The 90,423-nt window shown below is 60.1% G+C and carries 79 protein-coding genes and 5 pseudogenes; 45 read left to right on the top strand and 39 right to left on the bottom strand.

Going from position 1 to position 90,423, the window contains the following annotated elements:
• The first annotated feature begins 278 nt into the window (after positions 1 to 278).
• Both ABQJ48_RS27880 and ABQJ48_RS27875 read left to right on the top strand, forming a co-directional pair.
• Complete coding sequence (locus ABQJ48_RS27880; protein WP_367841174.1) at positions 279 to 884, top strand: hypothetical protein; 606 nt, start codon at positions 279 to 281, stop codon at positions 882 to 884.
• A gap of 40 nt (positions 885 to 924) precedes the next feature.
• Entirely contained in the window at positions 925 to 1,260 is a 336-nt protein-coding gene (locus ABQJ48_RS27875) for a hypothetical protein (protein ID WP_367841173.1), read from the top strand.
• 309 nt (positions 1,261 to 1,569) lie between these two features.
• Here the strand turns inward: ABQJ48_RS27875 and ABQJ48_RS27870 are convergent, their stop codons facing one another.
• The gene (locus ABQJ48_RS27870) at positions 1,570 to 2,595 is read right to left on the bottom strand and encodes an aldo/keto reductase (RefSeq protein WP_367841172.1); all 1,026 of its coding nucleotides are present in this window, start codon (positions 2,593 to 2,595) and stop codon (positions 1,570 to 1,572) included.
• Between the two features lie 140 nt (positions 2,596 to 2,735).
• Complete coding sequence (locus ABQJ48_RS27865; protein WP_367841171.1) at positions 2,736 to 4,508, bottom strand: tetratricopeptide repeat protein; 1,773 nt, start codon at positions 4,506 to 4,508, stop codon at positions 2,736 to 2,738.
• A 448-nt stretch (positions 4,509 to 4,956) separates the two neighbouring features.
• On the opposite strand from ABQJ48_RS27865, the gene ABQJ48_RS27860 reads away from it, so the two are divergent.
• Entirely contained in the window at positions 4,957 to 5,922 is a 966-nt protein-coding gene (locus tag ABQJ48_RS27860) for a chemotaxis protein (protein WP_367841170.1), read from the top strand.
• A 104-nt stretch (positions 5,923 to 6,026) separates the two neighbouring features.
• On the opposite strand, the gene ABQJ48_RS27855 is transcribed toward ABQJ48_RS27860, so the two are convergent.
• Both ABQJ48_RS27855 and ABQJ48_RS27850 read right to left on the bottom strand, forming a co-directional pair.
• Positions 6,027 to 7,289: an MFS transporter gene (locus ABQJ48_RS27855; RefSeq protein ID WP_367841169.1), complete on the bottom strand. Its 1,263-nt coding sequence runs from the start codon at positions 7,287 to 7,289 to the stop codon at positions 6,027 to 6,029.
• Positions 7,290 to 7,544: 255 nt separating this feature from the next.
• Positions 7,545 to 7,964, bottom strand: a complete 420-nt coding sequence (locus tag ABQJ48_RS27850) for a DUF1810 domain-containing protein (RefSeq protein WP_367841168.1) — start codon at positions 7,962 to 7,964, stop codon at positions 7,545 to 7,547.
• On the opposite strand from ABQJ48_RS27850, the gene ABQJ48_RS27845 reads away from it, so the two are divergent.
• Complete coding sequence (locus ABQJ48_RS27845; RefSeq protein WP_367841167.1) at positions 7,963 to 8,112, top strand: hypothetical protein; 150 nt, start codon at positions 7,963 to 7,965, stop codon at positions 8,110 to 8,112. The genes ABQJ48_RS27850 and ABQJ48_RS27845 overlap by 2 nt on opposite strands.
• 95 nt (positions 8,113 to 8,207) lie before the next feature.
• On the opposite strand, the gene ABQJ48_RS27840 is transcribed toward ABQJ48_RS27845, so the two are convergent.
• Entirely contained in the window at positions 8,208 to 8,552 is a 345-nt protein-coding gene (locus ABQJ48_RS27840) for a thiamine pyrophosphate-binding protein (RefSeq protein WP_367841166.1), read from the bottom strand.
• A 409-nt stretch (positions 8,553 to 8,961) separates the two neighbouring features.
• Between ABQJ48_RS27840 and ABQJ48_RS27835 the strand changes: the two genes are divergently transcribed.
• The 14 genes from ABQJ48_RS27835 to ABQJ48_RS27770 all read left to right on the top strand — a co-directional run bounded on the left by ABQJ48_RS27835 (position 8,962) and on the right by ABQJ48_RS27770 (position 21,880).
• Positions 8,962 to 10,197, top strand: a complete 1,236-nt coding sequence (locus ABQJ48_RS27835) for a YncE family protein (RefSeq protein WP_367841165.1) — start codon at positions 8,962 to 8,964, stop codon at positions 10,195 to 10,197.
• A 253-nt stretch (positions 10,198 to 10,450) separates the two neighbouring features.
• Positions 10,451 to 10,720 (top strand): hypothetical protein, encoded by a 270-nt coding sequence (locus ABQJ48_RS27830; RefSeq protein ID WP_367841164.1) that lies wholly within the window; start codon positions 10,451 to 10,453, stop codon positions 10,718 to 10,720.
• Positions 10,721 to 11,276: 556 nt separating this feature from the next.
• Complete coding sequence (locus ABQJ48_RS27825) at positions 11,277 to 11,453, top strand: Flp family type IVb pilin (RefSeq protein WP_367841163.1); 177 nt, start codon at positions 11,277 to 11,279, stop codon at positions 11,451 to 11,453.
• A 93-nt stretch (positions 11,454 to 11,546) separates the two neighbouring features.
• Complete coding sequence (locus tag ABQJ48_RS27820) at positions 11,547 to 12,038, top strand: A24 family peptidase (RefSeq protein WP_367841162.1); 492 nt, start codon at positions 11,547 to 11,549, stop codon at positions 12,036 to 12,038.
• A gap of 14 nt (positions 12,039 to 12,052) precedes the next feature.
• A complete protein-coding gene (cpaB, locus tag ABQJ48_RS27815; RefSeq protein ID WP_367841161.1) occupies positions 12,053 to 13,093 on the top strand; it encodes a Flp pilus assembly protein CpaB in 1,041 nt (346 codons plus the stop codon).
• Positions 13,094 to 13,176: 83 nt separating this feature from the next.
• On the top strand, positions 13,177 to 14,574 hold the full coding sequence (locus ABQJ48_RS27810) for a type II and III secretion system protein family protein (RefSeq protein ID WP_473094195.1): 1,398 nt from the start codon (positions 13,177 to 13,179) through the stop codon (positions 14,572 to 14,574).
• 17 nt (positions 14,575 to 14,591) lie between these two features.
• Complete coding sequence (locus tag ABQJ48_RS27805; protein WP_367841159.1) at positions 14,592 to 14,963, top strand: CpaD family pilus assembly lipoprotein; 372 nt, start codon at positions 14,592 to 14,594, stop codon at positions 14,961 to 14,963.
• Between the two features lie 15 nt (positions 14,964 to 14,978).
• A complete protein-coding gene (locus ABQJ48_RS27800; protein ID WP_367841158.1) occupies positions 14,979 to 16,199 on the top strand; it encodes a CpaE/TadZ family protein in 1,221 nt (406 codons plus the stop codon).
• A complete protein-coding gene (locus tag ABQJ48_RS27795) occupies positions 16,196 to 17,608 on the top strand; it encodes a TadA family conjugal transfer-associated ATPase (protein ID WP_367841157.1) in 1,413 nt (470 codons plus the stop codon). Before ABQJ48_RS27800 ends, ABQJ48_RS27795 begins: the two co-directional genes overlap by 4 nt.
• Positions 17,605 to 18,588: a type II secretion system F family protein gene (locus tag ABQJ48_RS27790; RefSeq protein WP_367841156.1), complete on the top strand. Its 984-nt coding sequence runs from the start codon at positions 17,605 to 17,607 to the stop codon at positions 18,586 to 18,588. Before ABQJ48_RS27795 ends, ABQJ48_RS27790 begins: the two co-directional genes overlap by 4 nt.
• Positions 18,585 to 19,532 carry a type II secretion system F family protein gene (locus tag ABQJ48_RS27785; protein WP_367841155.1) on the top strand — a complete coding sequence of 316 codons (948 nt, stop codon included), beginning with the start codon at positions 18,585 to 18,587 and terminating at the stop codon, positions 19,530 to 19,532. Before ABQJ48_RS27790 ends, ABQJ48_RS27785 begins: the two co-directional genes overlap by 4 nt.
• Complete coding sequence (locus ABQJ48_RS27780) at positions 19,529 to 20,395, top strand: tetratricopeptide repeat protein (RefSeq protein WP_367841154.1); 867 nt, start codon at positions 19,529 to 19,531, stop codon at positions 20,393 to 20,395. The genes ABQJ48_RS27785 and ABQJ48_RS27780 overlap by 4 nt, the downstream gene beginning before the upstream one ends.
• A complete protein-coding gene (locus ABQJ48_RS27775) occupies positions 20,392 to 20,820 on the top strand; it encodes a TadE/TadG family type IV pilus assembly protein (protein ID WP_367841153.1) in 429 nt (142 codons plus the stop codon). Before ABQJ48_RS27780 ends, ABQJ48_RS27775 begins: the two co-directional genes overlap by 4 nt.
• Complete coding sequence (locus ABQJ48_RS27770; RefSeq protein WP_367841152.1) at positions 20,813 to 21,880, top strand: pilus assembly protein TadG-related protein; 1,068 nt, start codon at positions 20,813 to 20,815, stop codon at positions 21,878 to 21,880. Before ABQJ48_RS27775 ends, ABQJ48_RS27770 begins: the two co-directional genes overlap by 8 nt.
• A 124-nt stretch (positions 21,881 to 22,004) precedes the next feature.
• On the opposite strand, the gene ABQJ48_RS27765 is transcribed toward ABQJ48_RS27770, so the two are convergent.
• The gene (locus tag ABQJ48_RS27765) at positions 22,005 to 22,205 is read right to left on the bottom strand and encodes a DUF3460 family protein (RefSeq protein WP_367841151.1); all 201 of its coding nucleotides are present in this window, start codon (positions 22,203 to 22,205) and stop codon (positions 22,005 to 22,007) included.
• A 225-nt stretch (positions 22,206 to 22,430) separates the two neighbouring features.
• Between ABQJ48_RS27765 and ABQJ48_RS27760 the strand changes: the two genes are divergently transcribed.
• Together ABQJ48_RS27760 and ABQJ48_RS27755 are read left to right on the top strand one after the other, a co-directional pair.
• The gene (locus ABQJ48_RS27760) at positions 22,431 to 22,706 is read left to right on the top strand and encodes a hypothetical protein (RefSeq protein ID WP_367841150.1); all 276 of its coding nucleotides are present in this window, start codon (positions 22,431 to 22,433) and stop codon (positions 22,704 to 22,706) included.
• Complete coding sequence (locus tag ABQJ48_RS27755; RefSeq protein WP_367841149.1) at positions 22,703 to 23,464, top strand: hypothetical protein; 762 nt, start codon at positions 22,703 to 22,705, stop codon at positions 23,462 to 23,464. Before ABQJ48_RS27760 ends, ABQJ48_RS27755 begins: the two co-directional genes overlap by 4 nt.
• Positions 23,465 to 23,792: 328 nt before the next feature.
• Here the strand turns inward: ABQJ48_RS27755 and ABQJ48_RS27750 are convergent, their stop codons facing one another.
• Together ABQJ48_RS27750 and ABQJ48_RS27745 are read right to left on the bottom strand one after the other, a co-directional pair.
• Positions 23,793 to 24,584, bottom strand: coding sequence for a DUF2182 domain-containing protein (locus tag ABQJ48_RS27750; protein WP_367841186.1), 792 nt, complete (start codon positions 24,582 to 24,584; stop codon positions 23,793 to 23,795).
• Positions 24,585 to 24,586: 2 nt separating this feature from the next.
• Complete coding sequence (locus ABQJ48_RS27745; RefSeq protein ID WP_367841148.1) at positions 24,587 to 25,189, bottom strand: DUF1326 domain-containing protein; 603 nt, start codon at positions 25,187 to 25,189, stop codon at positions 24,587 to 24,589.
• 1,216 nt (positions 25,190 to 26,405) lie between these two features.
• Between ABQJ48_RS27745 and ABQJ48_RS27740 the strand changes: the two genes are divergently transcribed.
• The 8 genes from ABQJ48_RS27740 (at position 26,406) to ABQJ48_RS27705 (ending at position 35,545) form a co-directional block, all read left to right on the top strand.
• Entirely contained in the window at positions 26,406 to 28,856 is a 2,451-nt protein-coding gene (locus ABQJ48_RS27740) for a two-partner secretion domain-containing protein (RefSeq protein WP_367841147.1), read from the top strand.
• 296 nt (positions 28,857 to 29,152) lie between these two features.
• Entirely contained in the window at positions 29,153 to 31,552 is a 2,400-nt protein-coding gene (locus ABQJ48_RS27735) for a two-partner secretion domain-containing protein (RefSeq protein ID WP_367841146.1), read from the top strand.
• Positions 31,488 to 31,766, top strand: coding sequence for a tannase/feruloyl esterase family alpha/beta hydrolase (locus ABQJ48_RS27730; RefSeq protein ID WP_367841145.1), 279 nt, complete (start codon positions 31,488 to 31,490; stop codon positions 31,764 to 31,766). The genes ABQJ48_RS27735 and ABQJ48_RS27730 overlap by 65 nt, the downstream gene beginning before the upstream one ends.
• Before the next feature lie 24 nt (positions 31,767 to 31,790).
• Positions 31,791 to 32,486, top strand: a complete 696-nt coding sequence (locus ABQJ48_RS27725) for a methyltransferase domain-containing protein (protein WP_367841185.1) — start codon at positions 31,791 to 31,793, stop codon at positions 32,484 to 32,486.
• A gap of 178 nt (positions 32,487 to 32,664) precedes the next feature.
• Complete coding sequence (locus tag ABQJ48_RS27720) at positions 32,665 to 32,952, top strand: DUF4148 domain-containing protein (protein WP_473094197.1); 288 nt, start codon at positions 32,665 to 32,667, stop codon at positions 32,950 to 32,952.
• Between the two features lie 835 nt (positions 32,953 to 33,787).
• On the top strand, positions 33,788 to 34,426 hold the full coding sequence (locus ABQJ48_RS27715) for an SEL1-like repeat protein (RefSeq protein WP_367841144.1): 639 nt from the start codon (positions 33,788 to 33,790) through the stop codon (positions 34,424 to 34,426).
• A 505-nt stretch (positions 34,427 to 34,931) separates the two neighbouring features.
• A complete protein-coding gene (locus ABQJ48_RS27710; protein WP_367841143.1) occupies positions 34,932 to 35,243 on the top strand; it encodes a hypothetical protein in 312 nt (103 codons plus the stop codon).
• Positions 35,244 to 35,296: 53 nt separating this feature from the next.
• Entirely contained in the window at positions 35,297 to 35,545 is a 249-nt protein-coding gene (locus ABQJ48_RS27705) for a hypothetical protein (RefSeq protein WP_367841142.1), read from the top strand.
• Between the two features lie 70 nt (positions 35,546 to 35,615).
• Here ABQJ48_RS27705 and ABQJ48_RS27700 read toward each other — a convergent pair whose 3' ends face one another.
• The 3 genes from ABQJ48_RS27700 to ABQJ48_RS27685 form a co-directional block, all read right to left on the bottom strand.
• Complete coding sequence (locus tag ABQJ48_RS27700; protein WP_473094196.1) at positions 35,616 to 36,146, bottom strand: H-NS family nucleoid-associated regulatory protein; 531 nt, start codon at positions 36,144 to 36,146, stop codon at positions 35,616 to 35,618.
• A gap of 211 nt (positions 36,147 to 36,357) precedes the next feature.
• Positions 36,358 to 37,698 carry an MFS transporter gene (locus ABQJ48_RS27690; protein ID WP_367841141.1) on the bottom strand — a complete coding sequence of 447 codons (1,341 nt, stop codon included), beginning with the start codon at positions 37,696 to 37,698 and terminating at the stop codon, positions 36,358 to 36,360.
• 75 nt (positions 37,699 to 37,773) lie between these two features.
• Entirely contained in the window at positions 37,774 to 39,012 is a 1,239-nt protein-coding gene (locus tag ABQJ48_RS27685; RefSeq protein WP_367841140.1) for a CaiB/BaiF CoA transferase family protein, read from the bottom strand.
• A gap of 121 nt (positions 39,013 to 39,133) precedes the next feature.
• Here ABQJ48_RS27685 and ABQJ48_RS27680 point away from each other — a divergent pair, with 121 nt between their 5' ends.
• Complete coding sequence (locus tag ABQJ48_RS27680; protein ID WP_367841139.1) at positions 39,134 to 40,072, top strand: LysR family transcriptional regulator; 939 nt, start codon at positions 39,134 to 39,136, stop codon at positions 40,070 to 40,072.
• 507 nt (positions 40,073 to 40,579) lie between these two features.
• On the opposite strand, the gene ABQJ48_RS27675 is transcribed toward ABQJ48_RS27680, so the two are convergent.
• Positions 40,580 to 41,032, bottom strand: a complete 453-nt coding sequence (locus ABQJ48_RS27675; RefSeq protein WP_367841187.1) for a hypothetical protein — start codon at positions 41,030 to 41,032, stop codon at positions 40,580 to 40,582.
• A 19-nt stretch (positions 41,033 to 41,051) separates the two neighbouring features.
• Here ABQJ48_RS27675 and ABQJ48_RS27670 point away from each other — a divergent pair.
• A pseudogene (locus ABQJ48_RS27670) lies at positions 41,052 to 41,507 on the top strand (hypothetical protein); the annotation flags it as partial.
• Here the strand turns inward: ABQJ48_RS27670 and ABQJ48_RS27665 are convergent.
• The gene (locus ABQJ48_RS27665) at positions 41,448 to 42,503 is read right to left on the bottom strand and encodes a site-specific integrase (RefSeq protein ID WP_367841137.1); all 1,056 of its coding nucleotides are present in this window, start codon (positions 42,501 to 42,503) and stop codon (positions 41,448 to 41,450) included. The pseudogene ABQJ48_RS27670 and the gene ABQJ48_RS27665 overlap by 60 nt on opposite strands.
• Positions 42,504 to 42,814: 311 nt before the next feature.
• On the opposite strand from ABQJ48_RS27665, the pseudogene ABQJ48_RS27660 reads away from it, so the two are divergent.
• Positions 42,815 to 43,015: pseudogene (locus ABQJ48_RS27660) on the top strand (hypothetical protein); the annotation flags it as partial.
• 93 nt (positions 43,016 to 43,108) lie between these two features.
• Here the strand turns inward: ABQJ48_RS27660 and ABQJ48_RS27655 are convergent.
• The 7 genes from ABQJ48_RS27655 to ABQJ48_RS27625 all read right to left on the bottom strand — a co-directional run bounded on the left by ABQJ48_RS27655 (position 43,109) and on the right by ABQJ48_RS27625 (position 50,698).
• The gene (locus tag ABQJ48_RS27655) at positions 43,109 to 44,689 is read right to left on the bottom strand and encodes a cation:proton antiporter (protein ID WP_367841136.1); all 1,581 of its coding nucleotides are present in this window, start codon (positions 44,687 to 44,689) and stop codon (positions 43,109 to 43,111) included.
• Positions 44,690 to 44,784: 95 nt separating this feature from the next.
• Complete coding sequence (locus tag ABQJ48_RS27650; protein WP_367841182.1) at positions 44,785 to 46,221, bottom strand: alginate export family protein; 1,437 nt, start codon at positions 46,219 to 46,221, stop codon at positions 44,785 to 44,787.
• Between the two features lie 158 nt (positions 46,222 to 46,379).
• Positions 46,380 to 47,072, bottom strand: a complete 693-nt coding sequence (locus ABQJ48_RS27645) for a YoaK family protein (protein WP_367841135.1) — start codon at positions 47,070 to 47,072, stop codon at positions 46,380 to 46,382.
• Between the two features lie 74 nt (positions 47,073 to 47,146).
• Complete coding sequence (locus tag ABQJ48_RS27640) at positions 47,147 to 48,064, bottom strand: glyoxalase (RefSeq protein WP_367841134.1); 918 nt, start codon at positions 48,062 to 48,064, stop codon at positions 47,147 to 47,149.
• Between the two features lie 23 nt (positions 48,065 to 48,087).
• Positions 48,088 to 48,543 carry a DoxX family protein gene (locus tag ABQJ48_RS27635; protein WP_367841133.1) on the bottom strand — a complete coding sequence of 152 codons (456 nt, stop codon included), beginning with the start codon at positions 48,541 to 48,543 and terminating at the stop codon, positions 48,088 to 48,090.
• The gene (locus ABQJ48_RS27630; protein ID WP_367841132.1) at positions 48,522 to 50,411 is read right to left on the bottom strand and encodes an amidohydrolase; all 1,890 of its coding nucleotides are present in this window, start codon (positions 50,409 to 50,411) and stop codon (positions 48,522 to 48,524) included. Before ABQJ48_RS27630 ends, ABQJ48_RS27635 begins: the two co-directional genes overlap by 22 nt.
• Complete coding sequence (locus tag ABQJ48_RS27625; protein ID WP_367841131.1) at positions 50,408 to 50,698, bottom strand: XapX domain-containing protein; 291 nt, start codon at positions 50,696 to 50,698, stop codon at positions 50,408 to 50,410. Before ABQJ48_RS27625 ends, ABQJ48_RS27630 begins: the two co-directional genes overlap by 4 nt.
• A gap of 413 nt (positions 50,699 to 51,111) precedes the next feature.
• Here ABQJ48_RS27625 and ABQJ48_RS27620 point away from each other — a divergent pair, with 413 nt between their 5' ends.
• The gene (locus ABQJ48_RS27620) at positions 51,112 to 51,801 is read left to right on the top strand and encodes a hydrolase (protein WP_367841130.1); all 690 of its coding nucleotides are present in this window, start codon (positions 51,112 to 51,114) and stop codon (positions 51,799 to 51,801) included.
• A gap of 162 nt (positions 51,802 to 51,963) precedes the next feature.
• Positions 51,964 to 52,191, top strand: coding sequence for a DUF1427 family protein (locus tag ABQJ48_RS27615; protein ID WP_473094194.1), 228 nt, complete (start codon positions 51,964 to 51,966; stop codon positions 52,189 to 52,191).
• Between the two features lie 211 nt (positions 52,192 to 52,402).
• On the opposite strand, the pseudogene ABQJ48_RS27610 reads toward ABQJ48_RS27615, so the two are convergent.
• A pseudogene (locus ABQJ48_RS27610) lies at positions 52,403 to 52,534 on the bottom strand (low affinity iron permease family protein); the annotation flags it as partial.
• Positions 52,535 to 52,562: 28 nt separating this feature from the next.
• Positions 52,563 to 52,916, bottom strand: a pseudogene (gene ligD / locus ABQJ48_RS27605) (non-homologous end-joining DNA ligase LigD); the annotation flags it as partial.
• Positions 52,917 to 53,033: 117 nt separating this feature from the next.
• On the opposite strand from ligD, the gene ABQJ48_RS27600 reads away from it, so the two are divergent.
• Positions 53,034 to 56,090 (top strand): PAS domain-containing protein, encoded by a 3,057-nt coding sequence (locus tag ABQJ48_RS27600; RefSeq protein WP_367841129.1) that lies wholly within the window; start codon positions 53,034 to 53,036, stop codon positions 56,088 to 56,090.
• Between the two features lie 731 nt (positions 56,091 to 56,821).
• Here the strand turns inward: ABQJ48_RS27600 and ABQJ48_RS27595 are convergent.
• Positions 56,822 to 57,919, bottom strand: a complete 1,098-nt coding sequence (locus ABQJ48_RS27595; RefSeq protein WP_367841181.1) for a DNA cytosine methyltransferase — start codon at positions 57,917 to 57,919, stop codon at positions 56,822 to 56,824.
• A gap of 725 nt (positions 57,920 to 58,644) precedes the next feature.
• On the opposite strand from ABQJ48_RS27595, the gene ABQJ48_RS27590 reads away from it, so the two are divergent.
• The 3 genes from ABQJ48_RS27590 (at position 58,645) to ABQJ48_RS27580 (ending at position 60,850) form a co-directional block, all read left to right on the top strand.
• The gene (locus tag ABQJ48_RS27590; RefSeq protein ID WP_367841128.1) at positions 58,645 to 59,331 is read left to right on the top strand and encodes a hypothetical protein; all 687 of its coding nucleotides are present in this window, start codon (positions 58,645 to 58,647) and stop codon (positions 59,329 to 59,331) included.
• Positions 59,332 to 60,249: 918 nt separating this feature from the next.
• A complete protein-coding gene (locus ABQJ48_RS27585; protein WP_367841127.1) occupies positions 60,250 to 60,561 on the top strand; it encodes a hypothetical protein in 312 nt (103 codons plus the stop codon).
• A gap of 52 nt (positions 60,562 to 60,613) precedes the next feature.
• Positions 60,614 to 60,850, top strand: coding sequence for a hypothetical protein (locus tag ABQJ48_RS27580; protein WP_367841126.1), 237 nt, complete (start codon positions 60,614 to 60,616; stop codon positions 60,848 to 60,850).
• Positions 60,851 to 60,919: 69 nt separating this feature from the next.
• Here ABQJ48_RS27580 and ABQJ48_RS27575 read toward each other — a convergent pair whose 3' ends face one another.
• From ABQJ48_RS27575 to ABQJ48_RS27565, 3 genes are all read right to left on the bottom strand, one after another.
• On the bottom strand, positions 60,920 to 61,822 hold the full coding sequence (locus ABQJ48_RS27575; protein WP_367841125.1) for an H-NS family nucleoid-associated regulatory protein: 903 nt from the start codon (positions 61,820 to 61,822) through the stop codon (positions 60,920 to 60,922).
• Between the two features lie 1,327 nt (positions 61,823 to 63,149).
• A complete protein-coding gene (locus tag ABQJ48_RS27570; protein ID WP_367841124.1) occupies positions 63,150 to 63,512 on the bottom strand; it encodes a response regulator in 363 nt (120 codons plus the stop codon).
• 867 nt (positions 63,513 to 64,379) lie between these two features.
• A complete protein-coding gene (locus ABQJ48_RS27565) occupies positions 64,380 to 64,757 on the bottom strand; it encodes a hypothetical protein (RefSeq protein WP_367841123.1) in 378 nt (125 codons plus the stop codon).
• A gap of 1,458 nt (positions 64,758 to 66,215) precedes the next feature.
• Here ABQJ48_RS27565 and ABQJ48_RS27560 point away from each other — a divergent pair.
• A complete protein-coding gene (locus ABQJ48_RS27560; RefSeq protein WP_367841122.1) occupies positions 66,216 to 66,944 on the top strand; it encodes a CBS domain-containing protein in 729 nt (242 codons plus the stop codon).
• Positions 66,945 to 70,130: 3,186 nt separating this feature from the next.
• Here the strand turns inward: ABQJ48_RS27560 and ABQJ48_RS27555 are convergent.
• Positions 70,131 to 70,319 carry a CsbD family protein gene (locus ABQJ48_RS27555; protein WP_367841121.1) on the bottom strand — a complete coding sequence of 63 codons (189 nt, stop codon included), beginning with the start codon at positions 70,317 to 70,319 and terminating at the stop codon, positions 70,131 to 70,133.
• 176 nt (positions 70,320 to 70,495) lie between these two features.
• On the opposite strand from ABQJ48_RS27555, the gene ABQJ48_RS27550 reads away from it, so the two are divergent.
• Positions 70,496 to 70,969, top strand: coding sequence for a PRC-barrel domain-containing protein (locus ABQJ48_RS27550; RefSeq protein ID WP_367841120.1), 474 nt, complete (start codon positions 70,496 to 70,498; stop codon positions 70,967 to 70,969).
• A gap of 261 nt (positions 70,970 to 71,230) precedes the next feature.
• Here the strand turns inward: ABQJ48_RS27550 and ABQJ48_RS27545 are convergent, their stop codons facing one another.
• From ABQJ48_RS27545 to ABQJ48_RS27520, 6 genes and pseudogenes are all read right to left on the bottom strand, one after another.
• Complete coding sequence (locus tag ABQJ48_RS27545; RefSeq protein ID WP_367841119.1) at positions 71,231 to 71,638, bottom strand: response regulator; 408 nt, start codon at positions 71,636 to 71,638, stop codon at positions 71,231 to 71,233.
• Between the two features lie 190 nt (positions 71,639 to 71,828).
• The gene (locus ABQJ48_RS27540; protein ID WP_473094193.1) at positions 71,829 to 74,240 is read right to left on the bottom strand and encodes an EAL domain-containing protein; all 2,412 of its coding nucleotides are present in this window, start codon (positions 74,238 to 74,240) and stop codon (positions 71,829 to 71,831) included.
• A gap of 331 nt (positions 74,241 to 74,571) precedes the next feature.
• Positions 74,572 to 75,270 (bottom strand): annotated as a pseudogene (phoU, locus tag ABQJ48_RS27535) (phosphate signaling complex protein PhoU); the annotation flags it as partial.
• Positions 75,271 to 75,498: 228 nt separating this feature from the next.
• Positions 75,499 to 77,763: a putative bifunctional diguanylate cyclase/phosphodiesterase gene (locus ABQJ48_RS27530; RefSeq protein WP_367841117.1), complete on the bottom strand. Its 2,265-nt coding sequence runs from the start codon at positions 77,761 to 77,763 to the stop codon at positions 75,499 to 75,501.
• Between the two features lie 390 nt (positions 77,764 to 78,153).
• Positions 78,154 to 79,314: a GGDEF domain-containing protein gene (locus tag ABQJ48_RS27525; RefSeq protein ID WP_367841116.1), complete on the bottom strand. Its 1,161-nt coding sequence runs from the start codon at positions 79,312 to 79,314 to the stop codon at positions 78,154 to 78,156.
• Positions 79,275 to 79,778, bottom strand: a complete 504-nt coding sequence (locus tag ABQJ48_RS27520) for a hypothetical protein (protein WP_367841115.1) — start codon at positions 79,776 to 79,778, stop codon at positions 79,275 to 79,277. The genes ABQJ48_RS27525 and ABQJ48_RS27520 overlap by 40 nt, the downstream gene beginning before the upstream one ends.
• 1,118 nt (positions 79,779 to 80,896) lie before the next feature.
• Between ABQJ48_RS27520 and ABQJ48_RS27515 the strand changes: the two genes are divergently transcribed.
• Positions 80,897 to 81,274 (top strand): immunoglobulin domain-containing protein, encoded by a 378-nt coding sequence (locus tag ABQJ48_RS27515; protein ID WP_367841114.1) that lies wholly within the window; start codon positions 80,897 to 80,899, stop codon positions 81,272 to 81,274.
• A 7-nt stretch (positions 81,275 to 81,281) separates the two neighbouring features.
• Here the strand turns inward: ABQJ48_RS27515 and ABQJ48_RS27510 are convergent, their stop codons facing one another.
• Complete coding sequence (locus tag ABQJ48_RS27510) at positions 81,282 to 81,572, bottom strand: hypothetical protein (protein ID WP_367841113.1); 291 nt, start codon at positions 81,570 to 81,572, stop codon at positions 81,282 to 81,284.
• A 209-nt stretch (positions 81,573 to 81,781) separates the two neighbouring features.
• Here ABQJ48_RS27510 and ABQJ48_RS27505 point away from each other — a divergent pair, with 209 nt between their 5' ends.
• Positions 81,782 to 82,384, top strand: a complete 603-nt coding sequence (locus ABQJ48_RS27505) for a GNAT family N-acetyltransferase (RefSeq protein ID WP_367841112.1) — start codon at positions 81,782 to 81,784, stop codon at positions 82,382 to 82,384.
• Positions 82,385 to 82,476: 92 nt separating this feature from the next.
• On the opposite strand, the gene ABQJ48_RS27500 is transcribed toward ABQJ48_RS27505, so the two are convergent.
• Together ABQJ48_RS27500 and ABQJ48_RS27495 are read right to left on the bottom strand one after the other, a co-directional pair.
• Complete coding sequence (locus ABQJ48_RS27500; RefSeq protein WP_367841111.1) at positions 82,477 to 82,776, bottom strand: hypothetical protein; 300 nt, start codon at positions 82,774 to 82,776, stop codon at positions 82,477 to 82,479.
• A gap of 483 nt (positions 82,777 to 83,259) precedes the next feature.
• On the bottom strand, positions 83,260 to 83,772 hold the full coding sequence (locus tag ABQJ48_RS27495) for a hypothetical protein (RefSeq protein WP_367841110.1): 513 nt from the start codon (positions 83,770 to 83,772) through the stop codon (positions 83,260 to 83,262).
• A 394-nt stretch (positions 83,773 to 84,166) separates the two neighbouring features.
• On the opposite strand from ABQJ48_RS27495, the gene ABQJ48_RS27490 reads away from it, so the two are divergent.
• Positions 84,167 to 84,823, top strand: a complete 657-nt coding sequence (locus tag ABQJ48_RS27490) for a response regulator transcription factor (RefSeq protein ID WP_367841109.1) — start codon at positions 84,167 to 84,169, stop codon at positions 84,821 to 84,823.
• Positions 84,824 to 84,866: 43 nt separating this feature from the next.
• Here ABQJ48_RS27490 and ABQJ48_RS27485 read toward each other — a convergent pair whose 3' ends face one another.
• Positions 84,867 to 85,229, bottom strand: a complete 363-nt coding sequence (locus tag ABQJ48_RS27485) for a response regulator transcription factor (protein WP_367841180.1) — start codon at positions 85,227 to 85,229, stop codon at positions 84,867 to 84,869.
• Positions 85,230 to 85,389: 160 nt separating this feature from the next.
• Positions 85,390 to 87,231, bottom strand: a complete 1,842-nt coding sequence (locus ABQJ48_RS27480; RefSeq protein WP_367841108.1) for an ATP-binding protein — start codon at positions 87,229 to 87,231, stop codon at positions 85,390 to 85,392.
• Between the two features lie 455 nt (positions 87,232 to 87,686).
• Here ABQJ48_RS27480 and ABQJ48_RS27475 point away from each other — a divergent pair, with 455 nt between their 5' ends.
• From ABQJ48_RS27475 to ABQJ48_RS27465, 3 genes are all read left to right on the top strand, one after another.
• Positions 87,687 to 88,172 carry a response regulator gene (locus ABQJ48_RS27475; RefSeq protein WP_367841107.1) on the top strand — a complete coding sequence of 162 codons (486 nt, stop codon included), beginning with the start codon at positions 87,687 to 87,689 and terminating at the stop codon, positions 88,170 to 88,172.
• Positions 88,169 to 88,366: a hypothetical protein gene (locus ABQJ48_RS27470; protein WP_367841106.1), complete on the top strand. Its 198-nt coding sequence runs from the start codon at positions 88,169 to 88,171 to the stop codon at positions 88,364 to 88,366. The genes ABQJ48_RS27475 and ABQJ48_RS27470 overlap by 4 nt, the downstream gene beginning before the upstream one ends.
• Before the next feature lie 435 nt (positions 88,367 to 88,801).
• Positions 88,802 to 89,275, top strand: coding sequence for a response regulator (locus ABQJ48_RS27465; RefSeq protein ID WP_367841105.1), 474 nt, complete (start codon positions 88,802 to 88,804; stop codon positions 89,273 to 89,275).
• 452 nt (positions 89,276 to 89,727) lie between these two features.
• On the opposite strand, the gene ABQJ48_RS27460 is transcribed toward ABQJ48_RS27465, so the two are convergent.
• Positions 89,728 to 90,327, bottom strand: coding sequence for a response regulator (locus ABQJ48_RS27460; protein ID WP_367841104.1), 600 nt, complete (start codon positions 90,325 to 90,327; stop codon positions 89,728 to 89,730).
• Positions 90,328 to 90,423 lie beyond the last annotated feature (96 nt).

Genomic DNA, 90,423 nt, shown 5'->3' with positions numbered 1-90,423 from the left:
TCAGCAAACAGGGGGCGTCGCGGTTCAAAGGCCAGACGACCAACCTGTCGGCCGATTCTCCTGGCTGACTCAGTTCAAGTGGTAAAAGGTCGGCGATCTGAAAACGAGTTGTGCAGACCTTCCCTAGTTCTCTCATTGCTTGTCCACAAACGGCGGCAGCCGGACAGCACTGCGGCGGCTTTTTATCTCATTCGTTTGAAGCGGGCGCCTATCTCACCAGGTAATAGGCCCCTGCGCGCGGTCATGTTACGTGCCTGGTTCGGTGAAAGGAGAGGACCATGAAGATCAAGCATTTATCCATTTTGTCAGCCACCGCCGTTGCACTTCTCTCGCTCAGCGGCGCCGCGCAGGCCGGCGACCGAGGCGATCGAGGCGATCGAGGCGACCACCGCGGCCTTTGCTCGAACGCAACGCTAAAGGGACCGTTTGAGTTTATCGGTCACGGAGAGATACTGGGATTGAAAGCTGCCGATGGCACGTTGCATCCGTACGCGGCCCCGTCCATTCTCGATGACGTCGCCCTGGTGACGTTCGACGGTATGGGCACTTTTCAACGCACCGACTTCGGCATGATTGGCGGGTTGCCGAAAGGGGGGCAGACGACATTCAATCCGAACCAGATGGGCACCTACACGGTGAACTCCGATTGCACCGGCACCATGAAAATCGTCTATACCGCCGGCGGAGCCGTGCCGGCCGGCGTCGAAACTGATCTGAACATCGTCGTCGCTGACGACGGGACGCTCGTCGAATCGGTTGTCTACAGGGCGGTCACCGTAGCAGGCGCGAGCGCGGACGGCCAGGCAGTGTGTCCTCCGAATTGCGAGCAAGGTGTGCAAGAAAGCTTTGAGGGGAAAAAGGTCTTGGTCTACGGCTTTCGCTAGTCGAGTCGCGAGCGAAAGACCGCTGTTGGGCGCGCCGCGGATGTTCGAACGTCCGCATGAAGGTCTGGTTGAACGTCTCTGGTTGGCCGACGGCGAAAGTTGCGGGTCGGCCAGCGAAAGCAGACTGTCGACCGAAACCGAACTTCGGTTGGGTCAACAGATCGAAACATGCACGGTTGACCGTAGCGCGGTCGCCGCGCTGAAGCAACGAGCGCTTGTCATGCCATGGTCTCTTGAAGACCGCTCACACGCACTGGACGATGAGTTCGCACGGCAACTCGGCGGTGCGGCGCTTCTTTTACTGGCCATCGATCAGCCAGAACTCAAGCAATACGTCACCGTGTCACAGCAATCTGAATCGCCGCCAACAGAATGATGCGCTACTGTATGCACCAATAGAAAAGCCGACCATCACTGGCCGGCTACGTGCCCGTGTTTCCCGGCGGTCATCACCGATGCGTCCGTTACAGACGTCGCCGGGCGGCGATCGTAGGATGCACGCGTGACAGCGACTGGTGCGCGTCACCTTGTTCCTACCATAGCGCCCGGAGGGCCTGGATCACCCCCTCGATCAAGTGACCCTCGACGTTCGGCACCGGCAGCAGCGCCGTGCCGATTGACTTCAGCGGCCCCGCGGTAGGGATCGCGCTGGAACAAGCATCGTTGACGAATTGCAATTCCCCGCTCACACCGGCTTCGGATTACGCTCCGCGAAGCCTTCCTGATGCCAGTACGGATACGCGGGACGCACAGCGCTCGCCGCATCGAGTTTCGCGACCTGCTCGGGCGTCAGATTCCAGCCCACCGCGCCCAGGTTCTGCCGCAGTTGCTCCTCGTTGCGCGCACCGATCAGCACGGTCGACACAGTGGGCCGCTGCAGCAGCCAGTTCAACGCGATCTGCGGCACTGTCTTGCCGGTTTCGGCGGCGACTTCGTCGATTGCATCGAGCACGCGGAACAGATACTCGTCCGGCACCGGCGGGCCCATGTCGGCGGTCTTATGCAGCCGGCTCGAATCGGGCAGCGGCTGGCCGCGTTTGATCTTGCCGGTCAGACGCCCCCAGCCGAGCGGACTCCACACCACCGCGCCCACGCCCTGGTCGATGCCGAGCGGCATCAACTCCCACTCGTAGTCGCGGCCCACCAGCGAGTAGTACGTCTGGTTCGCGACGTAGCGCGGATAGCCGTAGCGGTCCGCGAGGTCCTGGGACTTCATCAGCTGCCAGCCGGAGAAATTCGACACGCCGGTGTAGCGGATCTTGCCGGCGCGCACGAGATCGTCCAGCGTGGAGAGGACTTCGGCAATCGGCGTGCGCGCGTCGAACCCGTGCAACTGGAAAAGGTCGATGTAATCGGTCTGCAAACGTTTGAGCGCCGCGTCGACCGCCTGGATCAGATGGAAGCGCGACGAGCCGACGCTATTCGGGCCGTCGTCGAACCGGAAAGTCGCCTTGGTCGAGATGATCGCCTTGTCGCGCTTGCCCTTGAGCGCTTCGCCGAGCACCGACTCCGATGCGCCGTTCGAATAGATGTCCGCGCTGTCGAACATGGTGACGCCCGCGTCGAAGCAGATGTCGATCAGACGACGCGCTTCGGCGACGTCGGTCGCACCCCACGCCTCGAAAAACTCCCCTTTGCCGCCGAACGTGCCAGTGCCAAAACTCAGTACCGGCACCTTGAAACCGGACGCACCCAGATGTCTGTATTCCATTGATGTATCTCCGTGACATAGCCGTCGATAAAACGGACGTTCAGTCTACCCGCGTCGGGGCGAACGTGTCGGCGGGTGCGCGGGTTACGAAGCACCAGTCGCAGTGCAATGGGTCACTGCTGATCCTGCTTCCGCTGCTACTACTCACCCCGCGGATCATCCCGCGTATCGCCGCACGACGCGCCGCCCGAGAAGGAATCGCTCAACTCAGCCAACGCGTCGCGCGTGGCCCGGATCACACTATCCCAGTCGCCCAACGCGGGCTGCCTGAACAACCTTGCCCCCGGATACCACGGTGTGTCATGGCGCTCCAGCAACCAGCGCCAGCAGGTATCGAAGCGGTTAAGAATCCAGACCGGCCTGTTCAGCGCGCCGGCCAGATGCGCTGTCGACGTGTCCACTGAAATCAGGAGATCGAGATTGGCGACCAGTGCGGCCGTGTCGGCGAAATCGTGCAGCTCCTGCGTGTAATCGACGACGCGCGCGCTCAGTTCGCTACCCGATAACTGTGACGCCGCCGCGCCTTTTTGCACGCTGAAAAAGCGCACGTTGGGCACCTCGAGAAGCGGCGCGAAGCGCTCCAACGCAATCGAGCGACGGGCGTCGATCTTGCGCAGTTCGGCGACGTGAGCGCGATTTTCGCCCGCCCACACGAGGCCGACCTTAAGACGGCGATGTGTGCATCCGTCTGCTGTTGTCCCGATCCGCTCGCGCCATGCGCGCGCGGCTTCGGGGTCCGCGGACAGATAAGGCGTCGCCGCCGGAATGCTGGTCTCGTCGGTGCGCAACGCGAGCGGCAGACTCAGCAACGGACAATGGCAATCGAACGGCGGCAACGGCTGCCCCGCCTCGACCAATTGATCGACACCGTCGAGCGTGGTCATCAGCCGCATCAATGCGGCCGGCACCTCCAGCACGACCCTCGCGCCGAGCTTCGACACCAGCGCGGCATATCGGCAAAACTGCAGCGTGTCGCCCAGACCTTGCTCCGCGTGGAGCAAGATCGTCTTGCCGTCGATCGAAAAATCGCCGCGCCACAGCGGCTGCGCAAAGCCGCGCCGCTGGCGCTTGATGCGCGCGCGTTCCCAGCGCCATTCGTACTCGCGCCAGCCGGCTTCGAAGCGCCCCATTTGCAGCAGACACAGCGCCTTATTCCAGCGCGTTTCCACCGACGCCGGATCGATCGCCAGCGCGCGCTCATAACTCGACAGCGCCTGCGCATGCTGGTTCAGATCGATCTGCGTGAGGCCGAGGTTGTTCCAGGCATCGGCGAACGCCGGGGCCAATTCCAGCGCGCGACGGTAGCTGCGCTCCGCTGCCTCGGGCTGGTCGAGGTCGCTCAGCGCATTGCCATGATTGCTCCACGCGGCAGCATAGTTCGGCTGCAACGCGAGTGCGCGCTCGCAGCTTGCAAGCGCATCATCGGCGCGACCCAGATCGCGCAGCACACCGGCACGATTGTTCCAGGCCACCGCGAACTGCGGCACCAATGCGATCGCACGATCGAACGACGCGAGCGCGTCGAGCGGCCGGTTCAGACCGGCCAGGGCGTTGCCGCGATTGTTCAGTGCATCGGGAAAATCCGGCTGAAGCGTCAGCGCGCGTTCGGCGCTGGCAAGCGCTTCGCCATGGCGCTGCAATTCGTTCAGCGCATAGGCGAGATTCGAATGAACCGCCGCCTGTTTCGCGTTGACGGCAAGCGCCTTCGTGAGCAGTTCGCTGCCCTCTTGTACGCGCCCTGTCTGCAACGCCAGTTCGCCCAGCAATGTGAGCGCGTCGAGATGACGTGGCTTGAGTTCGAGAATCTCGCGATAGAGTTCTTCCGCCTCGACAATCGCGCCGTTCTGTTGAAGTGCGATGGCTTGCCGAAGCATATGGTCCAATTGTTGCGGCAGATTGCCGGGCTTGCTCATACGGTCAGCTCAAGTGGAAAGCGCGAGAAAGTCGTCGATGAACGTCGGTCGAGTTCCGGCGCACTGTGCCGCGAGAAATGCGGCATGCAACCAGCGCCGGAGAAAACAGCGATTATCGCCGAAAAGCCCCGCGTCGAATCATCACCGGCAGACCGTTTGCGAAGCATGGTTACGCACGGCGGCCGACGACGGCGCACGTCTCGCGCTCGTGCTGTCGCTTTCGTAACGTTAGGTAAGCTACAGACGAATGCCACGGCGCGCGGCATTCGACGGCTGCCCTCGTCTTTTCACGCTGGGGTACGTGCTTCAACCGGACCACGCAATTAAAAAAACACCGGAAATGCTGAATTTTTCGGCACCCGCGCCGATAACTGTAGTTAAGCCATGTGCCATCAGCGAGCGAAACGTCTGCCGCGGGCCTCACGTAGTGCAATTCCGGAGAGATTCGATGGCAGAAGACAATAACGCCAGCCACGAACGCAGCAATCTGACCAGTTCCAACAAATTCGAGTTGTTGCTATACCGTCTTGGCAGCGTGCCCGGCAGCGATGCGCACGAGTTGTACGGCATCAACGTCTTCAAGGTCCGGGAAATCTCGACGATGCCCTCGATCACGCCGATCGCCGGATCGTCGCCGTTCGTGATGGGCGCGGTGGACATTCGCGGGCAGATCATTCCGGTGATCGACTTGCCGCGGCTGATGGGTTGTGAACCGACGCGCGGCCTGAACATCCTGCTGGTCACCGAATTCGCGCGCTCGACCCAGGCATTCGCGGTAGAGGAAGTGGACGAGATCGTTCGGCTGGAATGGAACCAGGTGTTGTCCGCCGACGGCGCGGCGGGCGGCAATCTGGTCACCAGCATCGCCCGCATCGACGGCAATACGGGCGACTCGCGGCTCGCCCAGGTGATCGACGTGGAGCAGGTGCTGCGCGATGTCTTCCCGTCGCAGCACCCGAGCGTCGATCCCGCTTCGGTCGGCGCAGCGCTCGGCATTCCGCATGGCGCGAAGATTCTCGCCGCCGACGATTCCGGCTTCGCGCGCAAGCTGATCGAGCAGGCGCTGAGCGCGATCGGTGCGGACTATGTGATGACGAAGACCGGCGAAGAAGCCTGGCGCACGTTGCAAGAGGCTGCGCGCGAGGCGCAGTCGAGCGGTGCTCGAGTGAAGGACAGTATCGCGCTGGTGCTGACCGATCTCGAGATGCCGGAGATGGACGGCTTCATGCTGACACGCCAGATCAAGGCCGATGAGCGGCTGTGCGATATTCCTGTGATCATCCATTCATCGTTGACGGGCGCGGCGAACGAAGCGCACGTGAAGAACGCCGGCGCGAATGGATACGTGCCGAAATTCGCAGCCGGGGAGTTGGCTGCTGCGATTCGCGACGCGTTGGGGCCGGTGGTGGCGTGACGTCGCGGTGGCGGTTGGCTGACTGAGCGGCGACCATTGTGAGCGGCGACCATTGCTGAACGCGGCGCTCGCGCCACCCTGGCGGGTGCGCGAGCGGCTCCGGCTCACGGGATCGTCGCCAGTTCTTCTTCACGCTCCAGCGAGCGAGTGCGCCGCAGTTCCGGAAATAGCTTCATCCACAGCAACGCGACCGTGATCGTCGCAATGCCGCCCACCAGCACAGCGGGACGCGCGCCCCACCACCCCGCCGTCACCCCTGACTCGAATTCGCCCAATTGATTCGATGTCCCAATGAAAAGCGAATTGACCGCGCTGACACGTCCGAGCATTTCGTCGGGCGTGCGCAACTGCACGAGCGATAGCCGCACCACCACGCTGATGGTGTCGGATGCACCGAGCACCATCAGTGCGAACAGCGACAAGAAGAATTGATGTGACATCCCGAACACCACCGTCGCCAGACCGAATGCGATCACGCCGCCGAACATCGCCGCGCCGGGCCGGTGGCGCAACGGAAAATGCGCGAGCCAGATGGTGCCCGCGAGCGCGCCGATCGCCGTGCCCGAGCGCAACAGGCCGAGGCCGAGCGGCCCGGCGTGCAGCACGTCGCGCGCGAAGATCGGCAATAGCGCTGTCGCGCCACCGAATAGCACCGCGAACAGATCGAGCGACAGCGCGCCGAGAATCACCGGCTCCTTGCGAATGAAGGCGATGCCCGAGAAGATCGACTCGAGCGTCACCGGCGCGCGGCTCGCCGGCCGCATTTGCAATGGGATGTTCCAGACGGACGCGGCGGCCGCCGCGAACGACAACGTGCACGCGAGATAAGCCGCGCCGGGACCGATGCCGTACAGCAGGCCGCCCAATGCGGGGCCCGCGATCTGCGCGGTCTGATTCGCGGAAGTGGCCCACGCCGTGGCCCTGGGCAGGTAGCCGCGCGGCACGACCGCGGGCAGCAGCGAAGCGACCGCCGGCGACTCGAACGCGCGCGCCGCGCCGACGCAGGCGGCCAGCACATAGATGACCGGCGCGCTGATCCAGCCGCCAAAAGTACCGAAAGCGAATAGCAAGGCGGCGCCGCTCTCGAGGCTCTGGCAGATGGCTGCGATGCGGCGGCGGTCGTAGCGGTCGGCGACATGGCCGACCACGAGGGTCAGCACGAACATCGGCAGAAACTGCGCGAGGCCGACTAGGCCGAGTGCGAACGCACTGTGCGTGAGCGCGTAGATGTGCCAGCCCATTGCCACCGCGAGCATCTGGAACGACAGCGACGAGAGGATGCGCGTGCACCAGAAGCGCTGAAACGGCGGGTGCTTCGGCAGACTGAAGACGGAGGAATCAGGGGGTTCGGTTGGGGATGGGGGCATGGGCGGGTTGCTATTGACGTCGCGGGCTTGGGCGGGCGCTAGTTTAGAGCAGGATGCCTGCTTTTGCTTGCGGTCGACGCGGCATCGCGCGGTTCGCGCGCCTGCTTGTGCGGATGCGCGGGCGAATTTTGCGGTGCTGGGCCGGTGCAATAGTGGGCTTGCTACGTCGGTGAGGTCGAACGAATTCGCACGCTGAACCGACAAGCAGACTCCAAAGTCCGCAGCGCCGGTCGCTGCGGCCAGGTGCGAAAACCGCTAAAGCAACTGCAGCGTTTGCGGATCCGCTTCTGCGCCGAAATACTTGCGCAGCGCTTCGACAAATACATCGTTGTCGGTCGTGGCCCGCGTGAACAGGGTCATCGACGATCGAAACTTGAGGTAGTCGGGATATCCGAATATGTCCTCAATGGCGCGCGCGTTCACGAGATTGACGAGTTGCGTCAATTCCCGCAGCCGTGGGCCGAGTATCGGATGGCGCAGATAGGCTTCGGCCTCGGCCAACGACGAAATCGCAAACCGACGCGCCATCGCGCTTGCACCGAGCCCCTGAATTTGCGGAAACACGAACCACATCCAGTGGCTGCGCTTGCGTCCATGCTTCAGTTCATCGCAGACCTGCGCGTAGACCGGGTCTTGCGCGTCGACAAACCGTTGCAGGTTGTATAGATCGTCCATGTCGTACTCCGCTGATGTCGGCGTGACAACCCACGCCGGAACGAAGACCGTCGCACCTGTTGTCCCGCTCGTGCGCCACCCGCGCGGCGCTTACCCGCTGTTCAGTGCGCTAGACGCGGGATTTTCCTTTGACGCCGACATCGCCTGAATCTCGATCGGTATTGCTACGTGCGCGACGCCCGAGGGCGACAACGCAGCGCGGCAGGCGTAGTTCATTGCGTTTTCCAGATGCTCCCGGTCCCATCACGCGCTGGTTATAAATGGCGACGTCTCCGTACAAGCAATCCTGTTGATGTCTTGCAGGTAGTGGGTACCTATCAGATCGTGATATGTCATGCCCGTGATGGCCAGCACCGGCGCCGCGTCTATCTTGGCGTCGCAAAGACCGTTGAGCAGATGAATTGCGCCTGGCGCGGCCGTGGAAAAACATACGCCTGGCTGGCCGGTGAACTTCGCATAAGCGCAGGCCACCAGTGCAGCCGTTTCCTCATGCCGGAAATGCACATACCTGATCTTTTCGAGAGCTTTACGAAAAGCTTCCACTAATCCATTGATGCCCTCCCCCGGCAGGCCAAAGACCGTATCCACGCCTCAGTCCAGAAGTATTTGCACGACGTGGTCGGACACAGTAACTTTCATGCTGCATTCCTACAAAAAGCTTTGATAAGTCGCGACACGCACGTGCCACGTAAAAGCGCCGCAAAGCGCATGCCCGGGATCCAAAGGGATGCGAGATGCAGAGAAGCAATAGCGTCTCGAGAACAGCAGTTCTTCAACTCCATCCGCCCGACGGTTCGGGTGTCACCGTGATTTGCGGCCATGGCAGACAGGTCGCGGCGGCGTTGAACTAGAGACTGGCCGGGGCCTGACTTCCAGGCCGGGAAAACCATAGCCCGCCCATGCTGATCCATTGCATATCCTTTGATGAGTGGTCGATGAGCGACGCGAGCGCGTCGCCATGCGACCACGCGAAACAGCAAAGGAAGGGAGGCTCACCATGCCAAGGTATCCGTTGATGAAGACGGTCGTTGCCGGCGTCGCTGTTTTGCTGGCGGCGTGCGGGAACAACGACGAGCTGACGTTACCTCCGCCCCCGCATGTCGTTGCGGATATCGCGGTGCCCAACATCAAAGCGGGCGTCAATTTTTCCTTTGACATCGGAACCATCAACGGGGGCCGGTACTATTTCACCGACCGCAACAACGCATCGCTCGATGTCATCGACATTGCGAGCAAGTCGTTTGTCAACGCAATCCACGGCACCGGCGCCCTTGCATACACCGGGCTCGGCCCGGGTCCGAACTCGACCGCCGGGCCCAATGGCGCGAATCCGGTGGGCAGCCTGATCTATACCGGCGACGTCAACTCCGTGAAGATCGTGGATCCGGCTGCGGGAACCGTACTGACCAGTATCCCCGTCAGCACCACAGGTGTTCGAGCGGACGAAGGCTGTCTCGACCCGACGCACGGTATCTATATGATTTCGAGCCCTGAGGAACCAACACCGTTCGCCACGTTCATCAACACCAGCACGCAGACGGTGATCGCGAAGGTGACGTTCACCGATACGGCGGGCAAGCCAACCGCGGGTCTGGAAGCGTGTGAATACGACGCGGCGAGCGACAACTTCTATGTGAACGTCGACGGCAGTACCGCCAACCCGCACGGCGAACTCGTCAAATTGCCGGGCGCGTCGATCCGGGGGCTTGCCGCCGGAGCCACCGCGAACTACACCGCGCTTGCGGGTGTTGCGATGTACCCCGAAGGTAACTGCGATCCGACTGGCCTCGCTCTCGGCCCCGGTACCGACATCGCCGTGGGCTGCAGAGAAGGTACGACTGGCGCTCCGCTATTGCTGCAGATATTCAACCGGTCGAGCGGCGCACTCGTGGCGTCACTGAATGCCGGCGGTGGGGACCAGCTGGCCTACGATCCATCGAGCAATCGGTACTACAACGCGAGTAGCCGCTGGACCGCATCGGGCAATGCGTCGACCAACGGCGCCTGCTCGGCGGCGTCTCCGTGCACGCCCGTGCTGACCGTCATTGATGCATCCACGCGCAGCGTGGTGGCGAGAGTGAATTCCGGCAACAACGCGCACTCGGTGGCAGTCGACCCGGCCACCGGACTGGTTTTTGTTCCGTACTCCTCGGCAACCGCGCCGGCCGGTTGCCCCAGCTGCGGGGCGAACGGTTTTGTCAATGGTGGCGTGTCGGTATATGCGACCCGCTAGGAGCCGATACAGCCGGGCACGTTTGGAACAAAGAGCGCTCAGCCGACCCTGTGTTGCGGCTGGTGCGCTCCACTCGAGCGCGAAGGCGCCAGACGAAAGTCGTGCCCGGTTCGCGCGTCGCGAAGATGGCGGCGCTTCGCGAGGGACTGCGTCGCGCGATCGGCGGGACTAGCGGGACGTGCCAGCCGAGCGGTCCGCTCGCGCGTCGTCATTCGATGCGCGTTACGATTGCTCGGCTCGCAAGGAGACGCTGATGACCAGGATAGTTAGATTGACACTGACGGTTGGCTTGCTATCGGTCAGCTGTCTGGCCGGTATGGCGCATGCGGATTCGTCAAAGCAGGGCCTGCTGAAGCTGCTGGAGTTGCAGACGTTAAATCGTACGGCTCCGCATGCCGCACCGACGAAGAAGCAGCCTTCGCCCGACGGCACGCGCGAGGACAGTGGCGCGGAGCGCGAACGGTCCCAACCACCGCAGGACGATCGCGGCGCCAACGACACCGCTCGCACACGCCAGCCGTAACGACGCGCCGCGAGCTCGCGCACTCTTCTCTTCCTCAAAACGTCAGTTCCACGACGATCAATACTCCTCACTTTTCCATCACGAACATTCTGCAGGCCTCCATCAAAGTGCGCCGTCGACGGAGTCATGCTCTCGGCGACAGTTACGTTTTTGATCAGGGCGCCGTCCGCGCAAAAAGCCTTGGGATCGACAGTCATCAATCAGGGCGCTCCGTTAGGTCGCGCGGTAAAAGTTGCACCTCAGCGAAGAGCCTCGTGAATGATGCGGAGTCGAAAGCAGAATAGCGTTTTCTTCATACTAATGGAATCAATTATTGGGGCGGCATCGCCACCTTACTCATTGAATCGAATTACGCCATTTTTTGGCCTCATATTGCCGCTTCGACAGCCAACGCTCCTCGCTATGATCGGTTCGCGAGTGTGCCGATGTGCACGCAGTTCTTCGAGAGGCTAAAGCGCCACCCGAATGCTGCCGATGACACACTTGGATCGATTCGATCCAGATCTTCCCTTGTCTCGTTTCCGTAACCGAACGGCCTCAAAAATAGGAGCTACCCATGCTGCAATTCATCAAGTCCCTGTCGCGTGATGAACGCGGCGTCAGCGCACTCGAGTACGCGGTGCTCGCGGGCATCGTCGTCGTTGCGGTCGTGGCTGTGGGCACCGTATTCAGCCCGGCCCTCCAGGGCGTATTTACCAATCTGACCACCAAGGTCACCAACGCAGCAGGCTAACCCAGCGCAACGGACATAGCGGGAATATTCGCTGTCGAATACGCCCGCCGCGTCTATCGCGTCAACGCATCGTTCAGGCCCAGGCAAACCAAGATGCTGTATTCAGTGAAGCTGGCGACCTGCCTCGTATTGACTTCACTGGCGGTCTCCGATCTGCTCTTCCGGCGCCTGTCCACCCGCGCGGTGCTCAGCGTCGCCGGCCTCTATTGCGTGGCAGCAGCGCTGGTTCCGATCAGCGTTGCTGCGTTTGTCGGCCACCTCGGCCTCGCGGCGGCAGCCCTTGCGGTGTCCGCCCTGCTGTTCCGTTTCGGATGGATTGCCGGCGGTGATGCGAAGCTCGCCGCAGCGGTGTTTCTTTGGGCCGGTCCCTCGCTCGCGGCACCCGTGTTCGTCATCGTGTCCGTTTGCGGGCTGATATTGGGCCTCGCTGTCATGGCAGCGGACCCGCTGAGCCGCCGCATCGACGCGTTGCACTGCCTGTCGTGCCTGTCGCGTTCGCGCGGTGTGCCTTACGGCATCGCGCTCGCGCTCGGTGGGGGCGCGGCGGTATGGGCGCCACTCGCGCATAGCGCGACTCACGTGTAAGACCGTTCGCCGTCATGTCCAGAATCGTCAAATTCGCCGGCCTCGTTGTCGTCGCCATCATCGGCGCGCTGGTGCTGCGCGCTCTCTATATCACGGCGTCGCGTCCGGCTTCGGCAAGTTCGCACGGGATGGAGCGCATTCGCGCCGCCGCCGCGGATTTGCCTGACGGGCTGCTGCTGCGCGACAGCGACCTCGTCTGGAAAAGCGTGCCGCACGGACAAGTTCCGGCGGGCGCGCTCGTCGAAGCACAAGCGGGCAGCGACCGCGCGAACAACGACCTGAAGGGCGACGTGCTGCGGCATGCGGTTCGCGCCGGCACGCCACTCGGTCTCGCCGATGTGATCTCGCCCGACGTGCCGGGCTTTCTCGCCGCTGCGCTGAAGCCCGACATGCGCGCCATATCGGTTGCGATCGACGATGTATCGGGCAATGCGGGGCTGATTCAGCCCGGAGACTACGTCGACGTGCTGCTCACGCAGACGCTCGGCGAGTCGGCGAAGGACACGGCCGAAGCCGGTCGAGCGGTCGAATCGGAGACCGTCGTCAATCGGGTGCGCGTGCTCGCGGTCGGCTCCGCGTTTCAGCGCCCGAAGGAAAACGCCGCGCAAGCCGATTCGCGTGCGCGCACAGTCACGTTCGAGGTGACCCCGCGCACCGCCCAGGTGATTGCCGTGGCGTCCCACCTCGGCACGCTGTCGCTCGCGCTGCGCAGCTTCGCGACGAAGGACCGGCACGAGCCGCCGGCCGACGCCACCACGGCGCCGCAAACAATGCCGGTGTGGGGCGCAGACGTATCGCGCGCATTGCACGCGGCGCAAATGACTACGAAGCGCGACACAGCGATCGTGCCCAGGGCGGCACGGACGGTGATCGTCTATCGCGGCTCCAAGTCGAGCGATGCATCCGATGTCGGTGCAGTTGGCGGCGCAACGGGTGAACCGGGACTGCCGCCGCTGCCGCCTGGCCGGTCGTCGGCGCAAGCGTCGACGGCGCCGCCCGCGCGAGCGCTCGAAGCCGCGCAAAGCGGAGGCAGCGCTCAGCCGCTTGCACAGTAACGCAGGCGGCCACACGTGCATGCGCACGTGTGCCACGGTCGCTCGCCACAGCAGCAGATGGGCAGGTTTCTCAGAGGAAGTCTATGTTGCAGCTCGTTTTCTCAGTGCGTCGCTCGTCGCGTCGGTTGGCATCGACGGTCCTCGCGTGTGCTGCCATCGTGTGCGGCTTCGCGAGCATGAACCGCGCGTACGCGGCCGACCCGAGCCCGACGCTGGTCGTGCCAGCCGGTAAAGGCGACATGGTGAGGCTGCCAGGGCCCGCGGTCGCTGTATTCGTTGCGGACCCGGATGTGGCCGACGTGCACGTGCCGACGCCCGAAACGGTGTTCGTGCTCGGCAAGAAAGCAGGCACGACAACGCTCTTTGCGCTCGGCGCAAACAACCGGACGATCCTTCGCAAAACCATCGAAGTCAGCGCCGATACCCAGTCGGTGCAACGCATGCTCGACGCGCGCTTTCCGCAATTGCGCCTGACCCTCACCAGCGCACCCGGCTCGACGATGATTGCCGGCCGCGTATCGAGCGCGGCGGACGCCGATGCGGTCATCCAGTCGCTCAAACCGTACCTGCGCGACAAGGAAACGCTTGTCAACCGGCTCACGCTCGATCATCCGATTCAGGTGAATCTGCGTGTGCGCGTGACCGAAGTAGACCGAAACATCACGCAGCAGCTCGGGATCAACTGGAGTTCTCTGGGCTCGGTCGGCAACTTCGTCGGGGGGCTGTTCAACGGGCGCCAGTTGTTCGACACGGCGAATAACTTCCTCTTGTCGTCGACCGGCGCGTTTTCAGCACTGGCGGGCTTTCATACGGGCAACGTCAATGTCGAGGCCGTGCTCGATGCGCTCGATCAGGAAGGCCTCATCACGATGCTCGCCGAGCCGAACCTGACCGCGATGTCCGGCCAAACAGCGAGCTTTCTGGCGGGCGGCGAGTTTCCGGTCCCTGTCGCGCAGGACACGACGGGCGCCATCACGGTGGCCTTCAAACCTTTCGGCGTGTCGCTCGACTTCACGCCCACCGTACTCGCCGACAACCGGATCAGCCTCAAAGTGCGTCCGGAAGTCAGCGACATCGATCCGACCAACTCGGTGACGCTGTCCAGTATCAAGATTCCCGCACTGACGGTGCGCCGCGTGGAAACCACCGTCCAGTTGTCGAGCGGGCAAAGCTTCGCGATCGGCGGGCTGCTGCAAAGCAAGTCTAGCGACATACTCGCGCAGCTTCCCGGTCTCGGCAGGCTGCCGGTACTCGGAAAACTGTTCTCGTCGAAGAACTACCTGAACAACAAGACCGAAGTGGTCGTCATCGTCACGCCTTATATCGTGCAACCGGCCGATCCGGGACAACTGCGCCAGCCGCTCGACAGCGTCACGCGCGCCGGCAGCGACGTCGAATACGTGTTGCAGCGTTCGCTCGGAATCGATCCGCTGTCCGGCGACACCCCGCGGCTCGTCGGCGCGGCAGGCTTTGTTTATTGAACCGATGGAGTCATGCCATGTTTTCGCGCCTATCCTGCCTCGCCCTGCTCGCCGCGCTATCGGGCTGCATGTCGGCGCCCCCGCCGCTCGGCATGCCTGATTCTTCGGTGGTCGGTTTCGACGGCACGCACGCGGTGCCGCCCGACTGCGCGACACTGCAGCAGCCGTCGCACCTGGTCGATGCGGGCTTCGCGCGTCCCGGCGTCGCGTTCGGCTGTGCCACGTACACCAACCTGGCGATCATGCTCGCGCGCCCGGCCGATCTCATCACGCCGATTCCCTATGGCGGCGCGGACGCGGCGATTGGCGCCAGCGCGGTGCGCCGTTACGAAGAAGAGCGCACGACGCCGCTCAATCCAACCTCGACGACTACCAACGTGATCCATTGATCGCGGAGCATTTCAATGAGCGCCCTCGAATCACTCCTTCGACTCAAGACCGGCAGCGCAATCGACGCCGACGATCTGCTTGCGGTCGTGTCCGACCCTGACAGCGAAACCGCGGTGAAGAGCCTGATCGTCGATCAGTCGATCGCAAAGGCGCACGTGCAAAGAGGCACGATCGACGACGCAATTCAATTGCTCAAAAAGCTCGACCGGTCGCCCAGGCAGCTGATTGTCGACGTGTCCGGGTCGGCGATGCCGATCAGCGATCTCGCGCGTCTTTCCGACGTCTGCGATCCGTCGGTTGTCGTGGTCGTGGTGGGAGACCGCAATGACGTGGACCTCTATCGCAGCCTGCTCGGCGCGGGTGTTCAGGACTATCTTTTCAAGCCGCTCTCGGTGGGCCTGTTGCAGCGCGCGCTCGCGGCACGCGACCCGGCCGCCGCCGTGCGCGCCGGCAACGCCATCAGTTTTCTCGGCGCACGCGGGGGCGTCGGCACCACCACCATCGCCGTGTCGCTCGCGTGCTATCTGGCCGACGTCACCCATCGACGCATCGCGTATGTCGACCTGAACTTTCACGGCGGCGCGGCCAACTCTATGTTAGGCATGCTGACCAATAACGGCCTGACCGAACTGCTGCAAAACGCGCAGCGCGCCGACGCAGCGCTAATCGATCGGATGCTCGTTCCAAAGAGCAAGTATCTCCACGTACTGTCGTCCGAAATCCCTTACGGCAATGACTTCGTGTGCCGTGCCGGCGCAGTCGCCGAATTGATCAATGCGCTCAAACGGCAATTCCATTACGTGATGCTCGACCTGTCCAGCCTCGCCGGCAGTGTGGCCGAAGAGGCACTCGACGCATCGGCATTCGTCTATATCACATCGGACCGATCGGTTCACGCCGCGCGCGAAACAGCGCGCTTGCTGCGTTTCGCCGAAGACCGCGACAGCGAACCTACGATCTCGCTGCTGTTGAACAACCCGCTCGAACCCGTCGCGGGCCGCGTCGATCCCGCCGATTTTCAGCGCGCGCTCGGGCGGGCTTCGATGTACGAGCTGCCCTACGAACCGAAAACGCTCGCGGCCGCCGAGAATCTCGGCGAACCGATCGCGGCTGGCAAAGCGACGCCTTTCACAGCGGCGATGGTCGAGCTGGCCAACGCGTTGACCGGGCGCTCCGAGACCGCGCCGCCGAAACCCTGGTATGCACGCATCGCCGGAAAGAGGGGCCGGACATGACGTTCGGGAAAAGGCAGAATGCTCCGGCCACGCCGCCTCTTGCGCATAGAGACGTAGCCGCGAGCGTAGACACGAAACAGGACGCGGGCGCGCCACCGCACGCTGTGACGCCGCTGCGCCCGGCAGTTGCAATCGACAGACACGAAGCGCTAGTGCGCTCGGAGAACTTCAAGACGATCCGCACGGTCGTCTTCGCTTCGATGAACATGTCGGCCGCCTTGATGATGTCGCGCGATCAGGTGCGCGCGGGCATCGAGCAGATCGCGACCGAAGTGGTCGCGCGCGAGCGGCTCAACGTGACAATGGCCGAGCAGGCACTGATCGTCAACGAAATACTCAATGACATGTTCGGGGTCGGCCCCATCGAGCCGCTGCTCGCCGACGAATCGGTGACCGACATCCTCGTCAACGGTCCGGACCAGGTCTACGCGGAACGGCATGGCCGGCTCGAACTGACGCCGCTCAAGTTCCGCGACAACGCGCATGTGATCAACGTCGCGCAGCGCATCGCCGCCGCGGTCGGGCGCCGCGTCGATGAAAGCAGCCCGATGGTCGATGCGCGGCTGGCCGACGGCAGCCGCGTCAACGTCGTATTGCCGCCCATCGCGATTCGCGGCGCGTCGATCTCGATCCGCAAGTTCGCCAAGCGCAACATCACCCTCGCACGCATGGCGCAGCAGGGCAACATGTCGCCCGCGATGACGCGCATGCTGAAGATCGCCGGCGCCTGCCGGCTCAACGTCGTGATCTCCGGCGGCACGGGCTCGGGCAAGACGACGCTGCTCAACGCGCTGTCGCATCATATCGACGAGCACGAGCGCATCGTCACCATCGAAGACGCGGCCGAGTTGCAACTGCAGCAACCGCATGTCGTGAGCCTCGAAACGCGCCCGGAGAACGCCGAAGGACTCGGCGCCGTATCGCAGCGCGACCTGGTGCGCAACGCGCTGCGGATGCGCCCCGACCGCATCGTCCTCGGCGAAACGCGCGGGCCGGAGGCGTTCGACGTCCTGCAGGCGATGAACACCGGCCACGACGGCTCGATGACGACGATCCACGCGAACACGCCGCGCGATGCGATTACCCGGCTCGAAAGCATGGTGATGATGGCCAACGGCAATCTGCCGCTGCTGTCGATTCGCCGGCAAATCGCGAGTGCCGTGCACCTGATCCTGCAAATCGAACGGATGCGCGACGGCATGCGCCGCGTGACGCGCATCACCGAGGTCGCCGGGATGGAAGGCGACGTCGTCATCACCCAAGACCTGTTCACCTTCCGCTTCGATACGACCGCGTATCAGGACGAAGTGCGCGGCGTATTCGAGTCGTCGTCGCTGCGCCCGGTGTTCTCGGCGCGGGCTGCCTACTACGGGCTCGAAGAGCAACTGCTGGAGGCGATGCGGCCATGACCCCCGCCGATGTGGTCGCCGCCGGCGCATTCTTCGCAATCCTGATTACCGGCATGATGGTGTCGACGCTGCGCGACATGGCGCGGCGCCGGCCGGCGCCGCGCATCCGCAGCCGGGTCGAGGAAGTGGGCACCGTTGTGGCTCGCCGGCGCAAAACCGGCCGCCCGGCGCCCGAACAGCAGCTCTTTAGCCGGCAGCGTCAACCGCGCGGCGGCGCGGTCCTGTCGTGGTTGCAAAGGCATCTCGAACGGGTGCGCTCGGTGAGCGGCGCGGGCGGTGTCCGGCTGATCGGGGCAATCGCGCTCGTCGTGTTCATCGCCGCGCTCGTGGGCGTGAAGCTCGCCGCGCCTCCCGACTGGGCGGGTCCCGTGATCGTGATCGGGCTGCCGTTGTTTGCCGTGCGCGCCAGCTATCGTTTCCTGATCGATCGGTTTCGCACGCGCTTCCTGACGGTCTTTCCAGACACGCTCGATCTGATCATCCGCGCGGTGCGGGCCGGCATTCCGGTCGTGCAGGCGATCAGCACCGCGGGCCGCGAGGCCGACGAGCCGGTGCGCTCCACGTTTCGCACGATGGGCGATGCGCTGCGCCTGGGCGCCGATCTGACCGAGGTACTAGACCAGGCCGTGCAGCGGCTGCAAATCGCAGACTTTTCGTTCTTCGCGGTCTGCCTGCTGCTGCAGCGCGAGACAGGCGGCAATCTCGCCGAGACGCTGGAGAACCTCGCGGCGATCATTCGCAGCCGGCGCGACATCCGCTTAAAGACGAAGGCGCTGACCGCCGAAGGCCGGCTTGCGACCAACATCATTTCGGCCGTGCCGTTCGCCGTCACAGGCATGCTGTATGTCGTCAACCGGCCGTACGTCGAACTGCTGTTCGATACCCGCGCCGGCCACAAGATCGTCACGCTCGCCGCGGTTCTGCTAACGGTCGGGCTGTGGATGGTGCGAAAGATGTCGAAACTGGATACCTCGCGATGAATGCCCCGGATACCGATACTGCCACTAACCTTGCGTTGCTCATCGTGCTGATCGGCGCGGTCTTGTCGATTCTGCTTCGCACGGGCAGCACCCGGCATCGTATTGCGCAACGCGTGCGGCAAGCCACCGTGCGCGGGCCGGCCGAGTCGGCCGCGGACGAGCGAGCGCTCGCCAACATGCGGCAACGGTTGGCGCGGCGGGTCGCACTGATCGGCGAGCGCGTGCCCCTTCTGAATGCATTCCAGCGCGAGAAGCTCGCCCAGCAGCTCGCCAGTGCGGGCTTTCGCGACCGGCGCACGGCGGCCGGAATGGTGGGTCTGAAAATCGTCGTCGGCTCGCTGCTCGCGCTCGTCGCGATCCTGCTGGGTGCGCACGTGCCCCGGTTCGGCGAACACTTCGTGTTTCGTGTGTTGATGATGGCCGCCGCTTTCATCATCGGCATGATCGCGCCGGAGTCCATGCTCGGATTTCGCATCCGCCGCAGGCAGAAGGCCATTGCGTCGTGTCTGCCCGATGCGCTCGACCTGCTGGTTATCTGCACGAACGCAGGCAATAGCCTCGTGGTTGCGATCAAGCGCGTCGCGCACGAACTGGAACCGATTTGCGAGCCGCTTGCGGACGAGTTTTCGGTGACGGCCGACGAGCTGCAACTAGGCACCGACAGCGCCACCGCGCTGCGCAACATGGCGGCCCGCGTCGGGCTTTCGTCGGTGCGCGGACTCGTGACGACGCTGATTCAATCGCAGCAATACGGCACGCCGATCACGCAGTCACTGCGAATGCTGTCGCGCGCCGAACGCGCCGCTCAGATATTCGCCCTCGAAGAAAAGGCCGCCAAGCTCGCTCCCAAGATGACCCTCCCCATGATGCTGTTCGTGTTGCCGACGGTGGGCCTGATTTCGGCCGGCCCTGCCGTCATTCGCCTCCTTGCGGTGTTCAAATGAAGAAAATCATTCTGTGTTGCCGCTCGCTCTCCGTTGTGCCGGTCGTCATCGCCGCTCTTCTCGCGGGGTGTGCAAGCGAAGGCACCTTCAATCCACGGCCGATTTCGATGGAGCGCAATGTCGGCCCCACGAGCGACCTGCGCATTGCCGCCAGCGCGCTATCGTCGGGCAACACCGAGCTTGCGTTGACCTTGTACGAGAAAGCGCTGCAGGCGGAGCCCAACTCGATCGAAGCACAGTTGGGAATGGCCGACACGATGTACCAGGCCGGCGATCTGGAACGCGCACGCGTGCTCTATGCGAGTGCGGCAAGCGCCGCACCTTCGAAGCCAGGGCCGAAGCTCGGCCTTGCCCGGGTCGCATTGCGGCAGCGTCGGCTTGACGAAGCCGCAACGCTTTACCATGCGCTCGTCGTCCAACTTCCCGACAGTCCCGTGGCAGCCGAGGGTCTCGGTACGGTGCTCGATCTGCAAGGCCGCCACGACGAAGCGCAAGCGATTTACCGCACGGCGCTGCGCGTGCATCCCGAAGCGCAGGGCCTGACGACCGACCTCGGTTTGTCCCTGATCCTCGCCAACCGGCCACGGGAAGGCGCCAACGTGCTGCTCGACATCGCGGGACTCCGGGACGCGCCGCCGCAAGCGCGCCAAAACCTCGCGCTCGCGTATGCCCTGCTCGGAAACACGAGCGCGGCAAAGCGGATCTTGCAGGCCGACCTGCCGCCTGCATCAGTCGAAGATAACCTGCGATTTTACGAAACCCTTCGCGCAAAACTCGGCACCCCCAGCGGCGCGCCGCCCGCCGCTCGCCTGAGCGCGCTGCCCGCGGACAACATGCGCGATCACTCGGAGATCGAGAAATGAACGCGGCCGGCCCTTCAGCGCTGCGCCGTGAAGGAGGTATCGCCGCGCTCGAGTTCGTGCTCATGCTTCCTTTTCTGCTGCTAGTGCTGTTCGGCATCATCGATGTGAGCATGATCCTGTGCGACAAGGCCGTCATCACGAATGCGAGCCGTGAAGCCGCGCGCGCAGGGGTCGTGCTGCGTGTGCCGCCGTGGAGCAGCGCACAGATCCAGAACGTCGCGCTCAGTTATACGCAAAACAACCTCGTTTCGGGCGGAACACCGGCTACCGCGAAGGCCGTCGCCCAGGTAGGGACTCAGGCGTCCGGTTCGCCTTTGACGGTCACGGTCAGCTTCACGTACCAGGGGCTCGTGCTCGGTTCGATCTTCAGCGCCATCACGGGTCCCGTCACGATCAGCGCGGTCACCGTGATGAACTATGAGTGAGAGCATCATGCCGGCGCGGACATCCCGGACGGACTTGCAACGTCGCGCCTATCCGGCGCGACGGCAGCAGCGGGGATCGGTCGTCCTGTTCTTCGTCGCCTTTCTGATCCCCCTGTTGATGTTCGCGGCGTTCGCGATCAATCTGGCACGCGTGAGCGTGGTGCGCAACGAGTTGCAAAACGCCGCGGATGCTGCCGCGCTCGCCGGAGCCGCACGGCTCGTCACCGCGGGCTCAGGCGTGCCCAACTGGGCTGACGCGTCGATGGCGACGACCTCCGCCATCTCACTCAATGCATCGGATAACACGCGGCTCTCCAGCGCAACCGCGACGCCCGGTTACTGGAACCTGACCGGCTCGCCGTCGGTGCTTCAGGCAACCACCATCACGCCCGGCGCCTACGACGCCGCCGCGATACAAGTCCACGTGTTCCGCAGCGCGAGCCAGAACGGCGGATTGATCGGCCTCGCTTTCGGCACGTTGTTAGGACTGCCAGGAACGGCGGCGACAGCCACCGCGATCGCCGTCGCCGCAGCACCCGGCACCGTCAACGGTGGACTCTTCCCGGTCGCACTCAGTCAGTGTGTGTACGACACGTATTGGGATTCGAGCACCCATCAACCGAAAATCGATCCTTCGACCGGGAAGGTGTACGAATTCCAGATTGGCAATGGGCACACATACGGTGGTACGTGCCAGGCGGGTCAATGGACCTCCTTTGCCAGCGTCGCGAACGATGTCCCAACGGTGCGCGGACTGATCGCGAACGGCAACCCCACGCCGCTTAGCATCGGTACGAACATCTACATTCAGCACGGCGCCAAGACCACCGTTTACAGCTCCGTTCCGCTCAACACAGTCATCTACGTTCCCATTGTGAGCAGCATCGTCTCGGGTTCCTATGAGCCTATCGTTGCGTTCGCGGCGTTCCGCGTCGACGATATCGGCACCCCAAGCCAGAAGTACATCGAGGGTCATTTCCTCACCGGCTATGACATACCGCAGTCTTCGGGCGTAGGCCCTAACTACGGAGCGTACGTGCCGCCTCGCCTGGGGCTTTGACGCAGAGCACACTGAGGGGCCGGCGCAGCGGTTTCACGGATACATTCGCGTGGCGCCGTAGAGCCTGGTGGCCGCGCGCACGGCGCCATGGCCAAATTGCCCAACCCAAACACGGCAATCGCACCTACTCGTCGCCGCTGTAGTACACATACCCGGGCTGGCGCAAAATGGTCTTTCCGTAGAGTTCATCGGTCGTTTGGGTGGCCATCGGAAGCTTGTCCCAAAGCAGTGCCCTGCCCTCCCTCTGCTTCCGGTCAACATCGGGATGCGTCGACTTGTAGTCGTTTAGAAACTGCTCGAACGGCGAGGCATATAACCTTTTCACAGCCGTCGAAGTGTCCTTCGATGAATACCCGATGCGCCGCGGCGGCTACCGTAGCCGCCGCATGGGGCGTGTGCAATGCGCGCCACTGGCTGGCGCTGCCCTGTCCCTCCGCCTGGAACCGGCGGCGTGCAAGAGCACCGCGCTCATCCCACCCTGCCGAATGCGGGAATAACCGACGCATCCTCGCAGTCTTGCAGGTAAGACAGACACGAAATGGGTGATCAAATGAACATTGTCGACATAGCCCGTGCGTCGGGATTGATCGTCATCCTCGACGGCAAAATCGGCCTCGAAGAGTACCAAAGCATATGCGGTTCGGTATCGGCCCTGGAGCGATTTGCCGAAGCGGTACGTCAGGGCGACTCTGCTGCGCCGCGCTCGCCCGCGCCTGATCTGTCTAGACGGCCGCGTCTCAGGTTTATTGGAGGTTTGGGCATATCGGGCGGCCGGGCGGCGCTGGCTCGTCGCGTCTCGCACAACGCTCGCCGGACGCTGGCATGACGGTGCAATTACAAGCTGTTCTGCGTCGGTTGCAACTTGCGTCCGGCGTAGTATTGCTGATCTATCTATTTCTGCATCTGATCAACCATGCGCTCGGGATCTGGTCTCTCGAACTTGCCGGACGCGGTCTCACTCTAGCGCTGCGGCTGTGGCGTAGCGCACCCGGCACGATCGCGTTGTACGGTGCCGCTGCGCTTCATTTTGCGCTGGCCGTACGCACCATCTACGGGCGCCGTCACTGGAGCTTACCGCTAGCTGAGTGGGTCCGCCTGTGGGCAGGACTGAGCCTGCCGCTGCTGCTTATCCGCCATGCGGTGACGACCCGGCTCGCCTCCTCGCTCTATGGCTTCGAGCCTGATTACGAGCGCGTGGTTATCCTGCTGCTAACGAGTGGTACGCAAGGCTTGCAGCTTGCGCTGCTCGCGCCCGGATGGATTCACGGATGCCTCGGACTATGGTTCCGCTTGCGCCACTTCCCGTTGGCGCGCCGCATGAAGCCCGCGCTGTTAGCATGGGTCGCGCTGTTGCCATTGCTCTCGGCGGTAGGCTTTATCCGGATGATGCGAGCTGTCGAGGCGAAGAGCGTCGTGCTTGCGGCACCCGATCCAAAACTGGTTGCGCATCAACTCGCCCTCAATGTCTGGCGCCACGATCTCGTGACCGTCTACTTGTCTTTGATCGTTAGCGCGTTCGTCGCAGGCCAATTGCGAAACCAGCTTGAACGCCGAAAAGTCCGCAGAAGTTTGCCGAGTTCGTGAGGTGGCTGCAACGCTGGGCGAGATAGCCGCTTGTCTGGTTGCAAGCAGGTATTCGACCGCGGACTCCGCTCTTTTTTGCAGCTATATTGGCCCCTGACAAAGTGACGCTCGCTTTCCCACGCGGTGCGAACGCCCCGTGCGGATAGGGCAGCTAGCCAGGCGACTTCGCAGATCCGAACTGTGCGCCAGGACGGTATCAAGAGGGAGCCTTGGCGCGGTCGATACGATACTTTTCCGTAATAGTGCTTAAATACTGGTCCTATCCGCCAACCCGATCCGTGCAAGGCACACGGTCTTCGGAGATCCGCTCACCCCGAGCGGATCTGCGTCAGGCGATGCGTACGTGCTGCGCCACGATCCAGGCGGACCATGCAATCAACGCGACGCCGAGCGGCTTGCCGATCCACCTGCCCCAGCGGAAATTTTTCTCAGCCGCCATGATCGCGCCCAGCGCCAGCATCCAGCCGACGCTCCCGGTGCCGACCGCGAACATCAGCAGCATCAACGCCCAGCAGCAGCCGATGCAAAAAGCGCCGTGACTCATGCCGAGCAGAAAGCTCTCGCGGCGCGCGCTCCTGCCGCGCCAATGCTCAATGATGAACATCAACGGCGAGCGGCATTTGTCGAGACACCGATGCTTGAGGCTGCTGAACTGATAGACGCCCGCGAGTGCGACCATTGCAGCACCGATCAGCCAGCCGTGCGCCAGCAAGCTCGGCGATTGGTCTGCGACCCGATGGAGTGCCGCATCGAAGCCGTGCGCGACGAGGCCAAACAGCGCCCACGCCGTCGCGTAACCGCCGATTAGACACGCCATCAACGTGCGTGCGTTTTCGCGCGTGTTCGTCATCCGCCCGAATGTATCGAAGATGGGGAAGGCGGTCGGCAGCATCATCGCCGCGATCATCAGCAGCCATGCGGCGCTGTGCAGCGACGCCGCAAGCGTGAGGCTTGCGCCGGGGACTCCGCGGCATAGCGCGCCGACGAGCGGCAATTCGGCCCAGCTCACGTGACGCAAATAGCGGGCATAGGGACCGTCGTCCCACATCCATAGCGCGACCCATGCGCTGGTCGTCAATGCGGCAAAGAGCGGCGCGAACAGCCGCAAGCGTACGGGCATCTTCACGACGCGAAGCTGAACGATCCCTGAATGGCGTTATGTCCCGTCAATGCAAGGTCGAGATCCAGTTTTTTGTGTCGAAGACGAAAAGCGTTCGCCTTGCCGACGAAGGCCGGCGACCCTGGAATCGTCGAAAAAATGCTGTCGACCAGTTTGGTCGGCTCGCCGGTCGGGCCGCGATACGGCTCCAGATCGGCCTCGATTACTTCGCCGACTTTCATCCTGCCCTTGCCGTCGACGACCGTGTACTCGATTGAAGCACGCTCCACAGACACGACTTCGCCGATCAACTTCCCGAGATCCGCTAGCGGTCCGCCGCGCTCGCCACGGTGCACGCTCACCAGCGCGTCGAATTGCGCGTCGCTCGCGCGCTCGTCGACGAACATAGCGACGCGCCAGCCGCCTTTCAGCACGTTGCCCGGAATGAACGCCGCGAACGCCACCGTCATGCCCGACACATCGACGCCGTCGATCGTGCCTTGCTCGTAGTGGTAAGCGAGCGCGCTGCGGCAAGTGCCGTTATCGGGATCTTCTCCAATCCAGCACGGACACAGAACCTTGCATTCACAGACTTCGAGGATGCTGCCCATCAATTGATAGCTCATTCGAACCTCCGCTGCCGGTTGAATCCGGCCGGGAAGAACATCGCCGGACGTTCTTTGGTTGTAGACGTTAAGCGGCCAGGAATCAATCGTCGATGCGCTGCGATCGATTGAAGTAACTTGTGCATTCATTTGTTTTTCGGCGCGTCTCACAGGGAGCAAGCCGCAATGGGCGAGATCGACCCACCGCCCGCCGGTGACGCGGTCGCGCATCCACGCGCAGCTAACAGAGTCGTCCGGTCGTCCATGCCTGCCACCACGGCTGCGCCGTCGTACCCCGCGTTCCAGGGGCGCGCCGCCTGTGGCCCCACTGCGATTTACGGCGATCCCGTAGTGGGGCGCAACAGCAGATGTCTTTGGGCTCCATGCCGCGCGGCGATCGCTCGGATGCCTTGCAAAGGTTTGCAGATGCGCTTTGATGAGACAACTGCCGCATTCTTTTACTGGCGGCCACTGACTCGAGGTCCTCGTCGTGCTTTTCATCCCGCGTTCTCGCCTCTTCTTGTTCTGCACTCCTGCACGAGTGGGGGCGCGTACCGGCGGGCATCGGAAAACCGACACCTTCAAGCGCACTCAGAGCCGCGCCAGCTGCGCGGATCAGTCAGCACTTTCTTCCGCCCGGCTCTTCGCATAAACCAAAACCAATCAAACGAGAGCCGGGCTCACGACCTGTCTGTTGACCACCGACGGTACTCCAGCGCGACCCGCGTGATGGGCGTCCGCTCGCGTGCCGAACGAAGCCGAGGTCCATTGCGTTGCCTGTGCGCCGCTCCTTAGCCGCGCGACCTAACGGCGGCGGGATGGGATCGTCATCGAAGGATAGAGAAGCCATGAGAACGCAAATCAAACGTCTGAATGAGACGCCGACGCTCAGCCGGGAACGCTCCGGCTCCGTCAGTTGTCAGGCCCAATACCGGGGCTACCGTTTGACGGCCCGAGCCGAACCCGTGAAGAGTGCATTGCACGCAGCCCATCTCGTGATCGAAGGGCCAGGCTGCCCGACGCGGCGCTGCTTCCACGCGCTGGATAATTTTTATGACCCCGCACAGGCGCTGCAGTACGCAATCCGAGGGCAAGTCCGGTCTCAGCGACGTCTTCAGATGTACTGGCATCACGCAAAAAAGTAACTACGATTATGTTTGGGGGTTAGCGCGAGGGCTCACGCGACTCCGGTAGGATCGCGGGCCGTTGGCATCCGGCCTCCGCGGAAGGGGGGCATATGTTACCTTCATTCATAAGCGGTCCGATACAAGGACAACGCGCGCCTTCGCGCCGACAGCCTTGCACGCGCATCGCACCTCTTATCGTCATCTCGCTCGCTGGCTTCGCGTTGACGCACGCGGCGCGTGCCGCTGGCCTCTTGCCGCAAGGCGGGCACTATGTTGCCGGCGCGGGAACCATCAATGGTCAGGGCGATACGCTCACCGTCACACAGCCCAACTCGACGCGCGGCGTCATCGACTGGACCGGCTTTTCAATCGGCAAAGGCAATGGCGTGACGTTCGACAACGGTTCGGGCGCAACGCTCAATCGCGTGACGGGCGGCTCGCCTTCGGCGCTTCTCGGCAGTTTGAACGCAACGGGTAGCGTGTATTTGATCAACCCGCAAGGCGTGCTGATCGGTCGCAACGGCGTCATTCGCACAGGCGCTCGCTTCGTCGCTTCGACACTCGACCTGCCGGATAGCGTCTTTATGAATGGCGGGACGCTCACGCTTTCGGGCACGTCGAGCGGCAAGGTGGTGAACCTTGGCAAGATCAGCTCGAGCGGCGGCGATGTCTTCCTTATCGCCCACGATGTCGTGCTCAATGCCGGCTCGGTCAGTGCACCGAACGGCACGGCGGAATTCATCGCGGGGCAACAGGTGCTGTTGTACGAATCGTCGAACAGCAGACAGGTGTTCGTGCAGATCGGCAGTCGAGGCGCGGTGGTCGATCACGGTGATATCCAGGCCGCGCAAATCAATCTCGCAGCGGCCGACGGCAACATCTATGCGCTGGCCGGCGCGGGCTCGCGAATCCGCGCGACCGGCACCGCCATGCGCGACGGCCACGTCTGGCTGGTTGCCGGCAACGGTCAGGTGACGCAAGACGGCACCATCGCGGCGAGCAATGCGGACGGCAACGGCGGCACCGTGGATACGATCGCCAACACGCTCACGTTGAAAAGCAAGGCAACGGTACAGGCCGGGCTTTGGAACATCTCGACGCCCAACTTCACCGTCGATCGCGCCACAGCCAACGCTTTCGTGCGCAGCCTGAACGCGGGCACATCGGTCGATGCCACCGCGACCGGCACGAATGGCGCAAGCGGTGACATGACCGTTGCGGCCAATGTTGACTGGCAGGGTCCGGCGTCGTTATCGCTGGTGGCCTTTCACGACGTGACGATCGCGCCCGCTACCACACTCAAAAACACCGGTAGCGGCAATCTGGCGTTGCGAGCGGACGCGGCCAGCATCGACAATGCGGGCAGCGTCGCTAACCACGGCATCGTGGACTGGTCTAACAGCGTCGGCATCGTGAGTCTTCTTTACGACATGAACGGCAGCTACAGCCCAGGGACGATGCTCGCGAACAGCGCATGGACAGCGGCGCCCTACAGCGGTCTCGTCACGCAATTGACGAGCTACAAGCTCGTCAATTCGATCACCGACCTGCAGAACGTTTCGCTCGATTTTGCAGGCAATTACGCGCTCGGCACGGATATCGACGCGAGCCCGACCTTCAGCGCGATCGGCGGCGGCCCGCCCGACTTCCGCTTCGTCTCGCTTGGCAGCGCGGCGGCCCCATTCACGGGCCAGTTCGACGGCATGGGGCATGTAATCGACCGCTTCGGCCAGAATGGAACTGACTCGTCGGGGTCTAGCCGGCCGCTTGGTCTGTTCGGCGAGATCGGGATGACCGGCGTGGTGCGCAATGTCGGCATGACGAACAGCGCACTCTACGATCCGAACGAGGACATCATCGACAATCAGCCCATTGTTACGACGTTCGGCATTCTCGCGGGCCGTAACCGGGGCTTGATCACCTACTCGTACACGACGGGGGTCCGGAGCTCCCCCCACTACGGCAATGCTCCGATTGGCGGCCTCGTGGGCACGAACGACGGGCTCATCGAGCGCTCATGGAGCGGCGCTAGAGTAGGCGATGCGGGTGACGTGGGCGGGCTCGTCGGCGTCAACACCGGGAGGATCGTTCAGTCGTTCGCAACCGGAGAAGCCGACGCGAGCGTGTTCGGCTCGCCGGGCGGCCTGGTCAGCGTCAACTCCGGAACAGTTTCGCAGTCCTATTCAATGGCTGCCGCGTTTGGCGACCTGAGCGCGGGTGGCCTCGTTTATGCCAACACCGGCGTAATCGACCAGTCGTTTGCGACGGGGCCGGTTAGAGGCTATTGCTGTCCTCCTCCGGGCACCACCACCCTTTACGGCGGCATCGCAGCAGTCGACAACGGGACGACCTCGACGAACGTCTATTGGGATACACAGACGACGAACCAACCCTCGAGCGCCGGCTCCGGCGCCCAGTTGCCCGCGTCGAACGGCTTGACGACCGCGCAAATGAGCACGCCGTCGAGCTTCGACGCATCGTGGGACTTCAGCCCGACTGGTGTGTGGCTGATGCAGCCCGGCACGTCGCATCCGCTTTTGCGCTGGCACCTCGGCCAGTAAGCGCAAGCGGAACGCCGCGCCGTGGCGATCGGAAAGCCGCGGCGCGGAGGCAGTTGACCGCGCCGCGCCGGCCGGAGCCCGCTTCTGCGAGGCGGCTAGTACGTTCGATATCACCTGGCGAAGGCGGACAGCACCCACGACGCATAAACCGCTGAAGACTGGCGCAAAACGCTTAGGTTTAGACAGGCCTCGGCAACGCGGACTGCTAATCTTCATACGCGGGCGCACGCGGTAAGGTCCGGCTTGCCGCGCGTGTCACTGCCCGACCATTATGCGTTTGCGCGAAAGGGGGACTCATGAGCCGTGGTACGACATGGGCGCGGGCACAGCGCGCTGGCAGTCGCCGTCAGCCCGTCCGAAATGTGTGGCTCGCTGTGGGCCTTTCAGTGGCGCTGCACCTCTACGTACACTCGAGTTACGCGGCGGGAGTCCTGCCACAAGGCGGCCAGTATGTCGGCGGCTCGGGAAGCATCGCTCAGAACGGCGCGAACATGAGCATTACCCAATCGAGCCCGCGCGGCATCATCGACTGGAACAGCTTTTCTATTGGATCGGGCCGCACGGTGTCGATCAACAATGGCGCAGGTGCGACACTCAATCGCGTGACGGGTACCGATGTCTCGGCGATCCTCGGCACCTTGAACGGCACCGGCAGCGTCTACCTTATCAATCCGCACGGCGTGCTCGTCGGGCGCAGCGGCGTGGTGTCGACGGGTGGGCGTTTCGTGGCGTCGACACTCGACGTCCCCAACGACGCCTTTCTCAACCCGCCTGCGATCGGTGGGACGGTCTACACGGGCAGTTCCACGGCGAATATCGTCAATCTCGGCAAGATCAGTTCGTCGGGCGGTGATGTATTGCTCGTTGCGGCCAGCAAGGTCACGAACGAAGGGACAATCAGTGCGCCGGCTGGCAATGCCGAACTCGTCGTAGGTCGTCAGGTGCTTTTGTTCGACAGCACGTATCAGCAACTCTCCGTGCTGGTGGGAAGCGGCGGCACGGTGACCAACTCGGGCACAGTGGAAGCAGCGCAAATCAACGTGCAGGCGGCCGACGGCAATATCTTCGCGCTCGCCGGCCACTCGGGTGCGTTGCGCGCCACCGGCACTGCGACGCGCGACGGCCATGTGTGGCTCGTCGCGAACCCCGGCGGCCAGTCCGTCGCCGCCAACGCGGGCAACGTCGATGCGCGCGGGGCGCAGATCAGCGCACGCAACGCGGACGGTGGCGGCGGCATCGTCGATATGTCGGGCAAGAGCGTCAAGGTCAGCGGCGCGGACGTTCAGGCGAAACAGTGGAACATCGGCACCGGGGACTTCCGCGTCGATGACCGCACGGCCGACACGCTCGGCGCAAGCCTGACCCGCGGCACGTCCATCACCGTGGACGCGAACGGCGCCGACGGCAAGCTCGGGGCGGCCGGCAAGGGGGACATCGCCGTTGATTCCAGCGTGCGCTGGGTGGGCGGCGCTTCATTGACGCTGGATGCGGCGCACTCGCTGACTATCGCACCCCACGCGAGCATCGCGAATACGGGCACGGCCTCCCTCACGCTCTCCGCCGATTCATACGGAGCCGACCACGGTGGCAGCGTGGTCAATCGCGGCACCATCGACTGGTCGCGAAGCATGGGCACCGTCGTGGCCCTTTACGACATGAACGGCAGCTATACGCGCGGCATGGTGCGCACCAATCCGGCGTGGCGCCCCGCTCCGTTCAGCGGACTGGTCACGCAGTTCACGGCTTATCAGCTCGTCAACTCCATAGATGATCTGCGCGCGGTGAACAACAACCTCGCCGGCATTTACGCGTTGGGCAATCACGGACTGGAATTCGCGGATGCGCCGGATTTCGGCGGCATCGGCACCGCGACGCATCCGTTCACTGGCCAGTTCGACGGCATGGGGCATCTTCCCGCGGATCTGCATATTTCCGGCGCGGCCAATACCGGGCTCTTCGGCGTGATCGGCAAAGGCGGCATCGTGCGCAATTTCACACTGGCGGATGGCGTTGCGACATCCTCGCAAGGGCCAGTCGGCTTGCTAGCCGGCATCAACTATGGGCGCATGGTGAATGTCGGCGCAACCGGCACCATCCAGTCCACGGACAACACTGGCAACACGGGGACGATGGCCGGCGGGCTGGTCGGCGAGAACTTCGGACGCATCGAGCAGTCGTGGGCCGGTGTGCATATCGACGGCGCCGGCGAGTTGGGTGGCCTCGTCGGCCGCAACGACGGTTCGGTCGATCGCTCATTTGCGCTCGGCTCAATAACGGCCGGTGCGCCAAGCACCGTGGGTGGACTGATCGGGAACAACCATGGCGCGATTACCCGATCGTATGCAGACGAAGTGTTGAGCGGCGGTGCGACCATCGGCGGACTCGTCGGCAGCAATGCGGGCGCGATCCGCCAGTCTTACGCCGCGTCGAGGCTCACACCCGGCGCGAACTCGACCGAAGGCGGTATCGCGGGCTCCAATAGCGGCAGGATCGCCGCGAACGTGTTCTGGAATAGCGAGTCGTCCGGGGCATCGGCGGGCGTGGGTTCCGGCACGGCGGTGACCGGTTCCAGCGGATTCACGGACGAACAGTTGCGCGAGCCGGCGAGCTTCGGGCCGACGTGGAATTTCAGTGCGAACGGCACGTGGTCGGCCGGTTATTTCGGACCGCAGCTGCGCTGGCTGGCCGGGCGGTGATTGGCGGGGCTGCGCTGCAAACAGCGCAGCCGCCCGCAGCAGCGAGTCGTTCGTGCGCTTCTACGAGATTGCGCGGTTGCGGCACGCGGTCGGCACCAGGTTCAACGCGTCGTGGGACTCTCTTGTGACGCTGCAGAACTGGGTCGAGCATGGCAGAGCGCCGAGGCATCAGGTGGTCACCAACACCGCGCGCCTGCCGGGACCCACGCGATAGATCGCAGATAATCGAGAGGTAGTGATGCACCCAACCGCAATGAGCAACTGCAAGAGCTTTTTTGACGCATATGCAAGTACCTTTTCGTCGCAATCAAAAGCAAAAATCATCGAGATAGGCTCGCAAGATGTGAACGGCACGCTGAGAAGGACTATTCCATCCAGCTTCGAATACGTCGGAGTCGACTTTGTCGAAGGCAAAAACGTCGATGTTGTCCTGGAAGATCCATATGAGCTGCCGTTTGAAAGCGAGTCAGCTGACATCGTCCTGTCGAGCTCCTGCTTCGAGCACTCGGAGATGTTCTGGCTAGTCTTTCTCGAAATAATGCGGGTTCTGAAGCCGAAAGGCCTTTTTTATCTGAACGTCCCATCAAACGGATGGTTCCATCGACACCCGGTGGACTGCTGGCGGTTTTATCCGGACAGCGGGAGGGCGTTGGTTTCATGGGCGAAGAGAAACTCAATCAACGCCGCTCTTTTGGAATCCTACACGAGCCTGCAAGCAAAGGATGTGTGGAACGATTTTGTTGCCGTATTTCTTAAGGACGAAAAAAACGTATCGGCGTTTCCATCAAGGATATTGAACCACAAGCGCGATATAACCAATGGACTGGTCTATGGCAGCGATGTTTTTATAAACAGGTCAAACGCAACGGAGGATCAAAAGGGGCTTTCCATTATTCACAGGAAAATAGTACTTCACAGAAGACTCGAAGCATAGCCAACGCGTTAATTCAGGGGCAGAATGTTTTCCACACGGTGCGTCGCGCCGTTCGCGGTGAATGCACGGATTCCTTTGCAGACACTCCGCCGCTCGGTTTCGGGAACGAACCATGCTCGGCAAGCGTGGCTTCATTGCAAGGAGGCGGAAAGTGAAGAACGCAAACAAGCTCTGGCCGATGGTACCTGCCTTGGTCCTCTGCCTCGCTGGATGTTCGACGGGCGGCGGCATGCAGGCCGGAACGCGAACGCACCTCACCGCCACACAATGCCGCGACCTGACCGACATGAGAAACAGGGCACCGGTCACGCACGAGCGGAATATGAGCGAACTCGCGGCGTTGGAAGAAGCGGGCTACCATCCAGGTTGGTTCTTCGACCCCTACTACCCGGACGATCTCCAGGCCGCGCAGCGCCAGGTCGATATCTGGTATCGGACAGAATGCCAGCAGACACGGCTGGGTTGAGCATCCATCGCGCACCGGGGGATGCGAGAGATTCTGAACGGCAAGCGCGAAACGAACACACGGCAGATCGCCGCGCTTCTGGATCTTGAAGTGAGTCCCGCAGTGCTGTTTCGCTGCCCCGGCCGACGTGTCAGCGTTGGGGGGTTCTTTTACGGGTAAAAACGAAAACGGGCCAAACGGCCCGTATTCAATTGATGTCCTGGCGGAGAGACGGGGATTCGCCACATGGCTCCGACGCCCCACCTCTAACCCGCTGATTTTCAACGGGTTTCAGCAAACTGGCTAACGTCAGTCTGGCACACTCGGCACACGGTGTAAACACACCACAGGCGGTCCAGCACGACCGGCGGAGCTCACGTCGTTCACGTGCGCGGCCGAGGGACGGTGCGCCGGGACATCCCGCATACCCGCCCCCTCTGACGATTCGCCACTGCCCCTCGGACATCACATCTGCCACAGGACACTATGTCCGGCCAACTGGCATACGACAGGCAGTCAGCGGACCATCGGCCAACAGGCACCAAGAACCGGTGCGGCCTCCTTTCGGAATGCACTCAACCAATCAAATCCACCGCAATAACACCCTTGTCCCCGACGCAGAGTTCCAACTGGAACTTCGCCTGAAGGCTCCGGTTTCTCACCCACCACGACCACCTGACGTCCATTGTCCGAGACGTATTTAGAGACGCCGTGAATGTGGTCCATCTCTATTCGCAGTAACGGAGGCCATCAACTCGAGCTGCGACGAATTTGGCCTCGTCATGCGTGGGTCGTCAGGTGACAGCAGCGGTGAGGTATCATCGTCCTCATCGCTCACCACAGGACGCGAAGTCTGATGTCTGTAGATTCCAGCTGGTTGGGCCAAATTGAACGGGAGTGGGCACAACTTAGCCAGTGCGACCCGTCGCTCGACGTGGAGAAGTTCTTCCGGCACGTTGTGTCGGCGAACAAGGTTGGCTTTCTTTCCCTTGAATCTATTGCGGCCATTGCGAATGGCCTGCTCACAAGCCCGTTGTCGGGCGCACCTTATCTCGGCCGGCGTCTGATTGAACGGGTTGGCCCTCACCGGCACCCTTCTCTTCGGGTCGCGCTTGCACTGTCTCTGGTCACCGAGACAGGTGGGCCAGCGGACTACGAGACCGGGCACGTCATTCTGGGCGACGTGCTGAAGGACGATACGACGAGCGAGCCGCTGCGCGGCATGGCGGCAGCAGCTCTCGCGGACAGTGCACGGCTTGGTCGCGGTATGGACGCCGACCTCGAGATGGCCAAGGACATGTATGCCATGGCGCTGGAACTTGGACACCGGTCGGCCGCGTACAACCTTGGTTTGTACTGGGAAGGGCACTGGGAAAGAAGTGCTCCCGGCGACGTCGTGCCGGACAGCACAAAGGCGGCACAGGCCTACAAGCGTGGTGGTTCGCACGCAAAATGCGCCGCCCGTCTGGACGCATTGCGGACCCGCGCGAGGTAAACCACTCCAATCGCGCGTGTCGCCGCAACAAAAAGCGAGCTCTGTGTGCTCGCTTACACGGTCGATTAAGCGGCCGCAGCTTCCGGCGCGGCCGCGACATTCGTCGTTGCTGCGCACCTTTTCGGCGCCGACCAATTTCTTCGCCGGTGGCTTCTTCACTACTGTCGTCTTTGTCGCGGGGTTCTTTGCGACGGCTTACTGGTTACGCGCCATGGACCAACTGGTGGGTCCTTGACTGGCTACGATTTGACGCCTGCATGCGCGAAGCTCGACGGACTGTCACGGACTTCAGCTTCCGACTGTTTCCTTTGCTTGCAGGCCAAGGCAACAGGCCAGCCTGCCATCGGGCCCTGCAGTCGAAAACGTCGCCTGTGGGCAACGAAACTTCGGGGCGTAATGCCGCGTTACCCATCTCGCACCGCCGTTTCACATGTGTCCGACATCGCTTCTTACACTCCGAGCCGTAGTCACTGACATTGCACTCAATGTGCGAGGAGTAGCGAAGATGAACAAGAAGATACTTGGCGCAGCACTTGGTCTGGCGGTTCTGGCGGTATCAACGGCAGCATCGGCGCACGTCGACGTCGCCATCGGACTGGGCATCCCCGGAGCAGTGTATGCACCGGCAGAGCCAGTGTACGCGCCGGCACCTCCGGTCGTGTATGCCCCCGCACCTGTCGCCGTCGCGTACGGCGGTGACGACGACTGGCGAGCCCGCGAATCGCGCGAACGTCGCGAGTGGCGTGAACGTGAATGGCGCCGCCAGGAATGGCGTGAGCACGAGTGGCGCGAGCATCGTGACTGGCGCGAGTATTGAAACGACTCCGGAAGGCGCCACATCCGAGAAATCCAAACTCGGAGTACCTTTGAATGAAAGCTAGCCCGATAAGAATCGCTTTGATTGCAACGACGCTGGCCTTCGCAACGGCAGGCACGGCAAACGCCGCAGGCTGCCTCAAGGGTGCGGTCGTAGGCGGGGGCGCTGGGCATTACGCGGGGCACCATGCTGTCGTTGGTGCGGTCGGTGGCTGCATCGTCGGCAGGCACCTTGCGAAGCAGCACGCCCAACAGCAAGCTCAACAGCACGCCGCGCAACGTCAGGTAGCACAGGCGCAATAAAACGTCGTCGGCTTGGTGTACCCGGTGGAACCAGAAAATCGCTGGTCCACCGGGCACCTGACAACCACGTTTAGGTCGTCAACTCGGCGCCAGACTCGACTGTGGCCACCGGAGCGCGCACGGCCACGCTCTGGCGCGGCGCTTTTTTCGCCGGCGCCTTCTTAGCCGGCACCTTTGCGCTCACGGCCTTCTTGGCGGCAGTTTTCTTCGCCGTGGGGGCCTTCTTCGCAGCGGCCTTCGTGACCGCCGGTTTCGCATCCGCCGCCGCGCTGGCTCCATCAATCAGGAACCTTGTGCGGTCCTTGGCACCAGCCAGCCACGCCGGCGCCCGGCCCCGCCCGCTCCAAGTCGCACCACTCTTTCGGTCGCGGTACATCGCCGGCTGCGGACCCTTCCGCTGCCCCTTGCCACCAGTCGCACCAACCGTCTTCGGCGCCGCCGTCTTGACCGCACCCTTTGCCTTGCTCGCAACACCTGCACTCGCCGCGACAGTCGCTTCAGCGCCGCCTGCAATCAGGAACTTATTCCGGTCTTTGGCTTCAGCAATCCATGCCGGAGCGCGACCGCGGCCGGTCAAGGTCGCTCCGGTCTTCGGATGCAGGTACTTCGGCGCGACTTCGGCTTTGACGCGAACAGCGGCTTACGTCGCTTTGAAGGTTCCTCGGACTTCCACGTCCGGCAGGAGCGCCCACACTCTCGGGTTCGACTGACGGCCGAACGGATGACCGGACAGTCGGGACGCCGCGAGAGAGAGGGGCATCGCTCGGAATACGCAGTGAAATCGCGATACTGACTTCAAAGCGCCGTAGCGTTCAGGAGGCCTCCGGCTCTCGCAACATCGTTTTAGGTATTGCCAGTACTACAAGCATTGCGCCTGCCAGCAGTATCACGCCGAGTACAACAAAACCAATATATAGGCTACCGGTTCGAGACATCACTGCACCAAGGATTGTGGGACTTGAAAACCCTCCCAACGCTCCGAGACTACTGATGAGCGCAATGCCACCTGCTGCTGCACTGCCTTGCAAGTAAGCAGGCGGAATGGTCCAGAATGTGACCACCGCACCATAGATGCCCGCAGCCGCGAGACCGAGCAATGCCACTGTGATATACGGTAGGCCATGCCCCAGTGATAGCAATGTAAAGCATATTGCAGTCAGCGAAATCGCAGCCGCGGTGTGCCAGCGGCGCTCCATCATTCTGTCGGAAGAGCGGCCAAAAAGGTACGTTCCTGCCAATGCGGCAATGTACGGGATACAGGAAAGCCATCCTATCTGTACAACGTTGCTAAGCCCCTGCGCCTTAATCAACGACGGCATCCACAGCGCAATCGCGTTCGTCCCACAAAGCACCGAAAAATAGACAAAACCCGCGACATAGACTTTCGGGTCACTCAGGGCGCGTGTCAACTCTTTCGGAGTATGACCTCCTTTCAATTGCTGTTCTGCCTCCAACTCACGAACGACAATCGCTTTCTCGTCGGTAGACAGCCACTTCGCCTGCGCCGGTCCATTGTCGAGAAAGAAGTATGTGACAACACCCAAGACGATAACTGGCAGACCCTCCGCGATGAATAGCCACTGCCAGCCTTTAAGCCCGAGAATCCCGGCAAAGGTGTGCATAATCAACCCGGAAAGCGGACCACCGACAATGCCGGCTGCCGAAATTGCCATTACGAAGACTGACGTGATTCGCGCGCGTCGACGCGCCGGGAACCAGTAGGTCAGGTAGAGGATGACGCCCGGGAAAAAACCGGCTTCTGCGGCGCCCAGAAGAAATCGGGCTACATAGAGTTCCATGGGCGTTCGCACCAGACACATCCCCGCTGACACCGCGCCCCACAGGACCATGATTCGCAGGAACGTCAATTTTGCGCCTGCGCTATGCAAGTACAGATTGCTGGGCACCTCAAAAAGAAGATAGCCGATAAAAAAGAGCCCGGCGCCCAGCCCATACGCCGCCTCACTTAAATGGATGTCCTGCATGAACTGCAGCTTGGCAAAGCTGATGTTGATGCGGTCCAGCTGGTTCATGATGTAGATGAGGAAGATGAACGGCAGCAGTCGCCACCCAATCTTGCGATAAACCGCCGCCGTTGTGTCAGACTCGACTTCGAGTTTGTGCTCACCCACTTCCAGTGCGCCCGATTCCATGCTGTCTCCTGTTAATATTCGTGCCGACGGTTCTGTTTGCCGTGCTAGTGGGTGTTACGAGGCGCCGGTTCTCTTTCAGATGACGCCCCGATTCTTCAAGCGCTCGATTTCCTCACTTGCGACTCCAAGCAATTCCTCGTAAATCTCATTGTTGTGTTCACCAAGAGCTGGGCCGGTACGCCATACATGACCCGGAGTGCGTGAAAACCGCGGCACGACGTTTTGCATTCTTACTGCCCCGAAATCCCGGTCGCTGACGCTAACAATAGCTTCACGCGCCGCGAAATGAGGGTCCTCAAAAATGTCCTTGATGTCATAGATAGGGCTGAACGATACGTCGTGCGCGGTCAGCGTCGAGGCGGCTTCCGCAGCGGTGCGAGACGAAAACCACTCGCGGACCTGCTCCTCAATCGCCGACCGGTTCGCGATGCGTGCGACATTGGTATTAAAGCGCTCATCCTCCATCCAGTCGGCGTGCCCCAGCGCATGAGCGAACCTTACGAACACCGTCGGCGCGCTAACGGCCAGCGAAATCCATTTTCCGTCGCGTGTCGGGTAAACGTCGCTCGGCGCCGAATACGAATTCAAGTTGCCGGAGCGTTGGCGAGCAACCCCCAACTGGTCGTATTCGATAGCCATAAAGTCCAGCACGCGGAACATAGCTTCTGTTGCGGAAAGGTCGATTTCCTGGCCTGGCCGGCCAGGCAGACTGTCGCGATGACGCAGCGCCGCTGCAACGGCCATTGCCCCGAAAACGCCAGTCAGCGAATCGGAGACCGGGTAGCCCGGATACATTGGTGGGCCGTCGGGTGAACCGCAGAGATTCACAAAGCCGGACAGGCCTTCGAAGATGCGCGCGAAACCTGGCCTGCCGCTGTAGGGACCGGTCTGCCCGAAGCCCGTCACGCGCAACACAATCAAATGCGGGTTCAAGGCGAAGAGTCGTTCACTGGACAGTCCCCAGCGCTCGAGCGTACCGGGGCGAAAGTTCTCGATGAGCACGTCCTGGGACGCGACTAGCCGCTCGAACAGTGCTACACCCTCGGACTGTCGGAGGTCGAGAGTCACACCCTTCTTGTTCCGGTTGACAACCTTACTCCACAAGGGGATACCCTCCTTGTGTGGCGGCAGATACCGGATGTGGTCGCCCTTCTCCGGCATTTCCACCTTCAGTACGTCGGCCCCCATATCTGCCAGCAAAGTGGCCGAGAGGGGACCAGCGATGACCGTCGCGATATCGAGAATCTTCAGACCTTCGAGCGGCCCAGACGGCCGCGCTGCGTCCTGCTCGAGAGAGCGTTCATCGTTTCGCACCTTGTCTCCTTATGTACTGTTAACAGTCAACGCGCCGCGCCCTGCAGCCAGTATAAGAGCGCGGTGTAAAATCTTGAATTAAGATATCCCGCAAATCAGTTATGACGGTTGGAGATATCTGATGGCAAAAACGCTCGACCTGCAGCGACTTTCGCACTTCGTGTATGTGGCGGAATTGGGCAGCTTCTCTAAGGCCGCAGCGGTGTTGTCGATTGCCCAATCCGCACTGAGTCGACAGATGGTGGAACTTGAGACCGAATTTGGTGCTCGACTCTTGCACCGTACTGGCCGGGGTGCGGTACCGACAGAATTTGCCCAACGCATTCTCCCGCGCGTCCGGGCGTTGCTGCTTGAAGCAGAGCAATTGTCGGCAGACATCGAGGCCGCTCGCGGCACGCCTACCGGGCAGGTCAATCTTGCGGTACTCGCATCCTTGGGCACCTCGTTGCTCACACCCCTACTATCACGAATCAGCGAGAGATTGCCCGGTATTCAGATGCGAGTCCTCGAGGGGCTCACCGACCACATTGACGAGTGGCTAGTCACCGGTCGAGTGGACATCGGTGTGCTGTACGGGAAACGGCGCAATCCGGCGGCCGGCGACGAGCCGCTTTTTTCCACCCGGCTTTACCTGATTTCTGCACCGGGGGAGCAACCTCAGAAAACCGAAACTGTACCGTTTATGTTGCTTGCCAAACTGCCAATGATTTTGCCCGGCGTGCCGAACGGCCTACGTGTGCTTCTTGACGATATCTCCAAGACACAAGAAGTGTCGCTCGAGGTCGTTCTCGAGATAGATTCCGTAGCCACGATAAAGGAACTCGTGGCCCTCGGAAACCGGCACACAATACTGCCACTCTATGCCGTGCAACGTGAAGTCAGAAATGGCGCGTTAATCGCCGCTCCGATAAAGCAGCCAGAAATTAACCGCACCATCCTGATGGCGGTATCTACACAACGCCCTATGAGCAGAGCTACAGGCGAGGTGGCGGGCGTAATCCGCCAGTTAGCGAAGGAACTCACGGCTGAGGGGAGTCTGTCCGGCGTGCGTGGCGCTTGACTACTGTCGTCCTTGCCTGTTTCCGCAATTGCGTCGGAACGATGCCGTTGGGGCCCGGTCAGCCAGAAAGGGACGAGAAACAAGGCGAACGACTAGCGAGAACGTGGCGACCGATGAGACCAGAGCGCGGTTTCTTTCCCCTTTTGAATGGAAGACAGCACGCTGAATATCGGAAGTGGCAGTGAGAACTTGAACGAGCTGGACACGCCTGGCCCGCTCGTCTGTTTGACCGTCGCCTGCGCCTCTTAAGCGCCCACTTCGACTGAGGCTTCCGGCGTCGCGGTGTTGTCAGCCTTTGCAGTAACCGTTTTGACCGCAACACCCCAACCTTCTTGGCTGCAGCCCTTCATTGCAGCCGCACCGCTCTTGCCGGCAGCCTTCGGTTTGCTCGCCTTGCTGACAGCACCAGCTTCCGACGCGACCGCTGCTGCCCCGTCAATCAGAAATCTGCTGCGGTCCCTGGCACCAGCGAGCCGAAGGAGGCTGCTGCGACAAAGTCACCGACGGTCAAGAAGGTGCCTTCTTGCCTGCCATCTTCTTCGCCACCGGGCGCTGCACTGACGGCGCCGCTGCCTTCTTCGCTACGACGCTGTGCCCTTCAACATTTGCGGCGCGGAGACCCTCATCCGTGGCTACGCGTCGGGCACCGGCAAGCCCGAGAATCCTCTCAAACCAGACCCGCCCTGTCTGACATGCCGATATCCGAGAGCCTTCAGGCTCTGGACCATCGCCTTCATCGAAGCCGGCTCCGGAATGTCTTGTGGGCGGGAGAGGAGCCAATACTGATGTAATCGGCTGCTTGTCGTGAATCTTACGTTTGACCCTTCCAGCAAGCGAACCCAATTGCAAAAATAGTCGCAGGAACTGCGTGCGCCCCACTTTTACGACACCAGGAAAGGCAGGGTTGTGCATCACGTACAGCCATCCTTCATCGTTTCGCAGCATAGCTTCATGCTTCATCGCGGCGCCCCCTTTCAGATATCGAATTGATATTGGCGTGGTCGACCCGCGTGCGCCGGGCCGCTATCTGCTGGGCGTTGAGCGCGACGGCGCCATGTATCACTCCGGCGCGACGGCCCGCGACCGCGACCGGCTCCGCCAGCATGTTCTTGAAGGGTTGGGTTGGGAGCTGTACCGCATTTGGTCTACCGACTGGTGGCTGAATCCGGAAGAGCCAATGCGAAAACTTGTGGCCAGACTGGAAGAATTGGTCGCGACGGTGTCCATTGAGGACGAACCAGTTGTTGAGCTGCCAGAAGAGGTTGCGCATGAGGAAAATGTGCACGCCTTGTATGCCAGGGGCGAATCGGCCGTGGAGCCGGTTGCTCCTGTCACGCAGCTTGCTTACGCGAATCCCGAGTCGATGCTGCGACCGTCATATTTTCAGCTCCAGCACATCACTCTCTTGATTGCGCAGAATGAAGGCGAGAGGTAAATGCGACTTCCCGCTTCGTTCATAAAAAGCGTTACGTGCCGCCTCGGGAAGAGCCTCTGAGAGACGTTCGAACATCTTGGTGAGCGATTCAGCGGAAAGAGGGCCTCCCGCGCGGGATGTGAGCAAATATGGGTGCTCTCCATTCGATTGCCGAACTTCGCTGAGGTAGTGCTCGTAGAGTTCAGCCAAGCTTGAGGAAACCGGGATTTGACGGTGGGACTGCGCCGTTTTCATGCTTGGCGTGGTAGCGCGCGGGTCTTCATCGAAGCAGGTCGTCACGTCCAGCCAGAACACGAGTTCCCCAGAGTCCGGGTCGTATTCCTGTTTGAGCGAGTCCTCACCGAGAAGCAGCGCTTCGCCGCGCCGCAGGCCGCACATCAGGAGGAGGTTGACGATGAACCAGTTGCGGTTTTGCGTGTGATAGTCCCGGAAGGGATTTCGCGGCACGCCCGGCTCAGCTACATTGAGCAATTCGACCAGCGTTTGCGCAGGCAATGCTCTAATGTGGCGAATCTTTCCCTGATTCGGATTCCGGATACCCCGCAAGGCGCCGAGCATCGACGACAATGAACTCCATGGTTCGCTTGCTGGTGCCCGTAGACGAGCCAAATCCAGCGCAAAACGCCGGACGGCCTTCCATCGCTGAACATTCGTCGTCGTATAATCCGAGTCGACGGTTAGGCTGGTGAAGAAGGCTTCGACCATGTTTCCGACTGCGGCAGCGTTGCGTGCGCTGATAGCGCCGTCAAGTGAGTCGAGCCCGAAATGTTCGTCGGTAAAGCAGTAGAACGCGTCTATATGTCGTAGACGCAGTTTCAATGTATTAGGCGCTAGAAAGCGGACACCGAGACCCAGTGACCATGCTGTCGCCCAGAAGCGCGGCATTAAGCGGTTGGCGTCGACGATTGCATAGCCCGGAGAGACATCAATTCGAACAAGCATGAAACGCAACAAGAAGAGTTTGTACGTTTCAGTGTTGAAATCGATTTTATCCACCTCAAAGGCAACAGAGGGGCTATGTACGTCTTAGAAATCTGGAATCCGCCGGAGGCGAGAGGCGCATCGCTTCATCGCTCAACGGCTACGCATATGCCGACAATGCATACGCGCGCCGTACAGCATATCGTGATGACGCGAACTCGTCGTATGCCTGCGCCGGCGCCAAAGCTCGCGATGAAGGAGCACAATGCTCGGATGGGTGCGACGGCGAAAACGCCTGACCTGTCTGATATCCCCCGCCAGATAACGCCTGAGGGAAATGTGCTTCGGGTTGATTCCCGCAATACGACCGCTGAGGTCACGCGCTGATGGAATCAGAGAATTTCAACGGTTATAACGTGTGGGGTCATGCCGTCCTGCAGCGGGAAGATGTCCTGATGCAGGGACGCTATGCGGCATGCGGGACTAGTACGCAAAACAACAAGCTCGTTGACGCATCCGGTGTGCTGGGCTATTTCGATACCGAAGAAGACGCGCAGCAGGCAGGGCTCGCCTGGGCGCGAGCATGGTTTTCGGTTTGCTCGCAGCGCCGGAATTCACAACTCCACTATGGAAGCAGCGGCAGTAGCAGTTGCATTTGCTGTGCGCGTGGCACGCTCCCCTCAGGGCTCCAGAAGGCGCGAGAGCCTCAGCTCTTCGAAGTCAAGTTCGGCTTCTATGCGATGCAGGACCGCATCGTCGATGCTCCCTGCTTCCTTGAGCATTAACAGTTCCCGGCGCGACACGCTCACCATGTCGAGTTCCAGGCGTAGTTGTCGCGCTCTCACATGGACCTGCTCGGCTCCTTCGCTATGGGCTCGCTCATTATTGCTTACCCGAACCTTGTATTCGTCCAGGACCCGCCGGAGCGCTACATCTTCGGCCTCCTCGCTGCCAGCTTTTCTCGCTCCCAGCTCCTGCAGCGCCGCATTGAATGTTCTTGACCTCGCCTCCAACTCAGACATCGTCGCTCGCGTTACCGGACGAATTCGAACGAGGCGAATAAAATACGATAACGTCCCACCCTGGATGACCAAGGTGGAAATGATAAGCGCGAAGGAGGTGAAGATAAGCAGGTCGCGCGCGGGGAAATGGTTGGGTAACGCGAGTGCGGCCACGAGACTGACCACTCCGCGCATACCCGCCCACACGAGAATCACAGACTCGCGAAGCGACCAGGCTCGAACTACCTTCGTCTTCCTGAGCAGTTGCCCCGGAACGTACATCGCGACGCCGACCCACACCAGTCTCGCAACGAAGGTGGCGATGATGGCGGGTATAGCCGTCTTCAGGCCATCGACCAGCAACGAATCTTGCTGCTGCATGCGGGCCAGGATGCCACGCAGCGCAAGCCCGATAAGGATGAACACCAGAGAGTTGAGAATGAACTCGACGGCCTCCCACGTGGCTTTCGCCTTCAGACGCATGCTGGCGCCGAAAATCCGATGCTGGGAAATCCCCAATATCAGTCCGCACGTCACAACCGAGAGCACGCCAGAGCCGCCCATTTTCTCAGCTATGGCGTAGCTTGCCCACGCCATGATGAATGTCACCGTGATGCCGATAGCGACATCCTTAATCTTCGCTATCAACCAGGTCATCACCGCGCCACTGAGAGACCCTACCGCGATTCCTATGGCGGTGAGCGCGATAAAAAGATTGCCCCCTCTTGCCAGCGTAATGTTGGCAGTCGACGCGGACAGAATTGCTATTTGGTAAAGCAGGAGGCCTGACGCGTCGTTGACCAGGCTTTCACCCTCCAGCGTTGTCACCAACCTGGCGGGGAGCGGATTGCGTTGAAGTATCGCCTTTGCGGCGACTGCGTCAGGCGGCGAGACGATAGCACCTAAAGCGAAGCACGCGCTCCACGGCAGAGATGGATTGACCGTGTGGACAACTGCTGCGACGACAACGGTCGTAAACACCACGGCCCCCAGTGCGAGCGAAATGATTGGGCCGACTTCACGGCGAAAGTCATCCCATGCGGTATAGAACGCGCTGGACATCAGCAATGGCGGGAGGATTGCTGCGAGCACAAGGCCAGGGTCAAGCTCCAGAGAGCGCCCTCCAATGAGGGCTGCGCAACACCCGCCGACCAGGAGCGCGAGCGCGGGAGGGAATGCCACACGGTCCGCGAGCCACGTCAGAACGCACGCGCCCGCCATCAGCATTAGCAGGTAGTGGAAAAACTGGACATTATCCATGGGCAATTCTGGGAACACGAACCGGCTAAGCCAGGCATCTTGAAGCTCTTCTTTATTTCTGCACGACACAGGGCCCGAGGCTCGCCCGCGCGACGCTACCAGCCATACTTCAGCTCCAGCCCAACATAGTCGGAGTTGCTCCCGCCCAGCTCGCGGATGGAATCTCCGACCCGGAAATGAACGGCCTCAACGGAGGCAATCAGGTTGGTCGCCACCGTCCAGTCAGCACGTATTTGTGCGTAAGCGCCGGTCCATCGCGTGCCGTGGCCAGCAGTACCCGGGACGACGGCACTTCCCTGCTGATAGATGGCGTCGTTCGTGCTCATCCGCCACTGGAATCCAACGGCAAACAACAAGGCCAGCTTGCTGGACGGTTTGAGCGTAATCGAGGGCTTCACATGGACAAGGTTGGCATACCCGGTGTAGCCCGCCAACGTGAAGTAATAGCCGTTCGGGAAAAGCGGATTAAAGGTTTCGACGCGACCATCGTTCAAATGGCGGTCACCGGAAGCAGCATCTACCTGCAAACCGAACCGTGGCTTCCAGGGAGAATCGAGCGTATAGCCAAACAGCGAGCCAACCGCCCACGCAGCAATCGTCTTGTCGCCGACGTGGCCCGTTTGGTACATCGACTCCACGTCCCAATCTGTGGCAGCGATTTTCCCCGTATATCGCAGGTCAAATACATTGCGATGCTCATCGCCTTGCGCATCAAGGAAATGCGCACCGGCACGGGTGTAAAGCGAATAATATCCAGACAGGTCTCCAGGCCCAACGCCCTGCCGTTGGAAGCGCACGCCGCTGAAGGTCAAATGGCTATTCGACGTATCGTCGAATACCGAGACGTCGCGGTACTGAACGGGCTGGGTCAGGTAACCGATGAAACGCCATTTCTGGTACTCGTAATCGGCCCAGACTGCGTCGTAGGCCTGGCGTACGTTCGGACCGTCGCGCACAGAGATAAATCTCTGCAGGTCGAAGGCCATTTCCTGCCTCCCAACGCGGAATTTTATCGTTCCCGGGCCGAGCGGACTCACCCAGGCAACGAACGCCTGCTCCAAATCGAGCGGATTCTTGTCGACAGGGGTCACCGTATTCTTGCCGAACGGCCTGGCATCTTCGAGTTGCGCAAAGAACTGAAGGTATGGACCAATACGCGCATCGGCACTGACCTGTGCCCGCTGAATCACGTAGCTATCGGAGCCTGCCGAGCCGAGCCCGAAAAGCGGTGTCCCGCTGAACTCGAAGCGCTCGCGCAGATTGGCCCCGAGCGACAGATACGAATATGGGTCAGCTCCGAGCGGGATATATTTGAGGCTGTCCAGTGGCTTGCGGGGTACACAGGAATTCTTGAGAACGGACCAATCTTCTTGCCAGCGATTGAACAACACGACCGGCCGCCTGGCGTCACACGTCTCAGTCGGCGTGTCGGTCTGCTGAGACGGTTGCGCCTCGTTATCCGCCCGCGTGTCTTCACAGAACCCGAGCGCAAGCCCGGTAACGGCAATCCCTATATATGCCGCGAGTTGCATCCCCACTTGGCCTCCCGCCCTGTCAACATTGTTCTTCCTGTTTTTATGGAGTGAAGTGCTCTGTCACTGCACACCTCGCGCTCTCTTCGAATGCCATCAAACCACCGTCGATGCTCCCTCCATCTAGCACGCCAGCGAGTGCGCCCGCAGGAGAAGTATCAAGCGGCAAGCTTACCTACCGCGTTGCGGTGCATCCAGGCGCGAATTGCCAGCCATGCAATCCCGATTACCGGCAACAGGAGAGCCCAGAAGCCAACGCTTCTGTAAGCCAGAGCACCGGCGACGGCGCCGAGCCCGAATGCCGCAATTGCTGGAAGCATTTTGGCAATTCGCGTTCGTGCAGCAGTCTTGATGTCCGCCGCAACGCGTGGCGAACACAGGTCAAGCGCGTCGAGAATGACCTGCGTCACATTGCCGGTCATGACGGTGTTCGGCACACCGGGCCTGGCAACAAGACGGCTGTGGGCGTTCTGGACACCCATCGCGGTCGCCCCAATCATCCCACAGACGACCACTGCCCAATTTTCCGGGTTGAACCTGGGTCCGAGCTTGACACCTGCAAAGCAGAACGCCAGAAGCAGAAAGGTCTGCACGGCGTAGAGCATGCACGCGCCGCGCATCGGAGTCTCCGGGTTTCGGCCGCGAATGATGAAGCTGCTCAGCGCGACGCCCAGGATAAAAGCAGGAAACGCCATCAATTTAAGGAAGACGCCCTGGCCATACCCTGCGACGCCACCACCAACGAGCACGAAGTTCCCCGTCACGTGCGCGGTGAACAGGCCGAACAGCGCGAAAAAGCTGAGAGTGTCGACGTAACCAGCAGTCGCGGACAGCAAAATATCGTCATTCATTGCTTACCCTGTGGAGAGGCGTCAGCGAGGAGTGGCCTCTCCAACATCGACGCTCCTTTTATCGTGACGCTGTCCTATTTCGCAGCCGCGTGAATTTCCGCGATGTACCCGCCCGGGAACTGGACAATTGCCGATTCTCTGCGGTCCGACGTAAAAGGCTGCACCAGAACCGAAACCCCAGCGGCCTGAGCCTTCTTCATGGTGTCATCGAAGTCCTTCACTTCATACCCGGTCATCTCGCGCCCGTATGGGTAAGGCAGATGCCCATCGGTCACAAAGACGGTCATGTTCCCGAATCCCGACGCCAGTCGAACGCGACGGAAGGTATCGTTCGCCCGACCGATTTCAACGCCGGGCGCGTTGTGATTGTCGGACACCACCTTCCCGTGCGAGAACGCGACCCAGTTCTTGATGAGTGCGTTCGCACGTCCCGGCGAGACGTACACCCGGTTCTCTGGAACGGTTTCGAGCGCCTCGTAGTTCGGAGCCTGCGTATGCCAGTAGAGCTGCATGTGCACGCCGCCCGGCCACGAGATGACTGCATCACGCCCAATCGGGTCCGGGAAAGTATCGACCACGACATCAGCGCCGTGAGCCTTCGCCGATTTCATCGCGCCGTCCATGTCCGTGACGAGGTAGCCGGTACGCTCGTCACCAAACGGAAACGGAGTCGGTGTCTTGAAGCCGAACACCGAAATCGTACCCACCGGCGTGAAGACCAGTTGGGACATCGTCTGGCTCGGTGTCGGCGTCACCTGGAAGACGCCTTGCTGCGATTTGTGGCCGCCAAACGTGGCGGCGAAGCTCTCCGTGAACTTGTCGAAGTCTTCCGGTGCCACATACACGTGAGTGGTGTCGTACTGCGGCCCGACAGAGTAAGACGTCGACTGCGGCGCCCCGATGCTTGCCTTTGCGAAAGAAATCGACGGAGCACCTGCAACCAGACTGAGGGCAAGAGCAACGGCGATACCGAGCGATTGAAAGTTACGCATGATAATGAGTTCCCTGTCCTTTTTTAGACGCGCGAACGTCGCTCGCCGCTGGCCAGATAGGTGACCATCACGAAGGCGGCAATCAGCCCGAGGTGCTCAAAAAAACTGTTCAGCGCAATGAAGCGTGCCACACCTTCCAGGCTCCAGAAGTTGTTCGCCACGAGCATCGCCACCCCCGTCAATCCAGCCAGCGCTCCCGCTCCGAGCCACGTGAACCTGTTGAAGATGACGCACAGGGAGCCGGCAATCTCCACGAAAATCGCCAAGGTAGCCCAAAGCCACCCGGGATGGAGACCGAAGTGCACCTGCTCAGCGACTGCAGCGTCGAAATGCATCAGCTTGGCGACACCGCCAATGAGGTACGCTGAGACGAGACAGATGCGGACCAATGGCATCACCCACGGTTGACGAAGCAGCGCCGCTACCCAGGATGGACTCTCCACCATTGGCCCTCGCTCTAGACCGCCCAGCACGCGCATCCCAGCGCTCCCCAAAAGCCCTTATAGTCCGACGTCGGCGCACTGCCAAGCCACGCGCGCCGATGGTCGTGACCGTGAACGCCGCAAGCGCGCGCGCAGTCACATGCTGTGGATGCCACCTGCTGAAGCGGCGCGCCGGACTCGCCGCCCTGCTTCCATGCGGCAAATCCGCCATATTTTCGCACCGGTGACCAGTCAGGCATCGCCGGAGGTGGCGGACCATCGTCCAGCGAGGCGAATTCGCCAGTCGCATACACAACCTTGCCTCCTACGACCGTAAGCAAAGACGACGTGCCAGCGATGTCGTCCTCGGCGCAGGCAAAGAAGTCACGGTCAGGGACGATAAGGTCCGCGATCTGACCAACTGCAATCTGCCCTTTCTTGCCGACTTCATTCGAGAACCAGGTGACCTTCTCGGTCCACATGCGCAGGGCCGCCTCCCGGTCCAGACAGTTGCGCTGGGGATAAATGCGCATGCCGCCGACCGTCTTGCCGGTCACCAACCAGGACAGGGACACCCACGGGTTGTAGGACGCCACTCGAGTCGCGTCGGTCCCCGCCGACGTGTGAATTCCTTTCTCGAGCATTCGCGCAACTGGCGGCGTGCCCTCAGCCGCCTTCTCACCGTATCGCTCGACGAAATACTCGCCCTGGTACGCCATCCGATGCTGGACCGCAATGCCCCCACCGAGCGCTGCGATGCGGTCCATCGACTTCTCTGTAATCGTTTCCGCGTGGTCGAAGAACCAGTTCAGGCCGGCAAGTGGAGTATCGCGGTTTACCTTCTCGAATACGTCGAGCGCACGACTGATGGTCTCGTCGTACGTCGCATGCATACGCCACGGCCAGCGATTCTCCACGAGCACGCGAACGACCCCTTCGAGGTCGCCCTCCATTTCCGGAGGCATGTCCGGGCGCGCCACCCTGAAGTCCTCGAAGTCCGCCGCCGAGAAGGTGAGCATCTCGCCCGCGCCGTTGTGCCGGAAGTAGTCGTTCCCGTCCTTATACTTCGACGTCTTCGTCCAGTTGACGAAGTCTTCTTTCTCACCCTTGGGTTTTTGAGTGAACAGGTTGTAAGCCAGCCTGATGGTCAGCAGTCCCTCAGCGTCAAGCTTCCTGACGACCTCATAGTCCTCCGGGAAGTTCTGGAAACCGCCGCCGGCATCAATGGCTCCGGTGACGCCCAATCTATTCAGCTCGCGCATGAAATGCCGCGTTGAGTTCAGCTGATATTCGAGAGGAAGCTTGGGCCCCTTCGCCAATGTCGCATAGAGGATGGCTGCGTTGGGCTTCGCCAGCAGCAACCCGGTCGGATTGCCCGCGCTATCGCGCACAATCTCGCCTCCAGGGGGCTCAGGCGTGTCCTTCGTGTAGCCCACCACTCGCAGCGCCGCGCCGTTCAGCAGCGCGCGGTCGTAGAGGTGCAGCATGAAAACCGGCGTGTCGGGTGCTGCAGCATTCAGTTCTTCGATGGTCGGCAAGCGACGCTCGTCGAACTGGTGCTCCGTAAATCCACCGACGACACGTACCCATTGAGGCGGCGGCGTAATAGCCACCTGCGCCTTGAGCATCTCCATGGCAGTCGCCAGTGAGCGCACGCCATCCCACCTGAGCTCCATGTTGAAATTCAGCCCGCCACGGATGATGTGGAGATGGTTGTCGATTAATCCCGGAAGAGTTGAGCGTCCCTTCAGGTCGACCGTGCGAGTGCCATCGGACTTGAGCTGACTTATCTCGCTGTCGCCGCCGACGGCAATGAATTTACTGTCCTTGATAGCAACCGCAGTGGCCGTTGGTTTCGATTTATCTAATGTCGTAAACCGACCATTAAGAAGAATCAGGTCCGGCGCATCTTGATGAGACGTCATGAACGCTTCTCCTCAGACGATACTCCCGCCATGGGCCGAGGGCTTCCGGAGTTCCGGCCAGGTAACGACCCAAACAGGTGTTGATTGCAATGCTCCTCCTTCCAGGCCACACGAAAGTTGGCTCCGGAAAGCATCTTCTTTGCAACCGGGAAAATTTGCTCGCCCGCGAGTATGCCTAAAAGGCCCACGAGGGCGACGATAGGAGGTGCCGGTGACGGCACGCCAATCAAGCTATAGACCACGCCTACCAGGATTCCCGCCAGCAGCGAGAACACATACGCTTTCATCGACCACCCCTCCTTAAGTACGCCGTAAGCCACCATTCGCGACGGCAATGACCAAGGCGAAAACAAAGAGCATTCCTACACGTATTCGCAACTGGCTTAGAAAGGTGTCGCCCATCTTGCAACCGACTGAAGGACGCGTTCCAGCGAGACACCGGCTATCGAATGAAACGAGTCACGCGCTTTCCTTGAAGCTTAAGTGAAAAGGACCTTACTGCCATCATACATAAAGCTGTTATACCGCCATCGACAGCTTCGCACTATGCTTCTTCTGGACCACGAGACGGCATTGCTCATGTCTTTTTTCCAGCAAGAGATGCGTCGTTACTGGATTCATTAGAGCAACGCAAAGACTCTTCCGGCGCTCAAATCTGGCGCGACGTTTTTGTTAAAACCTGCTACGAACGGATGGCATCATGAGCACAGAGAAACTGGAAGTACTTACACCGACCAACAGCCAAATCATCTTCATCGACCAGCAGCCGCAGATGGCCTTTGGCGTCCAGTCAATCGACCGGCAAGTGTTGAAGAACAACGTCGTCGGACTGGCGAAGGCGGCGAAGACATTCAACATCCCGACGACTATCACGACGGTCGAGAGCGAGAGCTTCTCCGGCTTCACGTACCCGGAGCTGCTCGATGTGTTCCCGGACCAGCCCACTCTCGAGCGAACCTCGATGAACTCGTGGGACGACCAGAAGGTCCGCGACGCGCTTAAGAAAAACGGCCGGAACAAGGTCGTCGTCGCCGGCCTGTGGACGGAAGTCTGCAACACGACGTTCGCGCTCTGCGCGATGCTCGAAGGCGGCTATGAAATTTACATGGTCGCCGATGCGTCCGGCGGCACGTCGAAGGACGCGCACGACTTCGCGATGCAACGAATGGTGCAGGCCGGCGCCGTCCCGGTCACATGGCAACAGGTCCTGCTCGAGTGGCAGCGCGACTGGGCGCGCAAAGAAACGTATGACGCAGTGATGGAAATCGTGAAGGAGCATTCGGGCGCATACGGAATGGGCGTCGACTACGCCTACACGAGGGTTCATAACGCCCCCCAGCGTACCAAGACAAAGCACGAGTCTCTCGCTCCAGTCCCGGCGAAGACCTGACGTAACAACGCATGCTGAGCAAGTGACATGCGAGGCTCGTCTCCGGAGTAATCATTCCGGTGCGTGCCTTTCAGCGCAATGTCCATGGCTGTTACTTGAATGCAAATAGTTCGCGACAACCACCGAGCACGCTGATACCCGAGTCCGAGCAATTTTCTGCCAATGAAACCTTATATTCTCTCGCTCCTTGGTGGCATTCTCGCCGGCGCGATATACAGCCTGATTCGTGTACGGTCGCCGGCACCGCCAATGGTGGCCCTGGTGGGATTGCTGGGGATAGTTATCGGGGCGCAAATCCTCCCAACCGGACGCCAGCTTCTGGCGAGCACTACGCTCCAGTTTGCAAAAGCAGAGGGGGTGCAGACGCATGCTACGCATTCGCTCCGTTAGAATATCGCCAAACTGATTTCGGCCGTGCCCGCCGACCTCTCACCGAATTGAATGCAGCGACCTAGCCGCCGAGCGCCGCTTTGAGTGGAACAGATAGGTGTTTCAAAGAGCAATTTTGCTTCAAGGCTTGCCGTCGACTCTGACCGTTCTTGCTCGGCCTTCGCCGGCTGCGCTTCGGTGGTCAACATTTGTTCTGCCGAACTCGGAGCTGTCATTTGCCGATTTGTCGGTAATCGAAGTAAGCTGCAGCGCGGCGACGTAGTTCATCTTCAGATGCATCCTCGAGTCCGATAAGCTGATTGCTCGCCGAGCGGTGCGGGGAGAGCAGTTCGTTCAGCTTTAGCAAGCCACGGGCGTGCGCCTGGGAGACCGGGCATTCCGGCCCTTTCTGCATGCTTCTGAAAAAACAACTCGCCGGCAAAGCCCGCAGGCGCCCGGACCATCGCAAGCGGCCGGCCCGCCAAACGGGGCGGTATCCACAGGGCAACGCTCTCGTAGTACCGGACCAGGTCGAGATTCATGACACCGCTCGATGGGTCAACGATGCGCTCCGGGTACGTGACTTTGACCTGGAAGACAGGAGCAGGGGCTAGCTCTACTCCAGACTCGCGAACGACGCGTCGCGCAGGCTTGTCGACGCGCGTCCCCTTGAACGACGCCTGTCGTACCACGCCTTCCGCAGTCCATTCCGTGAACTCGACCTCGGCAACAAGCTCGACGCCCAGAAAATCAATGCTCCGCAGCTTCCAGTTTGAAGAATTTGGTCATTGTCACCGTCGCTCCGGTAGCGGTGCGGCGATGGCTGCCGGAGCGTATGCTGCTTAAATAATCGGGAGACGACCATGACCCCCTTTATATCGGGCGGCAGTCGCAGCATCAGACTCCTGCGTCAAAGAAATCAAACCTTGGAAGCGATGGGTGCGTTATTCCCTGGTCATGTTTGGACTGCTTACCCTGACGGCTCGCCCGAATATCTCAGCCAGAGCATCCGCGAATACACGGGAATCCAGATAAGTAACAATTACGCTAATTATGACGATGTCATCCACCCCGACGACGTCGCAGCAAACGAACATTACTGGAAGGCGCTGGTTGCAGGCCGGGACCCCGGCGAACTCGAACTCCGGATTCGCCGCGCAGACGGCGTCTACCGATGGTTCCTGTGCCGGACGCGGGCCATCCGAGGTATGAACGGCGCACTTGTCCGTTGGATGTGTCTGAACTGGGACATTAACGACCGCAAGATTGCGGAACTGCGTCTTCGGAGCGAAGGACAAAACTACAGGCGAATAGTTGACCGCGTCCCAGCTTGCGTGTGCGTCGCGGACCCCGCCGGCCAACTCGTTTACGTAAACAAGGCCGGGCTCGCCGCATTGGGCCGTCCAAGCGAAGAGGTTGTCGGTGACCTATGGATGAACTACATCCATCCCTCCGAGGTAGAAGCTGTGCGTGCCCAATGGGCGCAGTGTATTGAAGCAGGTCGCCCCGTCGATGTCGTCGTCCGGATGCAGCATTGCGATGGTGTGTACAGATGGCAACACCTTGTCGCTGAACCGTTTTATGACGAAGGGGTCGTAATCAACTGGTACCTGGTCGGTATCGAGGTCGACGACGCAATAAAGGCTCAGGAAGCCTTGCAGAAAAGCGAGAAGGAAGCCCGGGAACTGCTCGACCGCCTTCCGGGTCGCTTCGCCACAAGAACGACAGCGGATTTCGAATTCGTCAACCGCCACATCCTTGAGGAAACCGGTACTACGCTGGAGGAGCTACAAAAACTCGGATTTCTGCATTTCATTCACCCCGACGACAAGGAGCGAATCAGACAAGGTTATCTCCGGTCGGTCGAACAGATGGCAGCTTACGAGGACACGTACCGCTGGAAAAATGCGGACGGCGCGTATCACTGGCGTCTTTCCCGTTCCGTTCCTTATTTCAACGAGGACGGAAGCGTGTACAAATGGTATGTGATGAGCCTCGATATCGATGACCTGTACAAAACGAAAGAGGTCATCCGCGAGCGTGAAGCGCAGCTCAACTGGCTCACCGACGCAGTGCCAGGCTTCTTATGGAGCACTGACGCCGCCGGTTCAATAGAGTATGTGAACAAACGAGCGGAAGCCTACACCGGCAGAAGCCTGCATGAACTGACCAGCAACGGCTGGTTTGACCTTGTTCATCCGGATGACTACGCGACAGTTACTGAAACATGGGACCACTCGATGAAAAGCGGGGCGACGTACGATACGGTACATCGCCTTCGCGCTGCTGACGGGTCCTATCGATGGTTCCAGTGTCAGGCCAGTGCAATGCGTAACGCCCGAGGCGATATTACTAACTGGTACGGCCTGCTCACCGATATCCACGAGCGAAAAATTGGAGACGAACGACTGAGACGCGAGGAGTTACATCTTCGCAGGCTCATAGACGCAATGCCTGCCATGATTTGGCGCGCCACCCCAGGCGGGGAAATCGACCGATGGAATCGCCGCATGCTTTCGTTCATCGGAAAGACCTCGGAGGAAATTGACGGAAAGCCCTTATTCAGCCTCGTTCCGCCTGACGAGCGGGCGCGTGTCCGCAAACATTGGCAGCAATGCGTCCTCGAGGGCTCATCTTACCGGGACACTTACCAGATTACGGGAGCTGATGGGAAACTACACTGGTATCTCGTCCGCAGCGAACCGTTCCGCGATGAGACGGGTGAAATCCTTCATTGGTATGGCGTGTGCACGGACATTGACGACCTGAAAGAAACGGAAGTCGCACTCCAGCAGCGCGAGCACCAGTCGCGGGAGATTACCGACACAATCCCAGGAATGATTTGGTGCACCGATGCTGACGGGCAACCGACCTACTACAACCGGAGACTCGCAGAATACGCCGGGGTGGACATATCGGAGACTCGTGACCTCGGATATATGAAGCTTATCCACCCAGATGACTGGGAGAGCGTCATTCAAAAATGGACACACTCAGTTCAGACTGGTGAACCCTACACCAATGTCATCCGTACGCGCCATATGCACTGCGAGGACAGGCCATACCGCTGGCATCAGGTACGCGCCGAAGCAATGCGCGATGCGGATGGTAGCATCGTTCAGTGGTACGGCCTGAACATCGACATCGACGAACAAAAATGTGCTGAAGACAGCTTGCGAGAAGTACAAATTCAACTCGCTCGCGCGACCCAGATTGCAACGGTCGCTGAATTATCGGCCTCGATAGCGCACGAACTCAATCAACCACTTACGTCTGTTATCGCGAATGCTCACGCCTGTCGTCGCTGGCTTGCGGCCAACCCGCCAAATCTCGACGAGGCGCGCTCTTCCGTGGAGGCCATACTCCGAGATGGCCATGGTGCCGACGAAACGATGCAGAGCATCCGTACCCTGTTCAAACGAGAGACCCTCAAGAAGTCTCAATGCCGTATTCCTGACATGGTCCGGGACGCAGTGAGATTGTTGAAAGAAGACCCCAGTATGCGAGACGCCGCCATAACGCTGGAATTTCCCGACAATCTTCCAGACATGAACGTCGACCGGATACAGATTCAGCAGGTCCTTATCAACCTGATGTCGAATGCAATCGAAGCAACAGTAAATACCGGCCGCACACCAAAAGTCAGCATCACCGGCGGTGTCGTCAATGAGCTGGTGGCTACAATCGAAATTTCTGACAACGGAGAGGGTATCGCTGAGCTCGATGCTCTTTTCCAGCCGTTTGTCACCTCGAAGGCAAAAGGCATGGGTATAGGTCTGGCAATTTCACGCTCAATTGTCGAAGCTCATGGCGGTACACTGACAGCCAGGAACAACCTCGACCAGGGTGCGACGTTTTCTCTAGCGCTGCCAATTTTTTCCCTTGCTGGTGAACCACAAACTGTAGCCCCGAGAGCTTAAGCAACATCGGGCGACCTCGCCGGTCGCCTGACTCATCTCGTCACAATAGCTTTCTCCATCGCCCCCGGCTTAAGGATACGAGAATCGGCGGCCACCGAAGCGACGCCGTCCACAAGCTCTCGGTCTGGCCGGATGGAAATGGGTGTTCATCCTGCAAGGATTGCCGGCGTGCGTGCTGAGCGTAACGACCAACTCCATTGGCACGCCGCGCGCGTACACCCGACGGCGAGCTCACGCCCGTTGCGCACCGCAACTGCAGACGCGCTCTGCAACGGTGACGCGCGGCTAAAGGACCAACTGAACATTCGCTACAGAGGCTTCCGTTTGCGGACAATCGACATAGGCCTCACTGTTGTACCTCGCCTGCGGAAGCCCCTTACGGAGAAACGTGAGACGTTCGTGAGCGCAAGCCCGCTTTAGTCCTCTAGTGAAAACGGTGACGTGCCAACGCAGCATGCGCCGGTCCGCCAGTTGTGCTCGCGGAGGCAATCGCCACGGTGCATGCTTCGCGTTGCGAACAATTGTTTCTGTTTTCAAGCCAAGCCGTTCGGCCAACTGGTAGAGGTCGAGATAGGTTTGCATGTGCTGTCGCTTGTGAAATCCGGTATAGCGATGCACCTTTAAATCGTGTGAGGCCGGAGAGACGTTCATCGATTGATTTCGGTAACGGGCCCTGCTCCAGCCCGCCCTTGATGCATAAGTGAAAGCGGTTCCCCCGCGTGTAGGTGTTCCTATTCTTCTGCGCGCGTCGTATCGTCCGACATCACGATGTCGGACAGCCAGCGCCCTGCTACCTCAGCGAGCTGCGCAGGTACTGCGTTACCAAGCTGACGCATAGCTTCCGAATAACGACCGTACGGCAAGAAAGAATCCGGTAGTCCTTGCAGACGAGCAGCTTCACGCACGGTGAAATATCGGCAGACACCATCTTCGCTTGCGAGCATGTTCTCGCCACCTGGCACGCCGTTCACACCTGCTTTCAGCGCCCTTGAAGGCAGGTCTGCTCGGCTGCCTGTGTGTCCAGGATACTGCCTGGCTACACCGCTGGCCGGTTCATGTCCAAGAACCGATGCGGGGGCCAGCGGCTCGCCCAGACCTAGAAACGCGTCTCGACACGTCTGCCACGGCTGCTCCACAGGCCGGATGCGTGGACCCATCCTTTTCAAAATGGTACGTTCCGCGAAGGACGCCGTCACCACGTCCGGTGACGGAAGCTCATGGCGCTTCCAATAGTCTGCCGATAGCCACTTGTCGTAAACGAGTCGTTCGGCGCTGTGAGTTGGGCGCGGAAAGGGCGTCAATACTCCGACATCTGTTCGAACACCGGCAACAAGGACTCGCTTGCGTCTTTGCGCAGCCCCGTAGTTCGCTGCGTCTACCGGAATCACTGCTACTTCATACAGACAAGGCGCGCTCTCCGGACTTCCACCGCCACACTCAAGCTCGACGACGATGCGGGAAAGGTAGTCGGAGAAAGCTGGCCTGAGCAACCCCTGAACGTTTTCAAACAGAAATGCTTTTGGGCGAATCTCGCGTACCGCTCTGATAGCCTCGGGCCACATATCGCGCGCGTCCCTCTCCCCGGCACCGCGCCCCCCGTTTGAAAACGGCTGGCAAGGAGGCCCGCCGGCCACAACGTCGACGCCCTGGAAACTGCGCCAGTCGACACCCCGGACATCTTTTTCGAGTACGCCCGGACCGTCGCCCGGTACCGCGCAAAAATTGCGCCGGAGCGTCTCACATGCCATCCGGTTGAATTCCACTAGCGCGGCATGTTCAATTCCTGCCCGGTTCAAGCCTGTCGACATTGCGCCGCAGCCGGCAAACAGCTCTATACAGCTGAGATGACTTCCGCTGAACCAGTATTGGCAAGTCGTGACGAACTGGATTGCGATACATAAGAATCGCTTGAATGCTGAAGAGACATAACACGAACCCGAAATAAAGTTCGTTTAGGCGCCGGCTTTTAGCCTTTTCTCGAAAAAAACCGAATATCGATAAGACGCTGTGGCGCCGGGCTCATTCAGGACGGACTGGGCGGTAGGCTCGATACAAGGCACGTCGCGTTAAATATCGAAGTACGACGCCTCTTTCGGCCCACTCAGCATGGCGCTCGAGGAGAAAATCGAGAAGAGCCGGGAGACCCGGTGAAGGCTGGTACTGCATGCCGGTCGGTCGGTATCGGTCGCCAGAACGCCGCCAAAATCAGTTGGTCAGTAACAAGTCATTGGCACGCATGGGCCTGAAAGGTATTGAAATGGTTTGCCAAAAGAAAACGCTGCACAATCCCGTCTCCAAGCCCGTTTCAACGGCGGTCCCCGCGCAAAGGGCTGCAGTCCTTTCCCGATTCCGACGCTCGAGGCAGCCGCCCCTCGACGCTGCTCTGACGTGCGTTTTCAAATGCGCTTAAACCGAAACGCAAATTGATTCCGTTTAAAAATTTATCGCGGTCTCAAAATAATGCGAAACCGCGATTTATACCTTGTTTTATACATGACTTGTCATTATTCTCACTTCCAGTCCTAAATCGAGTTTAACCAGAGTCGGAAAGAAAATGCTGAATGCCACCACAAAATTTAAGAAGTTCAATGTCTCTTCCCGTATTCCGCTCGGCATCATCGCGCCGGCGAGTCAATATCCGCACGTGAGTTCCCGTCTGCGTGGGCCCGTGCTTGAACAAATGGTCTCGTTCGACCCGACGCGCTACGTCCGGGAGCGTCGCGCCTCCTTCGATGTTGTTCCCATGAGCGGCCCGAAAATGCCCATGATGGCGTTTGCTCTTCATTTGGGTGACGCCCGGTTGAATTGGCTTGCCGACCCCGCCGAACCGGGGCTATGGGATGCGATTGAGCAGTGGGACCGAAACCGTGCGGTTCCGATTGCCTTGAGCCGCGAGGAAACCCACACCTTTGTAATCCCTTTGCGGCACAAACTCGGAGGGCCGCTTGACGCTCTGCGGCAACTTCGCAGCAAGCCTGTGTCGGATATCTTCGCCGTGCAGGCAATTGAAGTCTTTGAGTTGGACGTTCTGGACGCGCACGAGCATCCGCGCGCTCCTGCCTCGGTGTACCGACATTCTTGTCTATTGCACACCGCAAAGGTCGCTTCCGCGCTGAAGCAATTTGGGTACGTGAACGTCACTCCGCAGCTCACGAGTGATACAGACGGCTACTATGCGTACAAGCCGTCGAGCACTGCAATTTCCACCAAAACGACGGTCGAAGACAATATCGGGTTTTAATGGCTCCCCGCGCTGTATCTACGGAGCGAGTCACGTTGGGTCATCGATGGTCGTAGGCGCAAACAAGTCAACTGCGAAACGAAGAACTTCCGAGGCTGCTGCGGAGCAGGCGGTCCCGACTGCCGCACCGACACTTCAGGGGCAGGGGCGTTGGCTGAACAGTAACAACCGATTATGATGCAGCGTATTCAGCACCGGGCGGCCACATTCGTCTTAGTTGCTAAGGCTAGCGGTGCTCCCGCGATGTTTGGACCGTCGCTGTCTGCAGAGCAGCAGGGGCAGATGCGCGACGCAATCAGCGCCTCGCTATCGTCACGGGATGCCGGGCTACGCGGCATGGCCGGCTCTGCTCAGCCGGTGCTAGTCGCTGTGATGTCGAAGTCCGCCTGTTATCACGACTGGAATGCCTCTCGTGTTCTCAGCATGTATACGTCAGCCCAGCTGGGAAATGGCTACATTCCAGCCCCGTTCAGCAGCATGAGATATGCGCCAAAGAATCGCTGCCTAAGCATTTTGCGAACGGATTCGTGGACACAGAAGTCCCTGAATGCGTTCACCTTCAGGGCCGTCTACTACAGTCCTAAGAGCGGCGAGAGCCAGGGTCTCACCTACGAATTCATCAAATCGGACGGCTCTTGGCTCCTTAACGCCGTACTTTGAGTAATCACCGAAGTCGCCTCAAGATGATGCGCAAGAGTTTCGGGAGTGTTAACCCACAGGCCCCGTAGTGGTGAGCCTCGTTTTTGAGCACTAGGGCGAGGCAACGGTAGGTCCTGACGCAGCTGCACGCGCTTCCCGTAACTCAATAATGCCGTGTTACCAATCTCGCACCGCCGTTGCACATGTGTCCACCGGCCCCTCCTACACTCCGAACCGTAGCCACTGACATCGCACTCGAATGTGCGAGGAGTAGGGAAAATGAACGACAAAATCGTTGGAGTTGCATTCGGTCTTGTCGCGTTGGCAGCGTCCACCGCCGCGTCGGCGCACGTCGACATTGGCGTAGGCATCGGCATTCCGGTCGGAGTCTATGCGCCGGCAGAGCCGTTGTATGCACCACCACCTCCCGCCGTATATGGTCCGCCGCCAGTCGCGGTGGCGTACGGCACTGATGATGACTGGCGAGCCCGCGAATGGCGTGAACGTCACGAGTGGCGCGAACGTGAATGGCGCCGTCAGCAATGGCGCGAGCACGAGTGGCGCGAGCGCCATGAATGGCGCGGTTATTGAAACAACATCGGACGGCACCCCATTCGAAAGATTCAACCTGTAATATCTTCAAATGAGAGCTAGCGTTATAAAAACGGCCTTGATTGCATCGACGCTAGCCTTTGCAGCGGCAGGCACGGCAAACGCCGCAGGCTGCATCAAGGGCGCTGTCGTAGGCGGAGTCGCCGGGCACTACGCCGGCCACCACGCTGTCGTTGGTGCTGTCGGAGGCTGCATGGTCGGCAGACACCTTGCGAAACAGCACGCTCAACAGCAAGCCGCGCAACGTCAGGCAACACAGGCGCAATAAAATATCGTCGGCTTGGTGTACCGGAGGAACCAGAAAATCGCTGGTCCACCGGACACGTGACGACGACGGTTAGGCTGTCAACTCGGCGCGAGACTCGACTGTGGCCAACGGAGCGGGCACAGCCACGCTCTTGCGCGGCGCTTTTTTCGCCGGTGCCTTCTTGGCAACAGTTTTTTTCGCAGTCGGGGCCTTCTTCGCGACAGCCTTTGTGACCGCCGGTTTCGCATCGGCAGCCGCACCGGCGCCATCAATCAGAAACTTGCTGCGGTCTTTCGCCGAAGCCAACCACACCGGAGCCGGACCGCGTCCGCTCCAAGTCGCGCCAGACTTCGGGTCGCGATACTTAGCCGGCTGCGGACCTTTCGGCTGACCCTTGGTTGAAGTCGCACCGACTGCCTTCGAGGCCTTCTTCACCACAGTTTTCGCCTTGCTCACGGCGCCCGCGGGTGTCGCCACAGTCGCTTTAGCTCCGCCTGCAATCAAAAACTTATTCCGGTCTTTGGCTTCAGCAATCCAAGTCGGCGCCCGCCCGCGCCCGCTCCAAGTCGCTCCGCTCTTTGGGTCACGATAAAGCGCAGGCTGCGGACCGCGGACATAGTTTCCAGCGGTCTTCGCTTTGCTGACAAGAATCTGCTTCGCCGTCGCCGTACTTCCGTCAACCAAGAACTTGTCTCGATTCCTCGCGCTTGCAATCCACTGAGGTGCCCGGCCATGCCCGGTCCACGTTGCACCACTCTTAGGGTCGCGATACTTGACCGCAGCAGCGCTACCATTGCTCTTGGTCTTAGCAACTGCTTTCGTGGCGCGCTGCTTGCCGCCAGTGTGCGCGTCAATGTCTGCGGTCGTTAGACCGTGCTTCGCCATCAACTCGCGAATCCTTTCGATGACGCCCGACGATTGCTTTGCAACGAGCGCTTCTGCTTGATTCTGAAGTTTTTTGATTTTTGCTTGCAAGGATTCCAGGGTGGTCATTCCCGCCTCCGTGGTTGTGATGCCACACTATGCCATGCCAATGATGAGGTACGCCAATTCAGCGCTTCTTCTTACCGCGAGCCCTTCGATAATTGGTGGTTATCCCCAACCTTTCGTTCCGGTGGATGACGAATGCGCTAAGTAAAATAGCGATAAGGATGAGCACTATTAACCCGGCGGTCAGCCTCCTTTCGCGGCGCGCGTCGTACGTGCCGGACCCGGACGAAGTACCCCCGGGTGAGAGCGTGTTATTCGCGGCCGGCTGCAGCAGCGCGGCGCTGGCCTCAGTGCCTTGATGCGTCAGATAGGCTCCAGATGTTGGCGATGTTGCGACTGCAGAAAGACTGTGCTCGCCAGGAGGAACAACGCCTGCACCAGATGTAGGTCCAACGGGAGCCAATTCGGGTGCGGAAGCTATACCGGAAGCGGGCGCAGCGCCAGTTTTCGCTTCCATGGGGTTCGCTTTCGTTTTCCATTGCACGAGGACCGTGCCAACGCAGCGGACCTCGGTAGACGCGTTCCGGAAGTGCCTCCGTTTAGTGAGTCGCCCGGATGATGGCTTACCGCTCCCGAGAAGGGTCTGTTGTTGAGCGAGGATACCGTTGTGCTCGTTGTTCAGAATGGCGTGGTCACAGATGACGCGCTCGGCTGGTCGGCGGGTTGCCGCGCATTCAATGCCACTCGCCCATGCTCCGGTCGAAGCGAGGACTGCCATGTACAGCAGCAGTTCCAGACACTGCCTCGAACGCACCAGACGTCCTTGTATTCCGTGACCGTCCTTTGGCATCTTCTGAATCCCGTCATGGCGCATTGGGCATCCACACGTTTGAGCGCGAAGGGCATACGTCGCAAAAAGCGCCTTTGATGAGTCTCTAGCTTAGGAAGCCCTTGAGCATCCGGGCCTGTGCTTTCAAGATGTCGCTGAGGGGAGCCGCGCTAGGTTGTTCACTCCGCATCATCGATACCCGCCCGCCGCTTGCGCGCTCCTAGGCGTTGAGACGCATGCGTCTTGTGCCGATTCAATGTCGCCCGCCGCACTTGCCTGATGACCAAGCCGTCCGCGCTCGTTCGCAATCAGACGGGCTCGCTGAACACAAGTCGCACGAGGCCTGGCTCCGTCGGAAAACATCCAGTGAAGTGCATCAGTGCATCAGTGCATCAGTGCAGAAGCATTGCGTGCGTCACGGGTTCAAGCAAAGCATTCAATGTTTGCGGCGTTGACAGAAAGGGACGACGCACCGGTATCTTCCCTCTGGTCGCCAAAGCGGATGCACCTTTCGCGGACTGGCCCCCAGATGCTGGCGCGACGCCCGCCGGCCGATACAGGTTACGGACGGACCATGCGGTAGCGCAACAGCCTGTTAATAAGGTCGACCAGTTCGGTGGCGCAGAACGGCTTCCGCAAGAAAGCGTCGACCGGCAGATTCCGCGGTACATTGACCGCTGATGTCAGAATCACGGGAATGTCGGCGAGCAATGGGGCTGCCCTGACGGCGCGCACCAGCCTTATGCCGTCCATGACTAGCACCACAATATCGCTCACGACAATGTCGGGAACATTTAAAGAGACACCATGCAGTGCGTCCGCTCCGTTCTGGGCCGTTTGTACGGTATGCCCGTCGAGAACAAGCACGGCATTGAGCGCTTGCAGCAAATCAGCTTCGTCTTCGACGAGCAGCACATTGGCCATTCTTCACTCCTGGCGCAACAGCACACATGGGGCTCCTTGGGCCGAGCAAAGGACGCGCGAGAATTTGCCTTCGGGGCGGGCATGGTTTGCAGGGCGAGTGCCTGGACCATCCCTCCTTCTTCAGGGTCCCGCTTACTCCTGGCTCCGGCAGACCTTTCGGTAAGGAGAGAAGCGCCAGTGTCCCCATGGGTCCTTTACGGCCACCGCGCCGTAGTCGTACAGCACCCCGGACGCCTGTGCAGGCCGCAGTGCGCCTAAGTCAATAATCAGGAGCGTGCGCATGTCTGCCTCTGCACTTACTCTGCTGACATCCGTAGCAGGCTCAGCACAGCCCGTAGCTGCACCGAATCGGTTCGCTGCGCCGCAGATGCTCAGGTATTCGCCATGCGCCGCATACTCGGCGCGTTCTTCTGCGTGCGAAGTTTCGTCCAAAGTTTCTGAACACGAGGAGGGTCGCCACGCGTGTCCACATTCCTGATAAAGGTGTCCGCTGCCCGGGTCCAAACCGAGCGCTTGCAAGGCGCTCAGCGCGTTGTTGGCGTCGCGGTATGAGGCGAAAAGTCCAATAATGACTGGCAAGATGGCGCCCTCTTCAAACATCACATGGACGTGTATATACGCGCAACCTTTATGCCCGCAGGACTATAGATTTCCCTCGTCTGCGGGGTGCGTAACGGGCTTTCGAAACCTGGTCGATAAGTTGGCGTGCAAGCCTGATGTCCGTAGCGGTTACAGGCGCTTGCTCAATCTAGAAAACCTGCAGGAAGACTGCGTGCTTTTTTCAGAACATGCATCCGTTGGAGATGCGTCCACAGCGCCCAATCGTTCTGCGTGGCAATGAACAGGTGCCGCCGGGTGGCACTTCTATCACTGCGGAGCAGTCCCAACCCGCTCAACCGACGTCGCGCGGGCAGAGACGAATTTCGCGCGGACCGAATCACCGATTTTCAGACGGCCAAGAGAACAATCTGGGGCAACGTCGAATTCCTCAGTTAGCGTCGGGCCGCGCAATGTGACAAACCGTTTCTTCCGGTCAATTTTTAGCACCGTCGCCACCAACTCCTCGCTTCGGGTCGAATTGGCTTCGCCATCCTGTGTTGGCTGCACAACTTCGGTTTCGATTCGCTCGCGGATGCCACCGGATGCGAACTTGGCCAGATGCGTCAGAATTGCGTTTCTATATGCGATTTCACCGTGTCCCCAAAGTGAAATTCTTCTATTTTGTGACGTCTGGGCTGATTTCAATCACGGCCATTTCGCCGCGCGTGTCGCGCAAGGTCCAGGCTCACCGAAAATCACAGGACTGCGTCGTCGCGCTCCATGGCCTTCAATGTGGTCCGTTCAAGGCTTGTCCTTGCCGCGATAACCAAATTGAACACGAGTAGGCACAGCTCCGCCAGGACGACCCGTCACTCGACGCGGAAAGGGTTCTTCCGGCACGTTGTGTCGTGCAAACAAGGTTGGCTTTGTTTCCCTTGAATCCATTGCGCCCATCGCGAATGGCCTGCTCACAAGCCCGCTGCCGGGCGCGCCTTACCTCGGCTGCGTACTGAGAGTTCTTCCTCGCTTCTTGTGCGCAAGATTTTCCTCCACAGCAGCTAGTCCTAATTTACGGCGAGTTGATAGTGGTACGGCGGTTTGCGCGGACAGCCGGGACGACACGGTCTCCTACGGAACGATATGAAAAACGTTGCCTACATAGCGGGGCGAGCGTTTACAGCGCAAGGAACGCACGCTCAACGGAATTCGCATGTGACAAGTTCTTCCTTCGTTACGCCTTTGTGTAAAGCCGGTTCATCTCGGAAATACCAGAACCAGCATGCGCGCGGTCGATGCCACGCTTGTGAGGCTCGCGGTGGTAGGCGGTCTCGATGCAGATTTCCGTTGCGCCTTGTCCTCCCAGCCTCTTCTTCACAGCTGTTTTCTCGTCGAGGTACTGCGTGGTCTGGTCGCGTGTCTCATAGTTTTAGATTCGTTCTGCTCATAAACCATAACCGGGCTACCAAGAAACATGCGAAAGGCGTCTTGCAAAGGTCCTGCGAGAGCGCGAGCTCCAGCGATAGCACCTGACGCCTGCGGAATCGTGAGAGGCTTGATGCTGCTGTACGTCTACGGCAGGTTACAGACCGCGCGCCAGAACGGGAGGCGCCCCCACATGAAACCACGAACCGGGCGACCCGCAGCGGCCAAGCAACGTCAGCGCGAGCGTACGACTCCGAGGCAGGAGCGCCGCCCACGCCGTCTACGCGGAAAAGGGCAGGCAAACTCAATCCGTGCGCCTTCGGATGTCATTGTTGTCATCCGAGGAAATGAGCCCAGAACACATCGGTGGGGCTCTAACCACTCGCGCAGCAACGAAGGCCTTCACTGCACAAGCTATGACGGTAGGAACGCCCTGAATATAGGTGGTTTCTGCCTCTCGATAAGGAGTACGCTAAGGACCTAAGCGGCGCTGTGGGGCAACGGCGATGAGGCGTCCGGAAAGTCCTGCCATCGCGAACAGTTTCAGCCCGCACATCCAGGCGAACACCGACCTATTCGAGCTGACTCGTCCACGTGTCGGCTTGTCGTGCGTCGCGCAGGCGTCCCATCTGCAAACCCAGTCCGCCCTGTCCGCTGCGACCAACCTTGAGCAGGCGCAGGCGCGCCTAACTGCTTTACGATTCACCTTGATAGGGGCATACCATGCTGGTTAGAGAGCGGATGAAAGATGCGGTCTGCGTTAGACCGGACCAGACACTGGCCGCGGCAGCGCGCATTCTTAAGCGGGAAAATGTTGGCTGTCTTCCAGTGTGCCAGGACGACACGGTTCTCGGGATGATTACTGACCGTGATATCGCAATGCGCGGCGTGGCCGACGGTTTAGACACCAACGTGATGAAAGTCTGCGACGTCATGTCGTTGGACGTCATCCGTTGCGGCGAAGACGACCCGGTCGAGTCAGCAGTGCTGACAATGCACGCGGCTCATGTGCAGAGGCTCGCTGTTACCGACGGCGACGGACATCTGGTCGGCGTCATCTCCATGAGCGATGTGGAAGGTGGCGCCTCAGAAAGGCGCCCATACGAAGTTGTCTTCTACAGGGAAGTTCTGGGAAATGGGGGAATGCCGCATCACAGTGAGCTAATGCGCGTCGCGGTGGCTCAAGGGACGAAGCAGGAGGCCGTGGAAGGTGCAATCACTCAGTTCGAGAAAGCTCAGCAGGTTTCGAATTGGTCGACGATTGCCAACGGATACGATGTCGTCACCATGTCAGTCGATGCAGACGGCAGGCACCTTGAGGACCGCGAGTGCACCTCCGAGCGTGACGCCCATATTCGCCCCCGCGCACGGACATTGTGGGAAGAAGCCGGTGCTCCTGAAGGACGGGACGTGCAATTCTGGGAGCAGGCAGCAAACGAAGTGGATGCGGACCGTCGACCAGCGAAATAATGGATATTAGCAACATGGTGTTCGCAGGACGATTCAACATGCTCCGATATGTCGCGGAGCGCGCTTGCGTCTCTCACCTGATGGCGGGAACTGGACCGCTCGCCCAGACCTTCCTTCGTAGGGGACGCGAAGTGCTTATGCCCCGATGTCATCAATCGAGTCGCAATGGGAGTCGTGCGGGAATAAATTGCGTCCGATGGACGTCTTCCCGCGGGTCGCTGCGAGCTTATGCCCCTGAGAATGCGTTTGCCCCGGGCCGTGAGGTGTCTCAGCCGCTAATCGCTTCGTGGTGCGACTCACCGTTGAGGGAACCCGCAAACAAAAGTCCCGCTCAGGGACACCTTTGCCGCGCGTGCCTGCGCCGGCGAAACCAATTTCACGAGTCGTCCGCGGGACGAAGCCGTCGACCCCTGTCCACGCGTTCACCCGAACCTGCAGGCATGCGCTTGTTGCTTGTCGAGTGAGCCTCTGCCGATGCTGACGCCGCGTGCAGTCCGCTGTTACCACTACTGGCTGTTTTCTTTTGGGCCGTACCGTGGTCTGTTGACGTCGCTGTTCACGCCGCTACGGGTACCCATATTCAGACCATTGGCCTTCCCGCGGTTAGCACCTGCGGTCGGAGGGCTGCTCTGCAGCACACCGACGCCACCGCGCGTGACATCCGGCGAACCGTATTGACTGTCGTTTGGGGCTGTCATCGAAGCGACCCCCGGTGTTAACGTCCCACCAGCAGGGCCGCCAGCGTGCGCGTATGTGATTGCCGCCAGTGCCATCACGAGAGCCGAAGCGCAAAACGTCATGTTGTTATGTTTCATGGTTCACCTCCGAAGCGGGTACCTCAAAGCGACTGCCGCTCACGAACGAAGTGCGCAAGGCGCGCGCCTAGGGTCGCTGATTCGTCGCTTCGCAACGGCAGGTAGGCGATAGAACCGACAACGGACGCTCACTCCGTATCCGAAAATGCCGCCCGCACGACGGTCCTTCGCATAGCTGGCGCCCCTCGGCGGCCTGCAGTGCGGCAAGCTGTCGATTTTTGGCTTTTCCGTGCCTCCAGCAACGCTTGGTGCTCCCGGTACCTTGGCGGCGGACGAAGAAGTCACCCTGACGCGAGAGCCGTCGTACGCCGAAACGGCTTGCTTGGGGTGCGAGCCCCTTTTTTTGCCTTGCGTCGCCTGCACCGGTGTCCTATCTTCTGAACAATGGAATTAAGGACTTGCTTATGTCCCAGGTAAGAAAAAAGACTCTCGTGATATTCACTGCTGCTCGCCTGAGTGCACTCGACGACCGCTCGGCAAGCCGGTTTCGAGGTCGGGTCGGGCAGGTCCTGGCGTATGAGCCCATGGGAAAGCACGTAAGCGTCGAATTCCCGCTGGATGGTGAGCGGCGGCCAGAACGGCTTGAGCGCGTTCCGCTGGAATACCTCGAGGTCGTTCACCCGCACTCTGGCGCACCAGCCCCCTCTCCTGCACACTCACCGCACGCCAATACAGCTGGAATGCAGCACTCTGCAAGGTTTAAGCGAGACACCTGACGCTTTCATCAGGCCTTGGAGCCACCGCGCTTGCACTTTGAGGGGCAGCGGTGGCCCGCGTCGATGTCGGGCAAACTATCGGGTTTCCGGCAGCCGTTTATGAGGCGCGCGCCTGTTTATGCGCCACCGCCACCTCTGCCGTCTATGAGCCCGCCCCTACGCGCCAGCGCGAGTCATCGCGGGCCCTAATAGTCCTCGGCTGGAAATGGTGAGCGGTGTTGGGACGGACATCGCTACTGGAATACGGGCGATTGGCGCGCGCGGATATCACGACTACCGCTGCGGCTATTTCGCTCCTCAGGTCAGTTAGGCGACCGTGACCGCGACCGATGCGACAGTACGAGGTCAGCGTCGAAATGCCAGGAGGGCCGATGGAAAAGACACTATGAAACAGTTGGAGTTCGCTCAGGACACTCAAAAGCTCGGCAGGTCAAGCGTAAGCAACCTCCTCGGACTGGTCAGCTGAGGATGCGCTCCACCAGCTGACAACAGGAGGTCCAACATGAACTCGACTACGCCACTTTCGGCCGATTGCGCCGTCTTGCGCCGGTTCTCGATGACGTGCTCAACGCAGGAGAGGTCGAACACGCAGACCAGGCCATGGACCTCGCATTACTGACCCAGTTGTGCTTACAGTTGTTCGACACCTATGACGAGCAACACCCGGTGGAAATTGCGCAAGCGCGAGCCGACACCGTTGAGTCGCAGTAGCACATACCTGTGGACTGGCTGTTGATTCCCGCGACGGCGTTGAAGGTCGCACTGCACGAGTTCCTGACCGTCATTCGAACCTTGCCCGCGTCAAGCGACTTCCCATCAGGGCGGCAAAAATTTTGCAGGCAGTTCGCGCCAATATCGAACAAGACAGTGTCCGTCGTAAAAACCGTGCCCAGGCTGACTGCGTTGTCGTAGTTGCGTCTCGGCGATAACCCGGTGAGGGTCTTCAGAATCGATTCCCGGCCCAGTACGGTTGCGCGCACCCGCAATATCAGGTCGGCAAACGTCGTGGCACCTTCGACTGCCTGAAGCCGAAACGCCCGTTTGAACACGGCGCTCGCATCACCCAACACATCCTCCGGGCCATACGTCGCCACGATTAGCGAACCGTGGGCCAATGCGCGAACCAGTGCATCCGCCGGCCCGGAACCAGACAGCACGGCGGCTGTTGGGTCCATATTGGCGTAAGGTGCATCAGCGCGGAGTACGCAGTCGTGCGCTGCGTGGAGGTTGAGCTTGCAAAGTTGACTTAATAGGAATCCTAACGATATCGCACTTTTTCATGTCGATTTAATTCTTCGGTTGCCTTCGGTCGCGGGCTGCATAAGTTTGCTGTGACAGCCGCGTAGGATTGTCGAATTGACAGCGACATTTGCCGCCGTTTAGCGGCTCGACGACTGGGCGACAACGGTATCCATCATTCGGAAAGTCGACTGCATGGAATGAATGCCCGTGCGCAGTGAGGTTGACCAAGTGCACGCCCTGTTCACGGCGGCCTTGAGGACGGTCACAGCACGGCTTGAAATGTCGCGTGACATCAGGGGCGCAGTGAGGCACGCGTTCATCGCCGGCACCGGCGAACCACTTCGGGACTCGGCCGTCCAGACCAGCGGTTGACGCTGGGTCAATGCATTGACCCAGCGCAAAGAAGTATGCGGCTAATGGTGACGTGTGGGACGGTCCTTCGCCGCTTCCTTGACGTCACCGGCGTCTTTCCTGGCTTGTCCCGCGCCTTGCTGGACGTCGCCCTTCAGTTCCCGGGCCGGTCTGCCCGTGACCTTGCCCATTGCCTCGTTGACCTTGCCCTTCACCTTTTCAGCAACGCCTTTGACCTGGTCCTTGTTCATGATGCCTTCCTCCGAGTATGCGACCAACGTCGCGATAGTCAAATCGCGACAAAATCAGTATAGGAAAAGCGCGTGGTTCGCGGACCTTTCCTTCAGTTGGGAGCGGAGGTTAGGTCGCCGTTGCGGGCATAGCATTTGCTACGAATTAGAGCACTGTTTTGTTATGGAGGTGCGTGATGGGCTCAATTAACCCACAAGGCGGTACTCAAGGCGGCGCTAACATCGTCGGCGGCGGTGTCGGCGAAGGTCCGGGGCCCGAGGTCATGGCTGCAGCGACGCTCGATGGGACCAAGGTCGTGTCTTCGGACGGCGAACATGTGGGAAAGATTTCGGACATCATGCTCGATGTCCGTAACGGTCGCATCGCTTATGCAGTCCTTTCCGAGGGCGGCTTCCTCGGAATGGGTTCTAACCTGCACGCCATCCCGTGGAGCGCGCTGACTCTCGATACGGACGAGAAGTGCTTCGTCGTCGATATTGCGGCGCAGCGCCTCAAGGACGACCCCGGCTTCGACAAGGACCACTGGCCGGCGATGGCGGATGCAAAATGGGGAGAGTCGACGTACAGCTACTACAACCGGCAACCATACTGGTCCGCAACCCAGGACGTGGTGGAAAGCGACCCGACTTTCCGGCCGAGCCAGCACTGAAACAGACTACCCGTGAGCCGTCCACGGCATATGGGCAGTGAGACCTAACGCGGATGCCATCGCGGTGGCATCCGCGCATAGCTTCGGCGACCAGCCACGCGGGAGCCGCCATCGCTACAGTCGCCGCATTAATCCGGGCATAGGGAGGCCGTCGCTGGACCGCTCTTGAGCCAGCCGCCCTCGCGGCGAGCACGTTCACGCAACGGGACGGCAAGTCCGGTGCAGCATTCGGCGCCGTTCGGGGAATTCGGTAACGTCAGTTCACCGGCCCGGCCGGCCGGTCCGATTGGTGTCGGTGCCCGGCGTCGAGCTCAGCCGGTGCGCAACGAAACAGTCGAGCGCACGCAACAGTGAGGACAGGTCTACTAGCTTGCGGAGATACATTGTCCAGCACGGCGGCCCAACCGTCGGTTCAGGCGCCGCCGACATGAGGACAATCGGTAGCTGGGCGAATACAGGCTGGCACCGCAGCCGTCTGCACAGTTCCGCTCCATCCATCTCCGGCATCTCGAGGTCGGTGACGACGAAGCGCGCGGGTTCGTGGGCGAGCCTTCGCAGCGCATCACCTGCGCTTTCTGCAAGAAGGACATGATGGCCCCGGCTCTCCAGCGCAAGCTGCATCGCCCACAAGCTCTCCACATCGTCATCAACGAGCAGCACAGTAGACATGGCGCACAAATACGGTGTTGCGTGGGCCACGCGCGCAACGAGCGTGCCTCGACGCAGCGGGCGCCCCGCTACGAGGAAGCGCGCACGGTGACGAGTCAGCCGGCATGCGTTCTACCGAAAGCCAGCTGTCAGAATGGAACGTAGATTTGACGAGCATTGTTCCAGGCGCCAGCCGGACGCATTGACACTGTCAGTCCTGACCATCCGCCGCAAACGAAGATACGGAAGTTTGGCCGTGCCGCGTCGCCAGCGAGCGACATCCATCGACAAGGTTCTGTGGATTGGCTGGTTTTGTCAGAAAATATCCCTGGACATAGTCGCAGCTTGCGTCGCGCAGGGCATGTAACTGCTTTTTCGTTTCGACACCTTCGGCCGTCACCTTCATGCCTAGTTCATGCGACATCTGAACGATGCCCCGGACAATCGACGCGGTAGCTGCGTCGCAACCGAGCCTTTCCGTAAACGAACGGTCAATCTTCACCGTGTCCGGCGAGAAGTCGGCCAGATAGCGTAGGCTTGAGTAGCCCGTCCCGAAATCGTCGATAGCGATACGCACGCCAAGGCGCTTCAGCGCTAGCAGCGTCTTCTGCGCGAGTGACGGGTTCTCCATCAGCGCAGTTTCAGTCAGTTCGATTTCAAGGCAGCGCGGCGGCAATTGATGCTTGCGCAGCGCCTCGTCAACTACCGCGACGATGGTGTCATCCCTGAGCTGGCGCGCCGACACGTTCACTGACATGCAAAGTCCCCTTCTTCCGGCGGACCGCCAGACCGCCAGTTGAGCCAGGGCCGCATCCATTACCCATGCCCCAACTTCCACGATGAACCCGCTCGCTTCGAGTATCGGGATGAAACTACCGGGTCCCACCATGCCTCGCGTTGGATGGTTCCATCTAAGGAGCGCTTCAACGCCTTTCAAGGCCAGGGAAGCTGGCTCATGGATACCCTGGAAATGAAGGACGAATTGCTCGCACGCGAGCGCCTTAGGCAGGCTGCGTTCCAGTTCGAAATCTCCAAGTACATCGCTGGACGCCTGGTCGGCAAACCTGAAGCCGTTGCGGCCACCCTTCTTTGCCCCATACATTGCAATATCCGCGCTTGTGAGGAGCGCCTCGTGGTCCCGACCGTGTTCAGGAAAGAGAGAGATGCCGATAGACGCCGTGACGAACGGCTCAGCGTTGGCTTTCCGAACGTCGCTCGAAAACACGCTGAGAAGAGATTGCGCCAAGGTTGCCAACCTGTCCTTGTCCGTCTCGTCAGAGATGATTACCGCGAACTCGTCTCCTCCAAGACGCGCAATACATGCATCGGGAGGAAGTGCTCCCTGGATGACTTCCGCGATGTCCTTCAACAGACGGTCAGCGGCAGTATGGCCCAGCGTATCGTTAAGCACTTTGAATCGGTCCAGGTCAATAAACATGAGACCGAAGGGGACGTTCTGTGTGCAAAGCGTTTTCATCCGCCGAATGAGAGCGCTACGGTTAGCTAAACCCGTCAGCCCATCCGTGTAGGCTAAACGGTCGAGTGCCTCGAGGCGTTCCTGTTCTAGCGTGATGTCCTCGCTGACCCCAACAATGCGCACCACGTCTCCCGACTCATCGCGGACGGGGTAAGCCGTGCTTCTAATCCAACGCAGGCAACCATCGGGGCGTCGGATGCGGTAGTCGAACCGGCCTTCGGCCGCTTCAGACGCGATGCGACGCATCTCGTCGCGCAAAGGTTCCAGGTCCTCAGGCAGCACCAGCTCGAGCCACGCGGAAGGTCTCCTGCTGAGCTCTGAGGGCGTAATGCCGAACACGCGCTCAACCCCTGCGCTTACATGATGGAAGCGTTCGAAATCCGGGCTATATGAATAAAAAACAAGCCGCACATGCGACTCCATTTCATGCATCAGCTCATCACGTTCGCGGAGCGTTTTCAACAACTCACATTGCTGGGTGACATCTTCTGAAGCGCAAAGAAGCGCGACAACCGCGCCGTCCTCGCCAGTAACTGGCGAGAGCGTGGAGTTCCACCATTTGGTACGTCCCTTGGTGGTGGCGCAGCTTCCAGTGAAAGACATGCTCTTCCCTGTGAGCGCGCCACTGCAGGCGTTTTCCGCCGCTGTGCGGTCGTCCGCGCGCCAGAAATTCAGCCAGTCCGCGCCGGCCAGTTGCTCCGGTGACTCCGCTTCCATCAATGCGGCGCCCTGCTCCGACACCCACAGCATTTTTCCATCTACAGTCAGCAGCTTCAGGCAGTCGCGATTCGAATTTAGCAGTCCACTTGCTAGCGCGACTGCGGCACACTGCTGGGCGTAGTCAGAGCCAAGCTTTCTGCAAACAGCCGCGAACCCCGCGACGCCTGCCGCAATGGACAAGGCAAGCCGTACGGTAATCGCCGCTTCACTGGCTGCATGATGCACCAGTACACCTATGCCAATTGCGGCAGCAATAGCAATGAAGATACATCCCAGAGGTGGGGACCTGTGTTGACCATATCGGAAGAGGAAATAAGAGAGGAACTGCTGGTTTCGTGCTGGGCGGGCACCGGGGTTTGCGCCCGCATCGTCCCGAAACCGATTCGCACTGTTTTTTTTACGGTCCCGTGCCGCCTTAAATCTCACGCTGTTCTCCGACTACTGTTCGAGTGGCAGGTTGAACGCTATGTGCCACCCACGTCTTTACACCCACGTCTTTACTATTACGGTCAGATTTCACGAATCTTTAACATTTCGGGACGTAAAGGCGGAACTGCGGAACAGCTTGAACTCGCCGTCGGGTGCATGTTCAGGCGCGCCAATGGCCTTGCTCGTTGCGCCCCGTTCGACAGGACCTATGCACATATCCCATCATCCCGGTACGCCATCATGGACCCTTCAGCACTGGCCGGCGTAACCACGAAGAGGTTTGTCGACACCGCGAACGTCCACAGATTTCCGCTTCTGGCGTTCCTGAGCCCAAGGCATCGCGCTCAAGCTGCTCCCGGGATACATGGCGGACGTCAGTAGCCCGCACAACGTAGACAACAGACTCGGCGATATTTGTCGCGTGGTCGCCGATGCGTTCGATGGCCTTTGCCATGAACAGGTAGTCCAGTCCAATCGAGATTGTCCGTGGGTCTTCCGTCATGTACGAGACCAGCCTGGCACGAAGGCGCGGAACTCGTTATCGATGGCTTCGTCATCCCTGACAATCTGTGCAGCTGCAACGTTATCCATCCGTGCGAATGCGTCCAGCGCCCTGCGAAGGATGTGTGCCGCCATTTCGCCGGAAAGCTTGATTTCAGCGATGTTGACGCTTCGCGCGTTCGCCTCCCTGCCGATGCGACGCGTCCGTTTCGCAATCTCTCGGGCTTATCGCCCGCGCGCTCGAGGTTGGTGACGCACTTGGAAGTAGCCATCAGGAGTCGCAGGTCACGAGCGGCCGGTTGTCGACGAGCGATGATATTGGTCACCTCTTCGTCGATTTCTATTTCCATCGCATTAAGCCGGCGTTCGCCCTCGATGACCTTGTCAACAAGAGCCATATCGAATGCGTTGAGCGCATCCATCGCACACGCAATCTGCGCCTCCACCAGTCCGCCCATCTCGAGCAGCCTACTTGAAAGCAGATTCAGGTCAGCGTCAAACTGGCTGAAAATTCCTTGTCCGACATTTTCGTTCGTTACCCGAAGTGGCCCGTGACGTATTCCTCAGTTAGCCGATGCAATGTGCGACTGTGACCCATACCCATCACCCGCGGAGAGCGGATGCAAACCATTGAGACCATTGATGGTGTCGACATCGACGTCGACGCCTGGCCGCGTCCAGCTCGACCTCGTCCAGCCAGTCTTTGCGCACCCAGACGCATGGTACATCCGCGGTACATGACTCGCCGGGGCAGTTACGCAACGCCCTGGTCCAGAAATCGCCCCGATAGAACCTGGTATGGTTCGGGCTTGCCTAGCAGGTATCCCTGAATTTCATCGCAGTTCGCTGACCGCAAGATGTCCAACTGAGCTTCCGTCTCTACTCCTTCAGCAACGACGACTATGTTCAGTTTATGCGCCAGCCCGATGACGGCATCGACTACGGCGTTGGCTGCGTGGTCGGCAGCGACGTCATCCACAAGCGACTTGTCCAGCTTCAGGATATCCGGTCGGAACCTGGTTACGTAGCTCAGGCTTGAATAACCCGTGCCAAAGTCATCAATGGCGATGCGCACGTTCAGGAGCCGGAGCTGCGCGAGGATTTCCCGCGCGCGCTCGAAGCTCTGCATTAATGTAGATTCAGTGATTTCGACCACAAGTTGCGAGCCATTGATGTCGTTCTTCTGCAGAGTGCTCCGAATGACATCAACGAGCCCCGAATCATGAAATTGTCTGGCCGAAACGTTAATCGACAGCGAGATGTCATGTGCACCTGTCCTGCGAAACTCGGATAGTGCGCCGATAGCCTCCAGCACTACCCCGTATCCGACCGGAATGATAAGGCCCGTCTCTTCCAGAAGCGGAACAAATTCACCAGGAGACACCTGGCCCCGGTTCGGGTGATTCCAGCGAAGGAGGGCTTCCATCCCCGTAAGCCGTCCGGACCTGGCGCAAAACTGTGGTTGGTAGAAAAGGACGAACTGTTTATCGCGCACCGCTTCGCGCAACTCTCTTTCGAGTTGCAGACGGTCACGGTCGCCTTGTTCCTCCGCCCCAAAAAGCCGATACGCGTTACGGCCGGCCCGCTTCGCGGCCTGCATCGCAAGGTCCGCACCGGTAAAGAGTGCCTCAGGCGAACCTCCATGCTCCGGGAAGAGCGCCGCTCCGACCGAAATCGTTACAGACAGGGTCTTTCCCGCTAGTGAAAATGGGCGACGGGCGCAAGCGACCAAGCGCTGACACAGACGGTCAATATCCCGGCGCTCCCATTCGCCGGGTACGATGATGGTGAATTCATCGCAGCCGCCCGGACGCGATACAACTGCATGGTCGGGCAGAGTCTTGCGGATACGCCTGGCAAGTTCCTTAATCACACTATCGCCCAAGGAGTGACCGGCCGCATCATTGAGCACCTTGAAACGGTCCAAATCGATGTACAGCAACGCGAAGGGCAACGCATCCTGGCAACACTTTGATAATGCTTCCAACATAGCGCGGCGATTAAGCAGCCCCGTCAACCCGTCGCTTTGCGCCAGTGTCTCGAGCTGCTGCAGACGCGTCCGCTCTTCAGTAGCATCGACGCATACAGTTACGAGACGCGCAACAGTTCCATTCTCATCCTTTACCGGATAAACGTCCGCGCGAATCCATTTCATCGGGCCATCAGGCATCAGCAGCCGGAAGAAAGAGTGCGCTTCCGATTTATTGCGTGCCGCCGCTCTCATGCGGATGAGCAGCGACTTTAAATCGTCCGGATGAACACGCATACGCCAGGCTGCCGGATTCTGATGCAGTTCCGAAAGCGGCATTTCCCATACACTGGCGAAACCGGCGCTGACATGATGCAGAATCTGGAAATCGCTGCTTGTCAGCCAGAATACGGCCTGTACGTGGTCCTCCATCTGCTGCAGTATTCCAGCGTTTCGCCGAAGCTCAGCGGTCGATTCGACCTCGGCGCTCACGTCATGCGACGCACACAGAATCGCCGTCGTTCCAGCCCTTCTATCATTAAGCGGGACGAGGTCCGAGCGCCACCACTTTGTTTCACCCGATAGGGTAAGGCAAGACGCGAAAAACGACGTCTGCAATCCGGTGCGCGCTTCTTCAAAAGCTTCCCGAGCGTCGCTTGGTGTCCAGAATGCGAGCCAGTCTGCGCCAAGTAGCTGTGCCGGAGTTTCAGCGCGCATCAGTTGTCGACCGACATCGGATATCCAGCGTATGCGTCCGTCGCAGTCCAGCAGCTTCAGGCAGTCACGGTTTGCGGCCAACAGTCCTCGCGTCAGTTCTTCTGTCGCATGAGTCATGCGCCTGTACTTTTGCAGTCGGACCACCACATAGCCCCCGGCGAAGAAACCGAATGACGAAAGGCCCACAGCCACGGCAGGTCCCCCGCGAAGCGCCGCGGCGACGCTTGATATGGCGCATACGGCCCACGTGGCCAATGCGGCGAGCATATCAATATAATCAACCCACCTGCGGGGCTCGGGTGGGCGCATCAAGCGCTCAATCAGGTCCTTCAAAATGTCACGCCTCCCGAGTTACCATTCCACTTATCCCATCTTTGCAGCCGCGCGGTACGTGTCCGCCGATTACGGGCGACCACTTCGGAAAACTCGACCGCATGGAACATTGCGCCGGAAGCAGATACCGCCACCATTCTTTATTAGTTTTCACAACCGCTACGACGGCACGCAAATTAACTTGAACGCAAACGCCCGAAAATATGCGCGCTGAATCACACGTCCAGATGCAAGGCCTTTCGACCCCGGTCGTTGCGGCTCATCGGGACGGAAATCCGTGCAGTAGGCGCCAGGAAGCATAGGCGATTTCACCTACGAAGACCAATACTGCGTCGACAGTAATTGCGCACACGGACACGGCAGCACCTCGCGTCACATCCCGTCCTCCCGCTACGCGCCATCGGATTGGGCCCCGCACGTCCGGTTCCGTCCAGCGCGCTTGGCAATGTAGAGCGCGCGCTCTGCGGCTGCAACCAGACCGCCCCCGTCGCCGCCGTCGCTCGGTCGTTGCGCGGCCACGCCAACGCTGACCGTGACAACTCCAGTGCTGCATCCCATATGCGGAATCTGCAGGTTCTCCACCCCCTGCCGGATGCGCTCGGCGACTACCAGCGCGCCCTGCAGGTCGGTATCTTTCAGAATCAATGCGAATTCTTCCCCACCATAGCGGGCCACTACGTCTGTCGGACGCTTTACCGAAGACGCAATGGCTTGTGCAATCGTGCACAAACACTCATCGCCAGCCTGATGGCCGTAGTGGTCGTTATAGCTCTTGTAGGCGTCGACGTCGACTATGACAACCGCCACGAAACCGCGCTTGTCGGTCCGAGCTTCATACTGCCATTGACACTCCAGTTCACGGTCGAAATGCCGACGGTTGAAGAGACTTGTCAGACCGTCCCGGAAGGCGAGCCCATGCAGTTCCCTTCGCTCATCCGCGAGGCGTTGCTCTACTGCCTTGCGCTCCGTGATGTCCCGAGCGGTAGCGGTAAGCGCCACCGGCTTGCCGGAAAACGGGTCGATGACGGGGCGGAGGTGAGTTTCCATCCACAGGATTTGACCATCGTGACACTGGAAACGACTGACGTGGGAACCCTCAGTCGCACCCGTTGCCAGCTTCTCAATCACCGTGGCCAGGGCGTCCCGGTCAGCGGACAAAACAAGGTCCGGATAGTGCGCGCCGACGAGGCTTTCTGGGGCAATTCCAATCACCGCCGTAGCCCGTGGAGAAACGTATGTAAGCCTGCCTTCGAGCTCCATGCTCATGGCGATATCGCTCGCGTTCTCGGCCAGTATCCTGTATCGCCGCTCACCCTCACGGAGTATCGCAAAAAGGCGGTTACGCTGCGCCTGAGTGGCGCTGATAGGTAGAGCTATGCCCAACGCGGCCACCAGGAAGAGTTGTAGGGGGAAGATGCGGCCCTGCATGCCTTGATAGGGAAACATCCAGAGCGGTCCCGACTCACGCATGGTGAACGACACCGCAATCGTGAGGCACAACAGCAATCCAATCAGTACACCGGCGAAGTCGGCCAGGAATGCCAGCAGCACAATTGGCGGGAGCGCCCAGTACAGCAGTGGAACGCGGGTTTGCCCGAATACGCCTGTTGTAACGACGCAAACCAGAAGCAGCAAAAAAAGCCTGTCTTTCTTGGACGGTCCGCGCGCAACAACTGCGTGACCTCGCCAGTCCAGAAGACCAAGGCGGCCGGCGTGAAAATGGCGAGACTCAGGGCATCCGAGACGAACCAGTTGGCCAGGTTCGGCAGCATATGGCCGTTCAGTTGTCCGCGCAGCAGAGTGGTCGCAACCAATCCAGACGCTATGGGCGCGAGCAGGACACCACCGCTCAGAAATCTGACAAGCGGCTTCGGACGAATCAGTTCTGCGATTGCCGAGATACTTGGTGCAAACACGAACGCCACCGACACCTCGACGATATCGGCGAACGAATAGGCAAAGGACACCCCCAGGCTTTCGCCAACCAAGAGATTGGCAGCGAGATTGCCGAGCACAGCGTCAATTCCGACTGCACAGGAGACATGCAAATACGATACGACAGCGGTGCGGTTTTGAACCTGCAGTTTGTCGTCGGCGAAGAGGGTGAGGTCATCAAGGCAATTATTTCGTCTGAGACGGTACCTTCATTCCCTCCAGCTGACGACGGCACGACCTGTACTACCCCTTCGAGAACGGAATGCCAGATAGGTGTCCAGGTTGGTCTTGAAGGCAGCCGTGTGGACGAAGAGGAAAGGAGGCACAGCCATTGACAGCTGGCCGCCCTGGGCTTGAGAAAACTCCCTGCGCGGCGACGATGGACTTTGTCGACGACCAGGACCGCGTGCTTCCCGCCAACGACCCGCCAACAACCGCCATTTCTCTGGCACCGGGCGCGTTAATGGGACCGCCGATGAACTTGAGAAGACGAATAACCTGTTTGGGAGGCACTCCATGCTACGTCGTGCCTTAAGGCGATTCCTTCGACCGTTAAATAGCGGACATCGTCGATATTTCGCCATTGCTGGATGGTGTTTCCTTTCCTTGTCTTTTTCACTGCTGGCCGTGAGCGGCGGGTCCACCACCAGCTTTGCCAAAGATGGAGCGGGCGTTGCACCTGGCAGTAGGTACACTGGCACCGCCGAATGCAATTAGGTCGTGCTACCAGCATCATCCGTGCAACCTGCCTCCGGTGTGGCGAATTCAGGAGCAAGCGAGGCGACCGCTTCGAAACCGAGTGCGGAGTCCCAGAACCCCGAACAGCGCGAGGCCCGTCCGGCCGACAATGACATCAGCCCCCGCCAGTTGTGGGAGTTAGGTGGGCTTGCCGCGTTTGGCATGATTGCTCTCGTTATTCAAATGTGCCTGCTTCGTAAAGCGGAGCCTAAACCCACTCCTGCGGATGTCGTTCAGATATCGGTAGTCACAATCATTGTCACCTTTTCGGCGGCGACTCTCATCATGGGCTTCAACGAGAAGCAAATTGTGCCTGTCGTGGGGCTTTATGGGTCCGTGATAGGCTATTTGTTAGGGCGGTCAGAGCGGCTTGTTAAAAAACGTGGTAACAACGAGTCGCCGCGTCCTGCTCCTTCGCCTCGAGCTACTGGCGGGCCTCCCGCGGAACCAGGAGATGACGATGAATACCAAACGCGCGAGTAGGCCGATACTCGTGAGTGCAGTGGTGTGGTTTCTTATAATCAACGGAGCGACTGCAAAAGCAGCACAGCCGCTTGTTGGGAAAAACGAAGGTCCGCAACCGCAAATAGTGCCTGCCGACAGATTTCAAATCAAGAACATGTACGACAAAGCAGTCGACGTAAAGCTTTTGCCAGGCGGCGTCGTCACGCGACTGTCGCCGAACGATGCCCCCATGCTACCACCATGCGGCAAATATAATCAGGCGACGCTTGATGGCGACGAGCCACCGTATAACGTCAAATGCGCGCATCGATATTCAATCGACAACGGCAAAGGTCATAAGCCAGTCTTGAACGAAGTCATCACCGGCGATTAGCATTCGTTCAGTCGACGTGCCTGGAATCAAGCTTGAAATGCAACCCATCGGTGGGGCCGCCCGGTACCTTAACAAGGCGTGCAGCCATGATGCGTACCGTCTCGACGCCTGTGCGGTCATCTTTCAGTTGCGGACCAAATCGCAGTATCGAGCTCCCCAGCTTAATGGACAGAGCCTCAGCGGCAAGGAGTTGTTCACAGGCGAAGGCGCGTCGCTCCAGTTCCTGTTTCGCTTTTTCCACGTGGCCGAGCGCGTGATGAATTTCATCATCTGCGTCACTCACAGGCAGGCGATTCATCTGCTCCAGCGCGAGCGCCCTGGCGGCAGATGGTTGTGAGCTTCCTTAAGCGTGTCTCTTGCATGCGCATGCTCTCTTTATTTATCATGTGACACCACGCTTTCGCTCGCCTGAAGGCTTGGGAAGCCCGTGCTTTAGGGCGGGGAGCAGTCACGGCGGGACTGCAGCGTGTGCCGCGAGCAGGAAACACCGGGAGGGAGGCACGTGTCATGACGGTAACCGTTCGCCGCGCGGGCGACCCCGACAGGAAAATGCTGGCGCATATGCTGGCCAGGGCATTTGTCAGCGACCCAGTTGCTGCGTATGTCTTCCCCGATGACCAGTCTCGCCAGCGAAGATTGGTTGCGGTCTATCGGCTGTACCTTCGTGTATTCTCAGAAAGCGGCGTTGTGCACACCAGCGGCGACCGGAACGCTGCAGCGCTTTGGCTACCTCCCGGCAGATACCCGCTGTCGCTGGCCGAACATCTTCGTCTGCTACCCGGCACGACAATGGCCACGGGCCTTGCGGCGCTGCCGGTCGCACTATACGTATTAAACCACCTCGCGCAGATGCATCCTGCCGGTCAAAGGTTCTGGTATCTCGGCGTTCTCGGAGTGGAGCCGAGCGCGCAACGCTCTGGCCTTGGCAGCGCATTGCTGAAGACTGGCCTGCGCATGTGCGACGAGCAGGGACTGGGCGCGTATCTGGAGACAGCCGAATCGGCCAACGTGCCGTTTTACTCCGCGCACGGCTTCGACGTGCAAACGGTATCCGGGTTGCGGAATGGGCCGCGCGTTTGCGGCATGTGGCGTCCGCCGCGCAAGCTGTAGCCCGTAACGCTATCCGGTTTCCTCCCACTACCGCATAGCATTCCTGACCGCAACTCGACCTTGCAAAGGACGCTTCTGTGACAGCACCGCCGTCAGTACGCCTTCTTCATGCCGCCACCGTCGGTAGCAGGTGCATCCATTCCTCCCTTCTTCTGCGCCTTCGGCTTCGTCTGCTGTTGCGACATGTCGCCCGACTTCCCCATCGTGTTTGCGCCCGACGCGCCAGACGGTGAGGCCGTAGGTCCGTTTGCATTCGGCGTTCCCATTCCGGTGCCGCCCTGGCCCGCACCAGCGCCCCCGCCACCACTTGTCCCCGCACCCTGCGCATAGGCAGCGCCAGGCAAACTCAAAATGAATGCCAATAACAGTAATGCTTTCGTAGCAACTCGCATGATGGTCTCCCTCGTGCAAAGCGACCAGTTGCGACCCCAGGTCGATGCAACCCCGCTGCGTTGATTCGCGCAATTCCCGTGCCGCTGCTGGCCGTGGGATAGATTCTTCATTTCATGTTTGCCCGTTCGCCGTCCTCGGGAACTGTTTGCATCAGAGCAGTGATTTGGAGCTGGGCTCGCCGAGATAAAAGCGGACGCCTTGTCCGAACTGACGCTCGATGCCGCCGGGGATGCGGGTTGAGGCGTCTTGCCGGCGCGAAACGAAGTTGATTAGGTAACGCGCTGAATCAGCAGACGAGGGCTGCGGCGGAGGAGGCTGTGGAGGTCATCGACAAGGCAAGCACGTCCTATTTGACGACAGCAATAAATTGGCACCCGTTGCATATTACGGGGCGCCGCAATCGCGCGTTGGCGGCCGGTCTCCGCTTCGCCCACGGGTTCGGCTGTTCGGGAACTGTTGAACACGACAGTATCTCGTGGCGCTCAATGCGAACGCCCGTGGCCGCCGCCACCGCCCCAGTAATGACCGCCGCCCATACCACCCCCTGAGTATCCGTGCCCACCCCAGCCGCCATGACCGCCCCAACCGCCCCGATATCCATGGCCCCAATAGCCGGGGTGGCCCCAATAGCCGTGCCGGCCGCCGCCGTAACAGCATCCGCCCCAATAGCCGAAGCTCAGTGACACCGATGGTCCCCACCACGCGGGCCACCCGTAGTACGGATACGCGACGGGGTAATACGCAGGCACGACAAACACGGGCGCGGCTGGTGCAATAGCGGTGCTCGTCGATGCAGGTGCATCTGACGCGGCCGCACCGGTCACGGCTGCGTCCGGCATCGAGAAAGAATATTGCTGCTGCGCCGCTGCCGCCGACACTTCGCCGTACGGAACGTAGCCGTAGGGCACGTAGTAGTAGCAACCGGACAAAGCTGCGGACAGGACCACCACCGCAACGACGCCGCCCGCGCGCGACGTTGCATCCAGCGTTTTCATAATCAGCTCCGGGGTCTGATGCGACGCAACATGCGGCGCGCCTTTAATACATTGTCAGTTTACTTTGACACAAACAGGATGCCTAAGCGTCTCGGGTTCAAGGACTTGCGCGTCAGGTTGGCGGCCGCCGGGAATGGTCGCGAAAAGTCGGCCAGTCATCAGCAGCTGTCGGGGCGGGCACACACTGGGAAACGGTGCCCGTTCCTCGATTCGTCAGCGGGTGCCTCTGGCTCGTAGGTAATTTCGATGGGTTGCCCGTGATTCTGCCGGAAGGTACCGTGGTGTTTGCCGCGCTGTCCGGAGACGGTGAGTACCCACTCCACTGTCAGGCGATGTGATGCGACCGCGTTCCGGCTTCGCGAGGTACCCGGATGACTGATGGTCTGACAACCGAATGAGGACTGAAACCGCAGGAGACGACGGTCCCCTCGTCTATGTCGTCGATGACGACAAGGGAATCCGGCAGGCCCTCGACATGCTTCTTCGCTCTGTAGGCTTGCGCGTCGAAACGTTCGAGTCCCCGGACGAATTTCTCCGGTTTCCTCACTCCGCCGGGCCGAGTTGCCTCATCCTCGACGTACGGCTCCGCGGGAAAAGCGGCATGGCTTTTCACCAGGAAATCGTCAATAGCGGCATGCGCATTCCCGTCGTATTCATGACCGGTCATGGAGACATCGAGATGGGGGTGAAGGCAATGAAGGCTGGCGCGCTCGATTTCCTGGCGAAGCCGTTCAAGGACCAGGATATGCTCGACGCAGTGGCTCAGGCTCTGGCGCGGGACAGCGAGCGGCTCGCGGCAGAAACTGCGTTAGCCGGTCTGCGTGCTTTGTACCAATCTCTGTCACCACGCGAGAAAGAGGTGATGGGCTTTGTGCTGTCCGGTCTGCAGAATAAGCAGATTGCCTCGGAGCTGAACCTGAGCGAAATCACGGTGAAGGTTCACCGTGGACAGGTGATGCGCAAGATGAAGGCGCGCTCGATGCCGGACCTTGTCCGCAAGGCCGAATCCCTTGGTATCGAGCCCCGTTTGCCCCACGGCGGTCACCACTGAGCGCCGCCGTGCGTTAACACTTCTGCACAGCGTCGATGATTCGCTAGGGATTTCCGAGAGCGACCGAGAGCCAGTGAGTCAGTGCAGCGGCCTGGTAAGGCTTCTGCAGCAAGACAAGTGCGCCGTTACTCACCGCTTTTGCCTGCAATGCCGGCGTCGGATATGCACTGATAAAGATGGTGGCCGGGGCATGTCCCTCGGCACGCAGGCGCTCTTGCATCTCGATACCCGACATCCCGGGCATACGGATATCGGAAATCAGGCAGGAGGTCTGGGCGGCCTGCCCGGACGAAAGAAATTCTTCTGCCGACTCATACATGCGCACGTGCCAGCCCAGCGACCGGATGAGGCTGCTTAACGCAACACGGACGGCCTTATCGTCGTCGACAATCGAAACAACTGGCATGATTTGCAAAATGGGGCCCTCGATTACTCTCACTCTCGGGATGACGTATGGTCGGTGCCGCCCACCTCTCTGATTAGCAGATTACTTCACAACGGCATTCAGTGACATGATACGAACGCATATGTAGACTGAACCACCTGCGCGCCGGTCGCCCCGTATATCACTCTCGCACCTCCTCCTCCTTCATGGCTGGCGGAAGACTGAACGAAAACGTTGCGCCGCCGTCAGGATTATTGGAGGCCCAGATTTGCCCACGGTGGGCTTCAACAATAGAACTGGAAATAGCCAGCCCCATTCCCATCCCGGACCTGCGTGTCGTAAAGAACGGTTCAAAGAGTTGCGGAAGATTGGCCTCCTGGATGCCGGCCCCCGAGTCCTTGATTGCCACGACAACATTACCTTCAGGGTCAAGGCGGGACTGGACGACAAGTTCGCGCCTGCCGTTGACGCTCGCCATCGACTGCAGCGCGTTGATGATTAAATTGACGAGCACCTGCTGGAGCTGCACACGGTCGCCCAGTATCAGCGGTAGGTCCCTAGCAAGACGACGTGTCAGCGAGTCACTCTGGCGCTCAATATCCCGCCTGATAACAGCAATTGCCTCCTCGACCACGTCGTTGATTGCAATCGGAGCCCGGTCCGGCGGCTCCCCCTTCATGAGCTTCCTCACACGTTGCACGATTTCTGCTGCCCTGTTTCCCTGGTCTGTCATCTGGTTCACACAGCCCTCGATTTCTCCCATGTCCGGAGGCTGGCGATGCAGCCACCGCAGACATGCTTCACCGTGCGTTACGATGGCGGAAAGGGGTTGTCCCACTTCGTGGGCAATTGACGCGCTCAGCTCACCAAGCGCTGTTACCCGGCTGACGCGTTCCAGTTCGCTTTGCGCGTGCCGCAACTGCTCCTCTGTTTGCTTCGCCCGCGTCACGTCCATCACGGCCCCGATGAACTTTCTGTAATCCGGCTGACCGTCCGCTATCTTTCCGACGACGTGGAGATGCTTGATGCGTCCATCAGGAAAAAGCAGACGATGCTCGATGTCAAACTCGGCAGCCAAACTGCGCGCGTTTGCAACTTTCTCCTCGAACAGGGGAATATCGTCTGGATGCACCCGCTGCCTGACCAGTTCAATGTTGGGCACGACCGCCGGGTCGTATTCGAAGATTGAAGAAGTCTGCTCGGACCAGAAGAGTTCGCCGGTCGAGACATTCCAGCCGAAACTGCCGGTCCTGCTCAGCTTCTGCGCTTCGGCGAAGTACTGCGCCTGACTCTTCCGGAGCAGTTCTTCGGCATGCTTGCGCTGCGTGATGTCGTTGTTGGTCTCAAGCGTGGCCAACGGTTTTCCCGAGCCGTCGCGCTGCAGAGCCCAGCGGCTCGTCACGATTATCCTGGTGCCATCCCGCCGTGTATGAACTAACTCGCCCTCCCACTGGCCGTCGCGAAGGAAAATCTGCTGGAGCTCATCTCGAGGCAGCGGGAACACCGAATTCAGAAATTCGTCAATGGACTTCCCAATCGCCTCTTCCTTCTTCCATCCATAGAGTGTCTCTGCTGCCTGATTCCAGTACGTAATCACGTCGTTCTTATCGCGCACGATGATGATGTCGTGTGTCAGCTCCAGCAGCTGTGCCTGAGCGCGCTGCGTCTTTTCAACCCGGTCAATCCGCCTGACAAGGGTGGTGATGGCTATTGACGTGACGAGAAAGGCAACAAGGGAGAAAAAATCCCTAGGTTTGCTCATGTGGAAGCTATCGATTGGTTCCGTGAAAAAATAGCTAAGCAGCGCGGCGCCAACCACCGAGAAAATGACCGATGAGATGAAGCTGTCCAGCAGGGACAGGAGAACAACGGCAACCAGAAGGAAGAAGCCAGCGGTGCTCTCTTCCTGGTCCAGAAGGACGCAGGTTGCAGTAACTGCTCCGAGCGCGATACAGCCTCCAAGCCACAATGTGGCCAGATACCCCGGGCTTCTGCTTTCATGTGAAGAACCTAGTGCCCGCACAGAACGTGTCCCCTTTGCGTAACTGCACCAGCCGCCTGCATTGGTCTCCGGACAAGAGCCGACGCTTTCGACTTCCCCGACCGTTCGGTTCTCATTCCCGCGTTAATTAAAGAATGAAAAAATCTGCCGGGCGAACAGACAGGCGCTGTATCGGTCCGAGACGCGGAGCGCTTTTGCCTGTTTGTTGCAGTATGACATCGCTCGATAAGTCTTCTCACCGCGGTTATACGCTCGTATAGGCGAATTACGCTAACGCGGCGTCGGCCTATCCAACCGTAGAGTAGATTCGTCCTTCGCCAAAGCCTACTCTTGTCTCATCGACACAGCGCTCGCCGTGATGACAGCGCAAAGCCCCGCAAATCAGCGGGCATTCGACCTCTGCAACGCGCGCGAGCAGCGCAATAGCTGTTGCCGGCAAACAGAGAAGTGAAAACCCACCGCTTTGGGGCCGGGTCATGGTGACGGTATTACTGGTCGACGACGACATGAACCTGCTTCAGGCGCTTGAGGCTTTGGTCTGCGGGGAAGGTTACGAGGTTATGACTGCGTCGAACGGGCATGAGGCACTGCAGGCAGCACGCCGAAGGCGCCCGGACATCGTGGTTTCTGATTTCATGATGCCGGTCATGGACGGTCCCGCCCTCATCGGCGCGCTCGAGGCCGAGCCTGCGTTCGCAACTATTCCTGTCCTTCTGAACTCAGCGCTGGCGACACCGCCGCCCCACCTGCGGGTGTCGGCGTTTCTCAGAAAGCCTTTTGCAGCCTCGCGCCTGCTCGAACTGCTTCGGCTGCACAGTCCGCAGGTCACAGTGGGGTCGTCGCCTTCACCGGTCACCTCGATACGCCAGCAATGGAAGGCATACCTCACTCGTGAAGCATCGCCTGAGGCCGAGTGTCTCACGGTGCGGTTCGCTCATCTGGCCACAGGAGGTCCAAAATGAAACTGGATGCCGCGATGTTTGTGCGACTGCGTCGTCTCGCTCCGGTTCTTGATGACGTGCTCAACGCAGGACAGGTAGAGCACGCAGACCCGGCGGCGGGCCTTGCGTCACTTGCCCAGCTATCGGACGCTTACAACCGGCACCACCCGGACGAGATTGCGCAAGCGCGAGCCGACGCCCTTGAGTCGCAGTAACACATCACCTGTGGACTGGCTGGCAGCTCCAGGTATAGGCGAACATGTTCTCCTTCGCATTCCATACCAATGTCTTCCGTTATTTCGCAGCTCGACGCCGCTCTGGAATCGTCGGTGCGTTTATATGCCCGTATAAGCAAGCTACGCTAACGCAGCACTGACCTATCCTACCGTAGAGTAGATTTGCCCTCCGGCAAAACCTACTCTTTTCTCATCGAGACAGCGAGTCATCGTGTCAGCCATTCTGCATAACTGGATATATGTCGGAAGCAACGCGTATTCGGAGTACACGTTCGTGCCGTGGCTAGGCAGGAACATCTATCGCCGTACCGTCGACCTCTGCGCAATCTGCGTCCAGTAGCCGCGAGTCTTGGGTAGGCGACCTTTCGTGCGATTACTGCTTCACTCTTTTCGGAAGAAGGGAAAAGCTCGCCAATGGATAGCTACGAGCGTCGTTCCCAAATCATTGGAACCCGAGCAACGGCGGTCAGGCAGATGCGTGACGAATGCGATGCCGGTACGTCCCATACCCTCTTTCCGCAAGCAAAAATGAAGACAATTCTTGTCGTGGATGAAGAACGCAGCATCGTGACCGCATGGAAACGCATCCTTCAATTGGAAGCTTATCGCGTCCTGACCGCTAACAATGGCCGTGAGGGGCTTTTCGCCGCTAACGGGGAAAAGCCCGACCTCATCATCACAGACCGGTCGACGTCAATAATGTATGGCGTTGATTTTTGCCGCCACTTGAAGCTCGGACGGAAGTTCGCGCGGACTCCTGTCATTCTCACCAGCGCTGACCCTCTGGACCCTGCCGATGCGACACTAGGGGACGAGTTTTTGCTTAAGCCCGTATCCATGCAGATGCTGCTAGCATCGGTACGACGTTTGCTGAATCCATGTCCATGACGTTTCCGCAATGTCCTCCTGGATGGTGCCGCCTCAAGCGCCGTGGACTCGGCTCCGAGCCGCGCCGCTGCGCAAAGCTTCGGGGTGCAACCGCAGTGACTGGGAGGTATGCGCGCCTGCGCTCAGCGAGAACTGTTCGCACCGCTCTCTCCGAGGTAGACGCGCTGATTGTCAACTTTAAGTTGAAGACGGTTTTACTGTGGCTGCAGTTTTCGGGACGTTGGACGTTGTAGCATGCTTCATACACCTAAATAAATCACATCGCAATTCTCCTATCTCGGACCACTCCATGTATTTCCTAGCTTCCTTCGTAGTCAACCTCGCCCATGGCACGGCCTTTCAACGCTTCACGTCGAGCGCACCGACCACGAAGAGGAAGTCGCGCTTTCCCTGGCTTTGACATCCCGTTGCCCACGGGCCTCACCGCACCAAAAAGTGCCCCGATGAGCCGGCTAGGGTGCAATACCAAGCCGCCACCACTGCGCAATCTCCGCCGTAGCTCCCGTGTATCTCGCCCCCAAATTCGTGTTTGCGCTGAACGTGGCGCTTACTAGCGTGAAGACGGTCGACGCGGCTTCTTGCCACGGATGTGTTATTTCAAGGGGCTCCGTCATCACTCGGCCGGCAGCGGGAGTCGACCGGCTGCCAGCGCGAGGCCGCCGGTCCGCTTCGGGGCTGCTGCCCGACGTCGCGGTCAGCCGGTGCGCAACGAAACAGTCAAGCGCACGCAACAGCGAGGACAGGTCCACTGGCTTGCGGAGATACATTGTCCAGCACAGCGGCCCAACCGTCGGTTCAGGCGCCGCCGACATGAGGACAATCGGTAGCTGGGCGAATACCGGCTGGCACCGCAACCGCCTGCACAGTTCTGCTCCATCCATCTCTGGCATCTCGAGGTCGGTGACAACGGCGTTTGCGGGCACGTGAGCGAGTTTTCGCAGCGCATCACCTCCGCTTTCTGCAAGAAGGACATGATGGCCCCGGCTCTCCAGCGCAAGCTGCAGCGCGCACAGACTCTCTAAATCATCATCGACCAGCAGCACAGTGGACATGGCGCAAGTGGTGCGGTGTCACATAGGCGACGCGAGCAACGAGCGTGCCCAACTTCTACGCGATGTTTGCGAATCGCCCTCTCTAGTGGTCAGTGC

Origin of the sequence: Paraburkholderia suaedae (genome assembly GCF_040812055.1) — a bacterium.
In the GTDB taxonomy this organism is placed as follows: domain Bacteria; phylum Pseudomonadota; class Gammaproteobacteria; order Burkholderiales; family Burkholderiaceae; genus Paraburkholderia.
Note: the sequence above shows the minus strand (reverse complement) of the source record. Positions and strands in the feature narration are given on the sequence as shown.

Bases quoted from the DNA above. Each gene is read 5' to 3' on its own strand.
- ABQJ48_RS27880 (WP_367841174.1), top strand. From the start codon at position 279: ATGAAGATCAAGCATTTATCCATTTTGTCAGCCACCGCCGTTGCACTT.
- ABQJ48_RS27875 (WP_367841173.1), top strand. From the start codon at position 925: ATGTTCGAACGTCCGCATGAAGGTCTGGTTGAACGTCTCTGGTTGGCC.
- ABQJ48_RS27870 (WP_367841172.1), bottom strand. From the start codon at position 2,595: ATGGAATACAGACATCTGGGTGCGTCCGGTTTCAAGGTGCCGGTACTG.
- ABQJ48_RS27865 (WP_367841171.1), bottom strand. From the start codon at position 4,508: ATGAGCAAGCCCGGCAATCTGCCGCAACAATTGGACCATATGCTTCGG.
- ABQJ48_RS27860 (WP_367841170.1), top strand. From the start codon at position 4,957: ATGGCAGAAGACAATAACGCCAGCCACGAACGCAGCAATCTGACCAGT.
- ABQJ48_RS27855 (WP_367841169.1), bottom strand. From the start codon at position 7,289: ATGCCCCCATCCCCAACCGAACCCCCTGATTCCTCCGTCTTCAGTCTG.
- ABQJ48_RS27845 (WP_367841167.1), top strand. From the start codon at position 7,963: ATGTCGTACTCCGCTGATGTCGGCGTGACAACCCACGCCGGAACGAAG.
- ABQJ48_RS27850 (WP_367841168.1), bottom strand. From the start codon at position 7,964: ATGGACGATCTATACAACCTGCAACGGTTTGTCGACGCGCAAGACCCG.
- ABQJ48_RS27835 (WP_367841165.1), top strand. From the start codon at position 8,962: ATGCCAAGGTATCCGTTGATGAAGACGGTCGTTGCCGGCGTCGCTGTT.
- ABQJ48_RS27830 (WP_367841164.1), top strand. From the start codon at position 10,451: ATGACCAGGATAGTTAGATTGACACTGACGGTTGGCTTGCTATCGGTC.
- ABQJ48_RS27825 (WP_367841163.1), top strand. From the start codon at position 11,277: ATGCTGCAATTCATCAAGTCCCTGTCGCGTGATGAACGCGGCGTCAGC.
- ABQJ48_RS27820 (WP_367841162.1), top strand. From the start codon at position 11,547: ATGCTGTATTCAGTGAAGCTGGCGACCTGCCTCGTATTGACTTCACTG.
- cpaB (WP_367841161.1), top strand. From the start codon at position 12,053: ATGTCCAGAATCGTCAAATTCGCCGGCCTCGTTGTCGTCGCCATCATC.
- ABQJ48_RS27810 (WP_473094195.1), top strand. From the start codon at position 13,177: ATGTTGCAGCTCGTTTTCTCAGTGCGTCGCTCGTCGCGTCGGTTGGCA.
- ABQJ48_RS27805 (WP_367841159.1), top strand. From the start codon at position 14,592: ATGTTTTCGCGCCTATCCTGCCTCGCCCTGCTCGCCGCGCTATCGGGC.
- ABQJ48_RS27800 (WP_367841158.1), top strand. From the start codon at position 14,979: ATGAGCGCCCTCGAATCACTCCTTCGACTCAAGACCGGCAGCGCAATC.
- ABQJ48_RS27795 (WP_367841157.1), top strand. From the start codon at position 16,196: ATGACGTTCGGGAAAAGGCAGAATGCTCCGGCCACGCCGCCTCTTGCG.
- ABQJ48_RS27790 (WP_367841156.1), top strand. From the start codon at position 17,605: ATGACCCCCGCCGATGTGGTCGCCGCCGGCGCATTCTTCGCAATCCTG.
- ABQJ48_RS27785 (WP_367841155.1), top strand. From the start codon at position 18,585: ATGAATGCCCCGGATACCGATACTGCCACTAACCTTGCGTTGCTCATC.
- ABQJ48_RS27780 (WP_367841154.1), top strand. From the start codon at position 19,529: ATGAAGAAAATCATTCTGTGTTGCCGCTCGCTCTCCGTTGTGCCGGTC.
- ABQJ48_RS27775 (WP_367841153.1), top strand. From the start codon at position 20,392: ATGAACGCGGCCGGCCCTTCAGCGCTGCGCCGTGAAGGAGGTATCGCC.
- ABQJ48_RS27770 (WP_367841152.1), top strand. From the start codon at position 20,813: ATGAGTGAGAGCATCATGCCGGCGCGGACATCCCGGACGGACTTGCAA.
- ABQJ48_RS27760 (WP_367841150.1), top strand. From the start codon at position 22,431: ATGAACATTGTCGACATAGCCCGTGCGTCGGGATTGATCGTCATCCTC.
- ABQJ48_RS27755 (WP_367841149.1), top strand. From the start codon at position 22,703: ATGACGGTGCAATTACAAGCTGTTCTGCGTCGGTTGCAACTTGCGTCC.
- ABQJ48_RS27750 (WP_367841186.1), bottom strand. From the start codon at position 24,584: ATGCCCGTACGCTTGCGGCTGTTCGCGCCGCTCTTTGCCGCATTGACG.
- ABQJ48_RS27745 (WP_367841148.1), bottom strand. From the start codon at position 25,189: ATGAGCTATCAATTGATGGGCAGCATCCTCGAAGTCTGTGAATGCAAG.
- ABQJ48_RS27740 (WP_367841147.1), top strand. From the start codon at position 26,406: ATGTTACCTTCATTCATAAGCGGTCCGATACAAGGACAACGCGCGCCT.
- ABQJ48_RS27735 (WP_367841146.1), top strand. From the start codon at position 29,153: ATGAGCCGTGGTACGACATGGGCGCGGGCACAGCGCGCTGGCAGTCGC.
- ABQJ48_RS27725 (WP_367841185.1), top strand. From the start codon at position 31,791: ATGCACCCAACCGCAATGAGCAACTGCAAGAGCTTTTTTGACGCATAT.
- ABQJ48_RS27720 (WP_473094197.1), top strand. From the start codon at position 32,665: ATGGTACCTGCCTTGGTCCTCTGCCTCGCTGGATGTTCGACGGGCGGC.
- ABQJ48_RS27715 (WP_367841144.1), top strand. From the start codon at position 33,788: ATGTCTGTAGATTCCAGCTGGTTGGGCCAAATTGAACGGGAGTGGGCA.
- ABQJ48_RS27710 (WP_367841143.1), top strand. From the start codon at position 34,932: ATGAACAAGAAGATACTTGGCGCAGCACTTGGTCTGGCGGTTCTGGCG.
- ABQJ48_RS27705 (WP_367841142.1), top strand. From the start codon at position 35,297: ATGAAAGCTAGCCCGATAAGAATCGCTTTGATTGCAACGACGCTGGCC.
- ABQJ48_RS27690 (WP_367841141.1), bottom strand. From the start codon at position 37,698: ATGGAATCGGGCGCACTGGAAGTGGGTGAGCACAAACTCGAAGTCGAG.
- ABQJ48_RS27680 (WP_367841139.1), top strand. From the start codon at position 39,134: ATGGCAAAAACGCTCGACCTGCAGCGACTTTCGCACTTCGTGTATGTG.
- ABQJ48_RS27675 (WP_367841187.1), bottom strand. From the start codon at position 41,032: ATGAAGCATGAAGCTATGCTGCGAAACGATGAAGGATGGCTGTACGTG.
- ABQJ48_RS27655 (WP_367841136.1), bottom strand. From the start codon at position 44,689: ATGGATAATGTCCAGTTTTTCCACTACCTGCTAATGCTGATGGCGGGC.
- ABQJ48_RS27650 (WP_367841182.1), bottom strand. From the start codon at position 46,221: ATGCAACTCGCGGCATATATAGGGATTGCCGTTACCGGGCTTGCGCTC.
- ABQJ48_RS27645 (WP_367841135.1), bottom strand. From the start codon at position 47,072: ATGAATGACGATATTTTGCTGTCCGCGACTGCTGGTTACGTCGACACT.
- ABQJ48_RS27640 (WP_367841134.1), bottom strand. From the start codon at position 48,064: ATGCGTAACTTTCAATCGCTCGGTATCGCCGTTGCTCTTGCCCTCAGT.
- ABQJ48_RS27635 (WP_367841133.1), bottom strand. From the start codon at position 48,543: ATGCGCGTGCTGGGCGGTCTAGAGCGAGGGCCAATGGTGGAGAGTCCA.
- ABQJ48_RS27630 (WP_367841132.1), bottom strand. From the start codon at position 50,411: ATGACGTCTCATCAAGATGCGCCGGACCTGATTCTTCTTAATGGTCGG.
- ABQJ48_RS27625 (WP_367841131.1), bottom strand. From the start codon at position 50,698: ATGAAAGCGTATGTGTTCTCGCTGCTGGCGGGAATCCTGGTAGGCGTG.
- ABQJ48_RS27620 (WP_367841130.1), top strand. From the start codon at position 51,112: ATGAGCACAGAGAAACTGGAAGTACTTACACCGACCAACAGCCAAATC.
- ABQJ48_RS27615 (WP_473094194.1), top strand. From the start codon at position 51,964: ATGAAACCTTATATTCTCTCGCTCCTTGGTGGCATTCTCGCCGGCGCG.
- ABQJ48_RS27600 (WP_367841129.1), top strand. From the start codon at position 53,034: ATGACCCCCTTTATATCGGGCGGCAGTCGCAGCATCAGACTCCTGCGT.
- ABQJ48_RS27590 (WP_367841128.1), top strand. From the start codon at position 58,645: ATGCTGAATGCCACCACAAAATTTAAGAAGTTCAATGTCTCTTCCCGT.
- ABQJ48_RS27585 (WP_367841127.1), top strand. From the start codon at position 60,250: ATGAACGACAAAATCGTTGGAGTTGCATTCGGTCTTGTCGCGTTGGCA.
- ABQJ48_RS27580 (WP_367841126.1), top strand. From the start codon at position 60,614: ATGAGAGCTAGCGTTATAAAAACGGCCTTGATTGCATCGACGCTAGCC.
- ABQJ48_RS27575 (WP_367841125.1), bottom strand. From the start codon at position 61,822: ATGACCACCCTGGAATCCTTGCAAGCAAAAATCAAAAAACTTCAGAAT.
- ABQJ48_RS27570 (WP_367841124.1), bottom strand. From the start codon at position 63,512: ATGGCCAATGTGCTGCTCGTCGAAGACGAAGCTGATTTGCTGCAAGCG.
- ABQJ48_RS27560 (WP_367841122.1), top strand. From the start codon at position 66,216: ATGAAAGATGCGGTCTGCGTTAGACCGGACCAGACACTGGCCGCGGCA.
- ABQJ48_RS27555 (WP_367841121.1), bottom strand. From the start codon at position 70,319: ATGAACAAGGACCAGGTCAAAGGCGTTGCTGAAAAGGTGAAGGGCAAG.
- ABQJ48_RS27550 (WP_367841120.1), top strand. From the start codon at position 70,496: ATGGGCTCAATTAACCCACAAGGCGGTACTCAAGGCGGCGCTAACATC.
- ABQJ48_RS27545 (WP_367841119.1), bottom strand. From the start codon at position 71,638: ATGTCTACTGTGCTGCTCGTTGATGACGATGTGGAGAGCTTGTGGGCG.
- ABQJ48_RS27515 (WP_367841114.1), top strand. From the start codon at position 80,897: ATGAATACCAAACGCGCGAGTAGGCCGATACTCGTGAGTGCAGTGGTG.
- ABQJ48_RS27510 (WP_367841113.1), bottom strand. From the start codon at position 81,572: ATGAATCGCCTGCCTGTGAGTGACGCAGATGATGAAATTCATCACGCG.
- ABQJ48_RS27505 (WP_367841112.1), top strand. From the start codon at position 81,782: ATGACGGTAACCGTTCGCCGCGCGGGCGACCCCGACAGGAAAATGCTG.
- ABQJ48_RS27500 (WP_367841111.1), bottom strand. From the start codon at position 82,776: ATGCGAGTTGCTACGAAAGCATTACTGTTATTGGCATTCATTTTGAGT.
- ABQJ48_RS27495 (WP_367841110.1), bottom strand. From the start codon at position 83,772: ATGAAAACGCTGGATGCAACGTCGCGCGCGGGCGGCGTCGTTGCGGTG.
- ABQJ48_RS27490 (WP_367841109.1), top strand. From the start codon at position 84,167: ATGAGGACTGAAACCGCAGGAGACGACGGTCCCCTCGTCTATGTCGTC.
- ABQJ48_RS27485 (WP_367841180.1), bottom strand. From the start codon at position 85,229: ATGCCAGTTGTTTCGATTGTCGACGACGATAAGGCCGTCCGTGTTGCG.
- ABQJ48_RS27475 (WP_367841107.1), top strand. From the start codon at position 87,687: ATGGTGACGGTATTACTGGTCGACGACGACATGAACCTGCTTCAGGCG.
- ABQJ48_RS27470 (WP_367841106.1), top strand. From the start codon at position 88,169: ATGAAACTGGATGCCGCGATGTTTGTGCGACTGCGTCGTCTCGCTCCG.
- ABQJ48_RS27465 (WP_367841105.1), top strand. From the start codon at position 88,802: ATGGATAGCTACGAGCGTCGTTCCCAAATCATTGGAACCCGAGCAACG.
- ABQJ48_RS27460 (WP_367841104.1), bottom strand. From the start codon at position 90,327: ATGTCCACTGTGCTGCTGGTCGATGATGATTTAGAGAGTCTGTGCGCG.